The organism is Acinetobacter sp. 12966 (genome assembly GCF_031196995.1).
Classification (GTDB): domain Bacteria; phylum Pseudomonadota; class Gammaproteobacteria; order Pseudomonadales; family Moraxellaceae; genus Acinetobacter; species Acinetobacter geminorum.
In genome coordinates this window covers 53,768-163,663 of sequence record NZ_JAVIMC010000124.1, presented here as the reverse complement: position 1 = coordinate 163,663, position 109,896 = coordinate 53,768, and the positions used below count along the sequence as shown (strand labels likewise).

At 37.3% G+C, this 109,896-nt stretch carries 105 protein-coding genes, 1 tRNA gene and 1 pseudogene (1 of these 107 running past the window's edge); 40 read left to right on the top strand and 67 right to left on the bottom strand.

Translation table 11 applies throughout. The annotated features are described in order from the left end of the window. Positions 1–376: FAD-dependent oxidoreductase (locus RFW85_RS17700; protein WP_016806168.1), on the top strand; the 376-nt coding region annotated here is incomplete at its 5' end. 52 nt (positions 377–428) lie between these two features. On the opposite strand, the gene RFW85_RS17695 is transcribed toward RFW85_RS17700, so the two are convergent. The 8 genes from RFW85_RS17695 to RFW85_RS17660 form a co-directional block, all read right to left on the bottom strand. Next, a complete protein-coding gene (locus RFW85_RS17695) occupies positions 429–2,435 on the bottom strand; it encodes a triacylglycerol lipase (protein ID WP_170247787.1) in 2,007 nt (668 codons plus the stop codon). Positions 2,436–2,551: 116 nt separating this feature from the next. Then, entirely contained in the window at positions 2,552–3,493 is a 942-nt protein-coding gene (locus RFW85_RS17690; protein ID WP_216076487.1) for an ABUW_2363 family tetratricopeptide repeat lipoprotein, read from the bottom strand. Between the two features lie 105 nt (positions 3,494–3,598). Then, on the bottom strand, positions 3,599–4,411 hold the full coding sequence (gene cysE / locus RFW85_RS17685) for a serine O-acetyltransferase (RefSeq protein ID WP_005069719.1): 813 nt from the start codon (positions 4,409–4,411) through the stop codon (positions 3,599–3,601). Continuing rightward, entirely contained in the window at positions 4,404–5,243 is an 840-nt protein-coding gene (locus RFW85_RS17680; RefSeq protein ID WP_171545196.1) for an RNA methyltransferase, read from the bottom strand. Before RFW85_RS17680 ends, cysE begins: the two co-directional genes overlap by 8 nt. Before the next feature lie 14 nt (positions 5,244–5,257). Continuing rightward, positions 5,258–8,821: a DNA polymerase III subunit alpha gene (dnaE, locus tag RFW85_RS17675; RefSeq protein ID WP_170247785.1), complete on the bottom strand. Its 3,564-nt coding sequence runs from the start codon at positions 8,819–8,821 to the stop codon at positions 5,258–5,260. Positions 8,822–9,019: 198 nt separating this feature from the next. After that, complete coding sequence (locus RFW85_RS17670) at positions 9,020–10,087, bottom strand: type II asparaginase (RefSeq protein ID WP_170247784.1); 1,068 nt, start codon at positions 10,085–10,087, stop codon at positions 9,020–9,022. 680 nt (positions 10,088–10,767) lie between these two features. Further along, positions 10,768–12,075 (bottom strand): dicarboxylate/amino acid:cation symporter, encoded by a 1,308-nt coding sequence (locus RFW85_RS17665; protein ID WP_309171745.1) that lies wholly within the window; start codon positions 12,073–12,075, stop codon positions 10,768–10,770. Between the two features lie 472 nt (positions 12,076–12,547). Continuing rightward, positions 12,548–13,978 carry a pyridoxal phosphate-dependent aminotransferase gene (locus RFW85_RS17660; protein ID WP_170247782.1) on the bottom strand — a complete coding sequence of 477 codons (1,431 nt, stop codon included), beginning with the start codon at positions 13,976–13,978 and terminating at the stop codon, positions 12,548–12,550. Positions 13,979–14,217: 239 nt separating this feature from the next. On the opposite strand from RFW85_RS17660, the gene msrB reads away from it, so the two are divergent. From msrB to RFW85_RS17640, 4 genes are all read left to right on the top strand, one after another. Beyond that, the gene (gene msrB / locus RFW85_RS17655; protein ID WP_002114184.1) at positions 14,218–14,637 is read left to right on the top strand and encodes a peptide-methionine (R)-S-oxide reductase MsrB; all 420 of its coding nucleotides are present in this window, start codon (positions 14,218–14,220) and stop codon (positions 14,635–14,637) included. Next, the gene (locus tag RFW85_RS17650) at positions 14,634–15,119 is read left to right on the top strand and encodes a glutathione peroxidase (RefSeq protein ID WP_005069704.1); all 486 of its coding nucleotides are present in this window, start codon (positions 14,634–14,636) and stop codon (positions 15,117–15,119) included. The genes msrB and RFW85_RS17650 overlap by 4 nt, the downstream gene beginning before the upstream one ends. Before the next feature lie 8 nt (positions 15,120–15,127). Continuing rightward, positions 15,128–15,964 (top strand): AraC family transcriptional regulator, encoded by an 837-nt coding sequence (locus RFW85_RS17645; protein WP_170247781.1) that lies wholly within the window; start codon positions 15,128–15,130, stop codon positions 15,962–15,964. A 64-nt stretch (positions 15,965–16,028) separates the two neighbouring features. After that, the gene (locus tag RFW85_RS17640; RefSeq protein ID WP_170247780.1) at positions 16,029–16,661 is read left to right on the top strand and encodes a LysE family translocator; all 633 of its coding nucleotides are present in this window, start codon (positions 16,029–16,031) and stop codon (positions 16,659–16,661) included. Between the two features lie 54 nt (positions 16,662–16,715). On the opposite strand, the gene dapC is transcribed toward RFW85_RS17640, so the two are convergent. From dapC to RFW85_RS17610, 6 genes are all read right to left on the bottom strand, one after another. Beyond that, the gene (dapC, locus tag RFW85_RS17635; RefSeq protein WP_309171746.1) at positions 16,716–17,885 is read right to left on the bottom strand and encodes a succinyldiaminopimelate transaminase; all 1,170 of its coding nucleotides are present in this window, start codon (positions 17,883–17,885) and stop codon (positions 16,716–16,718) included. A 25-nt stretch (positions 17,886–17,910) separates the two neighbouring features. Continuing rightward, positions 17,911–20,574, bottom strand: coding sequence for a [protein-PII] uridylyltransferase (gene glnD, locus RFW85_RS17630; RefSeq protein ID WP_170247779.1), 2,664 nt, complete (start codon positions 20,572–20,574; stop codon positions 17,911–17,913). A 27-nt stretch (positions 20,575–20,601) separates the two neighbouring features. Next, positions 20,602–21,819, bottom strand: a complete 1,218-nt coding sequence (gene purT / locus RFW85_RS17625; RefSeq protein ID WP_170247778.1) for a formate-dependent phosphoribosylglycinamide formyltransferase — start codon at positions 21,817–21,819, stop codon at positions 20,602–20,604. Positions 21,820–21,921: 102 nt separating this feature from the next. Then, positions 21,922–22,311 carry a tautomerase family protein gene (locus RFW85_RS17620; protein ID WP_170247777.1) on the bottom strand — a complete coding sequence of 130 codons (390 nt, stop codon included), beginning with the start codon at positions 22,309–22,311 and terminating at the stop codon, positions 21,922–21,924. A 127-nt stretch (positions 22,312–22,438) separates the two neighbouring features. Then, positions 22,439–22,780, bottom strand: coding sequence for an L-valine transporter subunit YgaH (ygaH, locus tag RFW85_RS17615; protein WP_170247776.1), 342 nt, complete (start codon positions 22,778–22,780; stop codon positions 22,439–22,441). A gap of 1 nt (position 22,781) precedes the next feature. Continuing rightward, positions 22,782–23,504, bottom strand: coding sequence for an AzlC family ABC transporter permease (locus tag RFW85_RS17610; RefSeq protein WP_170247922.1), 723 nt, complete (start codon positions 23,502–23,504; stop codon positions 22,782–22,784). 121 nt (positions 23,505–23,625) lie between these two features. Here RFW85_RS17610 and RFW85_RS17605 point away from each other — a divergent pair, with 121 nt between their 5' ends. Continuing rightward, positions 23,626–24,096 (top strand): hypothetical protein, encoded by a 471-nt coding sequence (locus RFW85_RS17605; RefSeq protein WP_025464664.1) that lies wholly within the window; start codon positions 23,626–23,628, stop codon positions 24,094–24,096. Positions 24,097–24,170: 74 nt separating this feature from the next. On the opposite strand, the gene RFW85_RS17600 is transcribed toward RFW85_RS17605, so the two are convergent. After that, positions 24,171–24,506: a hypothetical protein gene (locus RFW85_RS17600; protein WP_170247775.1), complete on the bottom strand. Its 336-nt coding sequence runs from the start codon at positions 24,504–24,506 to the stop codon at positions 24,171–24,173. A 171-nt stretch (positions 24,507–24,677) separates the two neighbouring features. Then, positions 24,678–25,385 (bottom strand): Crp/Fnr family transcriptional regulator, encoded by a 708-nt coding sequence (locus tag RFW85_RS17595; RefSeq protein ID WP_170247774.1) that lies wholly within the window; start codon positions 25,383–25,385, stop codon positions 24,678–24,680. 92 nt (positions 25,386–25,477) lie between these two features. Here RFW85_RS17595 and RFW85_RS17590 point away from each other — a divergent pair, with 92 nt between their 5' ends. Then, a complete protein-coding gene (locus RFW85_RS17590) occupies positions 25,478–25,999 on the top strand; it encodes a DUF962 domain-containing protein (RefSeq protein ID WP_170247773.1) in 522 nt (173 codons plus the stop codon). Between the two features lie 52 nt (positions 26,000–26,051). Here the strand turns inward: RFW85_RS17590 and ychF are convergent, their stop codons facing one another. The 7 genes from ychF to RFW85_RS17555 form a co-directional block, all read right to left on the bottom strand. Beyond that, positions 26,052–27,143, bottom strand: coding sequence for a redox-regulated ATPase YchF (ychF, locus tag RFW85_RS17585; RefSeq protein WP_170247772.1), 1,092 nt, complete (start codon positions 27,141–27,143; stop codon positions 26,052–26,054). Positions 27,144–27,236: 93 nt separating this feature from the next. Then, positions 27,237–27,896, bottom strand: coding sequence for a methionine ABC transporter permease (locus tag RFW85_RS17580; RefSeq protein ID WP_170247771.1), 660 nt, complete (start codon positions 27,894–27,896; stop codon positions 27,237–27,239). Continuing rightward, positions 27,877–28,953 carry a methionine ABC transporter ATP-binding protein gene (locus tag RFW85_RS17575; protein ID WP_170247770.1) on the bottom strand — a complete coding sequence of 359 codons (1,077 nt, stop codon included), beginning with the start codon at positions 28,951–28,953 and terminating at the stop codon, positions 27,877–27,879. The genes RFW85_RS17580 and RFW85_RS17575 overlap by 20 nt, the downstream gene beginning before the upstream one ends. 5 nt (positions 28,954–28,958) lie before the next feature. Next, positions 28,959–29,789 carry a MetQ/NlpA family ABC transporter substrate-binding protein gene (locus tag RFW85_RS17570; protein ID WP_170247769.1) on the bottom strand — a complete coding sequence of 277 codons (831 nt, stop codon included), beginning with the start codon at positions 29,787–29,789 and terminating at the stop codon, positions 28,959–28,961. 14 nt (positions 29,790–29,803) lie between these two features. Then, a complete protein-coding gene (locus RFW85_RS17565; RefSeq protein ID WP_170247768.1) occupies positions 29,804–31,216 on the bottom strand; it encodes an LLM class flavin-dependent oxidoreductase in 1,413 nt (470 codons plus the stop codon). Beyond that, on the bottom strand, positions 31,216–32,439 hold the full coding sequence (locus RFW85_RS17560) for an SfnB family sulfur acquisition oxidoreductase (protein WP_170247767.1): 1,224 nt from the start codon (positions 32,437–32,439) through the stop codon (positions 31,216–31,218). The genes RFW85_RS17565 and RFW85_RS17560 overlap by 1 nt, the downstream gene beginning before the upstream one ends. A 12-nt stretch (positions 32,440–32,451) precedes the next feature. After that, positions 32,452–33,687: an SfnB family sulfur acquisition oxidoreductase gene (locus RFW85_RS17555; RefSeq protein ID WP_170247766.1), complete on the bottom strand. Its 1,236-nt coding sequence runs from the start codon at positions 33,685–33,687 to the stop codon at positions 32,452–32,454. Between the two features lie 344 nt (positions 33,688–34,031). On the opposite strand from RFW85_RS17555, the gene RFW85_RS17550 reads away from it, so the two are divergent. From RFW85_RS17550 to RFW85_RS17530, 5 genes are all read left to right on the top strand, one after another. Then, on the top strand, positions 34,032–34,796 hold the full coding sequence (locus RFW85_RS17550) for a glutathione S-transferase family protein (RefSeq protein ID WP_170247765.1): 765 nt from the start codon (positions 34,032–34,034) through the stop codon (positions 34,794–34,796). 533 nt (positions 34,797–35,329) lie between these two features. Continuing rightward, the gene (locus RFW85_RS17545; RefSeq protein ID WP_170247764.1) at positions 35,330–36,223 is read left to right on the top strand and encodes an amino acid ABC transporter substrate-binding protein; all 894 of its coding nucleotides are present in this window, start codon (positions 35,330–35,332) and stop codon (positions 36,221–36,223) included. Positions 36,224–36,317: 94 nt separating this feature from the next. After that, positions 36,318–37,160: an amino acid ABC transporter permease gene (locus tag RFW85_RS17540; protein ID WP_170247763.1), complete on the top strand. Its 843-nt coding sequence runs from the start codon at positions 36,318–36,320 to the stop codon at positions 37,158–37,160. 2 nt (positions 37,161–37,162) lie between these two features. Then, positions 37,163–37,840, top strand: a complete 678-nt coding sequence (locus tag RFW85_RS17535; RefSeq protein ID WP_032062410.1) for an amino acid ABC transporter permease — start codon at positions 37,163–37,165, stop codon at positions 37,838–37,840. A 13-nt stretch (positions 37,841–37,853) separates the two neighbouring features. Beyond that, positions 37,854–38,597 carry an amino acid ABC transporter ATP-binding protein gene (locus tag RFW85_RS17530; RefSeq protein ID WP_032062408.1) on the top strand — a complete coding sequence of 248 codons (744 nt, stop codon included), beginning with the start codon at positions 37,854–37,856 and terminating at the stop codon, positions 38,595–38,597. A gap of 50 nt (positions 38,598–38,647) precedes the next feature. Here RFW85_RS17530 and RFW85_RS17525 read toward each other — a convergent pair whose 3' ends face one another. Next, entirely contained in the window at positions 38,648–39,961 is a 1,314-nt protein-coding gene (locus RFW85_RS17525) for a DcaP family trimeric outer membrane transporter (protein WP_309171744.1), read from the bottom strand. A gap of 344 nt (positions 39,962–40,305) precedes the next feature. Between RFW85_RS17525 and RFW85_RS17520 the strand changes: the two genes are divergently transcribed. After that, positions 40,306–40,776 carry an Lrp/AsnC family transcriptional regulator gene (locus RFW85_RS17520; RefSeq protein WP_002050132.1) on the top strand — a complete coding sequence of 157 codons (471 nt, stop codon included), beginning with the start codon at positions 40,306–40,308 and terminating at the stop codon, positions 40,774–40,776. Between the two features lie 44 nt (positions 40,777–40,820). Here the strand turns inward: RFW85_RS17520 and RFW85_RS17515 are convergent, their stop codons facing one another. The 3 genes from RFW85_RS17515 to RFW85_RS17505 form a co-directional block, all read right to left on the bottom strand. Beyond that, positions 40,821–41,570, bottom strand: a complete 750-nt coding sequence (locus RFW85_RS17515; protein ID WP_170247762.1) for a YebC/PmpR family DNA-binding transcriptional regulator — start codon at positions 41,568–41,570, stop codon at positions 40,821–40,823. Between the two features lie 161 nt (positions 41,571–41,731). Beyond that, positions 41,732–42,277 (bottom strand): 1-acyl-sn-glycerol-3-phosphate acyltransferase, encoded by a 546-nt coding sequence (locus RFW85_RS17510; protein WP_170247761.1) that lies wholly within the window; start codon positions 42,275–42,277, stop codon positions 41,732–41,734. A gap of 140 nt (positions 42,278–42,417) precedes the next feature. Continuing rightward, positions 42,418–42,990 (bottom strand): TetR/AcrR family transcriptional regulator, encoded by a 573-nt coding sequence (locus tag RFW85_RS17505; protein WP_170247760.1) that lies wholly within the window; start codon positions 42,988–42,990, stop codon positions 42,418–42,420. Positions 42,991–43,269: 279 nt separating this feature from the next. On the opposite strand from RFW85_RS17505, the gene RFW85_RS17500 reads away from it, so the two are divergent. After that, positions 43,270–44,133: an iron-containing redox enzyme family protein gene (locus RFW85_RS17500; protein ID WP_216076486.1), complete on the top strand. Its 864-nt coding sequence runs from the start codon at positions 43,270–43,272 to the stop codon at positions 44,131–44,133. A 169-nt stretch (positions 44,134–44,302) separates the two neighbouring features. Here the strand turns inward: RFW85_RS17500 and RFW85_RS17495 are convergent. Continuing rightward, positions 44,303–44,379: transfer RNA gene (locus RFW85_RS17495), tRNA-Ile, on the bottom strand. 1,113 nt (positions 44,380–45,492) lie between these two features. Further along, positions 45,493–46,377, bottom strand: a complete 885-nt coding sequence (locus RFW85_RS17490) for a LysR family transcriptional regulator (RefSeq protein WP_170247758.1) — start codon at positions 46,375–46,377, stop codon at positions 45,493–45,495. 89 nt (positions 46,378–46,466) lie between these two features. On the opposite strand from RFW85_RS17490, the gene RFW85_RS17485 reads away from it, so the two are divergent. Then, entirely contained in the window at positions 46,467–46,904 is a 438-nt protein-coding gene (locus RFW85_RS17485) for a PACE efflux transporter (protein WP_086264525.1), read from the top strand. Positions 46,905–46,964: 60 nt separating this feature from the next. Here RFW85_RS17485 and RFW85_RS17480 read toward each other — a convergent pair whose 3' ends face one another. The 3 genes and pseudogenes from RFW85_RS17480 to RFW85_RS17470 all read right to left on the bottom strand — a co-directional run bounded on the left by RFW85_RS17480 (position 46,965) and on the right by RFW85_RS17470 (position 50,252). Next, positions 46,965–48,380 carry a cytosine permease gene (locus RFW85_RS17480; RefSeq protein ID WP_170247757.1) on the bottom strand — a complete coding sequence of 472 codons (1,416 nt, stop codon included), beginning with the start codon at positions 48,378–48,380 and terminating at the stop codon, positions 46,965–46,967. A 241-nt stretch (positions 48,381–48,621) separates the two neighbouring features. Further along, a complete protein-coding gene (locus RFW85_RS17475) occupies positions 48,622–49,086 on the bottom strand; it encodes a hypothetical protein (protein WP_170247756.1) in 465 nt (154 codons plus the stop codon). A 237-nt stretch (positions 49,087–49,323) separates the two neighbouring features. Next, positions 49,324–50,252 (bottom strand): annotated as a pseudogene (locus RFW85_RS17470) (DMT family transporter). 94 nt (positions 50,253–50,346) lie between these two features. Here RFW85_RS17470 and RFW85_RS17465 point away from each other — a divergent pair. Continuing rightward, positions 50,347–51,198: a LysR family transcriptional regulator gene (locus tag RFW85_RS17465; protein WP_309171743.1), complete on the top strand. Its 852-nt coding sequence runs from the start codon at positions 50,347–50,349 to the stop codon at positions 51,196–51,198. Between the two features lie 92 nt (positions 51,199–51,290). Here RFW85_RS17465 and RFW85_RS17460 read toward each other — a convergent pair whose 3' ends face one another. The 7 genes from RFW85_RS17460 to RFW85_RS17430 all read right to left on the bottom strand — a co-directional run bounded on the left by RFW85_RS17460 (position 51,291) and on the right by RFW85_RS17430 (position 58,846). Further along, the gene (locus RFW85_RS17460; RefSeq protein WP_080026919.1) at positions 51,291–51,917 is read right to left on the bottom strand and encodes a sterol desaturase family protein; all 627 of its coding nucleotides are present in this window, start codon (positions 51,915–51,917) and stop codon (positions 51,291–51,293) included. A 97-nt stretch (positions 51,918–52,014) separates the two neighbouring features. Next, positions 52,015–53,019 (bottom strand): AraC family transcriptional regulator, encoded by a 1,005-nt coding sequence (locus RFW85_RS17455; protein WP_170247754.1) that lies wholly within the window; start codon positions 53,017–53,019, stop codon positions 52,015–52,017. 84 nt (positions 53,020–53,103) lie between these two features. Next, positions 53,104–53,283: a hypothetical protein gene (locus tag RFW85_RS17450; protein ID WP_003651366.1), complete on the bottom strand. Its 180-nt coding sequence runs from the start codon at positions 53,281–53,283 to the stop codon at positions 53,104–53,106. A gap of 561 nt (positions 53,284–53,844) precedes the next feature. Further along, positions 53,845–54,864: a fimbrial protein gene (locus RFW85_RS17445; protein ID WP_170247753.1), complete on the bottom strand. Its 1,020-nt coding sequence runs from the start codon at positions 54,862–54,864 to the stop codon at positions 53,845–53,847. Continuing rightward, positions 54,861–57,317: a fimbria/pilus outer membrane usher protein gene (locus tag RFW85_RS17440; protein WP_170247920.1), complete on the bottom strand. Its 2,457-nt coding sequence runs from the start codon at positions 57,315–57,317 to the stop codon at positions 54,861–54,863. The genes RFW85_RS17445 and RFW85_RS17440 overlap by 4 nt, the downstream gene beginning before the upstream one ends. Positions 57,318–57,456: 139 nt before the next feature. Continuing rightward, positions 57,457–58,200 carry a molecular chaperone gene (locus RFW85_RS17435; RefSeq protein ID WP_170247752.1) on the bottom strand — a complete coding sequence of 248 codons (744 nt, stop codon included), beginning with the start codon at positions 58,198–58,200 and terminating at the stop codon, positions 57,457–57,459. Between the two features lie 73 nt (positions 58,201–58,273). Continuing rightward, on the bottom strand, positions 58,274–58,846 hold the full coding sequence (locus RFW85_RS17430) for a fimbrial protein (RefSeq protein ID WP_170247751.1): 573 nt from the start codon (positions 58,844–58,846) through the stop codon (positions 58,274–58,276). A 409-nt stretch (positions 58,847–59,255) separates the two neighbouring features. On the opposite strand from RFW85_RS17430, the gene RFW85_RS17425 reads away from it, so the two are divergent. Then, on the top strand, positions 59,256–59,606 hold the full coding sequence (locus RFW85_RS17425) for a hypothetical protein (RefSeq protein WP_017386793.1): 351 nt from the start codon (positions 59,256–59,258) through the stop codon (positions 59,604–59,606). A 63-nt stretch (positions 59,607–59,669) separates the two neighbouring features. Beyond that, the gene (locus RFW85_RS17420; RefSeq protein WP_170247750.1) at positions 59,670–59,882 is read left to right on the top strand and encodes a hypothetical protein; all 213 of its coding nucleotides are present in this window, start codon (positions 59,670–59,672) and stop codon (positions 59,880–59,882) included. 46 nt (positions 59,883–59,928) lie between these two features. Here RFW85_RS17420 and bioB read toward each other — a convergent pair whose 3' ends face one another. Together bioB and queG are read right to left on the bottom strand one after the other, a co-directional pair. After that, on the bottom strand, positions 59,929–60,918 hold the full coding sequence (gene bioB / locus RFW85_RS17415; protein WP_017386794.1) for a biotin synthase BioB: 990 nt from the start codon (positions 60,916–60,918) through the stop codon (positions 59,929–59,931). Positions 60,919–61,005: 87 nt separating this feature from the next. Continuing rightward, entirely contained in the window at positions 61,006–62,106 is a 1,101-nt protein-coding gene (queG, locus tag RFW85_RS17410) for a tRNA epoxyqueuosine(34) reductase QueG (protein ID WP_171545201.1), read from the bottom strand. Positions 62,107–62,132: 26 nt separating this feature from the next. Here queG and RFW85_RS17405 point away from each other — a divergent pair, with 26 nt between their 5' ends. Beyond that, positions 62,133–63,593, top strand: coding sequence for an NAD(P)H-hydrate dehydratase (locus tag RFW85_RS17405; RefSeq protein ID WP_170247749.1), 1,461 nt, complete (start codon positions 62,133–62,135; stop codon positions 63,591–63,593). Between the two features lie 3 nt (positions 63,594–63,596). Here RFW85_RS17405 and ruvC read toward each other — a convergent pair whose 3' ends face one another. Beyond that, positions 63,597–64,142: a crossover junction endodeoxyribonuclease RuvC gene (gene ruvC / locus RFW85_RS17400; protein ID WP_002121356.1), complete on the bottom strand. Its 546-nt coding sequence runs from the start codon at positions 64,140–64,142 to the stop codon at positions 63,597–63,599. Positions 64,143–64,339: 197 nt separating this feature from the next. On the opposite strand from ruvC, the gene RFW85_RS17395 reads away from it, so the two are divergent. After that, positions 64,340–64,933, top strand: a complete 594-nt coding sequence (locus tag RFW85_RS17395; protein WP_017386796.1) for a helix-turn-helix domain-containing protein — start codon at positions 64,340–64,342, stop codon at positions 64,931–64,933. Beyond that, a complete protein-coding gene (locus tag RFW85_RS17390) occupies positions 64,930–65,475 on the top strand; it encodes a GNAT family N-acetyltransferase (protein ID WP_170247748.1) in 546 nt (181 codons plus the stop codon). The genes RFW85_RS17395 and RFW85_RS17390 overlap by 4 nt, the downstream gene beginning before the upstream one ends. Positions 65,476–65,550: 75 nt before the next feature. Here RFW85_RS17390 and blaOXA read toward each other — a convergent pair whose 3' ends face one another. Continuing rightward, entirely contained in the window at positions 65,551–66,372 is an 822-nt protein-coding gene (blaOXA, locus tag RFW85_RS17385) for an OXA-213 family carbapenem-hydrolyzing class D beta-lactamase (RefSeq protein ID WP_170247747.1), read from the bottom strand. Between the two features lie 410 nt (positions 66,373–66,782). Between blaOXA and RFW85_RS17380 the strand changes: the two genes are divergently transcribed. Continuing rightward, positions 66,783–67,349, top strand: a complete 567-nt coding sequence (locus RFW85_RS17380) for an FxsA family protein (protein ID WP_017386799.1) — start codon at positions 66,783–66,785, stop codon at positions 67,347–67,349. 68 nt (positions 67,350–67,417) lie between these two features. Here the strand turns inward: RFW85_RS17380 and RFW85_RS17375 are convergent, their stop codons facing one another. Continuing rightward, on the bottom strand, positions 67,418–67,609 hold the full coding sequence (locus tag RFW85_RS17375) for a hypothetical protein (RefSeq protein WP_170247746.1): 192 nt from the start codon (positions 67,607–67,609) through the stop codon (positions 67,418–67,420). Between the two features lie 259 nt (positions 67,610–67,868). Between RFW85_RS17375 and RFW85_RS17370 the strand changes: the two genes are divergently transcribed. Continuing rightward, positions 67,869–68,117, top strand: coding sequence for a hypothetical protein (locus tag RFW85_RS17370; RefSeq protein ID WP_002121448.1), 249 nt, complete (start codon positions 67,869–67,871; stop codon positions 68,115–68,117). A gap of 127 nt (positions 68,118–68,244) precedes the next feature. Here the strand turns inward: RFW85_RS17370 and metK are convergent, their stop codons facing one another. Then, a complete protein-coding gene (gene metK, locus RFW85_RS17365) occupies positions 68,245–69,411 on the bottom strand; it encodes a methionine adenosyltransferase (RefSeq protein WP_170247745.1) in 1,167 nt (388 codons plus the stop codon). Between the two features lie 536 nt (positions 69,412–69,947). Here metK and tkt point away from each other — a divergent pair. Next, positions 69,948–71,936, top strand: a complete 1,989-nt coding sequence (gene tkt, locus RFW85_RS17360; protein ID WP_170247744.1) for a transketolase — start codon at positions 69,948–69,950, stop codon at positions 71,934–71,936. A gap of 55 nt (positions 71,937–71,991) precedes the next feature. Here the strand turns inward: tkt and RFW85_RS17355 are convergent, their stop codons facing one another. Then, positions 71,992–72,399, bottom strand: a complete 408-nt coding sequence (locus RFW85_RS17355) for an OsmC family protein (RefSeq protein ID WP_170247743.1) — start codon at positions 72,397–72,399, stop codon at positions 71,992–71,994. A gap of 215 nt (positions 72,400–72,614) precedes the next feature. Between RFW85_RS17355 and RFW85_RS17350 the strand changes: the two genes are divergently transcribed. Continuing rightward, entirely contained in the window at positions 72,615–73,205 is a 591-nt protein-coding gene (locus RFW85_RS17350; protein WP_170247742.1) for a YceI family protein, read from the top strand. Between the two features lie 46 nt (positions 73,206–73,251). Here the strand turns inward: RFW85_RS17350 and RFW85_RS17345 are convergent, their stop codons facing one another. Further along, the gene (locus RFW85_RS17345) at positions 73,252–73,842 is read right to left on the bottom strand and encodes a lecithin retinol acyltransferase family protein (protein WP_170247741.1); all 591 of its coding nucleotides are present in this window, start codon (positions 73,840–73,842) and stop codon (positions 73,252–73,254) included. 193 nt (positions 73,843–74,035) lie between these two features. Between RFW85_RS17345 and RFW85_RS17340 the strand changes: the two genes are divergently transcribed. Further along, complete coding sequence (locus tag RFW85_RS17340; protein ID WP_309171742.1) at positions 74,036–74,782, top strand: phosphodiester glycosidase family protein; 747 nt, start codon at positions 74,036–74,038, stop codon at positions 74,780–74,782. A 35-nt stretch (positions 74,783–74,817) separates the two neighbouring features. On the opposite strand, the gene RFW85_RS17335 is transcribed toward RFW85_RS17340, so the two are convergent. From RFW85_RS17335 to putA, 4 genes are all read right to left on the bottom strand, one after another. Beyond that, positions 74,818–75,048 (bottom strand): hypothetical protein, encoded by a 231-nt coding sequence (locus RFW85_RS17335; protein ID WP_000011679.1) that lies wholly within the window; start codon positions 75,046–75,048, stop codon positions 74,818–74,820. 248 nt (positions 75,049–75,296) lie between these two features. Next, positions 75,297–76,382: a tRNA (uridine(54)-C5)-methyltransferase TrmA gene (gene trmA, locus RFW85_RS17330; protein WP_170247739.1), complete on the bottom strand. Its 1,086-nt coding sequence runs from the start codon at positions 76,380–76,382 to the stop codon at positions 75,297–75,299. A 113-nt stretch (positions 76,383–76,495) separates the two neighbouring features. Next, entirely contained in the window at positions 76,496–76,963 is a 468-nt protein-coding gene (locus RFW85_RS17325; RefSeq protein WP_170247738.1) for a GrpB family protein, read from the bottom strand. Positions 76,964–77,068: 105 nt separating this feature from the next. Continuing rightward, positions 77,069–80,821, bottom strand: a complete 3,753-nt coding sequence (gene putA / locus RFW85_RS17320; RefSeq protein ID WP_216076485.1) for a trifunctional transcriptional regulator/proline dehydrogenase/L-glutamate gamma-semialdehyde dehydrogenase — start codon at positions 80,819–80,821, stop codon at positions 77,069–77,071. Positions 80,822–80,945: 124 nt separating this feature from the next. On the opposite strand from putA, the gene RFW85_RS17315 reads away from it, so the two are divergent. After that, entirely contained in the window at positions 80,946–81,434 is a 489-nt protein-coding gene (locus tag RFW85_RS17315; protein ID WP_017386809.1) for an Lrp/AsnC ligand binding domain-containing protein, read from the top strand. 33 nt (positions 81,435–81,467) lie between these two features. Here RFW85_RS17315 and putP read toward each other — a convergent pair whose 3' ends face one another. The 14 genes from putP to RFW85_RS17245 form a co-directional block, all read right to left on the bottom strand. After that, positions 81,468–82,958: a sodium/proline symporter PutP gene (putP, locus tag RFW85_RS17310; RefSeq protein ID WP_170247736.1), complete on the bottom strand. Its 1,491-nt coding sequence runs from the start codon at positions 82,956–82,958 to the stop codon at positions 81,468–81,470. Positions 82,959–83,369: 411 nt separating this feature from the next. Further along, positions 83,370–84,077: a Sir2 family NAD-dependent protein deacetylase gene (locus RFW85_RS17305; protein ID WP_309171741.1), complete on the bottom strand. Its 708-nt coding sequence runs from the start codon at positions 84,075–84,077 to the stop codon at positions 83,370–83,372. Between the two features lie 89 nt (positions 84,078–84,166). After that, positions 84,167–84,541: a glycine cleavage system protein GcvH gene (gene gcvH / locus RFW85_RS17300; protein WP_170247734.1), complete on the bottom strand. Its 375-nt coding sequence runs from the start codon at positions 84,539–84,541 to the stop codon at positions 84,167–84,169. A 37-nt stretch (positions 84,542–84,578) separates the two neighbouring features. Continuing rightward, positions 84,579–85,604 (bottom strand): AraC family transcriptional regulator, encoded by a 1,026-nt coding sequence (locus RFW85_RS17295; protein ID WP_002121430.1) that lies wholly within the window; start codon positions 85,602–85,604, stop codon positions 84,579–84,581. Positions 85,605–85,712: 108 nt separating this feature from the next. Further along, positions 85,713–86,153 carry a MaoC family dehydratase gene (locus RFW85_RS17290; RefSeq protein ID WP_017482285.1) on the bottom strand — a complete coding sequence of 147 codons (441 nt, stop codon included), beginning with the start codon at positions 86,151–86,153 and terminating at the stop codon, positions 85,713–85,715. Next, positions 86,153–88,000: an ABC transporter ATP-binding protein gene (locus RFW85_RS17285; protein ID WP_170247733.1), complete on the bottom strand. Its 1,848-nt coding sequence runs from the start codon at positions 87,998–88,000 to the stop codon at positions 86,153–86,155. The genes RFW85_RS17290 and RFW85_RS17285 overlap by 1 nt, the downstream gene beginning before the upstream one ends. A 363-nt stretch (positions 88,001–88,363) precedes the next feature. Further along, positions 88,364–88,900 (bottom strand): DUF2058 domain-containing protein, encoded by a 537-nt coding sequence (locus tag RFW85_RS17280; RefSeq protein ID WP_170247732.1) that lies wholly within the window; start codon positions 88,898–88,900, stop codon positions 88,364–88,366. Positions 88,901–88,903: 3 nt separating this feature from the next. After that, positions 88,904–89,584 carry a YoaK family protein gene (locus RFW85_RS17275; RefSeq protein WP_032007258.1) on the bottom strand — a complete coding sequence of 227 codons (681 nt, stop codon included), beginning with the start codon at positions 89,582–89,584 and terminating at the stop codon, positions 88,904–88,906. 4 nt (positions 89,585–89,588) lie between these two features. Then, positions 89,589–90,791, bottom strand: a complete 1,203-nt coding sequence (sstT, locus tag RFW85_RS17270; RefSeq protein WP_170247731.1) for a serine/threonine transporter SstT — start codon at positions 90,789–90,791, stop codon at positions 89,589–89,591. Between the two features lie 407 nt (positions 90,792–91,198). Beyond that, a complete protein-coding gene (locus tag RFW85_RS17265; RefSeq protein ID WP_170247730.1) occupies positions 91,199–91,510 on the bottom strand; it encodes a metalloregulator ArsR/SmtB family transcription factor in 312 nt (103 codons plus the stop codon). Positions 91,511–91,978: 468 nt separating this feature from the next. Next, positions 91,979–92,542, bottom strand: coding sequence for a TetR/AcrR family transcriptional regulator (locus RFW85_RS17260; protein WP_002121343.1), 564 nt, complete (start codon positions 92,540–92,542; stop codon positions 91,979–91,981). Positions 92,543–92,896: 354 nt separating this feature from the next. Further along, on the bottom strand, positions 92,897–94,060 hold the full coding sequence (locus RFW85_RS17255; RefSeq protein ID WP_170247729.1) for a cupin domain-containing protein: 1,164 nt from the start codon (positions 94,058–94,060) through the stop codon (positions 92,897–92,899). Between the two features lie 30 nt (positions 94,061–94,090). Further along, positions 94,091–94,684 carry a nucleoside triphosphate pyrophosphatase gene (locus RFW85_RS17250; RefSeq protein ID WP_170247728.1) on the bottom strand — a complete coding sequence of 198 codons (594 nt, stop codon included), beginning with the start codon at positions 94,682–94,684 and terminating at the stop codon, positions 94,091–94,093. Further along, positions 94,684–95,067, bottom strand: a complete 384-nt coding sequence (locus RFW85_RS17245) for a DUF2237 family protein (RefSeq protein ID WP_170247727.1) — start codon at positions 95,065–95,067, stop codon at positions 94,684–94,686. Before RFW85_RS17245 ends, RFW85_RS17250 begins: the two co-directional genes overlap by 1 nt. A gap of 138 nt (positions 95,068–95,205) precedes the next feature. Between RFW85_RS17245 and RFW85_RS17240 the strand changes: the two genes are divergently transcribed. The 3 genes from RFW85_RS17240 to fba all read left to right on the top strand — a co-directional run bounded on the left by RFW85_RS17240 (position 95,206) and on the right by fba (position 97,921). After that, positions 95,206–96,393, top strand: a complete 1,188-nt coding sequence (locus tag RFW85_RS17240; RefSeq protein WP_170247726.1) for a phosphoglycerate kinase — start codon at positions 95,206–95,208, stop codon at positions 96,391–96,393. A 123-nt stretch (positions 96,394–96,516) separates the two neighbouring features. Next, on the top strand, positions 96,517–96,762 hold the full coding sequence (locus RFW85_RS17235; RefSeq protein ID WP_004642615.1) for a hypothetical protein: 246 nt from the start codon (positions 96,517–96,519) through the stop codon (positions 96,760–96,762). A 121-nt stretch (positions 96,763–96,883) separates the two neighbouring features. Continuing rightward, the gene (fba, locus tag RFW85_RS17230; RefSeq protein ID WP_002121428.1) at positions 96,884–97,921 is read left to right on the top strand and encodes a class II fructose-bisphosphate aldolase; all 1,038 of its coding nucleotides are present in this window, start codon (positions 96,884–96,886) and stop codon (positions 97,919–97,921) included. A 116-nt stretch (positions 97,922–98,037) separates the two neighbouring features. On the opposite strand, the gene RFW85_RS17225 is transcribed toward fba, so the two are convergent. Both RFW85_RS17225 and RFW85_RS17220 read right to left on the bottom strand, forming a co-directional pair. Continuing rightward, positions 98,038–99,348 (bottom strand): peptidylprolyl isomerase, encoded by a 1,311-nt coding sequence (locus RFW85_RS17225; RefSeq protein ID WP_309171738.1) that lies wholly within the window; start codon positions 99,346–99,348, stop codon positions 98,038–98,040. Beyond that, positions 99,348–101,786 carry an LPS-assembly protein LptD gene (locus tag RFW85_RS17220; RefSeq protein ID WP_086264555.1) on the bottom strand — a complete coding sequence of 813 codons (2,439 nt, stop codon included), beginning with the start codon at positions 101,784–101,786 and terminating at the stop codon, positions 99,348–99,350. The genes RFW85_RS17225 and RFW85_RS17220 overlap by 1 nt, the downstream gene beginning before the upstream one ends. A 120-nt stretch (positions 101,787–101,906) precedes the next feature. Here RFW85_RS17220 and RFW85_RS17215 point away from each other — a divergent pair, with 120 nt between their 5' ends. The 10 genes from RFW85_RS17215 to kdsB all read left to right on the top strand — a co-directional run. Then, the gene (locus RFW85_RS17215) at positions 101,907–102,920 is read left to right on the top strand and encodes a phosphotransferase (RefSeq protein WP_309171737.1); all 1,014 of its coding nucleotides are present in this window, start codon (positions 101,907–101,909) and stop codon (positions 102,918–102,920) included. Beyond that, a complete protein-coding gene (murU, locus tag RFW85_RS17210) occupies positions 102,920–103,609 on the top strand; it encodes an N-acetylmuramate alpha-1-phosphate uridylyltransferase MurU (protein ID WP_309171736.1) in 690 nt (229 codons plus the stop codon). The genes RFW85_RS17215 and murU overlap by 1 nt, the downstream gene beginning before the upstream one ends. 87 nt (positions 103,610–103,696) lie before the next feature. Next, on the top strand, positions 103,697–104,329 hold the full coding sequence (gene rsmG / locus RFW85_RS17205) for a 16S rRNA (guanine(527)-N(7))-methyltransferase RsmG (protein WP_032007248.1): 633 nt from the start codon (positions 103,697–103,699) through the stop codon (positions 104,327–104,329). Positions 104,330–104,350: 21 nt separating this feature from the next. Then, the gene (locus RFW85_RS17200; RefSeq protein ID WP_032007247.1) at positions 104,351–105,133 is read left to right on the top strand and encodes a ParA family protein; all 783 of its coding nucleotides are present in this window, start codon (positions 104,351–104,353) and stop codon (positions 105,131–105,133) included. Continuing rightward, entirely contained in the window at positions 105,130–106,017 is an 888-nt protein-coding gene (locus RFW85_RS17195; RefSeq protein ID WP_309171735.1) for a ParB/RepB/Spo0J family partition protein, read from the top strand. Before RFW85_RS17200 ends, RFW85_RS17195 begins: the two co-directional genes overlap by 4 nt. 50 nt (positions 106,018–106,067) lie before the next feature. After that, positions 106,068–106,703, top strand: a complete 636-nt coding sequence (locus RFW85_RS17190; RefSeq protein WP_063098713.1) for a MotA/TolQ/ExbB proton channel family protein — start codon at positions 106,068–106,070, stop codon at positions 106,701–106,703. A 15-nt stretch (positions 106,704–106,718) separates the two neighbouring features. Further along, positions 106,719–107,147, top strand: a complete 429-nt coding sequence (locus tag RFW85_RS17185; RefSeq protein WP_063099691.1) for a biopolymer transporter ExbD — start codon at positions 106,719–106,721, stop codon at positions 107,145–107,147. Further along, positions 107,144–108,871, top strand: a complete 1,728-nt coding sequence (gene msbA / locus RFW85_RS17180; RefSeq protein ID WP_309171734.1) for a lipid A export permease/ATP-binding protein MsbA — start codon at positions 107,144–107,146, stop codon at positions 108,869–108,871. Before RFW85_RS17185 ends, msbA begins: the two co-directional genes overlap by 4 nt. Before the next feature lie 2 nt (positions 108,872–108,873). Further along, the gene (gene lpxK, locus RFW85_RS17175) at positions 108,874–109,884 is read left to right on the top strand and encodes a tetraacyldisaccharide 4'-kinase (RefSeq protein WP_309171733.1); all 1,011 of its coding nucleotides are present in this window, start codon (positions 108,874–108,876) and stop codon (positions 109,882–109,884) included. Positions 109,885–109,893: 9 nt separating this feature from the next. Next, positions 109,894–109,896: the 5' end (the start) of a 3-deoxy-manno-octulosonate cytidylyltransferase gene (gene kdsB / locus RFW85_RS17170; RefSeq protein ID WP_086264559.1), read on the top strand. Its footprint extends 759 nt past the window's final position; 3 of the gene's 762 nt are visible here — the first part of the coding sequence; the start codon lies at positions 109,894–109,896; its stop codon lies beyond the right edge, outside the window.

Below are 109,896 nucleotides of genomic sequence, written 5' to 3'. Positions count from 1 at the left end.
AAACAAATTGCATAGCTTGCCAAACACAACGGTGATTATGAATGCCTTAAGTACCGAAGTGTTAGGCGACGGATCACAAGTGACTGGCCTTAAATATAAAGACCGTGCCACTGATGAAGAGCATGTGGTCGAGCTTGCAGGGATCTTTGTACAGATTGGTTTACTCCCAAATACTGACTTCTTGAAAGACAGTGAAGTTGAATTAACTAACCGTGGCGAGATCATTGTGAATGACCGCAACGAAACCAATGTACAAGGTGTATTTGCTGCGGGTGACTGTACCACTGTACCTTACAAGCAAATCATTATTGCTACAGGTGAAGGTGCTAAAGCATCACTCTCTGCGTTTGATTACATCATCCGTTCTGGGCAGTAAAATTTAATCCCAAAACGAAAGAGCCAAAGGGGAACCTTTGGCTCTTTTCTTTTTATGGTTTATATAACCCGTGTTCGACTAAATGCTCTCGTAAAATACGGCGCAATTCTAATACAGCTTGAGGTGTAAGCTGGATGGAATGACCACCTGGAAGAACTTTCTCAGATTTTGCTCCGTCTAAGTGAGCACTTTTGTACGGGACGATGCCATCGGTAATCACATTTGGATCATCACTCTTAGTAATATTTCCCATAATTGAATGGAAAACTAATCCTTGGTGTGGATTAATATTTTTAGTCAGCTCCATAAATTTAGATTGATGACTTAAATCGCTTGGTCCATTTTGAATCAAACCATTATCAATATTACTCAAGAAATCCTTAACATCTAAATTTTCGGTTGTCAGTGACGTGGCAACAGCCGACAAAAATGCACCAGGTAAACGAATAATTTTACGCGCTGCTAAAGTAAACCAGCGATCAGCATAATCTGTACCGCGATGAGGGGAAGCCAAGAAAATCGCACGATCAAAATTATTGATTGAATGCATTTGCAATCGTTCAGTGACCATTGGATGTTTCTTAAAGCGGTTTTGCTGACGGATCGTCATTAACTCTAAGGCAGGTTTAGTAATATCTCCATCACTGACCAGTAAACGGCTGATAATGCCTCCCATGCTATGTCCAACAAGAACAGCATCATGTGCGGCAGGGTCACTTGGGTTTAGTGAACTAAAAGCTTGTTTAAGCAGAGCATAAATCTGGAAACGGCTTTCTAAAATCGGCATGTTAGTCGAATAAAAAACTTGCCAAACTTGATAATTATCTCTTAAAACCGTATCGCCCATAACATCATTGGTGAGTGCAATCCACGCTTCGGGACTACTGGCTAAGCCATGTACTAACACAATAATTTTCTTATTGGGATTGTATGGTTCAAGCATGTAGAGATGCGGCATAGTTAAATGCTGATCGCGGTCAATCAGAGTTAAATAAGCTGCGACCCCTAAATTATTTTCGGCCAACCATAGACCGTAAGGCGCAGAAAAGTTAGCAGCTAGAGGATATTGTTTCCCCGCTACATTAATATTATCTGTTCGATAAGGATCATAAACTCGGATCACGAATTCTGGATTATTAATGATTTCTTCGACGGTAGTCGCATGTTTGGGTTCAGCAACAATAGTCGCAGCCAAGTAGCGTGCATGATGAATATTTGGATTAACACCATTTTTGTAATTGTATTTAAGTGGATCTAAAATATATTCATTAATATCTTCTTTTCCTGAGCTAGGAAAAACAGCAACAAATTCAGATCCAAAACCATCACGGCGGTTAATGGTTCTTAAGCCTGAAAAATTTAAGTTATAACTCGAAATTAATTTTTCTAATTTTTGGCCTGATAGTTGTTTATGAAATTCAAAATCAATTGAGTAAACACTTTTACCAATATGAATTTGCGGTTCAACAACATTTTTTTGTGGGTATCTTAAATCATAAATACTCACCATTTTTGCTATGGCTTGGTTATAGAAGTCACGTATTTGAACTTGTCTATTATCAAAAATACGGTCATTAGGCTGACGTTTTGTTGAAAACAAATACGCATAGCTATAGCGAATACTTTTATCCAATAAACTCAATTGATGATCTAAACAATCATCATATCTATTTTGGATATTCTTTTGTTCTTCTTCAGACTTATGCTTAGTAAATCTACTTGTTTTACAATCAGATGTATTTGATAAAGTCATAGCTTTTGCCAAATACATTTCACTTGCAGCTGATAAGAATTGCTCATCTACAATTTGGGGAAGATTTTTGAGTTGATTTACGCAAATCTCTGGTTTATCTGTACAAACTTTAGCTTCCTGACCAGACATGGATAAAACATTCAGGCTCGCTTCGCTGAGTTTGTCTTGCGTTAGAATGCTATTACGTTCATTAGCAATAGTTACATTCAAATCTTGCTGTTTAACATTTACGACTTGACAACCACTCAGAATTGAACCGAGTAGTATGACCGTCAACTGTATTTTGCTTCTTTTTATTGAAAACATTATGGTCAAAATATAGTGGCTCAATGGTAGGTAGATCATACAAATTTTAAGATATTTTTCAAATGATCAAATATAAAAAAGGGCTGTCAAATCAGCCCTTTTTTATAGCATTAAGTTTATTTTTTAGGTTCGGCTGCGGAAGTTGTTGCTGACATTGCTGGGTTAGTTAAAACTTGCCATACGTTCCAACGGCCTTGTTTTTCAATTTCTTGAATTAAACGATCCGCAATTTCGGCTTCATCTGGATATTTAACTTTATAATTCTTGAGCGTCTGGATAGCATTTTTCTTCTGCTCCATCGCAATATAATTATTTGCAGCAGCTAAATATGCTTCTTGAACATTAGCTTTAATTGCTTTGTTTAAATATGGAATGGCTTCACGTTGGCCACCACCTTCAGATAAACCAAAACCGAACCAGAAATTTGTTTCCGCGTCATCAGGACTAATTTTCAAAAGTCTTTGAGCATATTCTAAAGATTTAGTTGTATGAACAGTACCTAAATCAAGGTTACGTGCAAGAACACTTGCTTTAAAAGCACGAATTAGAATATCAAATGATGCATTTGGATTTGCAGCAAGTGTATCCAGTTGCTGTGTAACTTCTTTGAGTTTACTTTCAAAGCCTTTACGTTCTTGACGGTCAGTAAAGCGTGGTGGGTAGTGACGTGCTTTACCTTCTACTAATTGTAAAAAGTCATCAATAGTAGTCACGTCAATTTCATTCTCACCAGCTAAAACTGCATATTTCATTGAACGTTGTGAATTATTGACAGTCGGAACGATCAGCTTATTGACGTCGAGAGTAAGTTGTTTAGTTGGGTCATCTTGACGATTAACCACCATTTTCGTTACAGGCTGTGCAGCAGCTTCTTTTAATGCAACTTCAAATGCTGGGGGCTGATCATAGTTAAAAGGATTTAGTGCATAAAAAGGAGGAGTAAGCTCTGGTTCCTTGAAAACAAAAGGCTCAATTTTTTGTTCTTTTAGGGGGGCCATTGTACAAGCGGTTAAACTTGAGGTCGCAAGGATTATATATGCCAAAGGCTTAAAATTCATAGGATCTTCCGTTCATTTTAGTAAAGTCAGATTTGGTACAGGTAAGTCTAGGAAAAGCTAAACAGACATGCAAGGGTAAGCGTGTTACAGTATGAATCAAGAATATTACGTTTTTGATGTCTTATCTTGTGCACCGCATTCACGACGAACTTCTTCAATAATTTTTAGTTCTTCATCGCTAAAAGGCTGTTCATCCTGACTTTCTTTTTTGAAGCTAGGATCTAGCTCTGATAAACGCTGGCATAAATTATTCATACGTGTTTCGTTGTGCTGAATACGATCAAGTAAAACACGCATACCTTCTAAAATAGGGTCTGACTGATCAGCAGTTGTCGCATATGGGGCAAAGCCAATACTTTGTGCATAATCACGACGACGTTCTTCATCTTTATTCTTGTCGGTGGCATCTTTATAAATATAGCGAGCAGGGTTTCCTACAGCGGTCACACCAGCAGGGACTGCTTTAGTCACTACAGCATTTGAACCGACTTTAGCGCCTTTACCAACTGTAAATGGACCTAAAATTTTTGCACCAGCGCCAACAACCACACCATCTTCTAAAGTTGGGTGACGTTTGCCAGTCTTCCATGTTGTACCACCTAAGGTCACACCATGATAAAGCGTAACATCATCACCAATTTCAGCCGTTTCACCAATCACAACACCCATGCCATGATCAATAAAAAAACGTTTACCGATTTTGGCACCTGGGTGAATTTCAATACCTGTTGCAAAACGACTAAATGAAGAAAGAAGGCGAGCAGCACCTTTACAATCTTTTTGCCATAATTCATGAGCAACACGATGCATCATGATCGCATGAATGCCAGGGTAGGTCGTGAGAACTTCGAGAGTATTGCGGGCAGCAGGATCTCGCGCAAATACAGCCTTTATATCTTCTTTCAGCTGTTTAAGCATTGGATTGATCCTCCTTGTCAGATAATGTCTTTTTCCATTTACCACTGGTTAGGGCTTGTACACGACTAAAAATACCGCGAAGTAAATGATATTCCATACGATCTAATTGTATACGACCAAATAAACGACGCAAGCGTAAAGGTAATAAACGTGGATTGTCTGGATCTAAAAATTCAATTTCAGTCAGCATTTTCTCTAGATGAGGATAAAACTCTTCCATTTGTCGCTGAGTAACCAGAGGCTCATCCCATTGCATACTTTGGCCTTGCACTAGTGGCATTTCATCTGCATCTTGATCCACGTTTTGTTGTTCCAGAGCTGACATGCGAAGCTCGTAACATACAACTTGAATCGCTTGCGCAACATTTAATACGCCATAGTCAGGATTGACAGGAATCGTTAAATGATAATTTGCTAGTGCTAATTCTTCGTTGGTTAAACCACGATCTTCACGGCCAAAAACAATCGCAATTTGTTGTCCTTGAGTAGTAGCCTTAATAGCTTCTTTGGCAGCAGGTCGCACGTCAAGTAAAGGCCAAGGAATAGTACGGCTACGTGCACTTGTTCCAAATACTAAATGGCAATCTTTAATAGCATCTTCTAAAGTATCGACAATCTCAAGATGTTCAAATAAATCTTGGGCACCAGCAGCAAGCGCTTGTATGTCTGGGTGGGGATATGTTTTAGGCGCAACAAGAACTAATTTAATTAGCCCCATTGTTTTCATAGCACGTAACGCACTGCCAATATTGGCAGGTAAGGTTGTGTTTACCATGACAATACGCACTTGTGCTAATTGTTTTGACACAGTGTTGTGATCAAACGAACTCATAAGATTTCCAGAAATTACGAATATTGAGAAACTTCGCTTTGGTATAAATCCAATGCATCGTCCATAGTCATGTCCGCGTGAGGGGAAGCAACGGTTTGCGGACGAGTAGGTTCTGCTGCTTTAGCTGCTTTCGACTTTACTTGATATTCAATGTAAATATTATCTTTACCAAAATAATCTCTGAGTTTAGCAAGTAATTCATCGAGAGGAGCAACTTTCCATTGCGGACCAAGTTGAAGCTCGGCTTGAGCATAAGGTTGATCAATCTGTAGCTGTAGAGTGATATGTTGATGCATATCTACATTGCAAAATGGCAAGATTATGTTTTGTAAATCTTTTGCCAAAGTGGCTTGCATAAACTCTTCTGTTAATTTGATCTGAATACTGTTAGCACGTTTTTGTCGTATTTCATTTAAAGTAAAAGCCTTAGTTAAACGGCCCATCGGACGTTCAAAGCCTTCTCTTTCATAAATTTCGCCTTCAAAGACAACAACACGTTCAACTTGAATAATATCTTTAAAACGTTGGAAACGTTCATGGTTGCAACTTACTTCAATACGAGCTGTACCATCATCTAGTATAATAACTACGCGATTTGGGAAGTTTGCGACGTCAATGACTAAACCTGCATAGACTGTTGTAACACCACGACGTGTAGCCGTAATTTCATTAAGTTTTACAGGAATAAAAGCTTTAAGCTCTTGGCGGTAAACATCAATTGGGTGACCAGTGAGATATAGACCAAGCGTGTCTTTTTCGCCTTGTAGACGAACTTCATCACTCCACGGTTTAACAGGTTTAGCTGGCTTACGCTGAACTTCATCAACCTCACCAAATAAATCCATAATACCGCTTTCACGGTTACTGCGCGCTTGTTCGGCAGCTTGAACAGCTTCAGGCAATTGCGCCATTAAGCTTGCGCGTTCAATTCCTAAGCAATCGAGTGCACCTGCACGAATCAACGCTTCAAGAGTACGCTTATTGATTTTCTTCAAATCAATACGATGGCAAAAATCGAATAGATCTGAATAAGGACCAAATTGTCGACGAGAGTCAATAACTGACTGCATCGCTTGTTCGCCAACGCCTTTAATTGCACCTAAACCATACACAATAGTTTTATCATCGCTCGCATGGAAATGATAAGTTGACATATTGACGGATGGTGGTAAAACTTCCAGGCCATTATTTCGGCAGTCATCAATTAAAAATACAACACTGTCGGTGTTCTGCATTTCCGATGACATTACCGCTGCCATAAACTCAGCAGGATAATGTGCTTTTAACCATGCAGTGTGATAAGCAACGAGGGCATAAGCTGCGGCGTGAGATTTGTTGAAACCATAGCCTGCGAACTTTTCCATATAGTCAAAGATATGGTTGGCTGTACTTTCATCAATCCCTTTTTCTGCAGCACCTGCCAAGAAAATTTGGCGCTGCTTAACCATCTCCTCAGGTTTCTTTTTACCCATTGCACGACGTAGTAAGTCCGCGCCACCGAGCGTATAACCCGCACAGATCTGTGCAGTCTGCATCACCTGTTCTTGGTAAACCATAATCCCGTAAGTTGGCTCTAATACACCTTCAAGAAGTGGGTGAAGATATTCAAAATCTCCACCATGCATACGGTGAATAAAGTCAGGAATAAGATCCATTGGACCAGGACGGTACAATGATACGAACGCAATAATCTCTTCAAATTTACTTGGACGTGCTTCTTTAAGCATTCGTTTCATGCCGACGGATTCAAACTGGAATACCGCGGTTGTATTTGCATCGGCAAAGACAGAATATGCTTTAGCATCATCAAGTGGAACATGCGAAATTATGAGCGGATTATTACTATCGCGATTTTTATTAATATTTTGAATTGCGTCTTCAATAACGGTTAAGTTACGTAAACCCAAGAAGTCGAATTTGACGAGACCTGCTGCTTCTACATCGTCTTTATCATATTGAGCAACACGGCTGGTTCCGTCTTCATCACAAAGCACAGCCGAGAAATCGGTAATCTTACCTGGTGCAATAACAACACCGCCGGCATGTTTACCAGTATTTCGAGTGATACCTTCCAATTTTAATGCCATTTCCCAGATTTCACTCGCGTCATCATTATCTGGGTTAGATGGGTTGGTAACGATATCTTTAAGCTGAGGTTCCATCTCGATAGCAGTGGCTAAGTCCACACCCAGCGGTTTAGTGGGCACCATTTTTGAGATACGGTCAGCTAAACCGTAAGATTTGCCTAATACACGGGCAACGTCGCGAATTGCACCTTTTGCCGCCATCGTACCGAAAGTTGCAATTTGCGACACGGCTTCACGTCCATAGGTACGGGAAACATAATCAATGACGCGGTCACGTCCAGCAATACAGAAGTCGACATCAAAGTCGGGCATCGAAACACGTTCTGGGTTTAAGAAACGTTCGAAAAGTAGATCGTAACGAAGAGGATCAAGGTCGGTAATTTTTAAGCTATATGCAACGAGTGAACCCGCACCTGAACCACGGCCAGGTCCGACAGGAACGCCATTATTTTTTGCCCACTGGATGAAGTCCATGACGATAAGGAAGTAACCAGGAAAACCCATTTTGAGGATAATGCCGACTTCGTAATCAATTCGTTCATCGTAAGGTTTACGAATCTCTGGCCAGTCTTCACCACGTTTTTCAACTGGGTAAAGATAATCTAAACGTTCTTCTAGACCTACTTTTGATAAATGCTCAAAGTAAGTGTCAATGGTAAAGCCATCTGGAATTGGATAGTCAGGTAAAAAGTAGGTGCCGAGTTGTAGGCTAACATTACAGCGTTTTGCAATATTGTAGGTATTTTCGATAGCACTTGGGATATCTGAAAACAACTCAATCATTTCGTCCGAGGTTTTAAAATGTTGCTCAGGACTATATAAGCGTGGACGACGGTCATCTGCTAATACATAGCCATCAGCAATACAAACACGGGCTTCGTGAGCTTCAAAATCTTCTTTTTCTACAAAGTGCACATCATTATGTGCAACTACACCCACATTATATTGAGCAGCAAGTTTAGCGGCTTCTTGAATAAAGTCTTCTTCACCGGGACGATCGGTACGTGTTAAAGCCAGATAAACACGGTTACCAAATTTTTCGATCCATGCTTCTAAAAGCGGAGCTGCTTTTTGAGGGTTAGATGAGCAAAGCATCTGACCCACATCACTATGTTGACCAAGTAAAACAATAATATCTTGATGCTGTTCAAGCACCCATTCTTTTTTTACACATGGAATACTAAGTTGTTGACCTTCAATAAAACCGCGTGAAACGATTTCGGTGAGACTTTTCCAGCCTACATTACTCATTGCAAGTAAAGTTGCACGATGTTGAGCATCGTCAAGGCGGATTGTGCTACCTAAAAGCGGTTTAATTCCTTTTTTTAAACAAGAATTATAAAATTTTACGGCTGCATGCAGGTTTGATAGATCGGTTAATGCCAGCGCAGGCATTTGGTCTTTAACCGCAGCGTTGACCAAGTCAGGTATGCGAACTATCGACTCTGTAATCGAAAATTCTGTATAAATACCGAGATGAACAAACTGCATAAACCAATCCTTAATACGACTGCAGCATAGTTTAGCACGCAAAGTTAAAACGAAATGCTTAATATTTTGGCAAACTGTTAAGGATTTTATTATTTAAGAAGAATGATTTGAATATCTATTGTACAGATTTAATATAAAAGAGCTTATTTTTAAGAAATAGGACCAACCCAAACTTTGTGTTTGGGCTGGTTGAAAAACTTAGTACTGCCAGAATATGCGCTGAATTTCTTTCGTGTCATTCGTCTTAGTAAGAGCTAAAGCTGCAAGAAGACGCGCTTTTTGAGGGTTTAAATCATGTGCTGCTACCCAACCATATTTAGAGTCAGGTTGTTCTGCATCACGTAATACGAAACCTTGTGCGACACGTGATGAACGGATAATTTGAATACCATTTTTGTCGTGAAGATTTTGTAAGGTTGGTACGATATATTTTGGTACAGAACCGTTACCAGTACCTGCATTAATGATCGCTTTAGCACCAGCTTTTGCATAAGCTTCATATGCATCTGGAAGCATAGAGTCCGAACCATAAACGATCTGTACAGTTGGAAGTGCATCGCCTTTAATATTTTCAATATTAAATTCTGAAGTATTTGTATGACGTTTTACAGACTGTCTGAACCAGTATGGTTTGCCTTCAACTAATGTACCTAAAGCGCCCCATTGGCTAACAAAAGCATTTGTATGAATATTAATACCTTTAGTTACATCACGTGCAGCAAAAATAGAGTCGTTCATAAGAACCATAACGCCTTTATTTTTTGCATCATCTGAAGCTGCTAAAGCAACTGCACTATAAAGGTTAAGTGGACCATCAGCTGAAAGAGCAGTTGAAGGACGCATTGAGCCAACAAGTACAATCGGTTTATCAGTATGAACAACCAAATTTAAGAAAAATGCTGTTTCTTCTAAAGTATCTGTACCGTGTGTAATTACCACACCATTAACAGATGGCTTTTTAACAAGCTCATTCACTTGACGAGCAATTTCTAATAATTCCTTGTCAGTAATACTCTCAGAAGCGATTTGTAAAGCTTGAATACCAGTTACATTTGCCAAATCTTTGATTTGTGGAACTGCGTTAATTAGGGTGTCAACAGGAACTTTTGCAGCAGTATAAGTTGCACTATTTGCCGAGCTTGCGCCAGCACCAGCGATAGTACCGCCAGTGGCAACTACGACAACATTATTTTTTGCATAAAGTGGGAGAGAGCAGGCTAATAAGCCCATCGCTAAACCTAAAGATTTAACAGTTTTAGTCAACATCGAAAATATCCTTATGAAGTGACGAAGTAAAAGTTTGTCGAATATGTGTGCTTTTCCTAAGCAAAATACATACCGTGTAAGACATATTCCAAACTTGTTTGAATAAAAAGCATCCCTGAATAGCAGTTTGTTTCATCAACAATTGCTTAGTCATTGCTTTTATTTAGCGCTAATAAATAACATGAATAAAATAAAAAATCTATTAAGTTTTTCTAATTTATCTCGATTTGTTTATTTTTTAAGATAAGTAAATAAAATGGTTTATTTATCTTTATAAAATTAAAAAATAATGGAGGGTTTTAGTTCTTGCTTATTGTTTGATATATGCAATTTATTGATTTTTAATTGGATAGTCTGAATTTAAATTTATGGAAATGTTTTTCATATAAGCTGAATAATAATATCAATAGTTTAATGTGAATAAGTCTTAGTAAATTGAATTAAAATTTAGTCATTTGATGTTTATTTTTTAACGTATAAATTTTATTTGTGTAGATTTTATTCTGTTTTTAAGGTTTTGATTGAATAAATTTAATAGGGCTAATAGTTATTATTGGCCTAATATTTAATATGGGAATACAGATAAATTTTTATTGTTTAATTTTAGAATAAAAAAAGAGCAATTTTATAAGGTCATATAAAATTGCTCTTAAGTTGGGAGAGTGGGAGAAAAGAGAAACTTATGCGGTCGTTTGTTCTTGAGTTGATTTAATTAATACTGGCTCTGGTAGTTCTTCAGTATCAGCCACTTTATCGCCTTCAAGCTTGGCTACAACGGCGGTAGCAATACTGTTACCTACTACGTTTGTTGCAGTACGGCCCATATCAAGGAATTGATCGATACCGAGTAATAAGAGAATTCCGGCTTCAGGTAAATGGAACATAGTGAGTGTTGCTGAAATAACCACAATTGAAGCTCGTGAAACACCAGCAATACCTTTACTTGTCACCATTAGGGTTAACAAAATTAAGACTTGCTGAGTAAAGCTAAGATCAATATTGTAAGCTTGAGCAATAAAGAGCACTGCAAATGTGGTGTACATCATTGAACCATCTAGGTTGAATGAATAACCTAAAGGTAGTACAAAGCTCGTTACTTTTTTAGGCACACCAAATTTATTTAGTGCATCCATAACTTTAGGATAGGCTGATTCACTTGAAGCTGTAGCAAAAGCAAGAGTTACAGGTTCACGAATTAATTTACCTAAGCGGAAAATATCTTTTTTAAGTACGATTGCACCTACAGAGAATAAGATGATCCACAGTAATAAAAGACCGAAGTAGAACTCTGCGATTAAAATGCCATAGTCAACAATCAAGCCTAAACCTTGTACTGTAATTGCTGAAGCGATTGCTGCAAATACTGCAACAGGTGCAAACATCATGACGTAATCGGTAATGCGGAACATGATCTTGCTGAGTTCATCAGTCAAACGAATGATAACAGAATCTTTTTCTTTGCCTTGATTTACAAAAGCAAGGGCTGAGCCAAAGAAAATAGAGAAAACAAGCACTTGCAAAATATCATTGTTTGCCATTGCTTCGGCAATACTGCGTGGGAAAACATGGCTTAAAAATGATTGTAGAGTGAAACCTGCGGTTGCTGGAACAGAAGAGCTACTCAGTTGTTGTGCAGTTGGTAATACTAAATCTAAAGCTGCACCAGGTTGGAAAAAGTTTGCCAAACCCATACCAATAGCAAGCGATACGAATGAAGCAGTAATAAACCAAGTCATTGATTTAAGGGTGATACTGCCGATTGATGTAGATTTCCCCATTGAGACAATGCCTGAAACAATTGTGGCAAATACCAATGGAGCAATAATCATTTTGATAAGGCGTAAAAAGATATCTGTAGGTATGTTGAGATAAGAAGCGATTTGCTTCAGTTGTTCACCTTCATTAAAGAAGTGGTGACAAATCCAACCTGTCAGTATGCCAAGTAAAATAGCAACAACAATATACTTGAGCAATTTCTTTTGCTTCATGTGAACCTCTATCCATTTGATTCAATCATCCTTTGATGGGAGTTGGATGATCGAAAGCTTTCCTTGTTAGTTCAGTCCGGTCGTTCTAACGATGTTATCTTCCTAGATTTGTATCTGTTTTAACCGAATTGAATATGGCGATGTTGTTATGGAGATGGATTGTTGCTCGATTTTGAAGCAGTGTGAAATGCAAAAAAATATTGATCCATGCATTTTTTGCATAATTAAAATTTGCTAAGTGGACAGAATATAAGTAGTTTTGAACGTATGGTAAAAATATAAAAATAAAAAATTGAACTAATTTTTCAAATTAAAAGAATGAGAAATTTTATAAAAATAATTTAACTTCAATGTCTTATTTTTAGATGGTGCGGTGTAGTGAAAATATGTAATTCTTCTTTTGTAAAAATGAATAAAATAAAATTATAAAAAAAGCACCTAGTTTAAGATGCCTTTTTTATTATGTATTTTTTTAACGACGATTGGCTAAGAAACGCCCTAGTCGTGTAATTGCTTCACGTAATTCATTTTCAGCAGGTAGGAAAACCACACGGAAATGATCTGGAGTTGGCCAATTAAAGCCTGTACCTTGAACCAATAAAACTTTTTCTGCACGTAGAAAATCAAGCATTAACTTTTCGTCATCTTCAATTGGATAGATGTTCGGGTCGAGGCGAGGGAAACAGTACATTGCTCCATCTGGTTTTACACAGCTTACACCTGGAATTTCATTAAGCATTTCCCAAGCAATATTGCGCTGTTCGTATAAACGGCCACCAGGACGAATCAAGTCATTAATTGATTGATAACCGCCTAGGGCAGTTTGAATCGCATATTGAGCTTGAACGTTTGCACATAGGCGCATTGATGCCAACATGTCTAATCCTTCGATATAGTCAGCAGCACGGCTTTTATCACCCGTAATTGCCATCCAACCTGAACGGAAGCCTGCAATACGATAAGCTTTTGATAAACCATTAAAAGATACACAAAGCTGGTCGCCGGCTAATGATGCTACTGAAACATGTTCAATACCGTCATAAATAATTTTGTCGTAAATTTCATCAGCAAATAAAATTAGATCATATTTTTTTGCAATCGCTACAATCTGTTCAAGAATATGGCGTGGATATACCGAACCCGTAGGATTGTTTGGGTTAATGATGACAATACCGCGAGTATTTGGAGTAATCTTACTTTCAATATCAGCAATATCTGGGTACCAGCTATTTTCTTCATCACATTTATAATGAATTGCTGTGCCACCTGAAAGATTAACTGCTGCTGTCCAAAGCGGATAATCCGGCATTGGAATCAGCATTTCGTCTCCGTCATCTAATAAGCCTTGCATAGCCATTACGATGAGTTCAGATACGCCATTACCAATATACACGTCATTGACATGCATATTGAGAATTCCTTTTTGCTGGTAATACTGACAAATTGCTTTACGAGCAGGGAAAATACCTTTTGAGTCAACATAACCAATTGCATTTGGTAAGTTTAAAGCAACATCATTAATAATTTCTTGTGGCGCTTCAAATCCAAAAGGAGCTGGGTTACCAATATTCAACTTGATAATCTTATGTCCTTGCTCTTCCATTTCATTGGCGGCTCGTAAAACTGGTCCACGGATGTCATAACAAACATGCTCAAGCTTCGATGATTTTTTGATTTCTCGAGTAGATGGCATGGAATGGATGGTAGCAGTATTTTTAGACATAACGGGATTCACTTTTGCATATCGGTATAAATAACTTTTAAATGTTTTAACTGTTACCAAATTTAGATCATGTTGATCTTTCAATAGTTCAACAATTTTTTCATGGGTAAAACCCGATTGTTGATATTGTTTAATAATTGGTAGTAGTTGTTGGAAAACCACACTTTTTTTCTGAGACATGTTCTGTCCTATACAACCGTGCGCATTTAGAATAGCACTATGTTTGCTTGCTTTAAAGAGGATTAGCAATAAATTTGCTTACTTTTAATTTTGCATTTTGCTTACTTTTTGCTTTTTGTTCTTTATATGTTTAAATTCCAACAAATTTTACGTTCAGTGACTAGTGTTTTTGTGATGAATGGCGTAAATATAAAACTCGATCATCAGAAATGTTTACTTCAGAATAAAAGGTGTATGTCATGGGAAAAGTCAATAAAACAGACCGGGAATGGCAAAGAGAGTTATCACCAGAAGAGTATCGGATTACACGACAAAAAGGCACTGAACCTGCATTTACGGGGCAATACTGGAATACTAAGCAACATGGTACCTATGTTTGCCGTTGCTGCGGCGCAGAGTTGTTCTCATCAGATACCAAATATGATAGCGGTTGTGGTTGGCCAAGTTTCTTCCGTCCTATCAATGGTGCAGTCATTGATGAACATGAAGATTTAACGCATGGTATGGTCAGAACTGAAATTGTTTGTCATGATTGCGAGGCTCATTTAGGGCATGTATTTGAAGATGGACCACAGCCGACTGGTTTGCGCTATTGCGTAAACTCGGCATCATTACAACTGAAAACAGAAGAAAAAAATGATGAGGAAACCTATCCATGAGTAATATTTATCAGTTTGAAGCTGAGCTATTAGAGGGTGAAGTTAAGCAGTTCGCTGATTACAAAGGTAAAGTTTTATTAATTGTAAACACTGCGAGTAAATGTGGTTTTACCCCACAATTTGCTGGTCTCGAAAAACTTTATGAAAAATATAAAGATCAAGGGTTGGAAGTTTTAGGTTTTCCCTGCAACCAGTTTGGTGGGCAAGATCCAGGAAGTAATAAAGAAATTGGTAGCTTCTGTCAGCGTAACTATGGGGTGAAATTTCCTATGTTTGCTAAAGTTGATGTAAAAGGTCCGGAAGCCCATGTAATTTTTAGATATTTAACACGTGAAGCTAAAGGTATTTTGGGCAGCAGTAGCATTAAATGGAACTTTACTAAATTTTTAGTAGGTAAGGATGGCGCTGTTTTAAACCGATATGCGCCTACCACTAAACCTGAAGCTTTAGAAGCTGATATTGAAAAAGCTTTAGCGAGTTAATTGTTTAAATGAACGCTATTCCTCAACCTTTTGAGTTTTGGCAAGATGTGCGAATGCCGTATGTTGAAACCAGAAGGTCCTGTTTTAGCCGAACATGTTATAAGTCTCATAGTCATCCAACGTTTTCTATCGGGGCTATAGACGAGGGGAATAGCGTTTTTCAAAGTTCATTTGGTACGCCCCAAAAAATTGATGCTGGTACTTTGGTGATCGTACCCGCACATATTGAGCATTCATGTAACCCTTTGCCAGATCAGGCTTGGAGTTACCAGATGCTACATTTGGATACAAGGTGGTTAAATCAGCTTTATTCAGAATTTCGAGAACATGGTTTGGATTTGCTTCTGCCACAGCATAAGCCGCTCATAATAAAAGAAGAAAATTTATATCAGGCTTTTTCTCATATGAATGAAACTTTATTTGATCCTGAAAAATTAATTCTGGAAAAAGAACAGTCGCTAATCTATTGCCTTACACAGTTGCTACTTCCTCATTTCGTATTAGAAGAAATACAAAAAACTGAATATTTGTATGAAGATTTTTTGGACTTAATTCATATTATTAAATCGTCAGAACAATTTATTTCTCTTGAAGAGCTTGCAGAGTGGGTTGGTCTTAGTCGATATGCAATCATTCGTTTATTCAAGGCCAATGTTGGTCTAACCCCACATGCATTTCAAATTAATTTAAAGATTAATCAAGCCAGAGCTCAATTAAAACAAGGGATTTCACTCGCAGAGTTAGCTGTCAATTTAGGCTTTAGTGATCAAAGCCATTTTCATAAAGCTTTTAAAGCACATACAGGAATTACTCCTCGACAGTTTCAACTTGCAGCAGCGCAATAATTTACAAGAAATTATTTTTCTCTATTTTTAAGCTACTCCATACAGTTTTAAAGATGAAATCGTTATGGAAGTTTTTTTGGTTATCGCCTTTACTCACTTTTTAGCACTCCTATCTCCGGGACCAGATTTTTTTCTAATTCTGACCAGTCTTTTGCAAAAAGGAGCGCGTTATACCTATGGCGTTATTCTGGGAATTACTTTGGGTAATGCTCTTATCTTAATGGTATGTATATTTGGATTTATGGTGCTTGGTAATTTAAGTACAACGATTCTTTTAGTACTTAAATGGCTGGGGGCTGGATATTTAGCTTATTTGAGTTTTCTTTGTTTTAGAGCCACTCAAGGAACAAACTTAAATATTACTGTTGCTGAAAATAGTTTGGTTGAACAAGAGTCTAGTTATAAAAGTAAAGTTAAAAGCTTAGCTCTGGGTTTGCAATCCAGTCTTCTTAATCCTAAAAATATTATGTTTTATAGTAGTTTAATGCTGCTTATTCAACAGGAATTTAGCTTATTTCAAAAAATACTAATGAGTATATGGATGACAGGAGTGGTTCTTGGATGGAATTTATTATTGGTTCGTCTATTACGTCAAGAGCAGGTATTAGCACAGATTAAACGTTCTGCCAGAGGAATCTATTATTGCTCTAGTCTGGCTTTCATTTTTTTCGCAGTGTTATTGATTGGCTATAGTTAATGTAGATTGCATAGCCTTCTAAATAAGACTGAAGGCTATACAATTTTGCTGGGTTTAAAGAATCGCTTTTAAACGTTTAACCACTTCTTCGCATTGTGCCAAATCTGCTACTAAAGCCATACGCACATGGTTGGCACTAGGGTTACCTTGTTTTGTATCACGAGATAGGTAACGGCCCGGTAAAACTTTAATATGTACTTTTTCCATCAGCATTTTGGCAAAAGTTTCATCATTATCTACTTTTAACCAGTAATAAAAACCAGCATCAGGTTTTTGTAATGGGAGCAGATGGCCTAGCTCAGATTGGAATAAATCAAACTTTGCGCGATATTGTTTACGGTTTTCTTCAACATGGTTTTCATCGTTCCACGCTGCGATTGAAGCAAGCTGGTGTTGTACTGGCATTGCAGCGCCGTGATAGGTACGGTATTGCAAATATGGCTTTAACAGATCGGCATCACCCGCTACAAAACCTGAGCGCAGACCCGGTAAGTTTGAACGCTTTGAAAGTGAATGAAATACGATACAGTTTTTGTAGTCATCACGACCAAGCTCAGCACATACTTCTAATAGACCAGTAGGTGCTTGGTCAAACCAAAGCTCTGAATAGCATTCATCAGAAGCAATAACAAAATTATATTGATCAGATAAGGCAATTAGCTTTTTAAATTGTTCTTTAGAAAGCACAGTACCTGTTGGGTTACCCGGTGTACATACAAAAAGAAGGGCTGTCTTTTCCCAAACTTCTGCTGGTACAGCATCAAAATCACCTAAATAGCCATTTTCTTCTGTGCAATTAATGAAGTAGGGCTTTGCACCTGCAAGTAAAGCCGCACCTTCATAAATTTGATAAAACGGATTCGGCATCACCACATAAGGTGCATCTTCACGATTAATTAATGCCTGTACAAAAGAGAAAATCCCTTCACGAGTACCAGAGACAGGCAAGATGTGGTTTTCAGCACTGATGCTGTTAAGTTTAAAGCGCTTAGTTAACCAATCTGCAATGCTTTGGCGAAGCTCTGGTAAGCCTTTGCTGTTTGGATAAGTTGATAGGTGGTTAAAGTTATCAATAATAGCCTGTTTAACAAACTCTGGTGCTGGATGCTTAGGTTCGCCAATTGATAGAGGAATCAAGGGGAGGTTAGCAGGAGTAGTATCCTTAAAAAGTTGGTTTAACTTTTCAAATGGATACGGGTGTAATAACGACAAGCTAGAGTTCATTAAACAGTTACCAAGTAGTTGAGTTTCAGTGCTGACAAATTTGATTAGATGCTTCATCTAATGCAGCTTTCAGTTTTTCAGAGAAGAGTTTGACCTCTTCGTTATTCAGTGGTTTACCATCTTTTTTGGTGACAAAGAAAATATCTTCGGCACGTTCACCTAAAGTTGCGATTCGGGCTGAATGGATGTCTAAGCCTTGCATCATAAATAAACCACCCACGCGTGCAAGTAGGCCGGGATGATCGAGTGTTGAAATTTCGACCATATTTTGTTGTAAGGCTTCATTTAATGTTACATCTACTGTGTTTTCAATGTCGAAGTGACGTAACTGTCGTGGAATACGACGTTGCATGAGTCCCGGATATTGGTCTGGTTGGCTAAGCGCTTTCACTAATGCATTTTTAACGGTTTCTTCACGCTCTGGGTCGGTAAGCAATGTACCGAAACGATCAAGTACAACATAAGTGTCTAAGCTAAACGCTGTACTTGCTGTGATAATTTTTGCGTCTTGAACATCTAGGTTCATTCGGTCTAAAACGGCAACAGTGGTGGCAAAGAGGTTAGGTTGATCGCGAGTATAAATAAAGATTTGCACCGCATCTTGAGCTGCTTTACGGTGAGCACGCAAGAGCACTAATGGCTCTGGATTATCACCATGTTTTAAGATTGCTTGTGTGTGCCATGCAATTTCGTCTGCTGATTCTTTAATGAAGTATTCATCACCAAGTTCTTGCCATACCTTTTCTACATCTGCCAAGGCGAAGTTATTTACCAGTAATTCACTTGCTGCAAACTTGGTGTCTTCAATCAGCATTTGGTAGTCAACAGGGCGGCCTAAGCCAGTACGAATTACATCACGAGCGTGCGTATAAAGTTGACGCATAAGTGATGCACGCCATGTGTTCCATAGTTTTGGATTTGTCGCGTTAATATCGGCAACTGTTAAAGTATAGAGATAATCAAGATGCTCCATGTCGCCAAGTTTTTCTGCAAAATCTTTCACGACGTCTGGATCAGAAATATCTTTTTTCTGAGCTGTAAGTGACATGAGCAAATGGTTTTGAATAAGCCATGCAATTAATTTGCATTCACGCTCTGTAAAGCCATGTGCACGTCCAAACTCAATCGCGTCTTCTGCGCCAAGTTCACTATGGTCACCACCACGGCCTTTTGCGATGTCGTGGAATAAAGCAGCAATAAAGACAATATCTTGACGGGCAAGACGTTGGAAAACTGAACTTACTACAGGGAATTCTTTAGCGAATTCAGGTTCTCTAAAACGATTTAAATTACGCAGCAATAATAATGTGTGAGCATCGACCGTATAGATATGGAACAGGTCATATTGCATAAGGCCCATAATTTGGCCAAAAGCAGGAATATAGTTTCCTAAAACACCATATCGTTTCATCGCAACCAAGGTATCGTATAAACGATATGGTGAGCGAATAATCGACATAAACAGTGCTTGATGCTCTGGATTATCGCGATAACTTTGGTTGATTCGTTTCGCAGCAAGAATAAGTAAGCGTAAAGTCCGAGCGCGAATACCTTCAATATCTGGTCGATTGGCTAAAATATAGAATAACTCTAAAATCGCGCTTGGATGCTCTGCGAATATTTTGTGATGTTGTACGGCAAGTTTATTATCGACAATTTTAAAGTGATCGTTAACAACTTCAATTTTGCGTTCATAGTTGGGGAGACGAGGAGTAATTACCGATTCGCTAAAATACGCCAGCAACATTTCATTGAGTGTTGAAACTTGCTGCGCCGTACGATAGTAGCGTTTCATGAACTGCTCAACACCATAATTTACAGGTTGGCCTTCTTGACGCACATATCCAAATTTGGCGGCAATTTCCCTTTGATGATCAAAGAGTAAACGGTTTTCATCACGTTTAGCTAAACGGTGTAAATGATGTCGAATTTCCCAAAGAAAACTTTCAGCTTCTTCTAAAACTGCCAATTCAAACTCTGAAATGAAACCTAAATGCACTAAGTCATAAATGCGGTTTACGCGGAAGTGGCGTTTGGCAATCCAGCCAATTTGGTTAATGTCACGGATACCGCCCGGTGCATTTTTAATATCGGGTTCTAAATTACTTTCAGTATTGTTGTGTTGATGGTAACGCTTGGCTTGTTCGGCCATTTTTGCGTCATAAAATGTTTTATCTGTCCATGTCTGCGAAACAATACGGCGAGGCCATTTCGCAAGCTGATTATTACCAGTAATTAACCGCGCCTCAATTAAAGTTGTTGCAACGGTTAAATCGGTAGCGGCCTGTTCAACACAGCTTTGAATCGTGCGAACACTAATGCCGGGTTTGAAATTGCCAACGTCCCATAAAGACGAAATAAATGTAGAGATACGTTTTTCGTTTTCTTCATTAATTTCATGCTCCGATAGGATCATGATATCGACGTCAGAATAGGGCAACATTTCACGGCGTCCATAACCGCCTACAGCAAAAAGGCCCAGTTCTGTCTGATCGAGTTCAGCATGTTTCCATAAAAAGATCAGTGCTTCATCTACTAAATCTGAACGGGCTTTAATGATTTCACGAATAGATTGCCCATTTTCATATGAATCTTGCAACTGCTTTTCTACATCCGTTCGCCATTGATTAATGGCTTTAATATCATGATGACTTGAGACATAGTTCAACAATGGCGATATATTGATCATGAAAATGGGTCTACCAATAAGTAAAAATTAAGAGTTTGTTTGAACGCTTACTTGATCAGCGGTTTCTTTCGCTAAAGTACGAGCAAGATCAGTATTTTCGGCACGAGTGGTTGCTACACCCATACGACGACGTTTGAAACCTTCCGGTTTGCCAAACAGGCGTAAATCGGTGTCTGGGTGTGTTAAAGCCACATTAAGGTTGCTATAACTTAAATTGTTAGCATCAACTCCAGCATAAATTACTGCACTTGCTGCAACACTGTGGCGTGCTGTGTTTACAGGTAAACCTAAAATTGCACGTGCATGCAGTTCAAATTCACTTTGAAATTGTGATGCTAAAGTTACGAGTCCTGTGTCGTGTGGACGAGGTGAAACTTCACTGAACCAAACCTTGTCACCTTTAATAAACAGTTCTACACCAAAAATACCACAGCCACCAAGTGCAGTTGTCACTTTATTTGCAATACGTTTTGCTTCTTCGAGTGCCGCTGCCGTCATTGGTTGAGGTTGCCAGCTTTCTACATAATCCCCGCCATCTTGGCGGTGACCAATTGGGTCACAGTAATGAGTTTCGATTTCACCAGTTTCAGGGTTTTTAGCGCGAACGGTAAGTAATGTAATTTCAAAATCAAAATCAATTTGAGATTCAATAATAACCGTGCCTTGGTTAACACGGCCACCTTGCATTGCATATTCCCAAGCTGCATCAACTTCATCGAAACTTTTTACACGAGACTGACCTTTACCTGAAGATGACATGACCGGTTTTACAAAGTTTGGATAACCAATGTCATCGCAAGCGGCGCGGAAGCTTTCGAGCGTATCAGCAAAGCGATAAGCAGAAGTAGGTAGGCCAAGTTCTTCAGCCGCAAGACGGCGGATGCCTTCACGGTTCATTGTGAGGTTTACAGCTTTAGCAGAAGGGATGACAGTTGCTGTTTTGCTCGCTTCAATTTCAAGTAAAACTTCTGTCGCAATTGCTTCAATTTCTGGAACAATTAAATTTGGTTTAATTTTCTCGATGAGTTGTTTTAATTGGGCAGGATCTGCCATGTTTAATACATAAGAAAAATGTGCAACTTGCATTGCTGGTGCGTGATCATAACGGTCGGCTGCATGTACTTCTACACCAAGGCGTTGTAAGGAAATTACAACTTCTTTGCCAAGCTCTCCTGAACCTAACAATAAAACTTTAAATGCAGAAGATTGAAGTGGGGTACCGAGTGTCACGCTCATGCGAATCATCCTGACAAAATTATTTTTTTAAGCATAGCAGAACTTATGGTGGAGTTAAGCCTTATCATGCATAAAAAAAGTAATTTTGTCGGACAATTAAAAAAGTGGTTTTTAGACATTAACCTGATAGTTTAAAAGCAATTCATCAGCATTTTTACCACGGATGCCCCAATTTTCTTTAGGTGTTTCAAAAATAGTAATTTCAATGTCTTGTGGAGAAATTTTGCATTGTTCTTGAATATTACGGAATAAGGTTTGAATAAGTTGCTTTTTAGTGGCTGGACTGCGGCCTGCAAACATTGAAAGTTCGATGATAATGTAATGCTGGCTTCTGTCAGATGGATAAATAAAATTCTCAGGTTTAAGACTAATGAAGCGTTGAAATCTTTTCTCGACAGGATACTTCAATTCTTCAATAAGTGCTTGATGGATCGCATGAGAGAGCAGTTCGCGATACTGAATAATGGTTCGTTCATTTGCATAAATTTTAACTTGTGACATTTTTATCTCTAATCGCTAGATGGATTTATCTTTTAATAAATTTCAAAAATGAGTTTTTTGCTAGAAGTTATTATTCTTAATCACTTCTGGCATTTATATATTATATAAGGTTGATCAGTTTATCTATTTATAAAGGTAAATAAGTATAGATCAGGCCATAAACGATTGCGGCTGTTAAGGTGGCAGGAACAATTTTTTTAAATTTAAAATAAAGACCAGCTAGAACCATAAAACCGATAAGCATTGCTAAACTCTTATTTGGGGTTTCAAGTAAAGGTGGAAGAGTAGCAACTACAAGCATGGCGCTAATTGCAGATATTCCAATACTTCCTAAGGCAATTTTGAACCAGATTGAGCCGCGTCTTTGCTGTGAACCTTGTAATTTTTGTATTACGAAAAAAGGTCCAAAGCGTGAAGCAAAGTTGGCAATACCCACAATAATGCCGACCAGAATAATTTGTAGGTTCATATTAAGCCTCAACCTCATCATGTTGTTTCAGCACATAATGTTTAAATAGACCAGCTAAAATGCCTGAAAAAATACCTATAAAAATAGCCGCTGATAAGTTAATCCAATAACATGCCAAAGCTGAAACTACTAACGATACAGCAACAACAAGGCTATGCTTTCGTTCAAATGCCGCTAATAAAAAACTTAAAAATAAAGCAGGTAATAAGAAGTCTAAAGCTGCTTGTAAAAACTTTGGTAAATGAGCAACTTGATCGGCGAATAATCCACCTAACAAAGAGCCACTTGCCCAAGCCATCCAACTAAATAGACTTAGGCCAAGCATCCAAGACTCGGACCATTGTTGTCTGCGCTGTGAAAGTTGGATCATTCCACTGGCAAAAACTTCATCCGTTAAGCCCCAAGCCCATACTGCCGTTTTCTTAAGATTTAATTTGTTTGGAATCAGGTTGTATAGAGCAGGTCCATAAAGGACATGGCGAATATCTAGTGCAATAACTGTTAATGCTGTTAGCCAGATGGATGAACCACTAGCCAAAAGCGCGACAACCAAAAATTGGCTAGCGCCGGCATACATTGAACAAGATAGGAAAAAAGCTTCCCATGGCGTAAAACCAAACTGAGATGCAGAAACGCCAAAGGCAAAAGAAACGGGTAAATAGGTGAGTACGATAGCTTGGCTATCTTTGGCGCCTTGCCAAAAAGTTGCTGTTTGGGCAGTCATCAATTGTTGTTCGGACACAATACACCTTGGCAATAAGCCAAATGATAAAAATACTTGAAAGATTGAGTATTGTAGCCGAATTTAATAGCATAGTGCCGAAATGTTTAATCGGCAGTTTGATATGTTCAAGGCAAAGATTCGTTTAGTTTATATCGCCATGATGAGTGCAGGTATTTTTACATTGCAGGGCTGTGATAATGGTAATCAAGGTGCAGAAAAAAAAGTAGAAATTAAGCCAGCACCGAAACTAACCAATGATGCAACTGTTTATGCTCAAAAAGCATGGACATTAATTAACACGGTTGAGCATTTAGTTTATGAAAAACAACTCAGCCAAATTGATGACAAAGTACGTAAACCTTTACGCCAATTGAGTACAGACTGGCGCATTAATGTAAAAATGACGGACTCAGTGACAGAAGGGAAATATGCACTCTGTCGTAAGGCCTTGACAAGTTTAGATATATGGGCACGCGAAACACTAGAAAACAATAGTTCAGTTGCCCAAAAGCAAGCGGACTATGAGCGAGATAAGGCTCAATGTAAGGATGCGATCGATACGCCAAATCTTGGAAATACTTCGCCAAAATAAAACTAATGAATGTAAAAAAGCGAGATGTTAAATCTCGCTTTTTTTGCTTTTAAACGATAATGAGTGAATGTGAATTACGGTTTTGTGGCAGCTTTAGCGGTGTTTGCAGTTTTCACAGCATCTTGTTTCATTTGATGAGTCATTTGCTGTGATTCATGTTGAGCATGTGTCGCGCTGATCATTGCATCATGTTTTTGAGTGCTTAAGTCTTTTTTAACATCCTGTTTAGTTTTAGTTACCTCTTTCTTGGCTTTTTGAGCTGTAGTTTTTCCATGTACCGCTACACATTTTCCACCTTTGTGATTCGGTCCTGTACCGCCTTGTAGTTGAGTTCCTTTTGGACATGCAAATGCCGAAACACTTAACATAGCCAATACGCCTGATGTAAGAATTGTTGATAATTTTTTCATGTTAATCAGCGCCTTGTTGAGTATTATTGCTCAGCTTGAGTGTAGGGTGTAAATATCTGCTTTAACACATTTATTTTGTGGAAATAGAGTTTGACCAATGTGTTGTTTTGCAGTGTTATCTAATTTTTTAATTTAATTTTAAGTTTTTATTATTTAGCCGCTTTTAAAAAATTAGCATTGTGCTTGAGCAACTACTTTCAATTTCTCAATATCTAGAATCTCAATTTTTCTGAAAGCAATTTTGATGATTTTCTGTTTTTCGAGCAGGCTCAGCTCATGATTGATCGTCTGTCTAGATGTGGTCAGCATATTTGCCAACTGTTCTTGAGAAATATGAATTTGATGATCTTGAATAAGAATATGGTTACCGTATCCCTCTAAAATGAACAGAAGACGCTGAGCAAGCCGTTGAGAAATACTACGTGTTTGGATAGCAATCTGTTCTAAGAAAACATACCTGAGTTTTTGGCTCGTTAAACGTGCGAAAAAATACCAATAATATGGATTTTCCTTGAGTAGATCATTTAATGGTTTTGCAGGAATATGTAGAACTGTACTTTTTTTCAAGGCAATGGCATCGTGTGAGCGCGGTTCATGGTCAATTAGTGATATTTCACCAAACCACATAATCGGCTCAGCAATTGCAGAAAGAGCTTCATTACCATTTACATCGACATAACCCAAGCTAATTGAGCCTTCAAGTACGGTATAAATGCCATCAAACTCATCTTGAGCGTGGAAAACGTAGCTATTTTTATCAAAAATAATTTGCTTGCCATGTTCTAAAATAAAATTTTGGAATGTTTCTGGAAGCACACTAAACCAAGTGTTCTCTTTTAGTCGGTTAATATAAATTAGATCCAAAATTCGGTCATCCATGAAAAAATTCTTTACTTTGTCAGATAGCTGACAACTTTAAGTTTTCCTTATTTGTACAGTATGACTATATGTTGATGAATAGGGAATAACTCATGTCAAATCTGGAGCAACAGCTTAGCAAATATGCGGCTTATCATTTAAATCATAAAAATATATTGACGCATTTTATTGGTATTCCGCTTATCGTGTTTTCAATTTTGTGTTTAACCGCAAGAGCAGGCATCGATATTGGTAGTTTTAAACTGACTTTAGCCATAGTACTGATTGCAGCTAGTACGATCTATTATTTTATTTTAGATAAAGTATTTGGCTTACTCATGCTCGTTCTTTTAGTCGCTGTGTATCCACTAGCCAATCAAATTGCACAGTTATCTTTTGGAGAGTGGTTGGCAGCAAGTATTGGCTTCTTTGTTGTCGGTTGGGTCTTTCAGTTTGTGGGACATTATTTTGAAAAGAAAAAACCTGCTTTTGTTGATGATGTGATAGGACTTGTGATAGGACCATTATTTGTATTGGCAGAATTTATATTTATGCTAGGTTTTAGAAAGTCACTGCATGAGCGTATTTTACAAGAGGCGCGTAGTAAACGAGAGACGATGGATTTAAGTCATTAAATATAAAAAAAGCCCCAACATATTGGGGCTTTTTCTTTCTTAAGTTTAAAACTTAAACGTTAAAACGGAAGTGCATTACATCACCATCTTGAACAACGTAAGTTTTACCTTCTAAACGCCATTTTCCAGCTTCTTTAGCGCCGTTTTCACCGTTGTATTGTACGAAGTCCTCATATGCAACAACTTCAGCACGGATAAAACCTTTTTCGAAGTCAGTATGAATCACACCAGCTGCTTGAGGAGCGGTTGCGCCAACTTTTACAGTCCATGCACGAACTTCTTGTACACCAGCAGTGAAATAAGTCTGTAAACCTAAAAGTGCATAACCTGCACGAATAACCACATTTAAACCTGGTTCTTCCATGCCCATTGCTTCTAGGAACTCAGCACGATCTTCATCTTCTAATAATGAAATTTCAGCTTCGATTTGGTTGCATAGAGGAACAACGATAGCGTTTTCTTCAGCCGCAAGTTTTTTAACTGCGTCTAAGTGCGGGTTGTTTTCAAAACCATCTTCTGCAACGTTTGCAATATACATAGTTGGTTTTAAAGTCATTAAACCAAAACCACGAACTAATTTGCGTTCGTCATCAGATAAATCAGCTGCACGCGCTGGTTTACCTTCGTCAAGTAACGGTTGGATTTTTTCTAAAACTGCTTTAGTTGCTACAGCTTCTTTATCACCGCCTTTAGCAACTTTAGTTAAACGTAAAATTGCTTTAGCAACAGTTTCGAGATCGGCAAGTGCAAGTTCAGTATTGATGGTTGCGATGTCGTCTAACGGATCAATTTTACCATTTACGTGAATCACGTTTTCGTCTTCGAAACAACGTACAACATGAGCGATTGCATCAGTTTCACGGATGTTAGCAAGGAATTGGTTACCTAAGCCTTCACCTTTTGACGCACCAGCAACAAGGCCTGCAATATCTACAAATTCCATTGTAGTTGGCAAAATACGCTGTGGTTTAACAATCGCAGCAAGTTTGTCTAAACGTGGATCTGGTACAGGAACAATACCTGTGTTTGGTTCAATGGTACAGAAAGGGAAGTTTTCCGCTGCAATCGCTGCTTTCGTTAATGCATTGAAAAGGGTAGATTTCCCTACGTTTGGCAGACCAACAATACCGCAATTAAAACCCATGAAAACCACTCACAAATGTGTAAATTAAAAATTGTCGATGATTTTACATGAAAGCCATGACAAAGTCATGGCTAGAGCAGGGTTGTATTGCTTTTAAACTTTACGTTTATCAAGTTGCTGGGCTAATGCATCGCCAGTCGCTTGTACTAACATGACTAAAACAATTAACACTAAAATGACGGCCACCATAATTTGCATATCAAAACGTTGATAGCCATAACGATAAGCAATGTCTCCTAGACCACCTGCACCAATAGCACCAGCAATCGCAGAGGAATTGATCATAGTCACAATAGTCACGGTAAAACCCGCCACAATACCCGGCAAAGCCTCTGGTAAAAGTACATGCCAGATAATTTGTTTACGGTTACAACCCATGGCTTGTGCAGCTTCAATTAAGCCTTGGTCGACTTCACGTAAACTGACTTCTGCAATACGCGCAAAAAAGGGAATTGCCGCAATAGTTAAGGGAACAACGGCTGCCCATACACCGTAACTTGTACCTACGATCCAGCGAGTTAGTGGAATCAGAGCGACCATTAATATAAGAAAAGGTACAGAGCGAGTAATGTTGATGATCCAACCCAAAGCTTGATTAATCTTTTGTGAGGAGTGAATGCCGTGCTCGGAGGTACTTACTAAAACAACGGCAATGGGTAAGCCAATTAAAAAAGCAATAAATGCAGATGCACCTACCATGAGTAAGGTGTCTACAGTTCCAGTAATTAATAAATCAATGAGCTGGTCGTGCATAGCCAAGTACCTCAAATTGTGCAATTGCAGTTAATGTGTCTTGTCGTATAGATGAAAGATCAATTTCTACGTTAGGAATACCGACTAAAAGTGAGCCAATAATGTGCCCTTGAATGGTATCGACCTGACTTTGATATAAATTGACAGGTGCTTTAAATCTGGCAAGTAGTTCTTGAATATCGGGAGCCTGATGTGCGTCAGCCTCATATTTCAGTTTTACAATAATATGCGTCGAATTTTCATCGGGTAGAGGACTGATTTTAAAAGGCAGAGTGATCTGTTCAAGATTCAGCAATTCTTGAGTAATCTGTTGTTCTGGTCGTGAAAATACAGACCAAACTTGTCCGGCCTCTACTATCTCACCTTGGTCAATCACCACCACTTGATCACAAATTTCTCGAATGACCTGCATTTCGTGAGTAATTAATACAATAGTAAGACCCAGCTCATGATTAATCTTTTTAAGTAAAGCCAAAATAGTGGCAGTACTTTCTGGATCAAGTGCTGAAGTGGCTTCATCACAAAGTAAAATTTCTGGATGGTGAACAAGTGCACGTGCAATACCGACGCGTTGCTTTTGTCCGCCTGAAAGTTGAGATGGGTAGTAGCCAGACTTATCAGCTAATCCCACCAGTGCCAAAACCTCATTTACACGTTGGTCGATATCTGCTTTGTTGTAATTGGAAACTTTTAAGGGCAATGCCACATTTTCCCAAACTGTTTTTGCAGACATTAAATTGAAATGTTGAAAAATCATTCCAATTCGTTGGCGAGTTTGAATAAGCTCGGCATGGCTCAATTCAGCAATGTTTTGTTGATGAATATGAATACTGCCAGTATTTACCTGTTCTAAGCCATTTAAAGTACGGAGCAAGGAAGATTTGCCTGCACCACTTTTACCAATAATGCCTAAAATCTTACCTTGAGGAATATCAAGGTTAATCTCTTTTAAAGCATGCAGTTTTTGACCTTGCGATTGGTAAAACTTATTTAAACCGCGAATTTTGATATGGGGTAGAGAAAAATCAACTTGTGATCCAAAACTCACCATTGTCATTCTCCTTATTTCCAGCCAGGGAACCAAAGTGTTGGCCCAATCTCAGCATCTAACACAGCTTTAACTTTTGGTGAGTTTTGATAGATCTCAACAAATTTCTTTAACTTATCGCCCGTATCTTGGTAGTCATCACGCACTACAAACAAAATTGCATAACGTTTATTGGTATTGTCATCAAGTAAAAGTGCACTTTCGGGGTCAGCTGTTTTTGCTAAGCGTAGGTAATGCGGATAGCCAAAAGCCAAGTCAACATCATCAATTGCACGAGCAGTCTGTGGCCCTTCAACCTCTACGAATTGCAAATTTTTAGGGTTTGAAACTACATCTTTTAGTGCAGATAAATGATTATTTGAATCTTTAAGCGTAATTAATTTAGCTTGCTGTAAAAGTAGTAGGGCACGACCTTGATTCACTGGATCATTTGGAATGACTACACGTGCGTTTTGTGGCAATTCATCAAGGCTTTTATATTTCTTTGAATAAAGTCCCACATGTGATGCTGCACCCACTGCAAATGCTTTTAATTTAAAGCCAGTTTCTTTAATTGCATTGTCTAAGAAAGGTTGGTGCTGGAAAAAGTTCGCATCAATATCCCTATGATTTAAAGTAATGTTTGGTGTATTCCAGTCAGAAAATTCGACCAGTTTTACATTTAAACCCTGTTTCTTTGCTTCATCGGCAGCAGCTTGTAAAGTTTTTGCAAATGGGGGACTAATCCCAATCACAAGTTCATTTGAGCCACTTTGGCGATGTTTATTCCAAAAGATTAAAGCAGCAACAAGGACTACAACGACTAAGCCTATGCCTAGCCATTTTTTTGAGGCTGTTTGAGCCATGTCTATCTCCAAATTTAGGCGGTTATTTCTTCAACTGTTGTTAAGTTTTTGCTGTTGTTATAGGGACTACATCGGAACGCTTGAACGGGGTGTTGTTCTGGTAATTGGTCACCCCGATTAAAAATTTTGTTCCGTAGTGAACCCGTTTTATATGTAGTTTTATAGCGACCACGTTGTTGTAGCTCAGGAATGACCAAGCGAATAAAGTCGTGGTGAGACTCAGGTGCAACTGTACGTGTCAAATTAAAGCCATCAATATCGGTTTCATCTAAAAGATGAATTAGGTATTCAGCAACTTCTTCGCCACTACCCACAATGAGTGGATAACGACCACCCAAAACATGTTGAGCTTTTAAGTCATTTTTTGTGATTTGTTGCTCTTTAAATTTTTCGGTAATCGAAACAATACTGTTACTTTTTTGGTAAGGAATTGCTTCATCGTCGGCAAATTTACTTAAGTCGATGCCAGTTGAGCTCGCATAATGCGCTAAGCCAGCTTCAGGACTTGCATATTGACGATATTCATTAAGTTTCTGTACAGCGAGATCATGTGTTTCGGCAACAACAACGGTGATGCCAACGAAGACTTTAATGTCATCCGCTGAACGGCCTTGCTGTTCTGCAAGAGCACGAATCTTTTTCACTTGTTCTCGTATTTTTTCGGGTTTGTCGCCGCCAATAAATACACACTCAGCATGACGCGTCGCAAACTGCATACCTTTGGGGGAAGCACCTGCTTGAAACAGTGTTGGTGTGCGTTGTACAGAAGGAGACACCTGAAACACACCTTCACTTTGGTAATATTTTCCGTGGTGGTGAATGGTGTGAACTTTAGATGGATCTGTAAAAACACGTCGTGCTTTATCTTTTTTAACGGCGTCGTTTTCCCATGAACCTTCCCAATATTTATAGCAAAGCTCTAAAAACTCTTCGGCTTGTTCATAGCGGGCATCATGGTCTTTTAAACCTTTTTGGCCAATCAAACGTTCAGCACTATCGAGATAACCCGTCACGATATTCCAGCCAATACGACCTTGAGTTAAATGGTCGAGACTCGCAAAGCGGCGTGCAAATTGATACGGATGTTCATAGCTTAAGTTCACAGTGACCCCAAAACTCAAGTTTTCAGTGACTGCCGCCATTGCTGAAATGAGTGTAGATGGGTCATGGCTTGGAAGTTGAATGGACTCTTTTAAAGTCAGATCAATACCATTTTGATAGACGTCATACACACCTGTAATATCTGCTATAAACAAGCCGTCAAATAAACCACTTTCTAATGTTTTGGCTTGTTCTGTCCAATAGCTCAGTTCATTAAAGCGGTGTGATTCATCACGTGGATGTGTCCATAAGCCATGATTGATATGTCCAACACAGTTCATGTCAAAGGCGTTTAATAAAATCTCTTTTGCTTTAAAATCTGCCATTACAATGTCCCCCGTCGAGGTGGTAGAACACCGTTAAGAACATAGTTCCCAATAAAGTAATATTTCCATCGTGCAGCATCATGTAAGGTATGCACACGCGCATTGCGCCAGAAACGGTCTAGACCATCTTGTGATTGACTACCACGGCTACCAGCAAGTTCAATCAGCTTAGACGAAGCTTTTAGCGCCGTATCACTACTATGAGCACGTACTTTGGCAACATCGATGGATGCTTTCGCAATACTTTCAGGTGTGGTCTCAATTTTTGCGGCATCGATTGATTGCGCAGCTTGTTTTAATAAAACTTCACTTGCTCGTACATCTACAGCAATGCGTCCTAGCTCATAAATCGTTAAAGGATCTTGGTTGGCTGTTTCTACTTGTGAGTCAATCCATGGACGAGCTTGATGTACTCTTTGCAAGCTTTCTTCAAAGGCTGCACGTGCAATACCTACCTCAATCGATGCATGCATAATTTGGGCAAAAGGACCCACTAAGGTTGGTTGTAAAAATGCAGTATCAAAAGGAATAACATCATCAACATCGACAAAAACCTGATCAAACTTAACTGTGCCGCTGCCTGTCGTTTTCTGTCCGAAGCCAGACCAGTCATCAACAAGTTTTAATCCTTGTGAACCACTTTTTACAAAGGCTAGACACTCTCGACCTGCATCATCTAAAACTAAGGTTGGAATACGGTGAGCAAATAAACTTCCTGTGCAGTAAAACTTTTCACCCTGAATCAGGTAGCCATTTTCGTGTGGACGGATATTGGTTTGCTTATGAGTTGAAGTTTTGGTTTTAAACTCAGCAAGTGCATTACCAAAGCGAGTGCCATTTAAAACTTCGCCATATAACCGTTGTTTTTGAGCTTCTGTACCTGTATTGCGTAACACTTCTAAGGCATAGAAGTGGTTTTGCGGAATTTGTCCGATTGAACCATCTGCACCGCTTAAAAGAGCAATTACTTTAGCAACGGTATGACTTGAAACTTCGGCACCGCCATATTGCTTAGGTACTGTAATTGCCCAAAGTCCAGACTGGCTCAATGCATCAATTTCGGTATACGGTAAAATTCGCTTAGCGTCTCGCTCAACTGCGGTTTTTTTAAATTGCTCAGCAAACTGTGTGGCAACTTCTAATGCTTCAGCATCATTTTGAATAATGTGCGCTTGGCCAGATGCCGACGTTTGTTTGGTTTGAACCGATTGATATGAAGTCATGACAATTTCTCCTTAAATCCAGGCATGGCGGGCAGGGAAATGACCATTAAGGTAATAATTGCCAATGGCATGTAGTTTCCAACGAACAGGGTCGTGTAAGGTATGTACACGGGCATTTCGCCAATGTTGATCCAAATTGTGTTGGCTTAAACTTGAACGGCTACCGCCTAGCTCTAGTAATTTTTCAGAGATCTGTAGAGCCGCATCATTGGCATAGACTTTTGCTTCGGCAACCAAAATTGAAGCTTTTGCTACTTGTTCGTCAGTCACCGTTTGAAGTTGATCAAGTTCATCTAAATATTCAGCAGCTTCATCAAGCAGTAAAATTGCTGCGTCGAGTAAAATATTTAACTTACCTACCTCTTGCAGGGTGTAATGTTCAAAGCTGGCTTTTTCAACATTTGCATCAATAATTGGACGTGCTTTATGAATAGTCGATAAAGTATCATCAAAAGCAGCTTCCGCAATACCGACATCAATGGCTACTTGTAATAACTGAGAATAAGCACCGCGATAAGTAGGGGCTTTAGTTAATAAGCGTTCATCAAAAATGAGTTCTGGATTAACTTCAACATGATTTAATTTAACCGTACCACTCGCTGTCGTACGTTGCCCAAATCCATTCCAGTCATTAATGACTTCAATACCTTGAGCATCTCGGTTAACAATCACTAAAACCACATGGCCTTCGGGATGAATCGCTTTAATTGCAAGCCAATGCGCAAAACTTGTTCCCGTCGAATAAAACTTTTCACCGTTTAAAATATATTTGCCGTTTTCAACAGTAAGATTGGTTTTTAAGGTTTTTGAATCATGGGTATTACGTTCTGGTCCACCATTGGCAAGACGCTTGCCGGCTAATATTTCTGAAAAGATAAATTGTTTTTGTTGTTCTGTACCCATGATTTCAATCAGGTTTAACAGACTAATCTGATTTTGTGGAATCTGACCAACATTCGCATCACCTTTACTCAAAATACGGAAAACTTGAGCCAAAGTTTTATTGGAAACAAAAGCACCGCCGTATTTTTTTGCAATGCGAATACCACCTAGACCTTTTTGGCTAAAGTTTTCGATTTGCTCATGCGGTAATAAGCGTTGTTGATCACGTGTATTACGACCCTCTAAAGCATAATCCGCCACTTGATAAGCAGCATTAATCGCTTGTTGATCATTTTGAATGATTTGGACGTAGGCAGTCGTTTTTGATAGAGAATTAGACATAATGACACCTTGTATTGCTGTCATTACCTTACAAAAGAAATATTTTTCCACTAAACGAGGACTTATGCTCAGCTTATGAAATAAAGTGCAAAGCATTTTTTTTGCTTTTTAATGAAAAAATAGAGATATCGAAAGATTATAAAAAACAATAGTTTAAGGTTATTATGTGGAAAAATAATAATAGAATTGGTTTTAATATGAAAAAGAGCAATAAGTACGGTAAAAAAAGATATAAAAAAATAGACTTAAGTGTCAGTGAAAAATGAGCACAATATCCATTGTTTTAACTAAAAATAGCTTCTAAAGTATCTACTTACCGACGACCATTTTTGTACAAATAGTCAAATAAAAATAAACGTGGAGATTTTATGCGGGTTTTGTATCAGTTTCCTTTGTCCCATTATTGTGAAAAAGCTCGCTGGTTGTTAGACCATAAAGAACTTGATTATGTGGCTCATAACTTAATTCCAGGCTTTCATCGTGCTTTTGCACAACTCAAAACAGGCCAAAATTTACTGCCTATTTTGAAAGATGATCATCAATGGATCGCTGAATCGACTAAAATTGCACTTTATCTGGATGATACTTATCCGGAGCATTCACTGTTACGTCGTGATGAACAATTAAGACAGCAAACATTAAAAATAGATAGTTTGGCTGATGAGCTAGGTATTCATGTCCGTCGTTGGGCTCTAGCTCACACGTTGGCGCATGGAGACCATGCTTTAGAAATTATGATGGGTGAACAAGGCTATTTACGTCAGTTTGAAAAAATATCGAAGCCATTCCTCAAAACACTGGTAAAGAAGAACTATAAACTTGAAGAAGAGCTAGTCAACCAGTCAAAAGAGCACATGGATGAGCTCATAAATGAATTAAATAACTGCTTAATCGAAAATCAGGCACGTTATATGGTGGGTGATCGCTTAAGTCTTGCTGATATTTCTGTTTGTTCTATGCTTGCTCCTTTATTAGAAATAAAGGGCACGCCGTGGGAGCGGGAAGAAGCTGAAGGTGTTTCAGAAGAATGGAATAACTATCAGCAAAATTTACTCGATTTACCTCTAGGTCAGTATGTTTTAAGAATATATCAAACTGAGCGTAATGCGCGAGTAGATTGGCGAGGAATTTAAAATTATAAAATGCCCTGAGAAAATCGGGGCTTATTTTTATCTTTGCTAGTTATTTTATTAATGTAGATATTACTATCAATTTTCTAAATGATTTTTATTAAGCCATTTGTTTATATTATTTTGCCGCCAAAATTACTTTTTACAATATAAATTCAATTTTATCTAAATGACTAATAACTTTAATTTTTATAATTTTTTGGAAAATACAATTTTTCTAAATACTATTTTTAGCCAAAGTTAAGCCACTTTATTGTGCATGTGTTTACATTGTAATCAATAATTGCCACATTTAAGTGTAATTAGATGAGCTTAATAATAGACAGAAGATTAAAACATAGATTAAAGTAGAAACATGTGAGCAGTTTTAAAGGTATTAATTCTGCAAAACAGATTGAATAGAATAAGTGAAGCAAATGGATGGATCCGACTTGGAAAAGTTGGCTCGATAATTGCAATTTAATAAAAAATCACTCTATTGCTCTATATGAATGATTCTATAGATAAATAGAGAGAATGATCATCAAGGAGTTCTTATGAAACGTTCTGCAACCTCTCTCATTATTTCAACAGTTATGCTTTGTACGGTTGGCGCTACTTCTCAAATTCAAGCAGCAGATACATTAGCTAAAATTAAAAGTACCGGAAAGATCGTAATTGGTCATCGAGAATCTTCAGATCCAATTTCATATGTTGTTGCAGGTAAACCAGTAGGTTATGCAGTCGATATCTGTAACCAGTTTGCAAATGACATTAAAAAAGAACTGAAAATGCCTAGCTTAAAAGTTGAGTACAAGGCTGTAACTTCATCAACACGTATTCCTGAGCTTTTGGCAGGCAATATCGATATGGAATGTGGTACTACTACAAACTCTAAACAACGTCAGCAACAAGTTGGTTTCTCAACTAACTACTATGCAACTGAAGTGCGCATGGCTGTTAAAGCAAATTCAGGCATTAAAAGTTTGGCAAACTTAAATGGTAAAGCTGTTGTTACCACTCAAGGCACCACATCTGACAAATACATCAAGATGAATGAGAAAGGTCAGGCAATTAATGTTCAAAATATTTATGGTAAGGATCATGCTGATTCTTTTGCCATGATGGCATCTGGCCGTGCTGCTGCATTTGTAATGGATGATAATATTTTAGCAGGCTTGATTGCTAAATCTTCTACACCTAAAGCTTTTGCAATTGTAGGTCCAGTACTTTCATCTGAACCTTATGGAATTATGCTTGCTAAAGATGATCCAAAATTTAAAGCGGTTGCAGACCGTACTGTAAAGAACTTGTGGAAAACTGGTCAAATGGACGCTTTATATAAGAAGTGGTTCTTATCTCCAATTCCACCAAAAAATACGAATTTGAACATGCAACAAAGTTCATCTTATAAGAAATTAAAAGCTAACCCAACAGATGCTGGAATCTAACTGGATCTTTTTGTCCTAAATTTACTTGTGTAAGTGTAAAGATTCATTTGCACAAGTGGTCTATTTTCTAAAGATATTAATTTAAGGGGCAAACATGTCAGTCGGCTCGCTAAACTGGACTATATTCTGTGCGGAGTCTAATGAATATGGTGTCGATAAAGCCGCATGGGCAGAATCAGTTTGTAAAGCTATTGGTAGCTCAAGCTACAATGCTTATGCTGAGGCACCCACATGGTTACAAATGTTAGGTTCAGGCGTGTTCACTATGGTTTGGACAGCTATTATAGCCTTTCTTATCGCATTTTTATTAGGTTCTCTCCTAGGGGTAATTCGTACATTACCTAACAAACCTCTCGCATTTATCGGCAATTGTTACGTTGAAATTTTCCGTAATATTCCACTTATTGTGCAACTATTCTTCTGGGCTTTTGTTTTTCCGGAATTTCTACCGGACAGCTTAAGTGCAGGTAGTGGGGATGTGGTTGCTGGTGGATGGTGGAAAAATCTATTAAATCAACAACCAGCGGTTATTGGTGTTTTTGCATTAGGTCTCTACACGGCTGCCCGTGTATCTGAGCACATACGTGCCGGAATTAATACCGTTTCTCGTGGACAGAAGTTCGCAGCTTCCGCTATGGGTTTTACTACTGCACAAAGCTATCGTTATGTCATTTTACCGGTTGCATATCGTACCGTATGGCCAACGATTACATCTGAAGCAATGAACGTTTTCAAAAACTCAGCTGTTTTATATGCGTTGAGTGTGTTGAATTTCTTTGCTTATACGAAAACGATGCGTGAAGAAACTTCTCAGGACATCATCATTCTTATCCTCTCTACACCTGTTTATTTGATTATCACTTATAGCATTAAGTTTGTAATGGCATGGATTGAGAAACGAATGGCTGTACCTGGCTTAGGTTCAGGAGGGAAGTAATCATGGATTTTTCTTTATTACAAAACCCTGACGTGATCGCAGCACTCAAAGAAGGTTTCATTTTTACGCTTACCGTAACGGTACTAGCAATGATGGGCGGTATCCTAATTGGAACCCCATTGGCAATGATGCGTTTATCTAGCAATGCCATCGCAAGTAATTTTGCAAAATTTTATGTTGATCTGTTTCGTGGTATTCCACTGATTCAGGTGATCTTTATTTTCTACTTTTTGTTACCAAAAATATTTGAGTTTCAATCTGATACCTATTGGGGGCCGCTATTTTCGAGCGTTGTAACTTTTGCTATTTTTGAAGCTGCATTTTTTTCGGAAATTGTACGTTCTGGAATTCAGTCTATTTCAAAAGGTCAGGTACATGCAGGCTACGCGCTTGGTTTTACCTATGGTCAATCAATGCGCTATGTGGTTTTACCTCAAGCCTTTCGCAACATGCTTCCGGTATTGTTAACTCAAACCATTATTCTGTTTCAGGATGTATCGTTAGTTTATGTGATTAGTGCACCAGACTTTTTAGGTCGTGCAGATACATTAGCTAATACTTATGGACCTGAAACGAAAGCAACATTCTATTTAATCGTCGCTGTAGTGTATTTCTGTAGCTCGTTTGTGCTGTCGCAATTAGTCAAACGCTTACAGCAAAAAATTGCCATCATTCGCTAATTGGAGATTTTAAATGCCAATGATAGACATCCAACATATCTCTAAATGGTATGGTGATTTTCAAGTTTTAACAGATTGCACGACGAGTATTGAAAAAGGTGATGTCGTTGTTGTTTGTGGACCATCTGGTTCAGGAAAATCAACACTCATTAAAACAGTAAATGCTCTAGAACCATTTCAACAAGGTGACATTATTGTTGATGGGATTTCGCTTAAAGATCCAAAAACAGATCTGGCTAAATTCCGTTCACGAGTGGGAATGGTCTTTCAGCACTTTGAACTTTTTCCACACATGACTGTTTTGGAAAATTTGACGATTGCTCAAGTTAAAGTGTTAAAGCGTTCAGTTGCAGATGCTCGCGAAAAAGGTTTGAAATATTTAGAACGTGTAGGTTTACTTGCACATAAAGATAAGTTTCCGGGGCAGTTATCGGGTGGTCAGCAACAACGTGTCGCGATTGCACGTGGCTTGTCTATGGACCCAATCTGTATGTTGTTTGATGAACCAACTTCTGCACTTGATCCTGAAATGGTCGGTGAGGTTCTTGAAGTTATGGTACAGCTCGCACATGAAGGTATGACCATGATGTGTGTTACGCATGAAATGGGCTTTGCTAAAAGAGTATCTAACCGTTTAATTTTTATGGATGAAGGTAAAATTTTAGAAGATTGCCCAACTCATGAATTCTTTGATAATTTAGAAGCTCGTCATGAGCGTGCTAAACTTTTCTTAGAAAAAATTCAGGCGATGCACTAATAACCCTAATAAAAAAGAGCCATTAAAGGCTCTTTTTTTATATCTAATTTTTAGAAACTATACTTTGCTAGCAGGTTGATACGTGAATAATCCCCCTTGTCACCGGCAAAAGTTTCACGTTGACCGTAAGTATATTCGGCTCCTAAATCAATATTTTTAACTGGGTTCCAGATTAAATTGACTAAAGCGTTATAAATTTCTTTGTTATAGCTAGTATTGGTTAAATTGCTATTTGCATAGACATTATCATCTTTATATTGAATACCACCTATAGCAAAAGTAGAACGTAGAATAGGGCTCCATTTACGTTGATATCCAATTACTGCGCTATCAAATTCACCTAAATTAATATCCTGTGTTGTTGTGTCATAGTTATAAGCTGAATTGCTATAAAGTAAATAACGGCCATCGCCTTTAACATGATAGTAGTTAGCAACTACGCTATCTTGAGGCGTTAAATCATATTTACCACCAACACCTACACCCCAACCAAATTTTTCTTCAGAAGCACTATCTTTTGGAGCTACACGGTTTTCATGGGCAAGACCATGTAACTGTAATAGGCCTTTGTTATTTGTAGTTTTGAAATCATATCGTGCTGTTAAAGCAGGAAAGCGGCTTCCACCGGCAGCATTACCAGCTTTTTCAACATCACCACCTTCTAAGGCAACTAATATTTTCTGTTGTGCATTAATTGGCTGAGTGTATCTAACCTGTACTGTACGTGTAGTACCTGTACCAATAGCGCCATTAAAATCTACTGTCTCTGGTGATGTATCTGTGTTTACAAACGGTGAAGTTGTTTGACCAGCTAACCATTTTCCTAAAGACATATAGGCATGGCGAACACGGAAAGTACCATTGCCATTATCTCCATTGCCACCCATGAAATCGGCTTCAATTTTACCTGTTAAATCTCCATATTGAGTTGGACGAGTAATATCTAAGCCAATTCGTGAAGTTGCTGCAGATACATTGAGTGAGTCTTGTTTTGGATCATCTTTATTGAGTGGATAATTGGCACCATTTGAAATACTGCCATTTGAACCTTTAAAGTCATAGGTTGCATCTGCACGAACACTACCATAAAGCTTGACTTGAGTTTGTCCATCGGCCATAGCCATCCAACCTGGTTTTGATGCAGGAGGTGTAGGGGGCGCTGGTGCTGCGGGAATTGTTGCTGGAGCAGTGACATTTAAAGCTGTTTTTTGTTGATCAGATAGTTTCTGAACGAGTTGTTTTAACTCCTTTACTTCATCACGTAAGGCGTTAACTTCAGCATCTGTAGCGGCATGCACAGGCATCGTCACGCCCATTGCACCTAAAGAACTCATTGCTAACACTAGTGTTTTGATCTTATTCACAGGAACTCCCCCGACATGGATAAAAATTTTCCTGCAAATACATAACAAAAATGATGCCAACTTTACGAAGTTTGAAAAATAGTCAAATTTTGATGTTTACTTCCTTTTTAGCCTCAAATGATAGTGAGAATAAGGATTTTGCATCGATAAATCAGATTTAAGCATAAACTGACTCTCTAAAATGAACCTCCCCTGACACTACTTGCACGTTTAAAAGGCATAAAAGAATTAAGGTCTATAAAAGAAAAAGAGTTTTGCTGCCCATAAACCTTTGTATTTTCAATGCAGAGGTGGTGGTATAGGGTTATACTGTCTTTACTGTGAAATTCTGGCTGGAGATAAGAGTGGAGTTAGATCGTTTTGATAAACAAATTCTAGAAATTTTGTCTCATGAAGACTTAAATTTGAATGAACTTTCAGAACGGATCAATCTGTCAGTCAGTTCTGTGCATCGACGTATTAAGCACCTGATTGAAGCCAACATCATGGGGCAGCTCAAAAGGGAAATTAATTTTAGTAAGCTTGGTTTTACTTTACATATTTTATTGCAAGTATCATTGAGCAAACATGATAGTGAAACATTTGATAAATTTTTGTCTGAAATAGAGGCAATTCCAGAAGTAACAAACGCATTCTTAGTCACAGGGCAAAGTGCAGATTTTATTTTGGAGCTTGTAGCACGCAACATGGATGACTACAGTGAAATTTTATTAAGACGTATTGGAAAAATCGACAATGTAGTTGCTTTGCATTCTAGCTTTGTCATTAAAGAATATAATGTGTTTAATTGCTATAACTTGCTCAACAAGCTATAAAAAACGCACCAAATGGTGCGTTTTCTTTGATTCAAATGTTTGATTTAAGCATCAAGTTGAGCCAAAACCTCATCCGAGAATTCAACGTTAGTATAAACGTTTTGTACATCGTCAAGATCTTCAAACATATCAATCATTTTAAGAATTTGTTTTGCTTGATCAACATCTGTAATTTCAGCTTTTGTGGATGGACTCATCACAACTTCTGCGTTATCAGATTTTAAACCAGCAGCAGTAAGGGCATCTTGTACTTCACCGAAAGTCTCAGGTGAGGTGATTACTAAAATGCCATCTTCTGAAACTTCAATATCTTCAGCGCCAGCTTCTAAAGCAACTTCCATGATTTTGTCTTCTAAAGAAACATCTTCAAAAGTAATCTCACCACGCTTAGTAAATAGATAAGACACAGAACCCGCAGTTCCTAAGTTACCATTTGTTTTACTAAAACAGTGACGTACATCTGGCACTGTACGGTTTAAGTTATCTGTCATTGTTTCAACAAGAACAGCAACACCGCCAACCCCATAACCTTCGTAAGTTACTTCTTTTAAATCATCATTATCTTCACCACCAGCACCACGTTGGATTGCACGGTTAATGGTGTCACGTGTCATATTAACTGAGAGAGCTTTTTCAACTACTGCACGCAGACGAGGGTTGCTAGCAGGATCTCCACCACCAAGTTTGGCAGCAGTCACAATTTCACGAATATATTTAGTAAAAACTTTACCGCGACTTGCATCTTGTTTAGCTTTACGATGCTTAATATTGGCCCATTTAGAATGACCCGCCATGGACGTGAACTCCAAAAAAAGAAAATGCAAAAGTGCTGGAATATTAGCATAGGCTTGGTTTTGTTGAAAACTGTTGCCCTGCGTTTTGTTAGCCAATTGAATAAGAACAATAAGCTTAAGACCTAATGAGTGAGATTTGGTCAAATCAAGTCCAATTTGATTTAGTTAATTTTTACATCTATGTCAAATTGAGCATATAACTCTTTAATGGTTTCCAAGTCTTTTTGTAAATCAGTCGGGTAAATTTTACCTAAAATCCCACCTTGTTTACTTCGAGCATTGGCATACATTAAAACAATAGGAACATTAGCTGCTTTGGCAATATGCCAAAAACCTGTACGGATAGGCTTTCGTTCAGAGCCATCTTTAGCACGTGTAGCTTCTGGAGCAATCACTAAGTTAAATGTTTCATGGGTTTGAAATTGTTCAACCATTTGCGAAACGATATCTTTACTTGCTTTACGGTCAACAGGAATGCCACCAAGTTTTTCTAGAAGGGGCTTAAGTGGGCCCTTAAAGAGTTCCTTCTTTATTAACGTATGAATTTTGATGTCTAACATTTGGAAGAGGGCAATCGATAGCACTGCATCTAGATTTGAGGTATGTTCAAAGCCAATAATAACTTGTTTTTTCTCAAGAATTTGAGGGTCTACATTGTAAGTCCAGCCAACGGCTTTAAAGATAGAATTACCTAGAAATTTTTTCATACATCAGTGCAAGGTGATAAATTTTCAGGATTCTAATATGAGTTTGTAAAAAAGCCTAGAAAAATTATGAAAGCTAAAGTAGACCACAAAAGTTAAAGGTTATCTAAGTTATAGAATAATAAGCTTAGATAATTTTAAAATTAAGATGCCTGTTCTGGTATCTCTTCATTAATTAAATATTCAATATATTTCCAAATTTTTTCAGGGTTAATAAGGTTTTTATCTGTCGTCCCATCAATAATCATCCCATCAATAATAGAAATAATGATATGAACAAGGGGAGTTGGATTTTCTATGCCTAATTGAGTAAGTTTTTCATGTAATAAATTAGTCAACCATTTTGTATATTCATAAAATGGTTCACGAATTGAAGTATATTGTTTGGATACTTCAATAAATGCCTTTTTAAATAAACATCCATTAAATGTTTCGCTATTGATCCATTCAATATACCAATTAAAAATAATATGAATTTGTTCTAGCGGAGTAGCATCTTTATGCAAACTCAACTGTTCATTGATAGAGTTTTGGATATTTATATTCCGATGTTGCAAACATTCCATAATTAAATTTTCCTTTGAAGGGAAGTATTTATAGAAAGTCATTTTTGCAACATTTGATTCGGCAATAATACGGTCGACACCAGTAGCATTGTACCCAATCTGATTAAATAAATTTAAAGCAGTATTTATAATATCTTCTTTTTTTGACATTACTATTCCATATAGTTAAAACTAATTATAACTTAATCTAAAATATTAAATTTTTAATACAAATTATGATAATGAAAAAGTGAATTTGATTCAAGTTGAGATTGTGATAATGATTATCATTAATTGAAGTTTTTTTTAAAATTTTTATTTGATTTCGTACCATTTTAATTCTAATATTAATTGATGATGGAATAAGTTTAAACATTAATTTAAGTCATTGTTTTTATAATAAAATATGTAAAAATTGATCATGCTTCAATAAGTTTAATGAGAGCGAATATGCCTAAGAAATTTGAGAATTTTAATAATCCTAGAAAGAAAGCACTCGCAGGGATGAAGCAAAGCATTTCAGTAGAACTATGGGAAAAAAATTCAAACTTTTTAACTCACTTAAGAGCAAAAATTGCTAAACATCCAGTATCCCATCATCCGGCAATTGATACTTTAAATAACGGCGAAATTAATAAAGAAGACTTAAAAAAAATTCACTTAGAGTATCGTCATGCAATTGTGCAAACTTTTACTGATGCATTGCTCATGGCCCAATTTCAAACAAAACAATTGGAACCGAGATTGCATGCTGGTGCAAAAATGTTTCCGCGTTTTCTGTTGAGTTTAAATATTTTTGATGAGTTTGGATTTCGTCCAGGATTAGATAAAGATGGCTACTATCAGGGAAATCCTGAATATGCTCATTATCCTTTATTTGAAGATATATTGAATGATTTTGGTATCACTGAACAAGATCGCCAAAATTATCACCCGAGTAAAATTGCAGATCAGGTTAGGGTATTTTTAGAAAATACTTATGATGACTACAAAGCAGTTTCAGCCTTATTAGCAGTTGCAGAAGAAGAGGTGATTCTATATAGCCCACCTTTACGGAGAGCAACTAAAGCAGTTGGTCTGGATGTGGACGGTGGTGGTTATTATCATGTACATGGTATCTCTGAGGATGAAAGTGCTGAAGCAGCAGACGATGATCATGAAGAAGATTTATGGTATGTGTTGATGCAAGCTTGTACAGAAGAAGATTATAACTATATTGAAAAGATATGCTTAGAATATTGTGATTTATGGGAAAAGTTCTGGGATACACAATTAGAGAATTCTGAGCCCATACGAAAGCAAATCTTAGCTTAATAGATTAAAGATGAATATTTAGTAAGGAACGTAAGTGTATTTTAAAACATCTAAAATTTAGGGATAAAATAAATTTAAATTTTGAGTATTTTTTATAAGAGTAAAGCATATTCTATTTGGATATATATTAAAAAACCCCATAAACTTTTTGTTTATGAGGTTTGGTATTTGGTGGGCCCACACAGACTTGAACTGTGGACCAACGGATTATGAGTCCGCTGCTCTAACCAACTGAGCTATAGGCCCTATAAGTCAGAAAAGCTTTTAATCTCAATGCTTTTCAGTGCGTGCAATACTAATCAATTTTTTAATTAAACACAAGTCATTTTCTGAAGTAGACGCAAACTAAACCAAAAATATTGTGTCATATTGGTTAATATTTCAAGCGATAGTGATTCTAGCTTAAGTGTACTTCAAGAGTAAAGTGGGAGAAGTTATTTATCGATCAATTAGAATTTATTCCAACAATCTATTGTGACGATGACTTAATTGTATTTGTAGTTTGAGACATTAATTTATATAAAATAAATTTTGTTTAAAATATGAGCAGTAAGTGTTGGTGTATTGTTTGAATGTTTTGAAAGACTGGAGTTAGAAAAATTTACTTAAGATAAATATAAATGGAGGTTAAAAATACTATATAAAATTTTCTATATTTTTATACTGTAATTAAGCTTTAGATATATAATAAATCGTCTTTTATATATCTTTCGAAAGATAATAGTTGCAATAATTCTCTTAATAAGATTCTAGCTTATAGGTAGTAAAGAAAATATAAACTATTAGGTCCAAATTACTTAAGAAAATAGTATTATTAATTTTTATAATAGGTTGAAATTTAAACTCAACTTATTAAAAAGCAAACATTAAGCTATAAAGTTAGCAACTTTAATAATGAAACATAAAATTAACAAATTCAAGGGATTTAATATATTTTATTTAAATAAATTTAAACACAATAAATACTTTTTCTTAAAGTATTTATTGTGTTTTGCTAAAAAAGCTGTTAAGAGAGGTAATAGAAATTTTTATCATTAAACTATCTTTCTCTAAAATATTTTCTATATAAAACCTAAATTGTGACTGTCTTCACAATAATATAAATGTTTGTATCTTATAAACTTTATACTTGACTGAAACACTTGGTTTTAATAAAGTATAAGTGTATTTTTTACAAAATAAAATATTATTGCTTAATCCTGAAATACAACAAGAGGCCTACTTTCTAAGTAGGCTTTTTGTTTTTAGTAGTATTTAGATATAGAGTACAGAGTAATAAGCTTAAGCTTTAAATAACTAGATTTAAAAAGAATTAAAATTATAAAAATCCTTAGACTTTCAGAAATAACCTATAAAATTTTATAAATTTTCTTGAATAATTTGGATGAGTTCTCGAGTCGCTTTAGATAATGGGCGGTCTTGAAGCCAAATTAAGTAAATGGATAGAGGTAAATGATTTTTGGTATTTTTAAAATCTAAAAGAACTAAATGACCTTGATCGATTTTTTCTTGTACTAATGATAACGGAAAATTTCCCCAACCGAGTCCCGCTTCAACCATGTTAATTGCTGTTTGTAGACTATTCGTTTTCCAATACATTGCACCAATAATTGAACGGGGATCTTTCATTTCATGTTCACTACTCGCCACAACAATTTGTCTAATATTGATTAATTCTTCAATAGAAAACTGTTTTGTTTTATCTTGTAGAAGACTATGACTAGACGAAATTGTGGCAACTACTGTTTCAGTCATGACCAATTGCAAATTTTCACGCATTTTTATATTTAGGTCTGAACCTGCTAAGCAAAGACTGATTTGCTCCGTATAAAGTAAATTAACAATGTCGTCTTGGGGAGCCGTAATAATCTCTATGTTCAGTAAAGGGAATTTATCGGCTAACTTTTTTATAGAAGAAAACAATAGTTTGGTATTTACATCAGAAACAACGCCAATACGCAATTTACTTTCAAGGCCTAAAGAAAGTTCATGTGCATGATTGCTAAATAGCCTAAGTTGTTCAGAGATAATTCGTGCTTGAGGTTCCAAAGCTAATGCGGTAGCGGTTGGAATGACCTTTCGAGGAGTCCGTTCAAATAATATGTAACCCAATTCTGCTTCTAAATTAGCAATGGCCATACTTACCGCTGAGGGGACTCGATTGAGTTTACGAGCGGCCGCAGAGAAAGAACCTGTATCAAGTACAGTTATGAAAAGTTCAATATTTTCACTGTTAAAATTCATTTTGATATCAGCTAAACTGAAAGCTATTAACTTTATATATGATTTTGACTGAAATTAAAATATAAGGAATGAAGCAGAGTTTGTTGATTATGCAAGGTATAAAGCGTCGAATTGTATATGTTTCTTCCTATGAGATAATCGGCATGATTATTTCATCAGTAGGGTTAGCGATTTTGGCAGGTGATAGTGTTGAACATACAGGGCCACTATCTGTCATGATTACGACCATCGCTGTGACTTGGAATTTTATCTACAATATTTTATATGAGAAATGGGAAGCTAAACAAAGCAGTCATATCCGTACAGTTAAGCGTAGAGTTGGACATGCCATCGGTTTTCAACTTACTTTGGTTCTGTTTTTAATTCCGCTTATTTCATGGTGGATGGATATTTCCCTCATTGCTGCTTTTTGGTTAGATGTGGCCTTTATTATCATTATCCCTATCTATACTTTTATATTTAATTGGAGCTTTGATAAGTTATTTGGATTGCCTATTTCGGCGCAGGCTAAAGCGCTACCAGAATAACTGTAAAATCATTTTAATAAGCTATCAAGGTGATCGACTTTGATAGCTTATCTAGCTTCATTATTTGATTTGATCAATAGCTAACTTTTTTGAAAACTTTAATTGAGCTTTCTTGGCGAAAATATAATAAATTAAAGCAGTTGAGATAAGGCCTACCAGCCACGATAAATCGATTCCTCCTAGCATTGCCGCAATTTGACCCGTATAAAATTTACTATCAATAAATGGTAGTTGAATCAAAATACCTAGAAAGTAGCAGGTAATACCAATCCGATTCCAACGTCCATACTTACCATTTGGATCATAGAGCGCATCAACATCACATTCTTCTTTAGAGATAAAGTAGTAATCAACAAGATTAATGGCACTCCACGGAATAAAAAAGGTAAGCAAAAACAAAATAAATGCTTTAAAGGCGCTTAAAAAAGTATGTTCACCTATAATTGCAATAAAGGTTGAGACTACAACCATAGCAAGGACAATCAATAATCTTGTTATTTTTGAGATTTGATTTGTTGATTTGAAACTATTCCAAATCGTAGCAATACACATAAAACTGCCATAGGCATTTAAGGTCGTCAGAGTAACTTTCCCAAAAGCGATACTAAAATATAGAAAAGTCACGACAAGGGCAATTGGGTTCATACCAACAACATATTGAACTTCATTTCCGACAAAATTGCCGTTTGCAACTTGAGCGATTAAAACGCCTAAGCTCATAGAAATTTGTGAGCCAATTAAAGAACCTAAGCCCACTGCCCAAAAAACACGAGATGAAGATGTTTTAGTTGGCAGATAGCGAGAATAGTCTGCAACATAGGGGCCAAAAGAGATTTGCCAAGAAGCAGAAAGGGAAACTGCTAATAAGAATGAAGACCAGCTGAAATGACGTACTGCTAAGAGCTCAGAAAAATCAGAAAGTGCTAAGATCTGAGTCAAAATAATCACAAAAGCAATCAAACCAATAATACTGGCTACTTTACCTACCAAATGGATTAAACGGTATCCAATCGTTGCGAATAAAATGATTAAACTTGCATAAATTAAGATGCCAGTTGTATTGCTGACATGTGCTAAATGTGCAATTGCTTTACCCGCTAATACCTCTCCAGTTGCGGTAAAGCCAATATACATAAGGCAAACGAGTATGATTGGAATGCACGCGCCATAAACCCCAAATTGCACACGGCTTGAAATCATTTGAGGCAGACCAAGTTTAGGACCTTGGGCAGCATGTAGTGCCATGACGGCAGCACCAAAACATTGTCCTACTAATAAGCCAATAATAGACCAAAAAACATCCCCACCTAACACAACGGCTAGCGCGCCTGTCACAATGGCTGTGATTTGTAAGTTAGCCCCAAACCATAGGGTGAATTGGGCAAATACTCCGCCATGTCTTTCATTTTCAGGAATAAAGTCGATGCTTCGGTTTTCTATAAAACTACTATTAGGTTTCCCAGCCGATGAGTCCATTTCACTCTCCTTATCCTTTAAGAGCCATCCTATTCTTATTTATTCATATTTGTATAATCAAATATAAACATGTATATACAAGTAATTTTAAGAAGAATCAAATATTTTTGAAGTATTGGATATTAAAATTGAGTTAAATAATTCATAGATAAATAGAAAAAGTATTTGACTGATTTTATTTTTAAAAAGTTAAATGATAAAAAAATAATATATAAAAAAGCCCTCTGAAGAGGGCTCGATTTTATGCGTTTGCGTCTAAAACAAGTTGGAAATAAGTGGGAAGTTCAGAAAATTGTACCAGTTGGGTCTTATCTTCTTGCTTAAAATAATACTGATAATTTGGAGTGTCTAAATGGTTATCTAGATATTGGGTTGCATCTGTAAACTGTGCTTTTGCAATCGGCTTATCTTTCTTGCATTTAATAATAACAGGATTTACGGAGTTTAATTTTACAGGAACTCCATTTTCAAATTTAGCAGTTTCAATCAATAAGGAAATTTTGAAATCTCCGAAGGTTACACAGAAGTGACCTCCTTTTTCTGTCTTAATTTCTCGGTCGGAGAAAAGATCTTTAAATAAATTCTTTAGGGATTCTCTGTGCTTATCTAAGGCAACTTGAAATTCATGATCTCGTTGCTCGATCTTTTCTTGCTCTTCTTGTAGCAATTTGGCTTGCTTTTCAATTGTTGTAAAATCCAGCTTCATTTTAATATCTCCTTTGGTAGTTTTAAAACTATATATGGCAATCTTTCATTAAGTTTTAAAGAAACATACAGTATTTGTTACAACGGAATAATTAAGATGAGCTTTTGTATAAACCATCACAAATATAAAAAAATATTTTGAAAATATAAGAATTTAAAAAAATTGTTGAGAGATAATCTTTACATTTGGAAATGCTGCTACATATTAATAATAGATTTTAATGTAGCAGCATATTTCTTATTTTGTACAATGTTTTACCATAAGTGGAGTGCTTTTAATTTTAAAAAATCCTCCGCTACTCATAACACCAAGCATCACTAAAACTGTTCCTAGTAACTGCCAGATATTGAGGGTTTGACCAGTAAGTAGAGCAATTATCATACTGAACACTGGCACAAAGTTAAAAAAGACAGAAGCACGACCAGCACCTAACTTTTGTATGCCATTAAACCAGAATAGATAAGCAATCATGGTAGAGCAGATAACAACATATGCCATGGCTAAATGTGCATTTAAAGGTGCAGATGCAATTGCTGTAAGAGGATCTTCAAATATCACACTCAACAAACCAAGTGTTATTGCCCCGAACAACATAGAAAAAGTTGTTGTTTCTAAGGGAGTAGCATTTTTTACATAACGGCGAGACAGTACATTTGCTAAGCAAAATCAAATGCGCCCAATAATATAAATAGATCTCCAATGTCTATTTTGAGGTGCAGCAAAGTCGTTATATGTCCCTGACTAATCACCAGTAACACACCACTTAAGCCAAATAAAACGCCTAAGAATTTATGAGTGTTAAGTTTTTCTCCATCTAAAAGGATTGTCATTAATAGAGTCATTAATGGCGTAGTTGCCATAATCAAAGCACCGTTAACAGCTGAGGTGGTTTGAAGTCCATAAAAACAGCCAATGTTAAATCCCGCAATTCCGATAATACCAATAATCAGATAGATAACTAGATTCTGTCTTAAGGCTGTCCATCTAAGCTGGCCTGTTATTGAAAAGATTAAGAGTAAGCCTAGACTTGCAATAAAAAAACGTTCAGACGCAGCAGATAACGGGGGCATATGTTGAATAATATAAGACATTGCATTAAATGCTGATCCCCAAAAAAACATCGTTAAGACAACACCAGCATAGGCATAAGCCACCGTTCTGTTCATGGACAGGCTCCCATTAAGAAAGGTTTTATTCTCGACAAATCTATAAAGGTGTACAATTCCATATTAATACACTTCTAATGTGAAAAATTGCACAATGATTGATTGGGAAAATTTGCATTACTTTTCAGTTTTTACCGAAGAAAAGTCACTTTCCGCTGCTGCCAGAAAATTGGGCGTAGACCATGCAACTGTCTCCAGAAGAATTGCCCAGCTAGAACAAAACTTAAAACTTAAATTAGTGGATCGTAGACCACGCACATACATACTTACCCCTGATGGAGAGCATCTTGCACAAGTAGTTGCTCGTATGATGGAAGAAACGTTTTCTATTGAACGTTTAACTCAGGCTGGTCAGCAAGAAGTGATGGGTAGTGTTTCTATTAGTATGCCTCCTTTAACGGCAGCGCATCTTATCATGCCTCATCTGGGAAGGTTTTATCGTCATTATCCCCAATTAAAGTTGCGTGTACTCGGTGATGTTCATTATGTTTCTTTGCAGCATAGTGAGGCTGATATTGCTGTACGATTTGGACGCCCTAAAGATGAAAACTTAGTTGCTCGTAAAGTAGGTGAAATTCCTTTTGGGATATACGCTGCTCCAAATTATTTAGCTTCAACTGATTCTGAAAGTTATGAATGGATCAGCGTAGAAGTCGGGGGTGTACATGGTCAAAAACAGCAGAAGTTAAAAGAAAGATTAGGTAATAAAGAACCTATAATGGTTACAAATCATCCTGAGCTTCAGTGGAGAGCCGCATGTGGAGAAGCTGGGTTAGCTGTGTTACCTGATTTTTTAGGCACATTGAGTAATTTGGTCAGATTGCAAGATGATCACCCCATGAGTGCTGAAATCTGGTTGGTAACCCACGAAGATCTACGACATAGTCCTGCAATACGTGTAGTAATGGATTTTCTGGTGAGTTGTTTCGAGTCTTTTAGAACTTAAACTTGGTTAGTTAAATGCTAACTCTTAGAAGTCTGTTTAAAGAAGCTGCCTTTTTTTCCGCAGCTTCTTTTGAATTTAGTTAGATCAATAGGCTAGGTCAGACTAACTTCTATGCCTTCACGTAAATTAGATTGATCTTGACGAGAGTTTAAATCAATTTTGGCAAAAGACTTAGCAAGTAAACGTCTAGCAGCTGAATTAATAGGTTTTTCTACCCATTTAGGTAATTTTATTCCTAAAGGATTGGTTTCGGTTTTAGATACTTCGGTGGTTACTCTTGTTCCCATAATATAGTCAAACCAAGGTCTGGTAACGCACCAATTAGCATTCTGATTACTTGTCATATGGTGATCATAATGCCAAGGAATACGTTTTTTTGCATATTCTGGGTCTAAATGAGATTTAGCATGTACACGCCAATAATTCCATAAACCATAATAGAGTCCAGCTGTAAAAAAAGGAGCTACAGGTAAAAAAATGGTAGCAGCACCTGCTAATCCAATTAAGGCTGTTTTTTCATTATAAATTTCAGCATTTTTAAGCATAGATTCGGCATAGCCTTCGTCATGGAAGCCATTTAAACGGGCACGTTTATGATGTGCGATATGGGTGAAAAATGGGCTATTACGATACTGGCTTGGAAACTCATGCAGCCAAACTTTATGAAAGTACCATTCCAAGCCATTTGCTACAAAAACACCTACAGGGAATCCAAGCATATCGGTCACTTCTTCTTAATTACAATTTAAAGCCATTGTAAAAGAAGAATGTTTTATCCCTTTGACCTAATAGGCAGTAGACCAATTGCCTTTAGAATCAATTTGATTGTTTTTGTTTACGTTGTCGATAAGCACTTGGAGTTTCATTGGTCCATCGTTTGAATGCACGTGTGAACGCAGAGGGCTCTGAAAAACCGGTTAAATAAACAATTTGATCAATAGTTTCTTGTGTATTAGCAAGCAAACGTCTGGCAAGTTTTTCTCGATGTTGATTTAGAATCTTTTCATAATTTGTATTAATAGCTTGCAAATCAGCGCGAAGAGTACGAGGGTTGCGGTTTAATTGTTCTGCAATCAATTTTTGATCGAATTGACCAGATTCAAGTAAACCATTGCTGAGCAAGCGCTCAATTGCATAAACAAGTTGATGCTTTTCTAAGTTTGATAGTTGCTGTTCAGCAATTGTTTCATGAATTTTTAATAATTCAGGTTCAGCCGCTGGTGATGCTTTATTCAATAAAGTACTAGGAAAAATTATAGCGCCTTGTTTTTGGTTTAAAATTACCGGGCATTTCCAAGCTTCTTGATAATTATTAGCTGAAGCGCCTTGTTGATAAGGTAATGTAATTTGGCTAGGCCTAAACTCGTTATTTGTAATATATTTAAAAAAATTAAGAAAAATACCGATGCCACATTCAAGATAATGTCTTACGGGATGCTCAAAACCCGATAATATTGCTTGATCTTCATTAATGGTTAAGGAAAGGCTAAATACATCTGTAAGTAGGGCTTGATATCTTAGAGTGCGCTGCAATCCTTCACCAAATGTAGAGCTGCTCAAAAATAGATATTCAATGACCAAACCCCGGAAAGGCGGCATTTGCTTACCTACATGTAAGCCAATATCAGGATCTTGGCTGATTTCTTCAGCAGCTGTCCAAAAACGATGTTGGGTAGAATTATCTCTACGAATATTTTTATCGGGTGGTTGATTAGGCAAATTTACACTTGCAAAAATAGATGCTGCATCTAAGCCCATCTTTTGCATAGTCTCGTAAGTCATCCATAAAAAAATTCCAGCGTCTGAAGAATTTTTAGACATAATTTGATGACAACCCTATAAACTATAGCGCATATTCAATCATGATTTTATTGCTGATTCTATATCTCAGAAACTTATATTAGTTTAATGATCAGGAAAGAAACCCGCATCTTCACGTGCTTGTTTTAAAGCTAAGATAAAAGAGGTTAATAAAAGCAAACCTATAAAAAAAAGAAAAAGATCGATGTTACTAATCGCAAAACCTATACTTGTAGCGCCTAGACTTAGTAATAAGATACATAATATTTTCCAAAAAATGAGCATGTTACGTTCTGATAAAAAGTCTAAAGATATTATTGGCAATTGAAGGAGATTTCTAAATTTATTTATGTTTTTTTTATTATAAATTATGTAATTCTGTAAAATTTAATTTTTTGATGATTTTAATATAACTACATGAAATTAAATTGATTTTTAATTTATTCGACTTGACGGATGTCTTTTTAATTATTCTTAAAATTAAGTTTTTATTAATTAATAGAATGATAATTCTTTAGAAGCACTATAAAATAGCGGTTATAAATTAAATTTATTTTTTTAATTTATTTAAAACAATATGTTATAATGGTTTTTTAAATTTTTGTTAAAAAAAAGACTTGATCTTTAAGCCGAATTTTGAAATTATACTCATGCAAATTGTGATCTATTTCCCACAATTTGTATTTCAGGTTAAGTGGTTATCACTAATGCTCATTTGCTATTTTTGCTTATGAGCATTTTTTTATGTGATTTTTTAATAGAACTACAAAGTTTTTGAAATGTTAAATTTTAAGATTATTTAGCTGAGCTAAGCTTAATTATTTTTAATAAATTTTAAGAGATAAATTAATCATATTGAATAGTCACCGTCGCTGTGGCTTTAACCTCACCTGCGGTTACATTGGTGGCAGTCTGATAGTAACGAGCAGTTAAAGGTATATCATATTCAACTGTTTGGTTGGAACTCACCATACCTATATTTAGTTTGCTTGCTTTTTGAATCGGCTGATTTGCTCCATTCATATTCCATAACAGTTCGACACCCACACCGTTGGCTTTAATTGAATTCGCGGCACTGTTGTTAATCACCTGATTATTGGAGGTATCAGAATTATAATCAAAACTTAAGCTGATCGTATTGCTCGTAGCGATCCCAGAGTTGTTTTCGCCACCATTACATAAGATTGATAGATTAAAATTCTGTTCCCCTTGGGTTGACCCAATCGCTTTAAAGCCTGATTTCATCACGGTTGGAAGTTGAACTGGTGAATCTACACCATTTTGAATTTCACAAGATGAAGACGCAATAAGAATAGGGGCATTACTTAATACAGTAGTGGTTAAAAATGGGCGGTTCTGTTGCCCTGATACATAATAGGTACTGTAACGGCCTGCGACTAGTGCTCCAGAGCCTGTTGTCATGGCAGTTTTAATAACTTCCATAACAAAATGCCCAGGGGAAAGTGTATATGTTTGATTGGGTGTTAATGTACGTCTATAAGGATAGTATCCTGAAAAATCTGAAGCATCTGCTGCTTCACGATAAAGACGAATACCAATACCGGGAATATTGGTTGCATATACATTATTACCTATTGGGCTAACTGGATAATTTAAGGGGAGAGCCGCAATAATTTGATCACTCGCGCGATTACAAGTTGCAGTTGAATTATTAGGAGATATTGTAAAAGTATTCTTTTGTAAGATCGTTCCTATTGGATCATTTGGTTTTACTACGATTTTACCTATAGTCATCGGAATATCGACGGTAGTAAATCCTTTACTTAAATTACAATTTGCATTTGTATGGCTATAAGCAAATAGACTTACTGCCAAAAATCCAATTTTTTTTAAAATATTCTTCATTTACAGACTGCCTTTGTCATAATAATTGGTTGGTTGTTATGCTTTATTTGATCCGCTATATCGTATTCAATTTCGCATTTTTCAGTGCTCGTATTTCCCCATTTCACATATAAACGGTCATGGGTTAGGGGTGTTCGTAAATAAATGCGACTGCCTTGCGCAACAATACCTATTACTTCGTTATTCTGGTTGTATACCTGTGCGGCAAAAGGTAGATGTGAGCCATCTAATGTTGTTGTACTAATAAAAAGTGCATAACCTTTTTTTGTCGAGAATTGAACTTTAGTGATCGAACCTGCATAAGGGGCAATCCGTAAACTGCTCTCACCAAGTTCAACTTGTGTGGACATGTCTTGTGGGTTAAGACTTATGTCATTCATACGATAAGGCGTAACATAAGGAATAACGGCATATCCCTTTTTGTTAATACTGAGCCCTGGTGTATTACCGACTTGTGCTCCCGTAGCATCCGGTGCATAGACCAGCACCATGGTTTGAGCCTGATCGGGCCCAAACAGAATTCCATGGGCGTGGGCAACGATATTGCCACTCAAGTTAAGCATTTCTTGTTGATATGAGTCAGCGTAACTGAATGAAGCACCTAATGTTGTGTAGTTTGTCTTATAGTTGCTATTAATGTTGAGGTTTGTTTGAGCATGGTCTTGACTGGAAATTGATGCACCATAATTCAAACGGCTTCCTGTAAAACCGCTAAAGCTCAAAATTTGGCTATCTTTACTTAGAAGACTATTATAGTTTAAAGAGCTTTTCTTAAAATCTAAGGGAAAGGATAGAGAAATGAGGTATTGAGTATCTTGGTCAGCTCGCCCACCAGCTTCAATAGTTTCACTATTAATTGCAGAGAAACTATAAGTTAAATCTTTAAATTGATTGCTATAACCTAATTGGAATTGCTTATTAGTAGTAGACTGGTTCCAATAGTTTGTCCAAGAACCTACTAAATAGAAATTTCCCCATTGATTTGGAAGAGCTTGATTTAAATTAATCTGGAATTCACTTTTTTGCTTACCTACTGAAAAACTATCAATATTTTGCTCTTGTAAGTCTTGAATTAAAATTGCGTCACGCAGTTTGAGATAGTTTTGTGTTGAATAACGATAAGTTGCTAGTGTTAGGTTAGTATGCGTTGGAGCAAATAACTTATTGTAACTTAGACGATAACTTTGCCCTGTCATTTTAGGTTGATGGGAAAAATTGGCATTTGAATGTGTTGCATCAAAAGAAATAGCACCAACTGGCGTTGAAAAAGCTGTACCTAACAATACAGAGGAATACTGTTGAGTCCCTTGAATTGCGCTATAAATTGTAAGGTAATTATTGATTCCGCGTTGATATTTACCCTGTATCAGCCATGGAGTTAACTTAAGGTTCGGGTCTCGAAATTGTCCTAAGGTGAATGAATATCTGCTCATTTGAGGACGTAGCATTTCAATGACAGAAGCATATGGAATAGAAAATTTTTGAACTACTCCATTAGATTCAAATACCGAAACTTGTAACTCACCTCCAAATCCTGTGGGATAAAGATCATTAATTTCAAAGTTTCCTGGTGGGACAGTGGTTTGGTAAATTAAATTACCTTGTTGTCTAACTTCGACTTTTGCATTGGTTTTGGCATAACCTCGAACTCTTGGAGCATAACCGAGCATACTATTTGGAAGCATTCGGTCATCACTTGAAATATTTACCCCGCGATAGGGCAAAGAGTCAATAAAATCGCTATTAGTAAAATAATCGCCTAAAGTCACAACGCCATGAATTTTCGGAAATGCTTTTTGTAGATATGTATTCGTTGAAGTGTAAGAAGAATTATCAGTTTGAAAATCAGTATGGTCTTGCCATTTCCATTGCCCATTATGGCGCAATTGCCAACTCGCTAAATTTGCTCCAAGATTCGTACCTATAAAGGCATATGTACTTTCATGTTGTTCGTTAACTATCCGATATGCTGTGGCGTTATAGCTTAAAAAAGCTGCATTAATACCGCGATCCCACAAATGTGGATCGATATAACCTTGCGGATTTTTTTCTAAGACAACTTGCGGGATCGAAATATCAATTCTTAAACGGGAACTATCAAATACATAAAAAGCACTATCTATCCATGAAGCGAGAGCTTTACATGAAAGTGATGAATTAGAGTCATGTTGACTTAGAACATCAGCTTTTACCCCATATTCAAGCAACATGGCCTCTGTAAAACATGTTTCAGCATTTGTGTTATGAGCTGAGGTAGTAAATCGCATACGCCGTTTACCCAGCCATTGACCATTAATATAAACATCTAAGCTATATTCACCAGGCAAGATCGGGTTTCCGTATTTGAAGCGAGCTATATCAATTTTTTGTGCATTACCTACTAAGAAATTGCTATCAAATTCAGCCTTTATAAAATGTGGAACATCAATATTATTTTCAGCATATATAGCCACAGGCATGAATAGCGTAATACTTGAGACGACATACCAAGTAAAGGGGCTTTTTAAACATATATAAGGTATAAACCATTTAGACATAGCTCTAGAGCCTATTCATGATAGGTTTTAAATTTTCTTAAGTAATACAATGAGGTTAGAATTTTATTGGGTGCTCAACTCTTCCACCATAATCATTGATATATACAAAGCTCATATCTGCTAAGTTTTTATTTTTTAGTTTAATTTTATCCTCTGAAAAAGGGGCAATCATTAAGCCTTGTTGCAATAAGTCTGTTTTATGGCTTTCACTTCCTTGAAAAATGGAGCTAATAGTCAGAAAAAAGGGAGTCGGGTTCTTCACTACTAGATATTGATCATTTATTTTCCATTGAACTTTCTCACTTAGTTGCTCAATATTTTCTTTTAGATTTATAGGGCGATAAAAAAATTTAATGCGCGAACGAACAGCAAGCTGTAAAAAATTATTAGAAATAGTGGTGTTTTGGTCTTGTTGAGTTTTTCCTTCCGGTTTAGGAGGTATATCTAAAACATTAAGCCAAAAAATAGATTCTTGTTGCTGATTTAATTGAGACGTATTAGGCAGAGCTGTAATTCTTAAGGTCTGGCCTTTAGTCGCTTCTACTCGTGAAATCGGGGGAGTAATAATGAAGGGCACATTTGCTTCATCGGGAGTCGACTTTGCATTTCCATCATCGATCCAAGCTTGAACAAGAGAGGGAGCTGTACCGTTATTACTCAGTTGCAAAGTGATCTCACGTGCATTTGAAGGATAAATGACACGAGTTCCATGTAAAACAATTTCAGTATGCCCTGTGGTAGTCAGTGTTACCTGTAGACAAACTAATCCCCAAAAAAACTTACGACCACGAAAAAGCATGAGTCATATTCTCAATAATGAATAATAGATAGGAGATAGCTTCTATCTTTAAATAGAAGCTTCAATTTTAATTTTATTGATAAATAATGGTGTATTTTACTTGCGATGTTACCGTACCCGCAGTAGAAGCACCTGTAGCATAGTATTCAGCATAATAGTTAAGGTCAGCATCACCACCTGCCGAAACACTCACCCATTGTGAGTTGGTCTGAGCCGCATTCGTGCCTGTAGCGAGTACAGGAATTACAGCATTATTACTGCCTAGCAACTGGATATTCACGTTTGTTGCGCCGCCCGAGGTTGCTTGGTTTAATAAACGACCAGTATTAAAGTCAACGGTAGCACCCGGCTCAAAATAAGTTGCTACTTTACCAGCCGAAGCACAGTTCGTTAAATTAATTTGAAATGGGGTGCGACCAGCTACATCACCTGCATTTTTTAAGGTTTGAGATGAAACTGTAGGCAGGTTAATTGTTAGATTTTTATCTCCAGTATCAATCGTACAAGTATTATCCGTGACAAGACCATTAATAGTAATTGTGCCATCTGCAGCTTGTGCATTTGTTATATTTAAGAGAGAAACCGCCGCCATAAAAATAAATCTTTTCATAAAATCCCCAGAATAGCCTTTTAAAATAAATTCCATTACTTTTCAGCAAGTTTATTCTGCTTAAGTAAGGCGAAGGAAATATATCACTTTTCAACCAAAAAACAAGAAAAACACTATATTTATATATATTTTGAACGGTTGTTTTTATTAATAAATATTTTGGAAATATGTTTTTTATCAGTTGGTAAAATAATTCATGATCCATTTTTAAAATAAAATAAAAAAACTCGTAATATTTAAGTAATTGTATTTTATTAAATTAATCTAACTTTAAAAAAATTAAGATAGAAGTTGTCTGGTGTTGTGGTGTAAATTATTGTTTTTTAACCATAAAATTATTTTTTAATTTATCTTGTGAATATATTTATTTTTTAAGAATTTTTTAAGATTCAATTCCTACTGTTTTAGTTGTAATTCAATAAAAGATAATCTGGAGTTCAGTTCCATGAATACTATGAAGTATAGCTATAAACCTAATTACTTTTTCTTTGCTCATAAATTAGTTTTATTTTTAAAGGATTATCTCATCAAGCATCCGACGGAGCAGCAAACAACGTTTAACTTGCAAACGATTTATGACATCTTTAGCCATGATCTTGCTTCAAGTACGACAAACCTTGAAGGTATCTTAAATATTGCAGATGAATATGTCTTTGAAACAGAAGATGGCTTACTTCCATTAATTAGTAAGCATTCAGTCAATCTCAAAAATCATGTGCTTTCTTTAGAATTTACACCTCAAGCCTTGGCAAGTCTGTTATCAGGTCATTCGTTAGTAAATCCTAAAGCAGCTTAGATTTTCTTTTAAGGTAGAGTGAACTCATATAAAATTCATAAAATTTATTTTTAAGAGTTATTTATGAGTAAAGACTTTAAGGCCTTAACTTATATTGTGGATGATAATGTAGCAGATACAGTAACTTGGCTTTTACTCCATCAAGATGTTTTTGATTCTTTTAATTTTGATGTGTTGAGCCAAGAGTTCACAGTAACGCATGCTGCAGGGAAGGATATTATTCGAGTCGGAACCTTCCTGAATGCCACTTACGGAATATTAGTAACTTCTGTTTAAATAAAAAGCCCTGAATGATCAGGGCTTTTAAATCTTTTAACTTGAGTTAAGCACTCATTGCATCTACTGATAAATCAGCAACTGTTGGCTTTGGTTTTTCAGCTGTTAAACCTAGTTTATTAAATAAAGCTTGGTCTTTACCTTCACCGGCATTTGGTGTGGTTAGTAGTTTATCACCAGAGAATAATGAGTTTGCACCTGCCATAAATGCTAATGCTTGATCTGAATCACTTAATGATTCGCGGCCCGCAGAGAGACGGATATAACTGTGAGGCATGATAATACGTGCCACAGCAATAGTACGAATCCACTCAATAACATCAAGCTTTTCAACATCTGCTAAAGGTGTTCCTTCAATAGGAACAAGCATATTGATTGGCACAGATTCAGGATGAATTGGTAAGGTAGCTAGTTCATGTAATAAACCAATTCGGTCTTCACGAGTTTCGCCTAAACCCACAATACCGCCACTACAAACTTTCATACCAGCTTGACGAACATAATCAAGGGTATTTAAACGATCATCAAAAGTACGAGTACTAATAATGTGAGAGTAATACTCACGAGATGTATCTAAATTGTGGTTGTAATAATCTAAACCAGCAACTTTTAGGCGTTCTGCTTGAGATTGGTTAAGCATGCCTAAAGTCATACAGGTTTCCATACCTAATGCTTTAACTTCACGTACCATTTCTAAAACATAAGGCATATCGCGCTCATGTGGGTTACGCCAAGCAGCACCCATACAAAAACGTGAAGAACCGGAATCTTTTGCAGCTTTCGCTTCACTAATCACTTTTTCAACAGCAATACGTTTTTCTGCTTCTAGTTTTGATTCGTAATGTGCCGATTGTGAGCAGTATTTGCAATCTTCAGGACATTTACCCGTTTTAATAGATAAAAGGGTGCTGACCTGAATTGAATTGGCAGTGAAGTGCTCACGATGTACTTGTTGAGCCTTGAAAACTAAATCCAAAAAAGGTTGTTCATATAAAGCTTGGATTTCTTCACGATTCCAATCATTACGTAGAGTCATTGTCATATCCATGATGATGGCATTAATTCACTATACATAATCATACAGAATTCGTATTAAAGCTATAGGGCAAAAAACATCATTTTTTTAATTTGATAGCTGAAGTTGATTAAGTTGCTGTTCAATTGCCCAATCAATATGCACATTGACGATTTCGTCATGCAAGTTTTTGCCATTTTGTAGTTGATCTACAATTTCTTTTGAATAAGGAGCATTTCCTAATCCGATTGCAATATTACGTTTAAATGATTGATAACCTGTCCGGCGGATAGGGCTACCTTCCGTATTGGCTAAAAAAGTGGCTTCATCCCACTGCCAGATGTCAAGTAGGCTAATATTATCTAACCCATGTCTAGGATTAAAATCAGAAATAGATGCTGTTTTGGCAAAGCTATTCCAAGGACAAATTAATTGACAGTCATCACAACCAAATATTCGGTTACCTATACCTGCACGTAATTCTTCAGCAATAATTCCTTTATATTCGATGGTTAGGTAAGCAATGCAGCGCCTAGCATCTAACATATAAGGCTCGACAATTGCTTGCGTCGGGCAAATATCAATACACGCACTACAAGAACCACAATGTGCTGTTGCAGGCTCGTCAAACGGTAGGTCGAGTGAAGTAAATAGCTCACCTAATACGAAAAAAGAACCTGACTTTTTATGAATGAGCAAGGTATGTTTACCTGTCCAACCCATTCCAGCACTTTCAGCTAATGATTTCTCAAAAATAGGCGCTGAATCTGCAAAAGGACGAGATTCAAAGTCACCAACTTTTTCACGAATTCGTGTTGCTAAAGTTTTCAATCGGCCACGCATGACTTTATGGTAATCACGCCCACGTGCATAGCGGGCGATAATGGCAGAGTTAGGTTCCAAAGGTACATATCGGGGTTTTGGAGATTCCACAAGATAATTCATGCGGACACAAATAATACTTTTTGTGCCAGGCACTAATAGTGTTGGATCAGCTCGCTTTTCTAGATTTTCTTCTAAATAGGTCATGTCTGCATGATAACCACGTTCAAGGTACTCCAAAAAACGTGGCATTTGCTCTTGAGCATCTGGTTTTGCGATGACACAATCAGCAAAACCCAAGTCTAATGCTTGAGCTTTGATCCATGCTTTTAATTCATGTGGATCAATTTGTTGCACTGTAATACGTGATGTGTCGGAAGATGTCATAAACCAAAATGCAAGAGGATAATAATATGCAGGCGGTAGTTTACCATAGCGATGATATTCGAGCATGGGAGCGGCGCTGGTTTGCTGCGCAAAACTCCTCATTAGGTTTAATGCAGCAAGCGGCTTGGTCAATTGCCCAGCAACTTATTGAGCTTTTTAAAGATCAGGCTATTAAGAATATTGCTATTTGGTGCGGACAAGGCAATAACGCAGGTGATGGTTACTTTATAGCAAGTTACCTTAAACAAGCTGGATTTAATGTTGAAATCTTTGCAGCTCAATTGGGTGAGTCAGCCGATTTACATTGTGCAGCGCAATTTGCTAAAGAAATAAAAGTCCCAATTCACTCAAATTTTGAGATTAAAAGAACATTTGATTGTCATATTGATGCTTTATTTGGCATAGGTTTAAACAGAGAATTAAATATAGGTTGGCAACAAGTAATTCAAAAGTTTAATGAACAAGTGGGCCTAAAAATTTCGATTGATATACCGAGTGGCTTACAAGCAAATACAGGGCAAGTCTTACCTTGTGCAGTAAGAGCTGATCATACCTTTACTGTTTTAGGTCTTAAGGCAGGGTTATTTACAGGACAAGGAAAAGAATATGCGGGGGAAATTCATTTAATTAATTTAACTCCTACAGACCACGAGTTGAAACCTTTAGCTTATTTGTCACCCACAAACATTAAACTTCCTCAGCGTATGGCATTTGGTCATAAGGGAAGTTTCGGGCATGTTTTAGTGGTGGGTGGACATGAGCAAATGGGTGGGGCTGTTATTATGGCTGCTGAAGCTGCTTTTCATGCAGGTGCAGGTAAAGTGACGGTGGTTTGTCATCGTAATCATCATCAAGCTATTTTGTCACGGGCTCCTAATATTATGCTTCGTGATATTAATGCTTTAGATGAAAACAGTATTAAAGAGATTCTATCTCAGGTCGATGCAGTATGCTTTGGAATGGGATTAAGCCGTGACGATTGGGCAAAGCAGATTTACCAGCAATGGTTTAATTTGTTAAATCAGAGTACACGCCTAGAAGTTGTTTTAGATGCAGATGCTTTATGGTTTCTGGCTAAACAGCCTGAAAAGTTAAATACACATATTTATGCCACACCTCATCCTGGAGAAGCTGCTACTTTACTTGGTTGCTCTACAGCGCAAATTGAAAATGACCGAATTGCTGCAATTTATGCCTTACAACAAAAATATGCAGGCCAGTGGGTACTTAAAGGAGCGGGTAGCTTAATTTTAGAAGATAATTTGTATATTTGTACGCAAGGTAATGCTGGTATGGGAACTGGTGGAATGGGAGATGTGTTAGCAGGAATGATTGCAAGCTTAAAAGCCCAGTTTCACAAAGGTATTGCATTACATGAGATAGTGACTCTGCATGCTCAAGCAGGTGATAAACTTGCAAAACAAGGTATGCGTGGTTTACAGGCCTACCAAATGAATCAAGCCATTACTCAGGTTGTAAATCAATAAATTTTAACGTCTACGACTGCTAGAACGGCTTCGTCCACGTGCCATACCACCTAAGGCATTTAAAACAGACAATTTGCTCATACTTCCCGATGCATGAGCATGGCAGATAGCAGCAGCAAGGGCATCGGCTGCGTCGGATTGAGGTTTAATGGTCAAATTAAGTAATCGCATCACCATCATTTGGACTTGTTCTTTATCGGCAGCGCCATAACCAACCACAGACTGTTTAATTTGACGGGCAGTGTATTCTGCAACTTGTAAATCTAAATTCACTAATGCGGCTATGGCAGCACCACGGGCTTGTCCTAGTTTTAAGGCAGAGTCTGGGTTTTGAGCCATAAAGACTTGCTCAACCGCAGCTTCAGTTGGACCATGAAATTTCACAATTCGCTCAACGCCTGCAAAAATACGTTTTAAGCGTTCTGGCATTTCTTGAGTTTCTGTTCGGATTGTACCGGCATCAACAAAACGCAGTTTACTACCATCTTTTTCAATGATTCCATAACCTGTTAAGCGTGAACCCGGGTCAATACCAATAATCAGTGCCATGTGAAGACTTATTTAAATAGTTTAGAGAGTATTGTTACATAGCCAAAAAGGTTCTGCATGCGTAATTTAAAGAATGCTGCGATGAATGGTTATTTTTCGGTTTTTATGGGACTAATTTATATCTTTAAAATAATTTGATGTAATTCTATTTTAGTGGAATACTTATCTATAATTTTGGAATTAAATTTTATCGGTAGATGGAAGATATTAATATCCGCATTGCGCAGCAAGTGCGTGAAATACGTCTAGCGCGTGGATATACTCTAGATGTTCTTGCTAGTCGATGTCAGGTAAGCCGTTCTGCAATTTCACTCATTGAAAGAGGAGAAGCGAGTCCTACAGCTGTTGTCCTTGAAAAGCTGGCAAATGGTTTAGGAGTGCCTTTGACTCAGCTATTTGATAGCCCACAGAATACTCAATCGCCTCAACCTATGGTACGACGTAATCAACAATCACAATGGAAAGATCCGGAAACAGGGTATATTCGCCGTCAAGTTTCCCCTCCAAATTGGAAATCTCCATTTCAAATCGTTGAAATTGAATTTCCTGCTCAGTCTCGTGTTACGTATGAAACAAGTGTAAATTCTAAGGTTGTATTACAGCAGATTTGGGTAATTGAGGGGCAAATCGATATTCAATTGGGTGAAAACTTTTATGCTTTACAAGAGGGTGATTGTTTGGCGATGCAATTAGGTCAACCGATCATATACAGCAATCCTTCTTCTAAAACCGCTCGCTATATTTTAGTTGTATGTAATGAGCTCGTCTCTGTTCTTAAGGAATCTTCATGATTAAAAATCTTAATCCAAATTTACGTTTAATTGATTGTCATGAAGCTACACATGCAAAGGCTATATTAGATATTTTGAATGAAGCAATTATCAATTCTACCGCTTTGTATGACTATTTGCCGCGCTCTGAAGAGTCAATGAAAAGTTGGTTTGCAGTTAAAAGAGAAAATGGTTTTCCTGTCATTGGTATTGTAGATGAGACAAATAAGTTATTAGGTTTTGCAAGCTGGGGAACCTTTAGAGCTTTTCCTGCCTTTAAATATACGGTCGAACATAGTATTTACATTCATCATGAACATCGTGGTAGCGGATTAAGCAAAATTTTAATGCATGAATTGATTAAGCGTGCTCAAGAGGCAGATTTGCATGTATTGATAGGCTGTATCGATGCAACCAATCAAGCAAGTATTGGTTTACATGAAAAAATGGGCTTTATCCATGCAGGTACTTTTAAGCAAGTCGGTTTTAAGTTTGGCCAGTGGCTGGATGCTGCTTTTTATCAGTTAAATTTAAATACACCGCAGCAGCCAGTTGATGGATAAATAATAAAGCTTTCAAATTTTAAGCAAATAGCCCAGTTCATGATGATGAAATTAAATTGGGCTATAGGGTGTAAATTATAAAATACCTAATTGTTCTAATCCTTTATAAGCAATTTCTTTTCGAATAGAACTAGGTATTCCTTTTTTCATTTCTAAATTAAGTGCGAACGCTACAATTTCTCCTTGTGGTTGAACCACCCAGCCTGTAAACCAACCAACTTGTGGTTCAACATCCCATCCCCAACCACTTTTAGCATAAATTTTTCGTCCATTTTTTTCTTCTATGAACACCATAGATTGAACTTGTTCTTGCACATTTTTGCTAAAAGGAAGAGTTTTATGGGCTAGTTCATAAGCAAACTGGGCTTCTTGTTGAGGTGTAATTTTAAGTGGACCAACAAGCCAAAAATTATCTATTTTTGAACCAATATCAGCATTACCGAAACCAATACGCTTCACCTCTTTAGACATAAGATCAAGACCAATTCGTCGAGCTAGTTCCTGATAAACTGGAATAGCAGAAGCTTTCATAGCATCGCCTAATGTCATGTCTTTTTCCCAATCGGGAAATAAACGCTTTTGCCCATCCCATTTAAACACTTCAGTTGGTGTTGCTTTATGATGCTCAAGGCCGATCAAAGCATTTAACATTTTAAAGGTAGAGGCGGGAACATATTCGGTTGATGCTCTTTTAAGATCATTACCATAGACTTCCTCTGTTTGGCCACGTTTTATAATTAAAACACCTGTAGTTTGTGCTTGATCAAACAATGATTGAATTTTCTCTGAGTTTTTATTGGTAGAAATTGACTGTATTTGATGTTGTTCTACGGTATTAAAAGAACACGCCGATAAAAACATCGTACCAATGGCAAAGAAAAGAGCTTTTTTAGTCATGAGTCTATGTAGCTTTAAAAGAGTTATTCTTTAATTTAACTTGAATAGAGGTACTTTTAGATAGAGAAAATGTAAGTTATTTAGGAAACTCTATACCCATAGCTACTTTTTAAATTTCATAAAAAACTATACAAACAAAGAAATAAGTCCAAATTTTCTAAGAACCTAAGTTTTTATTGTGCTAAAAACTGCTTTTTTGAGGGCTTTTCGTTTAACTAGAGTAAAAAAATTAAAATCTGATTAAAGTTGCACTTGATAAACTTGATACAGCACTCATTAATAATAAAGCATGTTTGTTTTTATCGAGTTAAAATCAAATGTACTCTAGTATTGCAGACTCTGGCTGTTTCGATAGGGTTGGGGCAAATAAACTGCAATGAATTTTCTTTTTGAGATAGATAAAGTTTTACATGAATTTACTTCTTATTGTAGTTCTGGGCGCGATTGTTGAAATTGCTGTATGGATTGGCGTAGCACAGTTCATCAGTGGATGGTATGTATTCTTTTGGTTCATTCTTGCTTTCTTTATTGGTTTAGGACTTATTCGCAGAAGTACTGCTGGTATTATGCCTCAATTACAGCAAATGCAGATGACTGGCCAACTCGGTAATGATCCGGCAGTAACTAAAAAACTTGCTTATGCTTTTGCAGGTTTCTTATTAATGTTGCCAGGTCTTGTTTCTGATGTTTTAGCGGTTTTAATTTTGATCCCTGGTGTTCAAACTGCTTTCCGTAATATAGCGATGAGAACTCTCGCAAAACGCCAACAAGCTATGATGGAAAAAATGATGGGTGGTATGGGCGGTAATATGGGGGGGCAAAACCCATTTGCTGATCTAATGCGCCAAATGCAAGATATGCAGAATCAACAAGGTGGTGGTAGTCAAGGTCAATACCGTGATTCAAGCATTATTGATGGAGAAGCACGAGAAGTCACTCCAGACCATAAGAAAATTGAACATAAAAATAAGGATTAATAAAGACCTTATCTAAAGGCCTAAACCTCCAAAGTTTAGGCCTTTTTTATTTTTTAAGAAGATATAAATTATTTAGTTAGAGATTCAGTCGCAGCAGAATCTGGTTGAGCCAATTCAGTTGGGCTTTCTTGTGGTTTTGTTTGAGGTTGGTATTTGTTTGAAGCTAAGGCTGTTTGCTTATTTTCAGATTGTTGATAACCTCGGCTTCGGTTGGCTCGTTCGCGAAAGCCACCTTTATTAATGAGCTTTGTATGTGACATGCATTTGCCTAAAATGTGAGATTATTCGCTTATTTTAACAAATTTGGCAAAATATCAAAATAAGAAAAATAGTCCTATAAAAATAATATTTAACTTATATATATGTTTTTAATTAATATTTTTTAATTGACTCAATTGTTCATCCAGATTGAATTATCTTTTCATTTCACATAGGATAAATATAAAGGATGTATAAATTAAAAAATGTAGCAAACCTATTAAAACAACAACGGTTGAAATGAGGGAAGGAGGGTTACCTATGCTATATCAATACCATTGTGCGTGTTGCGACAAAGTTGTGGCATCGACTGATAAATCATGTCCATATTGTGGTTCACAACATATTCGAAGCCCGTATGGCTTATGGATGTTTTGTGTGATGGCTTGTTTGGCGGTTGTCGTTGTATTTAAAGTTGTCCATATTTATATCCAGAATCATCAAGATACTCCAACGCAGTCAACTTTACTGGATGTATTAAATCAGGATGATAAAACGACAAGACAATAGATTCTGATTACAGCTAAAAATGATATGGCGTCAAGGATGATTGCTAGAAGATTAAACCCCACATACCATAAAATTTGAACTATAAATAAAAAAGCCCGCTCAATGGCGGGCTTTTTACGATTTTGTTTTAGAGGCCAGCAGCATCTTTAAGGGCATCAACTTTATCAGTTTTTTCCCAAGTAAATGCAGAGTTTGAACCTTCGCGACCAAAGTGACCATAAGCCGCAGTTTGTTTGTACATTGGTTGAAGAAGATCCAACATACGAGTAATACCAAACGGTCTTAAATCGAAATGATCACGTACAAGTTGAATAATCAACTCATCAGAAACTTTTGCTGTACCAAAGGTATTAATTGAAATCGAAGTAGGTTCTGCTACACCAATTGCGTAACTCACTTGAATTTCACATTTATCAGCAAGACCAGCAGCTACAATATTTTTTGCAACATAACGACCAGCATAAGCAGCAGAACGGTCAACTTTAGATGGATCTTTACCAGAGAAAGCACCACCGCCGTGACGAGCCATACCACCGTAGGTATCAACAATAATTTTACGACCTGTTAAACCACAGTCACCTACAGGGCCACCAATAACGAACATACCTGTTGGGTTAATGTGGAACTTAGTAGCTGCATGGAACATTTCAGCAGGAATGATCGGTTTAATAATTTCTTCAATAACTGCTTCTTTAAGCTGGCTTTGAGAAATTTCAGGATCGTGCTGAGTAGATAAAACAACAGCATCTAGACGTACAGGCTTGCCATTTTCATAGGCAAAAGTAACTTGGCTCTTTGCATCTGGGCGTAACCATGGAAGGGCACCTGAACGACGAAGTTCAGCTTGACGCTCCATTAAGCGGTGAGCATAAGAAATCGGCGCAGGCATAAGCACGTCTGTTTCACGGCTTGCATAACCGAACATTAGGCCTTGGTCACCAGCACCTTGATCTTCTGGTTTTTGACGGTCTACACCTTGAGCAATTTCAGGTGATTGTTTACCAATCATATTGATTACAGCACACGTTGACCCATCAAAGCCAAGATCAGAGTGGTGATAACCAATACCGTTGACAGTATTACGAACAACAGCTTCAACATCAATATTAGCAGTCGTTGTTACTTCACCAGCAAGTACAACAGCGCCTGTTTTTACCAGTGTTTCACAAGCAACACGTGCGTATGGGTCTTCTTTTAAGATTGCATCCAAAATAGCGTCGCTAATTTGGTCGGCCATTTTATCGGGATGACCTTCGCTTACAGATTCCGAGGTAAAAACAGCGTACTCGCGCATGAAAGTCCTATCTTGGTTATTTCAAAAGACATAATATGTTACATCGACTTGAGCTTGAGGACCAGTTCATACTGACTAAAAAGCATGAATTTATTTCATTTATAGTGTGTTTTAATTGATAAGTGTATTAGCAAAATTGATATAGAAGGCTTTAATTTAAAGTATTTATATTTTAATAACTTGTTGATAGTGTGTTTTTTAAACATATAACTTAATAAAAATCTTAAATATCAGAATTTGAATTTTAAAGTAAAGAAACATGATCAACGCATACAGAATTGGCTAAAGATTTTATCGATATATCAAAAGCTAACCATATAAATGCTCTTACATTTGGTCATTGTGCAGAAAAATAAACACTGTTTTGTATAACTTAAAGATTCAAATGTTTTTTGTGTAACCAAGAAACGGTTAAAAATAAAGAAATATACCGTGTTGGGGTTTACCCTAAGCCTTTTTTTTAAGACAATATAGCGGCATTGAATGGTTATTCATCTTCTTCTTTTCATCAATCTATTAAAATTGGATTCTGATCTATGACGACCCCTTTAAACGAACGTCGTATTGCAAATGCAATTCGTGTATTGGCAATGGATGCTGTGCAACAAGCAAACTCAGGGCATCCAGGTGCTCCAATGGGGATGGCAGATATTGCTGACGTCGTCTGGCGTGAGTTTTTAAATCACAACCCAACAAATCCACAATGGGCAAACCGTGACCGTTTCGTTTTATCAAATGGCCATGGCTCAATGTTGCAATATGCTTTGCTTCATTTAACAGGTTATGATCTTTCAATTGAAGATTTAAAACAGTTCCGTCAATTGCATTCTAGAACTCCTGGCCATCCTGAATATGGCTATGCACCGGGTGTAGAGACGACAACTGGTCCTTTAGGTCAAGGTATTGCTAATGCTGTTGGTTTTGCTTTAGCAGAAAAAACATTGGCTGCTCAATTTAATAAAGATGATTTAAAAGTTGTTGACCATTTCACTTACTGTTTCTTGGGTGATGGCTGCTTAATGGAAGGTATTTCTCACGAAGTATGTTCTTTAGCTGGCACATTACAACTTGGTAAATTGATTGCTTATTATGATGATAATGGCATTTCAATTGATGGTGAAGTAGAAGGCTGGTTTAGCGACGATACAGAAGAGCGTTTCAAAGCCTATGGTTGGCAAGTTCTTCGTGTAGATGGTCATGATGCCGATGCGATTCGTCAAGCGACAATTGAAGCAAAAGCCGAAACTCAAAAACCAACAATCATTATGTGTAAAACGATTATTGGTTTAGGTTCACCAAATAAGCAGGGTAAAGAAGACTGTCATGGTGCGCCATTAGGTAAAGATGAGATTACTTTAACTCGTGAAGCATTAGGCTGGAACGAAGACGCATTTGTTATTCCTGCTGACGTATATGCTGCATGGGATGCAAAAGCAAAAGGTAGTGAATCTGAAGCAGCTTGGAATGCGGTATTTGCACAATATCAAGCAAAATATCCAACTGAAGCAGCTGAATTACTTCGTCGTATCAGTGGTGATTTACCAGCAGAATTTGCAGCCCAAGCCGATGCTTTCATTCGTGAAACAAACGCGAAAGGCGAGACAATTGCAACACGTAAAGCAAGCCAAAATACATTACAAGCATTTGGTCCTTTATTACCTGAATTGTTAGGTGGTTCTGCTGACTTAGCAGGTTCTAACTTAACACTTTGGAAAGGTTGCCAAGGTGTTCAAGAAAACCCAGCTGGTAACTACGTATATTATGGCGTACGTGAATTCGGTATGACTGCGATCGCTAATGGCGTTGCATTACATGGCGGTTTCGTTCCTTACGTTGCAACATTCTTAATGTTTATGGAATATGCACGTAATGCAGTACGTATGTCTGCATTAATGAAACAACGTGTAATTCATGTTTATACACATGACTCAATCGGTCTGGGTGAAGATGGTCCAACTCACCAACCGATTGAACAAATTGCTTCGTTGCGTGGTACACCTAACTTAAATACATGGCGTCCTGCGGATACTGTAGAAACTGCAATTGCTTGGAAATCTGCTTTAGAACGCAAAGATGGCCCTACAGCACTTATTTTCTCTCGTCAAAACTTACCATTCCAAACACGTTCTGAAGAGCAAATTCAAAATGCTGCAAAAGGTGGTTATGTACTTGCTCAAGAAAAAGGCGAATTAAAAGCAATTATTATTGCAACAGGTTCTGAAATTTCTTTAGCAATGGAAGCTTATGCACAACTTGAAGGTGTGCGTGTAGTTTCTATGCCATGTGCAGAAGAATTTATGAAGCAAGATGCCGCATACCGTGAAGCAGTATTACCAGCTCATATCCGTGCGCGTGTTGCTGTTGAAGCGGCTCATGTTGATTACTGGTGGAAGTTTGTTGGTCTTGATGGCAAAGTAATTGGTATGACAACTTATGGTGAGTCTGCACCAGCAAAAGATTTGTTCCAATTCTTTGGTATTACCACTGAAGCTGTTGTTGCAGCAGTAAAAGAATTAACTGCTTAAATATTAAAGTAGTATAAAAAAGCGCTCTATCTAGAGCGCTTTTTTATTTGAGAAGTTAGATGGTGATTTCTGTTTGGATATTAATCTGAGAGGTCAATAACTTATGAATAGGGCAATTCTCTGCAACTTTTAATAATCGCTTATGCTGGTCTTCAGTAAATTCACCTTTGAGTGTAATTTTCCGTTCAATATTGTTTTGGCCTTTCTCAGGTTCGCCATTTGGGTTTAATGCTAAATCCACTTGAACATGATCAAGCTTAATACCTTTAAGATTCGCATACATCTCTAATGTAATGGTGGTACAAGCACCTAAAGCCGATAATAAAATTTGCACTGGGTTTGGGGCAGTATCTTGTCCACCTTTATCAGTCGGTTCATCTGCAAACCATTGATGACCTGAAGGATCGGTAAGAGTTACTCGATATGGGGTAGAAGTACTTTGTGCTTGAGCAGTATTAGCCATGTTTTACCTTATTATGAATCAATAAATTTGAAGTAAAAATGAAATTCTAGAATTCGAACACGGTATGACAGTACCGCTACTTTATAATATTAGTTTTAACTAATAACTGTAACGCTTTTATTGTTGCATGGATGAAACATATCGTTTTATAAAGAATGGTGAATTAAATTACTTGATGTATACACTAACGACTATATCAATAAAGGATACGAAAAATGCATCTTAAAACATTAAGCTTCGGTTTGGCAGTAGCATTGGCTAGTTCAGTTACTTTAGCTGCACCAGTAGACTACAAAATTGACCCAACACATACAGCTACTGTTTTCTCATGGAATCACTTTGGTTTCTCTACTCCAAGCGCTAACTTCTCGGATATCCAAGGTGTAATTAAAGTTGATAATGCTAAACCAGCAAACTCATCTGTAAATGTAACTATTCCTTTAAGCAGTGTAAATACAAACGTACCTGCTTTAGATAAAGAGTTCCAAGAAGAAGCTTGGTTTAATGCTGCTAAATATCCAAATATTACGTTTAAAAGTACTAAAGTTGAAACCAAAGACAAAAAGCATTTTAAAATTACTGGTGACTTAACTGTTAAAGGTGTAACTAAACCTGTTGTACTTGATGCTGTTTTAAACAAGCAAGGCGAGCATCCAATGGCTAAAGTGCCAGCGATTGGTTTTAATGCTACAACTTCATTCAAGCGTTCTGACTTTGGTTTAGGTAACTATGTGCCTAATGTTGGTGATAAGATCACTGTAAACATTACGACTGAGGCAACTGCTGCTAATGCAGTTAAAAAATAAGTTATAAGTTTTCTAAAAAAGTCCTCAAAAATGAGGGCTTTTTTATTTAGACAGGCTCTTTTTTATCTGGATCTATAAATACAAGGGGTGCTGAAGGATCGATATTTCTTTTCTGAGATTTTTCTCTTAGGAACTGGTAAGTAGGGACTTTTCTTTTGGCCTGATCGCGCAGTTTCTTTTTAATATAAAGAACCAGAGCAAAACATGTAGTTGCAACGGTGAGCATCATACCATTCATATAGCTCATGATTGAGCTTACATAACCAATGGTCGTTAAGCGGTGCATCATACGTTCAACTTGGGTGCTACTTTCAATACCAGTAATTGCCCAACTACATAGATGTTCGCAATTATTAATAATCAAATGATAGTGATTTTCATGCATACGTGAGCGCATTCGGCGAACGACAATCTTTCCTTTATAACGAGGTCTGTCATAAGAACGAACGTGTATTTTTTTGCCATGTGAGAACGCATCTATTGATGTGATTTCAATCGGGCGTTTTTTGATGAAGTGAGCTAAGCCGGAATAATGGATAACTCGACCTCTCCCTGCATATATACCATGATGGCTATAGCCGAGATGCTTTACGATGAGGTGAGCCCCTAAAGGGTAGTGTTTATTCGGTTGTTGCATGCTTACGCTGATCCAATAAAGTGTAAATGGCTTTTATTGAAAAGCTGCTAAACATTATAACCAATATCAGCAATTTGGAGTGTATTGATTACGCCGAATGAATGAGTTTGATGCATATCCAATCTATTCATATTTCTTGTATATAATTTAAGAATTTAATATGAAGGAAAAATGTCATGTCAGGTGATATTCAATGAAATGGGTTTTCGGGTGCTTAGCTTTGTATTGGTTTTTGTTCCAGTCTGCATATGCTATAGAACATCAGCAAGTTAAAACAGTAGAAGGTGATCAATACGATGTGGTCTCTATTAGCGATTTTAAAGCATTGCGCCTGTTTTTAAGAAATCCTCATAATCAACAATATTACAAAAGTTTTAACAATGTTCAGGAGCAATTAAAGCAGTGCCAGCAACTTAACTTTGCAATGAATGCAGGGATGTTTCATATAGGATTTTCTCCCGTAGGGCTATATGTTGAAAAGGCTAAGGTAATTCAACCCTTAAATGAGCATAAAGGATTGGGAAATTTCTTTTTACAGCCGAATGGTGTATTAGCTTGGAATAAAAAACAGGCCTTTGTTTTAACTACACAAAAATATAGCCGACAAAATTTGAAAGTTGATTATGCAACCCAATCTGGGCCAATGTTAGTTATTGATAGAAAGATAAATTCTCTTTTTTTACCAGACTCTCAATCAAAGAAAATTCGTAATGGAGTCGGTATACGGGATAATAAACTCTACTTTGTAATATCGAAAAATAGGGTGAATTTCTATAATTTTGCCAAGTTTTTTCAAGGAAATCTTAAAGTAGAGCAAGCTTTATATCTCGATGGTTCTATTTCTAGTTTATATCTGCAAAAGAACAGACGGAATGATCAGCAATTTCAAATGGGACCAATGGTCGGTTGGGTAGGCGAGTCCAGTTGTGCATTAAAGTGAAATATAAAAAAGCCAGTACAAGACTGGCTTTTTAATTAATGAATAGATGGTTTTTGAGTGAGTTCATTTAACTCTTTTCGGCTATAACCACGGGAAATAAGAACTTTTTTAATTCCCTTAATGACATCTTCATCTGTTGCTTGTGCAAGTGCACTTAGAAGTTGTTCATTAGTTTTACATGAGCAGTCATTTTCAACACAAGCAGTTTGGTTTTTATGCTCGTTATGCTGTTGATCTGCCAAGAACAGCTTTTGCCAAAAACTCATAGAGCCTTCATATACAACCTAACATAGCTCGAAATATAGCCAATTTAAAATAAAATACAAGACTCCATAAGTGATAAATCCACCAATTGAACTCGAGAATTTTCGATGGGAATGCTTGAGTTAAACGAAATTATGACGAATAGATGACTTGATATTTTTTGAAAATTTAAATACTTAACTAATAAAACGTTAAAAAATAAGGAGGTATATAACCTCCTTATTTAAAAATTTACAATGAAAGATTTTGTTTAAATCTTCTCAAGTAAAACTCCAGACTCGACATGATGCGTATAAGGGAACTGATCAAATAAGGCGAATTTAGTCACTCGATGAGTTTGACTGAGAGTTTTTAGATTTTCATATAACGTGTCAGGGTTACATGAAATGTAGATAATACGTTCAAAACCTTGTAGAAGTTTTAAAGTCTCATCATCAATTCCTGCACGTGGTGGATCTACAAATACAGTGTCAAAGTCATAACTCTGAATATCAATATTCGCTTCATGTAGACGGCGGAATTCGCGCTCACCTTGATAAGCTTGAGTAAACTCTTCAGCCGAGAGACGTGCTACTTGAATATTATCAATTTGGTTTTGTTCTATGTTCCATTGAGCAGCATAAACAGATGATTTTGCAAGCTCAGTAGCAAGCACTCGTTCGAACTTTAAAGAGAGTGGAAGCGTAAAATTACCATTACCACAATAGAGTTCTAACAAGTGTTTCTTTGATCCTTCAGCTGCATCACATGCCCATTGCAGCATTTTTTTGCAAACTTGTGCATTAGGCTGGGTAAAGCTACTTTCGATTTGCTTGTATTTAAATGATCGATTTAAAAGTTCGAATTCTTCAACGACGAAATCATCGCCAATAACAATTTTCTGGCCACGACTACGGCCCATAATCTTAATATCTAATTTATCGGCAAGCGCTTTAGCGGCTTGTTCCCATTCTTGATCCAGTTTACGGTGATAAATTAGGGTAACCAACATTTCTCCGCTAAGTGTTGCGAGGAAATCAGTTTCAAATAAACGATTAGAAAGCTTAGGCTCAGCCTTAAGTTCTTCCAAAAGTTTTGGCATTAAATCATTGATGCTCTGATCTGCAATTGGAAACTCATCAATGCGTACAACGGTTTTTTGCTTGTCGTCATCGTTACGCTCAAACATGGCATAGAACATATCATTTTCTGTATGCCAGATACGAAATTCAGCACGCATACGGAAATGTTGTTCAGGTGATTCAAACACTTCTAATGTAGGTGGTGTAAATTCAGAAAATTGAGTAGTAATGCGTTCAATTTTAGCTTGAAGTTGTTGACGATAAGAAGAGGTCATAGACAAAGAAAATTTAGACAGAATCAAATAATGAATGGTATCAAAAAAATTGAACTTACAGGAGCCAATTTTAACCAGATATTCATAAGAGAAAGCAGGTATCTAAACTAGAGCTAATTTAAAACACGATTAATAAAATCTGATTTTATTGCTCTATATTGATCGGGATCTAAATGGCTACACTGTAATTTTAATTGATTATATTCATTAACCAATGTGGGTGAGTCTATAAGCTTGTTTTTAAAGGCTAAGAAAAAAGTGAATATTGAACCAGATACTACAATTTGAAATGCAACATCATCATTGTTGAGTGATTCGAGCATGCAAAGCTCATGTGTCCTTAGCGTATTTTGTTTTTCAATAAAGTTAAGTGTTTTTAATTGTTCTATTGCGAATTCAAATTGTTCAGGCATAACTTCAATATAAATATCTAGATCACCTTTTGAAATTGCATTCGGTATTGCAGATGAACCAATATGCTCAATTTTGGCAAATGGTAGAAGTGCGGAAATTTCTTTTTGATATGAATTAAAAAGTTGAGTGCATCTTTGTTGATACTGTTCTGGTTCTAAAAAGATCATTATTAGAATCTCGAATTGATAAAATCTATATATTTAAGAATAGATTACTTTATTAAATAAAAAAGCCCAAATACTGAGATTTGGGCTTTTTTTGAAAATTATCGATTAATCAGTCATTGTCATTAAGCTTGCGTTACCACCAGCTGCAGCTGTATTCACACTAATTGCACGTTCAATCACTAAACGTTCAAGTGGAATATTCTCATTCGGCTCAACGTGAGTAATACCAACAATTGCGCCAGAACGCGTAGCAACTTCTTGTTGTAATGAGAAGATTTCTTCACGATTACCATGGTGTAAAACTGCATCAAAATCATCTGATGTGATGTTTTTAACCGTAGTAATCGCTGCAAGCACATCTTTAGGCAATGTTTGTTTGTATTTTGCCAATAACGGACTATTTGGCATTACGGCCGCTTGGCTACCCACTGCAAAAATTGCGAGTAACTGATGCAACTGATTTTGTTCTGTATCAGCGATAGAAAGAACACGATGACGTGGCAAAATAATATATTGGTTACTTTCCCCAGTAGGGCCTTGTAACTCATAAAATTTACCAACACCAAATGGTTCAATTTCGCGATTTGCTTGTGGTAAATATTGTTTCGCCCAATTTTGTAAGCTCTGATAAACCTCACGGTTAAAACCTTCAAAAGCAGTTTGCTCAGTCTTCATAGCAAATGGTGTTGCCAATACTTTGTTTGAACACTGCTGCATCAAGCGATACATGTAAAGCGGACCGCCAGCTTTTGGACCTGTGCCCGATAAACCTTCACCACCGAATGGTTGCACACCAACGACAGCACCAACAATATTACGGTTGATATAAAGGTTACCAACTTCAGCATGTTGAATGACCGTTTGGATGGTTTCATTAATACGTGTATGCAGACCCATTGTTAAACCATAACCTTTGGCATTAATACGTGAGATCAATTGCTCAAGCTCACCATACTTATAGGTAATGATGTGTAGAACTGGACCAAAAACTTCGCGCTGCAAGTCATCAAGGTTAGGGAGTTCAATTGCTGTTGGTACAACAAAGGTTCCTTGATCCAGTTCATTCTGGCTTGTTGAACCAAACATCAACTGATGTACTGGATAGCCTTTCGACTTCATTTTTTGGATGTGTTGATCAATCGTCTGTTTTGCTTCGTCATCAATAACAGGACCAATGTCAGTTTTTAAAATCGCAGGGTTACCTACAATCAACTGCTGCATTGCTCCCTTAAGCATTTTAATAACGGTTGCAGCACTGTCTTCTTGCACACATAAAATACGTAAAGCAGAGCAACGTTGACCCGCGCTATCAAAAGCAGAACTTACAACATCTAATACAACTTGTTCAATTAAAGCAGATGAGTCAACAATCATTGCATTTTGACCGCCAGTCTCTGCAATGAGAGGAATAGATTGACCATTTTCAGATAAACGTTTCGCAACAGTCTTCTGTAAAATTTTTGCAACTTCAGTCGAGCCAGTAAACATGATGCCATCAATACGGCTATCTTGACTAAGCTGAGCACCTACTGTTTCACCGCGGCCAGGAAGTAGCTGTACAGCACCATGGGGAATACCAGCTTCCCATAAAATCTGAACTGCTTGAGCTGCGATTAATGGGGTTTGTTCAGCAGGTTTAGCAATAACACAGTTACCACTCACTAATGCTGCAGCAATTTGGCCAGAGAAAATTGCAAGAGGGAAGTTCCACGGGCTAATACAAAGTACAGTACCTAAAGGCTGAATATCTGTATTTGCAGGAAGATTCTCAACTTGAGTTGCGTAATAACGTAAGAAATCTACAGCTTCACGAACTTCTGCAATCGCATTGGCATAAGTTTTCCCACTTTCACGGCAAAGCAAAACCATCAATTCTTGAATGCGGCTTTCCATGAGGTCAGCTGCACGTTTTAAGTGTTGAGCACGCTGTTCTTTAGGCATATTTGACCATTCTGATTGAGCTTGTTCAGCTGCATTAAGCGCAATTTCAACATGCTTAAGATCAGCTTCTTGCACATAACCAACAATTTCATCATTTTGTGCTGGGTTTGTAATTGCAACAGAATGACTTTGCTCTAATGAATCATTATTTGCCAATAATGGATGACTTTGCCAAATACGATTACGTAATTCTTGAGCTATACGGTCTAAAGCTGTAAGTGGAGTATCGTTTGCTAAATCATAGCCTTTAGAGTTTTTACGAAGTGTCCCGTACATATCTAAAGGTAGAGGAATAGATGGGTGTTTTAAGCCAACTGAACCTTCAAGCTTAGCTGCATGACGAATATCGTAAATTGGAGACTGGATAAGATCTTCAACTTTAAGTGTTTTATCTGCAATACGGTTAACGAATGAAGTATTCGCGCCATTTTCGAGTAAACGACGTACTAAATAAGCTAACAACGTTTCATGGTTACCAACGGGTGCATAAATACGGCATGGTACGCCTAATTTATTTTGTTCACGTGGACCAACAACTTGTTCATAAAGCGGTTCGCCCATGCCATGTAAGCATTGGAATTCATATTGACCAGCATAATATTTGCTTGGATCAGCTAAATGATAGATCGTTGCCAATGTTTGAGCATTATGAGTTGCAAATTGAGGATAGATGAACTCAGGTGCTGCAAGTAATTTTTTAGCACACGCGATATAAGATAAGTCTGTATGTACTTTACGGGTAAAGACAGGGTAGTCATCCATACCTTCGATTTGCGCTTTCTTAATTTCGCTATCCCAATATGCACCTTTCACAAGACGAATCATGAGACGCTTTTGGCTGCGTTTAGCAAGGTCAATAATATAATCAACCACGAAGAAACAGCGTTTTTGATAAGCTTGAATAACGAAGCCAATACCTTTCCAGTTTGCAAGTTCTGGCTCAAAGCAAAGGCGTTCAAGTAACTCAAGAGAAATTTCTAAACGTTCTGATTCTTCAGCATCGATATTTAAGCCAATATTGTACTTTTTAGCCAAACGAGCGAGTTCAAATACTTTGCCGTAAAGTTCTTGATGAACACGTTCAATTTGCGCGCGTTGATAACGAGGGTGTAAAGCAGAAAGCTTAATTGAAATGCCCGGGCCATCATAAACGCCTTTACCATTAGATGCTTTACCAATTGCATGAATGGCTTGCGTATAATCGTTAAAGTAACGTTCAGCATCATGTTCGGTTAAGGCTGCTTCACCTAACATATCGTAAGAATAGCGGAAACCTTTGTCTTCGAGTACTTTCGCATGGTCTACAGCTTCTTCAATGGTTTCACCAGTCACAAACTGCTCACCCATCATACGCATTGCAACGTCAACAGCTTTACGAATAATGCCACGTCCACTGCGTGCTAAAAGGCCAGTGAGTACACTTGAAAGACTGGTTTGCTTTGGAGTTTCCATGAGCTTACCAGTTAACATAAGGCCCCATGCTGCAGCATTTACAAACATTAAGCTGCTTTGGCCAACATGTTCTTTCCAGTTACCTTGATTGATTTTATCTCTAATAAGCAAATCACGTGTTGCTGAGTCTGGAATACGAAGCAAAGCTTCAGCAAGACACATGAGCGCCACGCCTTCTTGTGAAGAAAGAGAGAATTCTTGTAATAACCCTTGAACAATACCTGCTTTGCCCGAAGAGGTCTTACGTTCACGTAAATTATTGGCAAGATTGAAAGCAAGGTCATAAATTTTATGATCTAAATCATCAGATACCGCAGCAGCTTGCAATAGCTCTTCTACAGCTTCTGGTTCAGCACGTCGCCAAGCTGTATTAATGCGTTGTTCAAACTCACTTTTATCGTTAAATTCGGTGATATAGCCTTGGTGAGATTTATCCATTTGATGAAAAGTATCCATTGTGTTCATATCTGTTTCCGCCAAGCAACTCTCATACTCCCATCTTGAGTAGAGAGGTTTAGATAATTTATCATTACAGAAGAAACACCGAATAACTCACTATATTTTGCCTATTTTTTAGAGGAAAATTCAGATGAATGGCCCAATATTAAGCCTTGACCGCACTGATTTAAAAATTTTGGATATTCTTCAAACAGATGGGCGAATTTCTAATAGTAAATTAGCCGAACTTGTTAACTTGTCGCCAACTGCTGTTATGGCCCGAGTGCAGAAGTTGACAAAGGATGATTTCATTTTGGGATATGAAGCGAAATTGAATCCAATCAAGTTAAATGCAAATTTTTTGGTGTTCGTAGAGGTACTATTAGATAAGACTACCCCCAATGTTTTAGATGAGTTTATTGATGCTGTGGTTCACTATCCGGAAATTGTTGAATGCCATATGGTGAGTGGTGGGTTTGATTTTTTAATTAAATTACGAAGTGGCAGCATGGAAGAGTTTAGACGAATTGCGGGGCAGGTACTGTGGCAATTACCAGGGGTTAAAGAGACTCGTAGTTATCCAGTCATGCAAGTTGTAAAAGATACTTCAAAAATTAAAATCAAAACTAAAAATAAATAAAGGGGCCGAAGCCCCTTTATTTATTTCAATAACTTATACGCTTTCTTTGTAGAGTTCATCTGCTTTTTCAAAGCGGCCAGTTACTGTTGTATTTGGCGCTTTAGTTAAAAGACTCACTACAATGATGCTGATAAATGCAAGGATAAAGCCTGGGATAATTTCGTAAACACCAGTGTCTGCGAAAAGATTTTTCCAGCCAATGACTACAACTGCACCAACGATCATACCCGCTAAAGCACCTTGTAAATTCATACGTTTCCAGAATAATGACAAGATGATAAGCGGACCAAATGCAGCACCGAAGCCAGCCCATGCATAGGCAACAAGACCAAGAACTTTACTGTCTGGATTACCAGCAAGAACAATCGCAAGAAGAGCAATCGCAAGAACCATGAGTCGTCCAACCCATACAAGCTCTTTTTGAGATGCATTCTTACGAATAAAGCCTTTGTACAAATCTTCTGTTAGTGCACTTGAACATACCAAAAGTTGGCAGCTCAATGTACTCATCACAGCAGCTAAAATCGCAGCCAGAATGATACCTACAATCCATGGATTGAATAAGATTTTAGTCAATTCCATAAATACAGTTTCAGGATTTTTACTTACAACTGCTGCTAATTCAGGGTGTTGTTGGAAGTAAGCAATACCGAAGAAACCAGCACCTACAGCGCCGATTAGGCATAAAATCATCCAAGTCATACCAATGCGACGAGCAGCAGGAATTGATTTTACAGAGTCAGCGGCCATGAAGCGCACAAGAATATGTGGCTGGCCAAAGTAACCTAAGCCCCATGCCATGGAGGAGAGAACCGCCACAACGCTCAAATCTGAGATGATATTAAACGCATGTGGACGAGCAGTTTCAATGAGTGTCACAAACTGCGTTGTATCGCCAATTGCAAGGTAGGTTACAATTGGAGTAAGCAATAGTGCAAAAATCATTAAGCCAGCTTGGAACGTATCGGTCCAGCTAATTGCTAAGAATCCACCAATACAAACATAACTGATGGTCGCAATTGCGCTAAGCCAGATTGCAGCTGTATACGACATGCCGAATAAATTTTCAAATAAACGGGCGCCTGCTACCATGCCTGAAGCACAATAAATTGCGAAGAAAACCAAGATGATAACGGCAGAGAAAATACGAAGTACTTTTTTCTGATCGTCAAAACGACTTGTAAAATAATCTGGCAACGTGAGTGCATTATTTTGGACTTCAGTATGAACGCGTAATCGACCAGCAACCAGTAGCCAGTTAAGCCAAGCACCGATAATGAGACCAATTGCAATCCACGCTTCAGATAAACCAGAAAGATAAATCGCGCCTGGTAAACCCATGAGCAGCCAACCACTCATGTCTGATGCGCCTGCGGATAATGCAGTTACGAAACTGCCTAAACTACGACCACCGAGAATATAATCTGAGAAGTCGCTTGTAGCACGGTAGGCAAATAAGCCGATAAGAACCATTGCTACGATGTACACCATAAACATGATGAGGGTGGGATCAAAATAACTCATAATGGATGTGTGTCCTTATATCCATAATCCGTGATTGTAACCTAATCCAGGTCGCTGTTTTCTTGTACGGCATCCAAGAGGTTGAGATTCAACCACAAAAGATTTTTTTTGCACTGTTATTTTTATATTGTACTTTTGTATCATTGTGTAAATTGAAATAAATTGATTTTAGATATATTGAATTGTAATACAAATCAATAACTTATAGTTTTTTAATATTTATTTTTTTTAATTTTTTCTGCAAAAAAACGCCATTCTGAAAAAAACTAAATTCATATAGGGTTATAAATAGGCTGTTGGTCAAAAAAAATTTATAGAAATTTAAAATAAAGTTAAAAAAATCGACAATTTTTTGGTCAATTAATAATATTTTTATGCACATTCGGCTTATTTAGTGCCTAAAAATAGCAATTAGCTGATTAAATTTTCAAAAAGTTTATGCATTCCTTGGGTCGCTGACATCTTTAATAATTCGTATTGTTGAGGAACACGCAAATGATCCGCATTTGGATCTATATAGTAGGCTTTACATTGATCTGAAATTTCATGTACTAAAGCCGCAACGGGATATACGCTTAATGTCGAGCCTATCACAATAAAAATATCTGCACTCTGTACTAATTGAATTGCTTCTTCATAAGCAGGCACAGCTTCACCAAACCAGACTACATGTGGACGCAGGGGATAGCCATCTGCGCAAAAGTCTTGTTCTAGATCTAGCTTCCATCCGTTAATATCGTAAAACTGTGTTGTAAATTGTGCATCAGGGCCAGAGCTTTTCGCTAAACGAATATTTCCATGCAAATGTAAAACTTTGGAACTTCCAGCCCGTTCATGTAAATCATCAATATTTTGAGTAATCACTTGTACGTCAAAGTGGTTTTGTAGTTTGGCAATATATTGATGAGCTTCGTTAGGTTTAGCCTCTAAAATATTTTTACGTCGCTCATTATAAAAGCGTTGAACTAAGGCAGGATCCCTTTGCCATGCCTCAGGTGTGGCAACTTGTTGGATGTCGTAATTTTCCCATAAGCCATTACTGTCACGAAAAGTGCTGATTCCACTTTCGGCACTCATGCCCGCACCTGAAAATACAACAAGGTTTGTCATAGAATTCACCTATTCGGAAAGCTAATTTTAAATAGATAATAAAAAACCAGTTTAAAACTAAACTGGTTTTATCAAATATTGAAAGCGATGCCTATCTTTTATAAGCCAGCTTCATATTCTGCATTTGATAAAAGTTTTTCAACATCTGCAATGTTGTCTGGTTTAATTTTATAAATCCAGCCTTTACCATATGGATCTTCATTTACAAAGTCAGGATCATCTTCAAGGTCAGTATTTACTTCTACTACAGTGCCTGAAACAGGAGCATGGATGTCAGAAGCAGTTTTTACTGATTCAACCACACCAGCTTGTTCGCCAGCAGTAACTTTACTCCCAACTTCTGGAGTTTCAACGTAAACCAAATCGCCAAGTTCATCTTGTGCATGATCGGTAATCCCGGTAATAACTAAATCACCCTCAATCTTTACCCACTCATGTGTACGTGCATACTTCAGTTCCGAAGGATGATTCATGATAACTCCTTAAGCTTGTGTCCAATAGTTTTAAACATTATAAGTATGGGTCTTTACGCCAGTTGCTTGGGCTACGGCCACTCCAGCGTTTAAAAGCACGGCTAAAATTTGCAACGTCTGAATAGCCAAGTTCATCTGCAATTTGTTCAAGACTATAATCTGTACGTGAAAGTAGAGATGTTGCATGTCGATAGCGCACTTCATCAACCAATGTAGAAAATGAAGTTCCTTCAGCCGCTAATTGGCGCTTTAGTGTGCGGTCTGACATATGTAGACATTCGGCTACATTTTCAATGCTTAAATAATGTTGTTCAGAATTACTTAAAATATCACGAACTCGCATTGCTAAACGCCGGCGCTCACCTAAAGCGGAAAGTTCGGCTTCGCACTGATTAATAGCAACCTGACTTGCGATAGGATCAGCATTAACTAATTTAATTCCTAGATATTTTTTATCAAAACTTGAAATCAAATGAGGCTGGTTGAAGCGAATTGTGCTGCTTAGTTTATTTCTATACTTTTCAAAACCTTCTGGTTCAGGAAAGTCCAAATCTACATCACCAGCTAAATCTTCGATACCCGTAATCGCTTTAGCCATACTCATAATACCAATGGTCAAACCTAAAACGATTTCTGTTCTTAGAGGTTCAAGTTCGATGTCACACTGTAATTGTAAGGTGGCTTTTGGACCAAACGTTGAAAAATAGAGTTGTAAAAAGGGTAAACGTAATTGAATAAAGCGTGCTGCAAGGGCAATTGCTTCTGTAATATCTTTAGCTGTCATAATCGCATAGCCAATGAAGCCATGAATCGAAATACGCATTTGAGTACCAAGATGGTACCCCAACGTAGTTTCACCAGTTAAATTAAGAGCGTGTTTAACCAATTCATTTGCTACAGGTGTAGAAATACGATAATCAGGGTCGGCCAGTTGTTCACTAGTAAGATGAAATGGAGCAAATAATGTTTCATCGTTATATCCCCAACGTGAAACAACATCTAATAGCAATAAGCCATAGACTCCCGGAATACCCTGATCTTGACGAGCTGAGGTAATTTTCATATGCGTTCCATTGCTCTCATCAATTTGTCACATGCATTTCTTACACATCTTGTCATGAAATATAATCTGAGTTTATAAAAACTGTTAGACAATCATATCAACCATGTTTTAAACATTCTTTTTAAAGACAACAATTTTTGTTGTTGAAATAAGTAATACGTCGCCATTTTGATTTAAGGCTTGCGTAACGTAACTTACAATACCACGATCTAATTTTGTTTTGGATGGTGTGATCGCTGAAATTTCTGCTTCAACATGAATTTTATCACCTGGTCGAGTAGGGCGTGGCCAACGTAAGCTGGACTCTGAACCAATCAGGCCGCCATGAATCGGCATACATTCCGTCCATAACCGCATAGTAATTGCAGAAGTATGCCAACCGCTAGCAGCAATTCCCTGAAAAATTGGATCATGCTTAGCTTGTTCTTCATCTATATGGAAGGGCTGAGGGTCATAGGAGTTTGCGAATTTTTTGATTTCATCTAAGGTAATTTCATATTCACGGCTAATGAAGCGATCACCAATTTTCAAATCTTCTAAATAAAGCATTAATCTTGACCCTGTAATACTTTTTGTTCAATTAGGAAACCACCTGTTTGACGTTTCCATAACTGTGCGTATATACCATTTTGCGCAATTAACTCTTCATGAGTTCCTTGCTCAGCAATTCGACCTTCATCAAGAACGATTAAACGGTCCATTTGTGCAATAGTAGATAAACGGTGTGCAATTGCAATAACGGTTTTATCAACCATCAGGTCATTTAAACTTGACTGGATTGCTGCTTCAACTTCCGAGTCTAATGCACTAGTTGCTTCATCTAAAATAAGAATAGGAGCATCCTTTAAGAATACACGTGCAATAGCAATACGCTGTCTTTGACCGCCAGAAAGCTTGACACCACGTTCACCTACTTGAGCGTTATAACCACTACGTCCTTTTAAATCAACTAATTGCGGAATAAATTCAGCAGCTTTGGCTTTATTTACAGCATTTTCCATATCTGCATCAGACGCATCTGGGCGGCCATATTTAATGTTTTCTGCAACTGAGCGATGTAATAAAGACGTATCTTGAGTAACTAAAGCAATATTAGCTCTTAGACTATCTTGAGTTACATCTTCGATGTTTTGGCCATCAATTAAAATGGCACCTTGCTTAAGATGGTAAAAATGTAAAAGCAACTGGATCAGCGTCGACTTTCCTGCGCCAGAACGGCCCACAATTCCTATTTTTTCGCCTGCTCTAATATGCAAGTTGAAGTGATCAATCACATTTTTATTGTTATAAGCAAAGCTTACATCTTTAAATACAATCTCACCTTTGGTGACTTTAAGTGGTTTTGCATCCGGTTTGTCTTGAATATTGATTTTTTTACCTAATGTTTGCATACCATCTTGAATGGTTCCAACATTTTCAAATAAGGCTGACATATGCCACATCATAAATTCAGCCATACTATTAAGTTTTAGAATCATTGCAGTAGTTGCTGCAATTACACCTAATGCTGCTAAACCTTGAGTCCATAGCCAAACAGAGGTACCAATTACACCTACAAACAAAACAGCAGACAACATATTAATGCTGACTTCAAAGAGGGTACCTAAACGCATTTGGGCATAGACTGTAGTCATAAACTCTTTCATCGATGCTTTTGCGTATTGGCTTTCACGACCAGCATGGGCAAATAGTTTTACTGTTTGGATATTGGTGTATGCATCTGTTACGCGGCCTGTCATGACAGCACGAGCATCGGCTTGTTGCTGGGAAACTTTACTTAAGCGGGGGATAAAGAACCATGCGCTTAATAAAAATAGGCTTAACCAAACTAAAAGTGGAATAAGTAAAATTGGTGAAATTGCGCCCAGAACAATGCTGACTGTAATGAAGTAAATGCTGACGTATGCCAACATGTCACCCAAAATAATCCAGAACTCACGGATTGCTAGTGCTGTTTGCATAACTTTGGCAGAAAGTCGTCCTGCAAAGTCATTATGGAAAAAGTCTAAGCTTTGTTTCAATAAAAGATTATGGAAACGCCAGCGCAAACGCATTGGGAAGGTGCTATATAAAATTTGATGTTTGATAATAGATTGAATATTTACAAAAAAGATATTGGTAAATAAGACTGCAATCAAAATGAGTAAATCAGTAGCATGCTGACTTAAAAAGCTTTCCGGATGACTTTTACTTAACCAGTCTACGAGTTGTCCAATCTTTGAAAAAAGTAAGGCTTCAAAGCTTGCAGCACCTGCTGTAAAAAGAATAAGTAAGAATAAGTAAGGGCGTAGGCCTTCCGTAGCTTGCCAAACAAATGGGAAAAAACGAGTTGGTAAAGGTTCATCTAAACCTTTAGTTGGGTAGGGATCTACAAGTTTTTCAAACCACTTCAGCATGAATTACTACCTTTGAGACAAAAGCCACTTAATTAAATCTTTGCAATTTAATTTGCAAAAAGTCAGTTAGATCAATATCACTTAAGGTTTCGATCTTGTGAATATATGCAAATACACATGAACTGATTATGTTGTACGTCTTAAATTAATACATGACGCAAAAAAGGAGACTCGAAGAAATCTTCAAGAACGTCGCGAGGACTAAAAGTATTATTCATTATATCGAGATTAATAGATAAAGGGTGAAGGAATTTATTCTTTAAGTATTTTTTCTTAGTATTTTGAACATTTGTTAAATTATTACAGCTGCACATTAATTAGAAGAGGCCTTTAGATCTATATCATAAAGGCCTAAGTATTGTATTACCACATTAAGTCATCTGGAATAACATATGCTGCATATGGATCGTCCTCATCAGTAGCTTGTTCGTTTTTCTCAGCATTATTAATCAAAATGAAGCCTTGCATTTTTTGATCAATTTTTTCACCTAAAGCTTTTGGAAGATAGGCGTATTGATCTTGATCTTTAGCAATAACTAGGCTACCTGTAACAAGTGCATTATAAACTTGCTGAGATAGATACACTTTTTTGATTTTATTTTCATCAATAAATTGATAAGCCACATCCCCAGCAAAATCAGTAATCTTGTGCTGCTTAATCATCTGAATGATTGACGCTTTAAGTGCTTTTTCTTCAAGCTGTTTCTGTTTTTCTAAATTTAAAGCCTGATCTTTAGCTACTTTTTCTTGTTGAGCTTTTTCAATATTTGCTTTGATTTCAGCTTCATTGCTTAGTCCAAGACGCTGTTCGTGATGAGCTTGCTTTGTTAATTTTTTTGCTTTTTTATTATCAACTAAACCAGCTTTTAATAGCTGTGCTTGTAAGGCATTTTTAACCATGTCTTAGTCCTTGTGTGAAGTTGAAGTGCTATAGAGATAAACTACCCAGTAAGAAATACTTAAGGCTAAGCTTAAAGTTGCCGGCAATAAAAATGATTGTAGCTTTAAATATGGATGTACTGAAGCGGCAAGAATTCCACCCAGCAGAAAGCCGATAAAAATAAGTAGATGTAAAACAATACGTCTATTTTCTACTATTAAGCCTCTGGCTTTATACCCAAGTGCTAAACCAATATCAGTTAAAACACCTGATAGATGGGTAGTGCGGATGATTGTTCCTTTATAGTGGCTTACCATTGCATTTTGTAAACCCATTGCTGTACAAGCCCATAATAATCCATAGCGTGGAAAATAAGGAAGCAATAGCCAGCAAAGGAAAATGAATAAGGCAACAAGGCTCAAAGGTAAGCCATAACGACGACCTAGTCGAAAATGACTGCTACCTAAAATAAAACCACTATAAAATGAACCGCAAACATAGCAAATAATCACTAGAAGTAAAAAAATGATATGTTCGGGTTGCCACTCTACCAAACTCATAGCCAGCATACTAACGTTGCCAGTCATATGTGAAATAGATTGATGCAAAAGAGTAATTAACCCTAATACATTAATCATTCCGGCATTAAATGCCAGCAAAAAGGCTCCAAGTTGGAACCAGTTTGGTAGACGTTGAAATGGCATTTTCTTAAGACGCTTGCTTAGAGCGAATATCTACAGCTGCGGTAAATAATACATCTGTAGATGAGTTAAGGGCTGTTTCTGTAGAGTCTTGCAATACACTGATAATCATACCAACCGCTACAACTTGCATAGCAATCTCTGTTGAAATACCAAATAGACTACAAGCTACCGGAATCAGAAGTAAAGAACCACCTGCAACACCAGAAGCACCACATGCCGAAACTGCAGCAACAACTGATAAAATAACCATTGTTGCAAAATCAACATGAATACCAAGAGTATGTACAGTTGCTAGTGTGAGAACCGTAATTGTCACTGCTGCACCAGCCATATTTACAGTTGCACCTAATGGAATAGATACACTAGCTGTCGATGGATTAACACCTAAACGTTCAGCCAAATCCAGGTTAACTGGAATGTTTGCCGCTGAGCTTCGTGTAAAGAAAGCGGTGATCCCACTTTCTTTTAAACACTTAAAAACTAACGGGTATGGATTGCTGCGGATAGTTAAACCCACCAAAATTGGGTTCACTACGAGAGCAACAAATAACATTGTTCCTATTAATACCATTAATAAGCGTGCATAGCTCTCAAGCGTTGCAAGTCCGGCATCAGCAAATGTTACGGCAACTAGACCAAAAATGCCGACTGGTGCAAAAGCAATTACTTTATGAATAATAGCACTTACAGCATGCGAAACATCTTGCATTACTTGTTTAGTAGTATCTGAACTATGGCGCATAGCTAAACCTAAACCAATCGCCCAAGCCAAGATACCAATAAAATTAGCTTCACTAATTGCTTGAACAGGGTTTGCAATAAAGCTTAAGAGCAAGTTTTTTAATATATCTGCGAGACTACCAGGCGCTTGTAAATTATTATGAGAAACCGTGTTGAGATAAAGAGTGCTTGGAAAAGATAAACTTGCAATAACAGCACTAAAAGCGGCTAGCAACATACCTATAACATACAGTAGTAAGACTGGGCGTAAATTTGCACTATGGCCTACTTGGAAGTTGGCAATAGAAGAAAGCACCAATACAAAAACTAAAATAGGGGCAACCGATTTTAAGGCTTTAATGAAAAGCTCACCAAATAAACTTAAGTAAGGCGTAATGTTCGGAAATAGTAATGCAACGCCTATCCCTAGAATAATAGCGATAATAATCTTAGTGACTAAGCTTAATCGAGAAAAGAATGCAAGCATATAAAGGCCTTATTAACCTAATCATGGCTAAAGGTTGAACAAGCGGAGTATTTTATACTTAAGTGATGTGAATCTTAAGCTTTTTTATAGCACCTATAAGCATTTATAATTAATGGTAATATTAAATAGTTGTTTTTATTGTAATTAATTTTATATTTGAAGTTTTGTAGTTGGTGGTTTTGCTTGTTAATTGCTCATTAAAAAACTAGGTATATCAAAAATCTGTAGAAGTATCGAATAGACTAAGGAAAAATAAATTGGCAAAAGGTTAAATATGGTGGAGCATTTGGAAAAGCTACGCGAATTTTCAAAACTTTGTGCTTGGATTGGACTCTAAGCTTTCAAGCTGAAAAATCGCATATTTCAGGAAATTACTACTATTATTATAAATTTATAATTTGAAGATACTACTTACTTACACAGTACAGCTGATAAAGCGTGTTTAAAATCGAATGCATATTGTCATCCTTAATAGAATAAAAAATTTGTTTACCATCACGACGAGTTGATACAACATCACTTTTACGTAACATCATCAGTTGTTGTGAAAGAGTGGGCTGGGTAATTTGGGTCTTCTCTTCTATTTGCGAGACATTTAACTCCTCATAAGCTAAGTGACATAAAATTAATAAACGATCTGTATTAGCCAAAGATTTGAGAATTCCAACGACTGAATCAGCCGCATTTTTCATTTCTTCAATTTGGAGTCCATCTTTCATACTTTATACCTATATCAATATAGCGGGCATAGTATAGATTGATCTTAAAGAAATGAATGTAGCAAAACTAATCAATCCAATTGTTTTTGTTGAAAAGCAATATAAGGGGAATTGATAAATAAGTAGTCTTTCCAATGAAAAACAATTGTTTGTATTTCTTTTGTGTCTAAAGTGTTGCATTGTGTTATAAGTGTAATTGTTAAGTATAAGTGAATCGAAGTCAACAGAAAATAAGTGTGATCTAATCGCTATAAATAGTTAAATCCAATTTATCTTCAAGTAAAACATAAAAAAAGATTGAGTTTTTATTTTTTAAATATATAATTTGTTTTGTACAGACAGGTCTGTATATTTTGGTTTGGTAAGGTCGAAAAAAACGTCTAATTTTGAACCAAAATTACTTTCAGACGCAGCGTGATACATAAGAAGAATCATTAAATATAAGAAGAAGAATATCACGCTTTATTTTTATGCAGCTCTTTCAAAATCGATTAATTTTTCTACTCGAGTCCAATAATCATTGATTTTTATTGAACCATGTTCGACCTGAGCCTGTATGGTCATACCTTCCAAAATATTAACGAGTAGTAAAGATAGGGGAACTGGCTCTTTTACATCATACTGGTTAAGAAGATTTTGCATGAGTTGGGTCAACCAAGCTTTATACAAAGTGGCAGGTTGATGTGTTGAAGGATATTGTTTTAAAACTTCTTCCAAGGCTTTTTGAAACATACAGCCATTAAAATCTTCGCTATTAAACCAGTCCGAATACCATAAAAATACTGCTTTAATTCTCGCAAGAGGGTCTAACTCATCATGTTTTGATAAGGCAGAAGTAAGAGAGTTTTGTAGAAGCGTATTTCGAAGAAGTAGGCACTCTTCAATTAATTTTTCTTTTGATGGAAAATGCTTATAGAAAGTCATTTTTGCAACGCCAGATTCATTAATGATGCGATCTACACCTATAGAATTATAGCTATACGAGTTAAAAAGTCTTAATGCTGTGTTAATAATGTCATCTTTTTTCGACATATTTTAGCCTCTCACAAATGAATTGCTATTAGCTTGAACGGTGATCTTTATCAATGAGAATCTAGATAATTTAATTTTACAAGGTATTGTTTGTTATTGATAGAAAAAAGATATTATTTTTTTAAACGCTGAAGTTTTACTTTTAAGGGAATGGTAAAGAGTTTTAGGCTATATATTTAAATAATTATACTTCAGTTTTCAAAATCTTTTAACTTCAATATTTTTGCGATAAGTCGATTTTAAAATTTAAAAAGGGGGAATTAATAAACAAAAAACGAATCTATTTTTGAGTTTGTCGGCCAATTTAAAAGTGGACTTCCCATTGCTTTGAAAAGTCCACTTTTATTAAAGTTCTTACTCTGAAGGAGGTAAAAGCATCAAAATAGATTCGTTGAGTAAGTACGCAACATTTTCAAGGATTTCAAGCTCATTAAATTCACTATCGAAAGCTAAGCTTTCTCCATCAGCAATAGCTTTTAATTTTGGTGCAAAAGTTTGAGTTATACATAGCGCTTCGCCATTTCCCCAGAAGTTTAGAATTCCGTTATTTTCTGTATAAAGTAGGCGAGAGGCAGGTTCTAATAAAACTTCATAACCTTCATGTAAGATCTCTTGAAGATCATCAGCTTCGATCTCATCAGGTTCTGGAATATTATCTGGATATTTAGGTTCGCTCATATATGACATGATTGCGGCATCAAGTGCTGCAGAATCTTGCAACTGAGCTAAAACTAGGTCTTTTAGATAACTTAGTTCAGTTGAGTTAATTTCACCAATTTGACTCATTTGTTTGCGTGCGATATCTACAACAGGATTTTGAAGTAAAGTATTAGCTGAAAATTGATCGCTAATACGTTCCATCATTCCTGCAACGTTTGGCATGCGAAAGCCAAATGAGAATGTTAAGCAGTCATCTTCGGCAACCCCGTAATGTGCCATTCCAGGTGGAACATATAGTAAATCACCTGGTGCTAAAACCTCATCAAATTGCACATCTATTTCTGGCAAAAGTTTTAATGGTTGATTGGGTACAAATGCAGTATTTACATCGCACATTTGACCTAGCTGCCAGCGACGATGACCATGACCCTGAACTAAAAATACATCATAGAAATCGAAATGTTTCCCAACTGAACCACCCTTAGGCGCATAAGACACCATAATATCGTCGCGGCGCCATTGAGGAATAAAAGGAAATTTTTTCCAAAGTTCAGAAAGATCAAAAGAGTAGTGATCTACTGCCTGTACTAAAATTGACCATAATTTTGGTAGCTTTTGAAAGTCGCCTTTGGTTAAAGGTGAAGATTTTACGTGCCATTCATTTGGATTTTTATCTTTTTGGCGAATCAGTCTGGCACTTGCATGTTCTTCCAAGGCAAGTTCTTGCACATCCTGGGGTTGTAAAAGACCTACAATCTCTGGCAATCCGTTACGCACCAGTAAAGGTTTTTTCTGCCAATACTCTGCTAAAAATTGCTCGGCAGTAATGCCGCCTAAAACTGCTAAAGGTTCTGTCATGGAAATAACCTATTTATAAAATATCTAGAATTAAGGAATTTGTAGATCAAGTTGCCTTAAAATATGGCAAAGTTGAATTATAGGAAGACCCATAAGTGTGGTCTGGTCTTGGCCTATCATTTTTTCAAACAAGCTAATTCCTAAACTTTCACACTTAAAGCTACCTGCGCAATGTAGTGGCTGATCTAATAAAACGTATCGTTCAATTTCAGCTTGATTCAGGTTTCGAAATTTAACTTGATAATGTTCAACGAGCGTTTGTTCAAAGTTTCTATCGAGCCATTGCACGCTAAGAGCTGTACTAAAAAAAACAGTTCGACCAGAATTATCTGCTAGTTGTGCTTTAGCATTTTCAATAGTCATCGGTTTGCCAATAAAGTCATGCGGAGCGTGTTCTCGCCAAGCAACTTGATCTGAACCAATAACGATAGCTGATGGGTTCTGTTCAGCAATCACCTGAGCTTTTGTGAAAGCGAGCCTTTTTGCAAGTTCATCGGCATGGGTTTCATCGCGAGGACTTTCATCAATATCTGGACTAACACAGATATAATTAATTCCAAGACGATCCATTAAGTCTCTGCGAGTTTGACTACTCGATGCCAAAATAATTTGTGGCTGAACCATTACACTGCAAATTCCATTAATACATCTAAAGGTACATAGCTTAATACGGCTTGATGACATGCATGTATTTTAATAGGAGGTGCTTCACCAGCTTGATAAGCCTCTACCCAGCGAGTTACGCAGATACACCAGAAATCACCCGGTTTTAAGCCAGGGAAGCCTACTTCTGGTAAAGGAGTAATAAGATCATTCCCAATTTTCTGAGAAAAATTTAAGAAATCCGAGGTCATTTGCGCACATACGGTGTGTTGACCAAGGTCTGTTATTGCAGTGTGGCAGAAACCATTTCTAAAATAGCCTGTAATAGGGTCAAAGCAACAACTTGCTAAAGGTTCCCCTAAAACATTTAAGCGATTGATTTGTGGATCTGGATGAATAGACATAATGGGTGAAATATCAAATAACTACCTCTATCATAATCAAAACTGGGGCTTTCTACAGCTTTTATGCAAAAAAACTAACCTTTTTTGATGTAATCATTTAAAATTGGCGCGTTTTTAAAATCATAAAGAGAGCTTTACATGAATTTTCAGCGTATGACTGACCTTAACTTAACAGGCAAACGTGTCCTTATTCGTGAAGATTTAAACGTTCCTGTCAAAAATGGTGTGATTACTAGTGATGCTCGCTTACGTGCAGCATTACCAACGATTAAAGCTGCTTTAGATAAAGGCGCAGCAGTGATGGTATTTTCGCATCTAGGTCGTCCTGTTGAAGGTGAACCAAAGCCAGAACAATCACTTGCACCAGTCGCTGCATATTTAACAGAAGTATTAGGGCAAGAAGTTAAATTATTAACAGACTATCTAGAAGGCGTTGAAGTTGAAGCTGGTCAAGTTGTACTACTTGAGAATGTGCGCTTTAACCATGGCGAAAAGAAAAATAATCCAGAGCTTGCACAAAAATATGCTGCATTATGTGACGTATTTGTTATGGATGCATTTGGTACTGCTCATCGTGCAGAAGCATCTACTGAAGGTGTAGCTCGTTTTGCTCCAGTTGCTGCTGCTGGTCCTTTGTTGGCTGCTGAGTTGGATGCATTAGGTCGTGCAATGCAAACTCCTGAAAAACCAATGGTTGCAATTGTTGCTGGTTCGAAAGTTTCAACTAAACTTGATGTTTTAAACTCACTTTCTAGTATTTGCGATCAACTTATTGTTGGCGGTGGTATTGCAAATACATTCTTGGCAGCTGCTGGTTTTAACGTTGGTAAATCATTATATGAAGCTGACTTGGTTGAAACTGCAAAACAAATCGCTGCTAAAGTAAGCGTTCCACTTCCTACAGATGTTGTAGTTGCTGATGCATCGCAAATTAATTTTGAAGATTTCTTAGGTTCTTTAGCAGCAGCTCAGGCTGTAGTGAAGAAAGTAGAAGATGTGACTGCAAATGATATGATTTTAGACGTTGGTCCGGAAACTGCTAAAGCATTTGCTGATATTTTAACAACATCAAAAACGATTCTTTGGAACGGTCCAGTTGGCGTATTTGAAGTAGATCAATTTGGTGAGGGTACCAAAGCTCTTTCTCTTGCTGTTGCTCAGTCTGAAGGTTTCTCAATCGCTGGTGGTGGAGATACATTAGCTGCGATTGATAAATATAACGTAGCTGACCAAATTGGTTATATTTCTACAGGTGGTGGTGCATTCCTTGAATTTGTTGAAGGGAAAACATTACCAGCAGTTGCTGTTTTACTTGAACGTGCTTAATACTGTTATATAGAAATGACAAGGGATTGGGTAACCAATCCCTTTTTCATTGATAAGTCATGAAACTGTCATATATCTGAAATAAAATAATGAGCATTAAATCACCAACTGTGGAAAATAGTGATGAATTTAAAGCTTACATTTGCTGCTGTGTTAATTGTACCGATGATGTTGACTGCTTGTGCTAAGAAAGATGAAGCATCTCAAGCTGGACAAGAATCGGCAGCTTCTACTGCTGTTTCTGAAAAAGTAACGCCTGAGCAACAAGCAGCAATTGATGCGATTGATAAGCCAGTTCTAGATGAAAAGAATACAGATGTGGTTGAAGGTAGTGCGCCAAGTGAGGCGGCTGCTTCAGAAACACATTAATTTGTTGTTTTTTGTTAAAAAATCCCTGCAAATGCAGGGATTTTTTTTGAAATACTGTGATTTGTTGCTGAATTGAAATAAATGACAGGGTAGAATAAGCCGCACTACCTGGGAGGATATTATGGCACTCATTTCAATGCGCCAGCTCTTGGATCACGCTGCTGAACATAACTACGGCGTACCAGCATTTAACGTAAATAACTTAGAACAAATGCGTGCAATTATGCTTGCCGCGGATGCAACCAATTCACCTGTAATTGTTCAAGCATCAGCTGGAGCTCGCAAATATGCAGGCGCTCCATTCTTACGCCATCTTATTTTGGCTGCAATTGAAGAATGGCCGCATATTCCAGTGGTAATGCATCAAGACCATGGAACAAGCCCTGATATCTGTCAGCGTTCAATTCAGCTTGGCTTTAGCTCAGTAATGATGGACGGTTCATTAGGTACAGATGGTAAAACACCTACTTCTTACGAATACAACGTTGATGTAACTCGTAATGTTGTTGCTTTAGCGCATGCGTGCGGTGTTTCTGTCGAAGGTGAGATTGGCTGTTTAGGTAGCCTTGAAACTGGTATGGCTGGCGAAGAAGACGGTGTTGGTGCTGAAGGTGTCCTTGATCACTCACAACTTCTTACTTCAGTTGAAGAAGCGACTCAGTTTGTTGCCGATACTAATGTAGATGCATTGGCGATTGCTGTAGGTACTTCACATGGTGCTTACAAATTCACTCGTCCACCTACAGGCGATATCTTGGCGATTGACCGCATTAAAGAAATTCATGCGGCGTTACCAAATACTCATCTTGTTATGCATGGCTCAAGTTCTGTGCCGCAAGAGTGGTTGAAAGTAATCAATGAGTTTGGCGGTGATATTAAAGAGACTTATGGGGTACCTGTTGAACAGCTTGTAGAAGCAATCAAACATGGTGTACGTAAGATTAATATCGATACAGACTTGCGTTTAGCATCTACTGGTGCAATTCGTCAGTTTATGGCTGAAAATCCAGCTGAGTTCGATCCACGTAAATACTTTGCTAAAACTGTAGATTCAATGAAGCAAATTTGTATTGATCGTTATGAAGCGTTTGGTACAGCTGGTAATGCTGACAAGATCCGCCCAATTTCTTTAGAGAAAATGGTTGATCGTTATAAATAATTCCCGCTAGGGTTTAATTTATAGAAACCGGTTATTTATATAACCGGTTTTTTATTAGATAAATTTCATTCAAAAAAACCTGTGATAAACACAGGTTTTGATAAAGACAAAAAGACTTACTTTTGTAAGTTCTTTTTGTCTAGACTTGGGTCTTTGATTTCTACATAGGCATTTGCACGCACTTCACGCAACCAGCTATCAATCTCGGTGTTAAATTGGCGTTCACCTAAAATTTGACGTGCCATACGTTCTTGATATTCATGTGTCATATCTTTTTCACGTTTCTCAGTCACTTGTAAGATATGCCAGCCGAATTGAGTTTGGAAAGGTTCGCTGATTTCACCTACAGGAATTTCCTGCATTTTTTTGTCAAATTCAGGCACCATCATTCCAGGTGTTACCCAACCTAGACTTCCGCCATCACGCGCTGAACCTGTGTCGTTAGAATAAGTCGCTGCAAGTGTTGCAAAATCTGCACCCGATTTTAAGCGTTTATAGATGTTATCAATAATTTGCTTGGCATTCTCAAGAGTAACTACTTCAGATGGTTGAATGAGAATGTGGCGGGTTTGAAATTGAGGTACTAAAGCTTTTTGCTCATTTTGTTTACGTTCAAGAAGCTTTAAAACATGTACGCCATCACGTACGGAAACTAAGTCAGTTGTTTGACCATCTTGTAATGGAGTAATACGAGCCGCAAGTTCAGCAGGAATATCAGACAGTGGGCGGAACCCCATGTCTGCACCTTCAACTTTTACATTTGCAGTTGAAAGTTTTTTCAAAGCATTTATATCATTACTTTGTGCAAGCTTTGAACGGACTTCTTGAGCTACAGATTGAACTTCTTGTGCATTGTCACCAGAAATGCGCATATGAATTACATGTGCTTGATTACCTAGCGCAGCTTGTCCCTGAGGTGATTTTAAGAAGTTTTCTACATCTTGATCACTAATTTTAATACGAGACATCACTTGTTGTTGGCGCAAACGGCTAATCGCTAAATCTTCAGCGATTCGATTGCGCAAACTTTCATAAGTTCCCGGAGCCATAGCATCTAATTTTTGCTGGAAAGCTTCTAAACTTTTAGAGCCAGATTGACTTGCTACTTTAAGTACAGCTTCATTTAAGCTCTTTTCATCAGGTTTAATGCCATATTTTTTAACTTGTTCAAGTTGAGCTTGACGCAAAATTAACTGATCCAATACCTGAAACTGTAAATATTGTTGAGGTGGCACTTCTTTCTTTTGAGCTTGCAGTTCATGAGCTGCTTCAGCCATACCTTGTTGAAGATCGCTTTTTAAAATTACGCTATTGTCCACAATTGCCACAACTTCATCAGCGGGTTGGGCAAAACTATGCATTGATGAAGAGATTAGGGCAGCAAGTGTAGTTGCTTTAAAAAACTGTTTAAGATGCTTTGTCTTCATTAACGTTGTGTCCAAGATTGATTAATTTTGTTAAAACCTAAAACGCGATTTTCAAGTAAAGACGCGAGTTTATTGTTTAAACCACCTAAACCTTTTAGTGTAATTTCGGCCATGATCGCCCGCTTTTCACTAACATCTGGAGATTTTGGATCGTCAAGATCGTTATAGTATGAACGGCCATAGACAGAAATACCCCAGCAACATGACTCATAGTTAACTCCTAGCAAGAGTTCACGGGCAACATCATTGTCCATGTCATATTGTACGTGGCCCATAATACGCCAATTATCTTTAATTGGTTGTATAAACGATGCAACAACTTGGTCATAAGTATCTTGACGACCGGTAATTTCTTTACGATAGAAATAGCCTAAGTTGTATAAATTTCCTTTATCACCAGTATAGTAAAGTTGGAAGTCACGTTGAGCATTGTCGCCATTCGACATCCATGCTGAGTTGGCAGCAATGGTAAAGTTTTGATTAAGCTGGCTTGATAGGCTTACAACAGGACCAGTGTTACGCTCGGTATCAAATTCATCTTGCTGTTTTAATGTGACACGACGATCTTCGAAATAGTAACTTTGACCAACACTTGCACGTAAGCGTTCTAAGCCTACTGTATCAAAGAGGCTATAACTTACACCCAATGACAAGAAGTTGTTGTCTTCAAGACGATCATGTCCATAAAAACGATATGGGTTAAATAGCTGATCATAACTAATTGATGCACTTGTCGAATCAAAGTTAGGGTAGCCATCTTGATTTTTGTAAGGAGCGTACGCATAGAAAGCGCGTGGTGTAAGTGTTTGTAAATACTTACCTTCACGTTCAAAGTTCAGTCCAGTATCCAGTGTAAATTGAGGTACAACAACTGATTTATTTTCCGAACCGCCATCTAGATTTTGAGAGGCGATACTGTCCTTATCATAAAACGTTTGAATAGAGCGTACTGAAACTTCAGGAATCACAAAAGCTGCTGGTGTGCGGTAGTTATAGCGTGTTGCGAACTGGTTATAAATACGTGTACCACTACTTTCCTGAGCTGAATCATCATTAATTGATTTCTTAAAGTAAGCAGTATCGTTATTAAATTCGTATTGTAAGCCTAATGGATTACCCGTGACGTAATTTAATAAAAACTGTGGTAAACGGGCATAAGGTTTATCTACGTCTAGAACTTCTGGATCAAGCGTCTGGAAATCTTCGACTTTAAGCTGTGCTTTTAAACCTGGAATACCATGTTGATAGTTAAGTTCCCAAGCTCTACGTAAGTTAAGATCTGTTTTAGAGTTAGGACTGCTATCCAAGTCAGAGAAATAATCTTTATCTGATGCATAGTTATATTCGAGGTTAGTAGACCATTGATCATTGATATCCCAATTATGTAAAAAATGGAAATCTTTACGATCTTTGTCATCATAACCTTTGTCAGATGGCAAGATGCCACCCCACATTTCACCAGCACCAAAGCCATCAGTTAAATATCTAAATTCACCTTTTAGCATTGCACCGCGGTCTGCTAAATATCGCGGAGTAAGTGTCAAATCATAGTTAGGTGCAAGGTTTAAATAAACCGGAACAGAAAGCTCAACACCCCCATCGTTTGAGAAACCAAATTGTGGGTTGAGGATACCTGTAGTACGGCGGTCATCAATCGGGAAGTTAAAATAGGGAACAGCTAGAACAGGAACGTCCTTAACATATAATTTTGTTCCACGAGTTACGCCCCGTCCAGTTTCCTGATTTAACTCAATTTTATTGGCTTGGATTTTCCAACCGGGTTTTTGGCCTGGTGGGCAAGTCGTATAGGTTGCATCATTAAGAACCATAACGTTTGGTGAGGTTCTTTCGATTTTTCCTGCGTGACCATGGGCATGTTGCTGTTCAGAAATATAAAAACTATTGTCTAAATTCCCGGTTTGGGTTTTTAGATTGTAATTAATTTCATCACTCTGCGAAAGTAACCCGCCTTGAGCTAACTGTACTCGACCTTGTGCATGCGCAAAGGTTTGGGTCTTATCAATCGTTACTTTGTCAGCACGAACTGTGCGTCCTTCCTGATCAATAACAACATCACCTTCTAAAACAGAATCACCCGCTGGATTGTAATGTCCGTAGTTAGCCGTAACGACAGAAGTCGCTTTGTCGGCATCTAAAGCTTTGGTCTCAGGGTTAATCGGTGTAACCCATGTGCCTTGGCAAAATGCCGAGCTTAAATATTTATTGTCACGAAGCTGAGCTTCAGGTGCAGATTTATCAACATAATATTGCTGAAAGAATTCTTGACCTGGGTAAGCTTCCTTGATGCTCGCTTTCAGTTGATTATTGTCTATATTGGAGACAACATCAGTTGACTCAGCATAACTTGATTGTATGGAGCCACATAAGAGCGTAAAAATAGCTGTCGCTAAAGGATTAAATTTAAACTGATGCTTCATTGTCTCATTAACCAAGTATGCTAATTCACAATTAATTATTGTCGCATCATAGAGAAAAAGTTTATAAGTGGCTACACTTAACCCTTCAAAAATCTCAGCTTGTTTTAGATTTTATTGCAAATGAATACACAACGTGAACAATTGATATATACATGGCTTACATCTGTTCTTGAAAATGATCAATTTAAGATCGCTTTTTTAGCAGGTGATGCAAGCTTCCGCCGTTATGCGCGTATCGAGTTACAAAATAAAACGTATATGCTCATGGATGCCCCTCCAGAAAAAGAAGACTGTGTTCCGTTTGTGACCATTGACGAGTTTTTTGCGAGCCATGGCGTACGTGTGCCTCAGATCGTCGCGAAAGATCTGGCTCAAGGTTTTCTATTGTTAGAAGACTTTGGTGATGTGCTTTTGTCGACATTATTAACTAATGAAACTGTTGATAAATACTACGAACAAAGTTTTAAACAACTTATTCAATTGCACTCTATTGACGGGGCTAATCAGTTCCCAGCTTATTCTTACGAAAAATTAATGTCGGAAATGCAGCTACTTACAGACTGGATGTTGCCGTCGCTTTCTATCCAGCCGACAGCTGAACAGAAAAAAACGATTGATAATGCATTTGACTTCTTGGCTCAGGCTGCATTAGCCCAACCGCAAGTTATTGTACATCGAGATTTTCATAGTCGAAATTTGATGAAAATTGCCGATGAGCAAGAGTTAGGGGTAATCGACTTCCAAGATGCTGTTATTGGTGCTGATACATATGACCTAATTTCGATTACTCGTGATGCGTATGTTCAATGGAACGCTGATCGTGTTTATCAATGGTTTAAAGTGTTTTATGACCTGTTGCCAGCGTCGACTAAACAAAGCCGTAGCTTTGATCAATTTAAACGTGATGCAGATTTAATGGCGATTCAACGCCATATTAAAATTCTAGGTATTTTTGTTCGCTTGTTTGAACGTGATGGGAAGTCGGGTTATTTGAAGGATTTACCACGTGTCATGTGGTATTTACTTGAAGAAAGCCGTGGTTACGCTGAGCTTGAAGAGTTTATGGTGTTTATGAATAACATCGTGATGCCTAAATTTATCGAGAAATATGGTAGCTATGAGGTAGCAGCATAATGAAAGCAATGATTCTTGCTGCTGGCTTGGGTAATCGTATGCGTCCACTTACGCTATATACACCAAAGCCTTTACTTGAGGTAGGTGGTAAACCGCTTATTGTGTGGCATATTGAAAAACTTAAGAAAATTGGTGTGACTGAAATCGTCATCAATTCTGCATGGTTGGCTGATAAACTCATCAGTAGTTTGGGCGATGGCTCTCAATTTGGTGTGGATATCCGTTGGACACGAGAGGAAGAATGTCTGGAAACAGCTGGTGGAATTATTAATGCTTTACCACTGCTTGGAACAGATCCGTTTATTCTGGTGAACGGAGATGTATGGACCACAATGGATTTTGAATCTTTACGCCATATTAAGCTAAATGATGATTTGGCACATCTTGTGTTAGTTGATAATCCGAAACAACATCGTGAAGGCGACTTTACATTATTGGATGGACGCGCTTTTGCATTCGATCAAGACGTGGAGGGTGAGAATCTTACTTTTAGTGGTGTATCTGTTATTCATCCTAAGCTTTTTGATGGATTGGAAGCTGGTAAGCGTCCTTTAGCCCCACTGTTAAAGCAAGCGATGCACAATCAAAAAATATCTGGTGAAAAGCTTAAAGGTGCATGGGTAGATGTGGGGACGCCAGAGCGTTTAATGGAGCTAGATTTGCAAATTCGTGAGGGCTTCTACGATTAAGTGTGTAATCCCTAATCGTTAACTAGTGTTCCACGATGCATAAATGGGTATACTTTGTTTTAAATTTTACCTAGATGTTATCTGTTTATGCATCCATTTTTTCAAGAGTTACAACAGGGTAGTCAAAAATTAGGTTTATCGCTTAGCGATGAAGCTTTGACATTATTGTTGAAGTATCAAGATGCTTTGGTACTTTGGAACAAAGCTTATAATCTAACAGCAATTCGTGATCCGAAAGAAATGTTAGTGAAGCATTTGTTAGATAGCCTAAGTATTTTGAAAGATTTGCCAGCAGGCCGTTTGCTCGATGTAGGTACAGGTGGTGGTATGCCGGGTATGATCATTGCTTTATGTCAGCCTGAACGCTCTTGTGTATTGCTTGATTCAAACGGTAAGAAAATTCGTTTTTTGAAACAGTTTATTGCTGACCTTAAGCTTAAAAACGTAGTAGCTGTGCAAACACGCGTTGAAAATCAAGATACAATTGATGAGCTTGGTCAATTTGATGTGATTACAAGCCGTGCATTCGCATCATTAACTGATTTTGTTGATGCTGCGCGTCCATATTTGCATGAGCAGAGTATAATTGCTGCAATGAAAGGACTGATTCCAGTTGAAGAAATGGAAGAGCTTAAGCAGGAATTTTCATGTAAAGTGATTGAACTGCATGTACCAAGACTTGATGAACAACGTCATTTACTTTTACTTCAACGTATTTAAATAAAAAGTATTAGGGTTACCATGGCTCAAATTATTGCGATTGCAAACCAAAAGGGTGGTGTTGGTAAAACAACGACTGCAGTAAATCTTGCAGCGTCTCTAGCTGTATTAAAGAAACGTGTATTACTTGTAGATATGGATTCACAGGGTAATGCTACGATGGGGTCTGGTATTCAAAAGAATGATCTTTTGTATTCAATTACAGATGTTCTACTTGGCGAAGTACCAATTGAAACGGCAATTCAAAAAGCAGAAGTTGGATATAAGGTTTTAGGTTCTAATCGTGAACTTTCAGGCGTTGAGCTTGCTATTGCAGAGCAAGAGGGTCGTGAATTCATTTTAAAGAATGCTTTAAATGAAATTAGAAACTCATTTGACTATATCATTGTGGATTGTGCTCCAAGCTTAAGTTTGATTACTGTAAATGCTTTAGCAGCAGTGGATAGCGTAATTATTCCCATGCAGTGTGAATATTATGCATTAGAAGGTTTGGCTGATTTAACCCAGACCATTGATCGTATTCAAAAAGCATTAAATCCTGATTTAGAAATCATTGGTGTATTACGTACAATGTACGATGCACGAAATGCTTTAACACGTGATGTATCTGCTGAGTTAGAACAGTATTTCGGTAAAAAGCTTTATGATACTGTCGTTCCACGTAATGTTCGTTTGGCTGAAGCTCCAGCACATGGTTTGCCTGTTATTTATTTTGAGAAAAGTTCCAAAGGTGCAGTTGCATATTTAAATCTTGCAGCTGAGATGTTGAAGAAAAGTAAAGTGAAGAAAGGAAGTAAAGTATGAGCATCAAAAAACGCGGATTGGCTAAAGGACGTGGTTTGGATGCATTACTTGGTTCAATTCAAAAAGAAAAATTACAACTGGAAGCACAGGCACTTGACCACGGTCAGTTGAAGCAAATTGATGTAAATTTATTGAAACGTGGTGAATATCAACCACGTCGCTTTATTCATGAGCATGATTTGCAAGAGTTAGCATCTTCTATTGAAAAACATGGAGTGATGCAACCTATTGTAATTCGTCCAGTTGATGATGACGCACATCCATACGAAATCATTGCTGGTGAACGACGCTGGCGTGCAGCACAACTTGCGGGATTAACTGAAATTCCTGCAATTGTTCGTGATTTAAATGATCAGGTTGCTATTGCACTGGCGCTTATTGAGAATATTCAGCGTCAAGATTTAAATCCGATTGATCAGGCTATAGCCTTGCAGCGTTTTCATGATGAATTCGGTTTGAGCCATCAAGAAATTGCTGACACAGTAGGGAAAGCACGTACTACAGTAAGTAATTTACTTCGTTTGTTGAGTTTGGCGGATGAAATTAAAGATTTCATGCAGCAAGGCCAGCTTGATATGGGGCATGCTCGAGCTATCTTGACATTAAAGGGTAAAGGTCAATTAGACGTTGCTAAAATCGTAATTGAAAAAGGACTGTCTGTTCGTCAAACAGAGCAATTGGTGCGTGATAGAAGTGAGCCTAAACAGGAGAAGGAAAAAACACCTTTAGCACCAGATATTGAGCAATTGACGCAAAAACTATCAGAGCGTTTTGGTGCTAATGTAAAAATTGATCATAATCAAAAAGGTAAGGGTAAGCTTGTTATTCATTACCATACCTTAGATGAGTTAGATGGTATCTTAAATATTTGTTTACCTGATTAATTTGTATTTGGGTCATATATTTCTAATTTTATATTCTTGGGGAAGAAGATATGTGGGAACTTGTGCGAGCGGGTGGCTGGTTGATGCTGCCTTTAATTCTATGCTCAATTTTAACTGTTGCGATCAGTATTGAGCGTTTTGTTCGGTTAAGACGTTCACAAGTTCTACCCAAAGCATTAATTGATAATAGTTCCTTAAGAACTGAAGATATTGTGGAAAATTTGGAACAAAATGTAGAAGTGCAAAACAGCGCATTGGCTCATATTTTAAAAGCAGGTTTCGATCATCGTGAGCATGGTGAGCAATTTGCACGTGCGCAAATGGAAGTGGCAGCTTCTCAAGAAATTTCTTATTTAGAGAAAAATATTAATTTCTTGGGTACTTTGAGTGCTGTAGCGCCTTTATTAGGATTGCTTGGTACAGTAGTTGGGATTATTGAATCATTCCTTGTAATTGATTTTGGATCGGCTGGCAGCCCTAGTTTAATGATTCCAGGTATTTCTAAAGCGCTTATTACTACAGCTGTGGGAATGCTAATTGCTATTCCAGCCTTAATTGCTTATCGCTATTTCCAAAGATTAGTACAAGATTATATTGCTGAACTAGAGCAGCAATCGACTTTATTTCATGCCTCATTGTTCTATAAACATTCCTCGTCTATAGCAGAGCGTCGTCGTGTTGGATAATGGGTGAATAGCCAGATGAAATTTAAACGTTCTCAGGTTGAAGATATTCATATCAATTTAACGCCGATGATCGACTGTTTGTTGTTCATTTTGGTTTTTTTATTACTATCGACCACTTTTAATCAGCCAAGTCGCATCAATTTAACATTACCAGATGCACAAGGTGTTCCACCAAAACAGTACGATCATAAAATTGAAGTCGTGGTAGACTCTAGTGGTCATTATGCTGTAAATGGTCAGGCACTTTCGTCTAAAGAGGTTGCTGATCTGAGTACTGCGATTAAGCAAGTTGCTCAAGAGCGCCGTGATTTTATGTTCATCATTGCTGCGGATGCCAAAGCATCTCATCAGGATGTAATTCGCGTTATGGATGTAGCAGGACAACTCGGTTTTGTTAACATCAATATTAGTACCAAAGTTCCTTCTAGAGGTTTTTCTGAGTGAATCAAGATTTTAAGGTTTATTTGCGTCTCATAGCCTATTTAAAACCTTATTGGGGCGTGGCCTTATTAGTTCTTATCGGGTTCGGTATTAATTCAGCAACAGAAGTCTCCGTTGCTAAATTGATTAAATTTATTATTGATGCAATCCAAAATAGCAGTAGAGCTGATTTGGATTGGTTCCCATTATTAATCATTTTATTGGTTTTTTTCCGTGGTTTAGGCCTTTTTATGGGCGGTTACTATACTGCGGTGATTTCACGTAGTTTGGTTTTTAGTATTCGCCAAGAAGTTTATGCAAAACTTTTAAGACTACCAGCACAATATTACCTAGATAATTCATCTGGCCATATTACTGCTAAAATTATGTATAACGTTGAGCAGTTAACTGCAGCTTCTTCGGAGTCATTAAGAGTCATCGTTAGAGATGGGATGATTACTCTGGGATTATTAGGTTATTTGTTTTATACCAATTGGCGTCTTACTCTATGTATTTTTGTATTTTTACCCGTAATTGGTGTATTGGTACGTAAAGCTTCAAAACGTATGCGAAAGCTCTCGTTACAGGTTCAAGACACGATGGGTGATGTGAACCACGTTGTTCAAGAGAGTATCAATGGTAATGCTGTAGTAAAAACTTTTGCTGGTGAAGAGTCTGAACAAGAACGATTCTATAAGTCATCAGAAGAAAACTTAAAACGTGGTTTAAAAATGGTAATTGTACAAAACCTGAATAGCCCTGTGGTTCAGGTAGTAATGGCTTGTGCGATGGCCCTTATTGTATGGTTAGCTTTGCGACCACAGATTTTAGGTAATACAAGTGCTGGTGAGTTCGTGGCTTACATTACAGCTGCTGGTTTATTAGCAAAACCGGTAAAAAACTTAACTGATGTTAATGAAAAGTTACAACGTGGTTTAGCGGCAGCTCATTCTGTTTTTGAACTATTAGATTTGCCTGAAGAGCAAAATAACGGTCAGTTGAAACCTAAACTACATGGTGCGATTCGTTTTGATCATGTGGCATTAAATTATGCTGATGGCGTACAGGCTATTAAAGATTTCTCTTTAGATATTCTTCCTGGTCAAACTGTAGCGTTAGTTGGGCGTTCAGGCGCTGGTAAAAGCTCATTAGTTAATATGTTGGTACGTTTCCAAGAAGTATCAAGTGGGCAAATTTACTTAGATAGTTTGCCAATTAATGACATCGATCTTTCTTGCCTGCGTACACAAATCGCAATGGTAAATCAGCAAGTTGTTTTATTTAACCGTACTGTTCGTGAAAACATTGCTTATGGTCAATTGCAGGGTGCCTCAGATGAGGAAATTCATGCTGCTGCAAAAGCTGCATATGCACATGACTTCATTATGAATTTACCAAATGGTTATGATACGGTTTTAGGTGCACAGGGCTTAAACTTATCCGGTGGCCAGCGTCAGCGAATTGCTATTGCTCGAGCAATTTTAAAGAATGCTCCAATATTAATTTTAGATGAAGCTACAAGTGCTCTTGATAATGAATCTGAACATTTTATTCAGCAAGCATTTGATGAAGCGATGCAAGACCGCACTACCATTGTCATTGCTCACCGTTTATCAACAATTGAGAATGCTGACCGTATTGTAGTGATGGATCAAGGACAAATTGTTGAACAGGGGACTCATCAAGAACTCCTCGCAAAACATGGTGCTTATTATCAATTACATCAGCGTAATTTCGAGGATAACTAAGCATGTCATTAGCCCAGCTGATCCAAAATGCATGGAATAAACAATCGAGTTGGTTGATTGTTTTACGTCCATTGTCTTGTTTGTATCGGGCTGGGTTTTTATTAAATCGTAATCTTTATAATTCAGGTTTTAAACAAGTTTATAAAGCGCCCGTACCTGTGATGGTTATAGGTAATATCACAGTAGGTGGAAGTGGAAAAACTCCGTTGCTCATACAACTGGTGAATTATCTACAGCAGCATAATGTAAAAGTAGGGGTAATTAGTCGGGGATATGGGGGTAATGGTCCTTTTCCAATGCTGGTTACCGCGGGCGCCCAAGTGGCTCAGGCTGGGGATGAGCCAGCATTAATTGTTCAGGCTACAAGTGTACCAATGGCGGTAGGTCCTAATAGACAGGCTGCAATAGAGTTATTGCTTGAGTCATCAGAAATAGATTTGATTATTAGTGATGATGGGTTGCAGCATTGGGCATTAGATCGACAGATCGAATGGATTGTACTGGATCAAAATCGTGGTTTAGGAAATAAAAAACTATTACCTGAAGGCTATCTGCGGGAACCTGTTGCGCGTTTAGAAACTGGAACAGTGATTGAGCATACTCATAAACCTGCTACAGAATTAAACATGCATCTCGAGACAGGACAGCCATATTTACTTAACTCTTTATCTAATTCTAAACCAAGCTTTAATCTTGAGAATAATTATCATGCTGTAGTTGGTATTGGTTTTCCTCAACGGTTTTATCAAACACTTAAAGATCTAGGGTTGAAGCAATTTCATGAGCATGCATTTCGCGATCATCATGATTACACAATTAGTGATTTAATTTTTGATGATGAACTGCCACTTATTACAACTGAAAAAGATGCGGTTAAATTATTACCATTACTTGAAAAACATCCAGAATTTAAACAACCTATTTGGGTAGTTCCTGTTAAAGCTGTCCTGTCTACACAGTGTTATCAGGTTTTAAAAATGCAATTGCAAGAACTTGATATTCAATTATCTTAGGAAGAAAACATG

Bases quoted from the DNA above. Each gene is read 5' to 3' on its own strand.
- RFW85_RS17695 (WP_170247787.1), bottom strand. From the start codon at position 2,435: ATGTTTTCAATAAAAAGAAGCAAAATACAGTTGACGGTCATACTACTC.
- RFW85_RS17690 (WP_216076487.1), bottom strand. From the start codon at position 3,493: ATGAATTTTAAGCCTTTGGCATATATAATCCTTGCGACCTCAAGTTTA.
- cysE (WP_005069719.1), bottom strand. From the start codon at position 4,411: ATGCTTAAACAGCTGAAAGAAGATATAAAGGCTGTATTTGCGCGAGAT.
- RFW85_RS17680 (WP_171545196.1), bottom strand. From the start codon at position 5,243: ATGAGTTCGTTTGATCACAACACTGTGTCAAAACAATTAGCACAAGTG.
- dnaE (WP_170247785.1), bottom strand. From the start codon at position 8,821: ATGCAGTTTGTTCATCTCGGTATTTATACAGAATTTTCGATTACAGAG.
- RFW85_RS17670 (WP_170247784.1), bottom strand. From the start codon at position 10,087: ATGTTGACTAAAACTGTTAAATCTTTAGGTTTAGCGATGGGCTTATTA.
- RFW85_RS17665 (WP_309171745.1), bottom strand. From the start codon at position 12,075: ATGAAGCAAAAGAAATTGCTCAAGTATATTGTTGTTGCTATTTTACTT.
- RFW85_RS17660 (WP_170247782.1), bottom strand. From the start codon at position 13,978: ATGTCTCAGAAAAAAAGTGTGGTTTTCCAACAACTACTACCAATTATT.
- msrB (WP_002114184.1), top strand. From the start codon at position 14,218: ATGGGAAAAGTCAATAAAACAGACCGGGAATGGCAAAGAGAGTTATCA.
- RFW85_RS17650 (WP_005069704.1), top strand. From the start codon at position 14,634: ATGAGTAATATTTATCAGTTTGAAGCTGAGCTATTAGAGGGTGAAGTT.
- RFW85_RS17645 (WP_170247781.1), top strand. From the start codon at position 15,128: ATGAACGCTATTCCTCAACCTTTTGAGTTTTGGCAAGATGTGCGAATG.
- RFW85_RS17640 (WP_170247780.1), top strand. From the start codon at position 16,029: ATGGAAGTTTTTTTGGTTATCGCCTTTACTCACTTTTTAGCACTCCTA.
- dapC (WP_309171746.1), bottom strand. From the start codon at position 17,885: ATGAACTCTAGCTTGTCGTTATTACACCCGTATCCATTTGAAAAGTTA.
- glnD (WP_170247779.1), bottom strand. From the start codon at position 20,574: ATGATCAATATATCGCCATTGTTGAACTATGTCTCAAGTCATCATGAT.
- purT (WP_170247778.1), bottom strand. From the start codon at position 21,819: ATGATTCGCATGAGCGTGACACTCGGTACCCCACTTCAATCTTCTGCA.
- RFW85_RS17620 (WP_170247777.1), bottom strand. From the start codon at position 22,311: ATGTCACAAGTTAAAATTTATGCAAATGAACGAACCATTATTCAGTAT.
- ygaH (WP_170247776.1), bottom strand. From the start codon at position 22,780: ATGAACCTACAAATTATTCTGGTCGGCATTATTGTGGGTATTGCCAAC.
- RFW85_RS17610 (WP_170247922.1), bottom strand. From the start codon at position 23,504: ATGACTGCCCAAACAGCAACTTTTTGGCAAGGCGCCAAAGATAGCCAA.
- RFW85_RS17605 (WP_025464664.1), top strand. From the start codon at position 23,626: ATGTTCAAGGCAAAGATTCGTTTAGTTTATATCGCCATGATGAGTGCA.
- RFW85_RS17600 (WP_170247775.1), bottom strand. From the start codon at position 24,506: ATGAAAAAATTATCAACAATTCTTACATCAGGCGTATTGGCTATGTTA.
- RFW85_RS17595 (WP_170247774.1), bottom strand. From the start codon at position 25,385: ATGGATGACCGAATTTTGGATCTAATTTATATTAACCGACTAAAAGAG.
- RFW85_RS17590 (WP_170247773.1), top strand. From the start codon at position 25,478: ATGTCAAATCTGGAGCAACAGCTTAGCAAATATGCGGCTTATCATTTA.
- ychF (WP_170247772.1), bottom strand. From the start codon at position 27,143: ATGGGTTTTAATTGCGGTATTGTTGGTCTGCCAAACGTAGGGAAATCT.
- RFW85_RS17580 (WP_170247771.1), bottom strand. From the start codon at position 27,896: ATGCACGACCAGCTCATTGATTTATTAATTACTGGAACTGTAGACACC.
- RFW85_RS17575 (WP_170247770.1), bottom strand. From the start codon at position 28,953: ATGACAATGGTGAGTTTTGGATCACAAGTTGATTTTTCTCTACCCCAT.
- RFW85_RS17570 (WP_170247769.1), bottom strand. From the start codon at position 29,789: ATGGCTCAAACAGCCTCAAAAAAATGGCTAGGCATAGGCTTAGTCGTT.
- RFW85_RS17565 (WP_170247768.1), bottom strand. From the start codon at position 31,216: ATGGCAGATTTTAAAGCAAAAGAGATTTTATTAAACGCCTTTGACATG.
- RFW85_RS17560 (WP_170247767.1), bottom strand. From the start codon at position 32,439: ATGACTTCATATCAATCGGTTCAAACCAAACAAACGTCGGCATCTGGC.
- RFW85_RS17555 (WP_170247766.1), bottom strand. From the start codon at position 33,687: ATGACAGCAATACAAGGTGTCATTATGTCTAATTCTCTATCAAAAACG.
- RFW85_RS17550 (WP_170247765.1), top strand. From the start codon at position 34,032: ATGCGGGTTTTGTATCAGTTTCCTTTGTCCCATTATTGTGAAAAAGCT.
- RFW85_RS17545 (WP_170247764.1), top strand. From the start codon at position 35,330: ATGAAACGTTCTGCAACCTCTCTCATTATTTCAACAGTTATGCTTTGT.
- RFW85_RS17540 (WP_170247763.1), top strand. From the start codon at position 36,318: ATGTCAGTCGGCTCGCTAAACTGGACTATATTCTGTGCGGAGTCTAAT.
- RFW85_RS17535 (WP_032062410.1), top strand. From the start codon at position 37,163: ATGGATTTTTCTTTATTACAAAACCCTGACGTGATCGCAGCACTCAAA.
- RFW85_RS17530 (WP_032062408.1), top strand. From the start codon at position 37,854: ATGCCAATGATAGACATCCAACATATCTCTAAATGGTATGGTGATTTT.
- RFW85_RS17515 (WP_170247762.1), bottom strand. From the start codon at position 41,570: ATGGCGGGTCATTCTAAATGGGCCAATATTAAGCATCGTAAAGCTAAA.
- RFW85_RS17510 (WP_170247761.1), bottom strand. From the start codon at position 42,277: ATGAAAAAATTTCTAGGTAATTCTATCTTTAAAGCCGTTGGCTGGACT.
- RFW85_RS17505 (WP_170247760.1), bottom strand. From the start codon at position 42,990: ATGTCAAAAAAAGAAGATATTATAAATACTGCTTTAAATTTATTTAAT.
- RFW85_RS17500 (WP_216076486.1), top strand. From the start codon at position 43,270: ATGCCTAAGAAATTTGAGAATTTTAATAATCCTAGAAAGAAAGCACTC.
- RFW85_RS17490 (WP_170247758.1), bottom strand. From the start codon at position 46,377: ATGAATTTTAACAGTGAAAATATTGAACTTTTCATAACTGTACTTGAT.
- RFW85_RS17485 (WP_086264525.1), top strand. From the start codon at position 46,467: ATGCAAGGTATAAAGCGTCGAATTGTATATGTTTCTTCCTATGAGATA.
- RFW85_RS17480 (WP_170247757.1), bottom strand. From the start codon at position 48,380: ATGGACTCATCGGCTGGGAAACCTAATAGTAGTTTTATAGAAAACCGA.
- RFW85_RS17475 (WP_170247756.1), bottom strand. From the start codon at position 49,086: ATGAAGCTGGATTTTACAACAATTGAAAAGCAAGCCAAATTGCTACAA.
- RFW85_RS17465 (WP_309171743.1), top strand. From the start codon at position 50,347: ATGATTGATTGGGAAAATTTGCATTACTTTTCAGTTTTTACCGAAGAA.
- RFW85_RS17460 (WP_080026919.1), bottom strand. From the start codon at position 51,917: ATGCTTGGATTCCCTGTAGGTGTTTTTGTAGCAAATGGCTTGGAATGG.
- RFW85_RS17455 (WP_170247754.1), bottom strand. From the start codon at position 53,019: ATGTCTAAAAATTCTTCAGACGCTGGAATTTTTTTATGGATGACTTAC.
- RFW85_RS17450 (WP_003651366.1), bottom strand. From the start codon at position 53,283: ATGCTCATTTTTTGGAAAATATTATGTATCTTATTACTAAGTCTAGGC.
- RFW85_RS17445 (WP_170247753.1), bottom strand. From the start codon at position 54,864: ATGAAGAATATTTTAAAAAAAATTGGATTTTTGGCAGTAAGTCTATTT.
- RFW85_RS17435 (WP_170247752.1), bottom strand. From the start codon at position 58,200: ATGCTTTTTCGTGGTCGTAAGTTTTTTTGGGGATTAGTTTGTCTACAG.
- RFW85_RS17430 (WP_170247751.1), bottom strand. From the start codon at position 58,846: ATGGAATTTATTTTAAAAGGCTATTCTGGGGATTTTATGAAAAGATTT.
- RFW85_RS17425 (WP_017386793.1), top strand. From the start codon at position 59,256: ATGAATACTATGAAGTATAGCTATAAACCTAATTACTTTTTCTTTGCT.
- RFW85_RS17420 (WP_170247750.1), top strand. From the start codon at position 59,670: ATGAGTAAAGACTTTAAGGCCTTAACTTATATTGTGGATGATAATGTA.
- bioB (WP_017386794.1), bottom strand. From the start codon at position 60,918: ATGACTCTACGTAATGATTGGAATCGTGAAGAAATCCAAGCTTTATAT.
- queG (WP_171545201.1), bottom strand. From the start codon at position 62,106: ATGACATCTTCCGACACATCACGTATTACAGTGCAACAAATTGATCCA.
- RFW85_RS17405 (WP_170247749.1), top strand. From the start codon at position 62,133: ATGCAGGCGGTAGTTTACCATAGCGATGATATTCGAGCATGGGAGCGG.
- ruvC (WP_002121356.1), bottom strand. From the start codon at position 64,142: ATGGCACTGATTATTGGTATTGACCCGGGTTCACGCTTAACAGGTTAT.
- RFW85_RS17395 (WP_017386796.1), top strand. From the start codon at position 64,340: ATGGAAGATATTAATATCCGCATTGCGCAGCAAGTGCGTGAAATACGT.
- RFW85_RS17390 (WP_170247748.1), top strand. From the start codon at position 64,930: ATGATTAAAAATCTTAATCCAAATTTACGTTTAATTGATTGTCATGAA.
- blaOXA (WP_170247747.1), bottom strand. From the start codon at position 66,372: ATGACTAAAAAAGCTCTTTTCTTTGCCATTGGTACGATGTTTTTATCG.
- RFW85_RS17380 (WP_017386799.1), top strand. From the start codon at position 66,783: ATGAATTTACTTCTTATTGTAGTTCTGGGCGCGATTGTTGAAATTGCT.
- RFW85_RS17375 (WP_170247746.1), bottom strand. From the start codon at position 67,609: ATGTCACATACAAAGCTCATTAATAAAGGTGGCTTTCGCGAACGAGCC.
- RFW85_RS17370 (WP_002121448.1), top strand. From the start codon at position 67,869: ATGCTATATCAATACCATTGTGCGTGTTGCGACAAAGTTGTGGCATCG.
- metK (WP_170247745.1), bottom strand. From the start codon at position 69,411: ATGCGCGAGTACGCTGTTTTTACCTCGGAATCTGTAAGCGAAGGTCAT.
- tkt (WP_170247744.1), top strand. From the start codon at position 69,948: ATGACGACCCCTTTAAACGAACGTCGTATTGCAAATGCAATTCGTGTA.
- RFW85_RS17355 (WP_170247743.1), bottom strand. From the start codon at position 72,399: ATGGCTAATACTGCTCAAGCACAAAGTACTTCTACCCCATATCGAGTA.
- RFW85_RS17350 (WP_170247742.1), top strand. From the start codon at position 72,615: ATGCATCTTAAAACATTAAGCTTCGGTTTGGCAGTAGCATTGGCTAGT.
- RFW85_RS17345 (WP_170247741.1), bottom strand. From the start codon at position 73,842: ATGCAACAACCGAATAAACACTACCCTTTAGGGGCTCACCTCATCGTA.
- RFW85_RS17340 (WP_309171742.1), top strand. From the start codon at position 74,036: ATGAAATGGGTTTTCGGGTGCTTAGCTTTGTATTGGTTTTTGTTCCAG.
- RFW85_RS17335 (WP_000011679.1), bottom strand. From the start codon at position 75,048: ATGAGTTTTTGGCAAAAGCTGTTCTTGGCAGATCAACAGCATAACGAG.
- trmA (WP_170247739.1), bottom strand. From the start codon at position 76,382: ATGACCTCTTCTTATCGTCAACAACTTCAAGCTAAAATTGAACGCATT.
- RFW85_RS17325 (WP_170247738.1), bottom strand. From the start codon at position 76,963: ATGATCTTTTTAGAACCAGAACAGTATCAACAAAGATGCACTCAACTT.
- putA (WP_216076485.1), bottom strand. From the start codon at position 80,821: ATGAACACAATGGATACTTTTCATCAAATGGATAAATCTCACCAAGGC.
- RFW85_RS17315 (WP_017386809.1), top strand. From the start codon at position 80,946: ATGAATGGCCCAATATTAAGCCTTGACCGCACTGATTTAAAAATTTTG.
- putP (WP_170247736.1), bottom strand. From the start codon at position 82,958: ATGAGTTATTTTGATCCCACCCTCATCATGTTTATGGTGTACATCGTA.
- gcvH (WP_170247734.1), bottom strand. From the start codon at position 84,541: ATGAATCATCCTTCGGAACTGAAGTATGCACGTACACATGAGTGGGTA.
- RFW85_RS17295 (WP_002121430.1), bottom strand. From the start codon at position 85,604: ATGAAAATTACCTCAGCTCGTCAAGATCAGGGTATTCCGGGAGTCTAT.
- RFW85_RS17290 (WP_017482285.1), bottom strand. From the start codon at position 86,153: ATGCTTTATTTAGAAGATTTGAAAATTGGTGATCGCTTCATTAGCCGT.
- RFW85_RS17285 (WP_170247733.1), bottom strand. From the start codon at position 88,000: ATGCTGAAGTGGTTTGAAAAACTTGTAGATCCCTACCCAACTAAAGGT.
- RFW85_RS17280 (WP_170247732.1), bottom strand. From the start codon at position 88,900: ATGGTTAAAAATGCCTTACAAGCACAGCTATTAAAAGCTGGTTTAGTT.
- RFW85_RS17275 (WP_032007258.1), bottom strand. From the start codon at position 89,584: ATGCCATTTCAACGTCTACCAAACTGGTTCCAACTTGGAGCCTTTTTG.
- sstT (WP_170247731.1), bottom strand. From the start codon at position 90,791: ATGCTTGCATTCTTTTCTCGATTAAGCTTAGTCACTAAGATTATTATC.
- RFW85_RS17265 (WP_170247730.1), bottom strand. From the start codon at position 91,510: ATGAAAGATGGACTCCAAATTGAAGAAATGAAAAATGCGGCTGATTCA.
- RFW85_RS17260 (WP_002121343.1), bottom strand. From the start codon at position 92,542: ATGTCGAAAAAAGATGACATTATTAACACAGCATTAAGACTTTTTAAC.
- RFW85_RS17255 (WP_170247729.1), bottom strand. From the start codon at position 94,060: ATGACAGAACCTTTAGCAGTTTTAGGCGGCATTACTGCCGAGCAATTT.
- RFW85_RS17250 (WP_170247728.1), bottom strand. From the start codon at position 94,684: ATGGTTCAGCCACAAATTATTTTGGCATCGAGTAGTCAAACTCGCAGA.
- RFW85_RS17245 (WP_170247727.1), bottom strand. From the start codon at position 95,067: ATGTCTATTCATCCAGATCCACAAATCAATCGCTTAAATGTTTTAGGG.
- RFW85_RS17240 (WP_170247726.1), top strand. From the start codon at position 95,206: ATGAATTTTCAGCGTATGACTGACCTTAACTTAACAGGCAAACGTGTC.
- RFW85_RS17235 (WP_004642615.1), top strand. From the start codon at position 96,517: ATGAATTTAAAGCTTACATTTGCTGCTGTGTTAATTGTACCGATGATG.
- fba (WP_002121428.1), top strand. From the start codon at position 96,884: ATGGCACTCATTTCAATGCGCCAGCTCTTGGATCACGCTGCTGAACAT.
- RFW85_RS17225 (WP_309171738.1), bottom strand. From the start codon at position 99,348: ATGAAGACAAAGCATCTTAAACAGTTTTTTAAAGCAACTACACTTGCT.
- RFW85_RS17220 (WP_086264555.1), bottom strand. From the start codon at position 101,786: ATGAAGCATCAGTTTAAATTTAATCCTTTAGCGACAGCTATTTTTACG.
- RFW85_RS17215 (WP_309171737.1), top strand. From the start codon at position 101,907: ATGAATACACAACGTGAACAATTGATATATACATGGCTTACATCTGTT.
- murU (WP_309171736.1), top strand. From the start codon at position 102,920: ATGAAAGCAATGATTCTTGCTGCTGGCTTGGGTAATCGTATGCGTCCA.
- rsmG (WP_032007248.1), top strand. From the start codon at position 103,697: ATGCATCCATTTTTTCAAGAGTTACAACAGGGTAGTCAAAAATTAGGT.
- RFW85_RS17200 (WP_032007247.1), top strand. From the start codon at position 104,351: ATGGCTCAAATTATTGCGATTGCAAACCAAAAGGGTGGTGTTGGTAAA.
- RFW85_RS17195 (WP_309171735.1), top strand. From the start codon at position 105,130: ATGAGCATCAAAAAACGCGGATTGGCTAAAGGACGTGGTTTGGATGCA.
- RFW85_RS17190 (WP_063098713.1), top strand. From the start codon at position 106,068: ATGTGGGAACTTGTGCGAGCGGGTGGCTGGTTGATGCTGCCTTTAATT.
- RFW85_RS17185 (WP_063099691.1), top strand. From the start codon at position 106,719: ATGAAATTTAAACGTTCTCAGGTTGAAGATATTCATATCAATTTAACG.
- lpxK (WP_309171733.1), top strand. From the start codon at position 108,874: ATGTCATTAGCCCAGCTGATCCAAAATGCATGGAATAAACAATCGAGT.